Here is a 114,648-nt window from a genome sequence, read left to right as displayed (position 1 = left end):
CGCTTTCGCGGGACGAAGCCATGAAGCAGGCCTATGCCACCGTGAGCGCCATGCGGTTCACCCCTGATGGCTATCTGTTCGGCTACGATTACGACGTGACGATGAAGTTCCATCCCGATGCCAAACGTGTTGGTGAGAACTTCAAGGGCAAGCCGGACAGCAAGGGCTTTGCCTATCGTGACGAGCTCGTGCGGCTTGGCCGCAATGGCGGCGGCCAGACGGATTTCTACGGTCCGAAGCCCGGCATGGAAGGCAATGATTACGCCAAGAGCTCCTATGCCCTTGCCTTCGATCCCTGGCAGGTGGTGGTCGTGACCGGCGTCTACATCGACGATCTGAATGCGCAGGTGCGCGGCGAGGTGATGAAGGCGCTGTCGATCGGCGCTGCCATCTTCGTGCTCGCACTGGCGGCCGCCTTCTACGTCATCCGTGGCATTTCGAAACCGCTTGGCGATATTCACCGCGCGCTCGGCGAAGTCGCCAATGAAAATGTCTCGCTCACCATTCCCCATACCGGCCTGACCAACGAAGTGGGCATGATGGCAAAGGCCACCGCCTCGCTTCAGGACAAGGTGCGCGAGCGCCACGCCATGCAGCGCCGCGAGGAAGAACAGCAGCAGCAGCTGAATGCCGAGCGTCAGAACAACCTCGACATGCAGCGCGACGAGGCCGAATTGCAGGCGCGTGTGGTCGCCACCATCGGCGAGTCTCTCGAAAAGCTGGCAGCTGGCGATCTGACGGTGCGTTGCGGCGACCTCGGTAGCCGTTACGCCGCGCTGCGTGATAATTTCAACGAAGCGCTAACGCATCTCGATGCCGCCATGGCCAAGGTGAATTCCAAGAGCATCGACATTGGCGGCTCCAAGGAGGAAATCCGCAAGGCCTCGAACGAGCTTTCGCAGCGCACCGAACAGCAGGCCGCCAATCTGGAAGAAACCTCCGCCGCACTCGATGAATTGACGGTTGCGGTGCGCCAGACGGCGGAAGGGGCTGCGGACGCCGCCAAGCGCGTCACCACCGTCAGTTCGGAAACGACACGCAGCGACCGGGTGGTGGAAGAAGCGATTGCGGCGATGAGCGGCATCGAACAATCCTCCGATCAGATTTCTAACATCATTGGCGTGATCGACGACATCGCCTTCCAGACCAACCTTCTGGCGCTGAATGCCGGTGTGGAAGCCGCGCGCGCCGGTGAAGCCGGCAAGGGCTTTGCCGTGGTGGCACAGGAAGTGCGCGAACTGGCGCAGAAATCCGCCGCCGCCGCCAAGGAGATCAAGGACCAGATCGCCCGTTCTTCCGCTCAGGTGGAAAACGGCGTGCGCCTCGTCGGCGAGGCCGGCGATGCACTGAAACGCATCTCGGACCAGATCAAATCCGCCAACGAAATTGTCAGCAAGATCGCCCATTCTGCGGCCGAGCAGGACACGACGCTGCGCTCGATCTCCTCGTCGCTGAACCAGCTCGACGTCGCCACCCAGCACAATGCCGCCATGGCGGAAGAGACCACGGCTTCGGCGGAAGCGCTGGCCGTGGATACCGAAGAGCTGCTGAACCTCATCCGCAGCTTCCGTGTCTCCTCCGGCCATCAGCTTCATGGCATGGCGCGAGAGATGCGCATGGCGGGGTGACGCGATCCAGAATCCGATCAGCGAAATGCCATTCAAAACGCCGGCTGCAAAGCCGGCGCTTTGCTTTTCCGGCACGCAGAAAATGCGGATCGCATAAATATAAATATATCTTCAGAATTTCTTTGAAATACTCTTGCAATTTGGCAGCAATTCAAGATTGTGCAAATTAAAATTATTGCAGATTTAGGTATATTTATGAAATATTCTATTATTAAATACTCAATTATTGCGGCCTGCGCCATAATTCTTTCCGCCTGCCAGACAGGAAAGCCGATTGCGATGAGCGTTGTGGCGACGCCGACCGCCAAGAGCATCGCCAATGGCGATGTTCTGGGGCCGCAGCGCGCCGCAGGGCAGGATGTTCCGCAGCTTCAGGGTCAGGAAGTCGTGACTGTGCGAACCTATGAACACCGCCGGGACCCGGATGCGGTGAGCTCAACCCGAACGGAACTGGAGGGCATTGCCTGCTCGCTGGAAAGCGACGGCTATCGCGCCGCCGTCAAGACGCCGGCTCAGGTCACCGTTCCGGACTATGGTTATGCATCACGCCCGATCCGCATTCAGTGCAATGCCCCGGGCTTCAAGACGGGCGTCGCCACCGTGCAGCCTTACTCAAAGACCTCGGCGAGCCGGATAGGCGCTGCGAGGGGCGCCGGCCTTGCGGCCGTTCTTATCGTTGCCGTTGTGGACTCCGCAACGGACCCGAAAAAGCATGACTATGGTTATGAATTCGCCAATGTGACGATGAACAGAACCAATTGCGCAAGCACCAAGGCCGGTTGCCGCTGATGCCTGAATGACGGTTGTGACGTCATTTCGACCGTTCAAGGCATCAGAAAAATTGTGATGCGCGTCGTATCATAGAATGAAGCGGGTTTCGGAAGAAACCCGCTTCAAACTCTTCCGCGTGCCGCTTTGGAACCGAGGCGAACATGCCAATCATTGACCAATCTCCAGGACCAAGTCCTTGATCCGGGAGGGTGCGTAGACGGCAATACCTTCCCGCTGCAACAGGGCGGCGGTGACACCATTGCCAGCGTGTTTGACACCGGAAAACGAGCCGTCATAGATCGCGACCGAGCCGCAGGACGGGCTGCCGTCTATCAGCAGCGCGTATGTGCAACCATGCGTCTGCGCCAGGGCCAGCGCCTTTTCCGCGCCGGCGATAAATTCCGCCGTGACATCGCCGCCGGTCACTTCCAGCACGCGGGCGCGGCCTTCCAGCACATCGAGGCCGGAGGCGCCATTCTCGATTTCCGCCGGCGGTCGCGGAACGGGCATGCCGCCGGCCATTTCCGGACAGATTGTCACCAGCCTGCCCTCCTGCCGCCAGCGGTCTATCGCCGGGTGGGAGAAGGGTTTACCCTTGCCGTCATATCTGACGGGCTGGCCGAGGAGGCAGGCGCTGATGAGGATTTTCGGGGGCGCGTGGGTCATTGGGAAATCATCCTGCGGGGGTCGCGGTCGTAGCTTACCCCCCTCTGTCCTGCCGGACATCTCCCCCTCAAGGGGGGAGATCGAATCGCAGCAACATGTCGATCATCTTCGACGTTGCAAATTTTGCGGGGAGCGACCGTCTTGCCGATCTCCCCCCTTGAGGGGGAGATGTCCGGCAGGACAGAGGGGGGTGAACCGCGCACGCTACCGTCGCAGCTACCCCGCAACTCTTCACCCGGTAATCTTCGAAAAATCCGCAACCGTTCCCGTAGCTTCGCGGATGGCCTTCAACAGCGCCAGACGGTTTGCGCGGATGGCCCCGTCCTCGTCGTTCACAAGCACATCCTCGAAGAACTTGTCGACAGGCGCGCGCAGCGTCGAAAGCGCCTGCATGGCGGAGCGGAAATCTTCCGCTTCGACCGCCTTTGCGGCATCGGCGGAAGCCATCTTGATCGCCGCATAAAGCGCCTTTTCGGCATCAAGCTTCAGCAGCTCTTCCGAAACACCATCAGCGACCACGGTGCCCTTCTTTTCCTCGGCGGCCAGAAGCTGTGTGGCGCGTTTGGTGCCAGCCAGAAGGTTCTTGCCATCCTCACCGGTGATGAAGGCGGTGAGCGCCTCAACACGGCGGGCGATCATCAGCAGATCATCGGAATCCGGTGTGAGAACAGCCTCAATCAGATCGTAACGGGCGCCGAGGTCGCGAAGGTAGACCTTCAGGCGATCATGGAAGAAGGAGAGAAGATCCGGGTCTTTCACGACGCTCAAAAGCGGCAGACGTACGTTTTTCTCAAGCAGAATACGCACCACGCCCAGCGCCGCGCGGCGCAGCGCGAAGGGGTCCTTCGAACCCGTCGGCTTTTCATCAATCGCCCAGAAGCCGACGAGGGTGTCGAGCTTGTCTGCCAGAGCAACCGTGATGGCCACCTTGTCTGCCGGCAGGCGGTCTGAGGGGCCCTGCGGCTTGTAGTGATCTTCGATGGCCGCCGCGACGCTTTCGTTCTCGCCCTGCAACGCCGCATATTTGCGGCCCATCAGGCCCTGAAGCTCGGGGAATTCGCCGACGGCTTCGGTGCGCAGGTCGGCTTTCGCCAGCACCACGGCGCGATCCACCAGAGCAGCATCGGCACCAACGACGTGGGCCAGAGCCTTGGCCAGTTCGCGGATACGCGCCACGCGCTCTCCCTGCGTGCCGAGCTTGGCATGGAAGGTCACGTTCAGCGCATCGAGCTTGGCCATGCGCTGGTCGAGCGGCTTTTTGAGATCGAGGCCGAATTTTGCAGCCGAACCTTTGAGCGTTTCCAGATCTGGCAGATCGCCCTGGTCGCGGTTCCAGAAATGGCGGGCATCCGACAGGCGGGCGCGAACGACCTTGCCGTTGCCGTGGATGATTTCCTTGCCGCCGTCGCTTGCCTCGATGTTCGAGATCAGGATGAAGCGGTTGGAAAGACCCTCTTCCGCGCCCTGATTGCGGGTGACGAAACACTTCTGGTTGGTCTTGATGGTGAGACGGATGATTTCCGCCGGAATCTGCAGATAATCTTCCTCGAAGGTGCCCATCAGCACCTGCGGCCATTCGACGAGGCCGGAGACTTCTTCAAGCAAGCCTTCGTCTTCCACCAGTTCAAGGCCGTTGGCGAAAGCGAGGTCCTTGGCATCGTGCAGGATGATATCCTTGCGGCGGTCGGCATCGAGAATGACCTTCGCCTTTTCAAGGCTCGATACGTAATCCTCGAAACGGCGCACCGTTATCGGGCCGGGCGCATGGAACCGGTGGCCATAGGTGACGTTGCCGGCGACAATGCCGTCGATCACGAAAGGAATGACCTGCGTTTCGTCATGTTCGGGGCCGAACAGGCAGACGATGGATTGCAGCGGGCGCACCCAGCGCAGGCTCTCCGATCCCTTGCCTTCAATGCCGGCATAGCTCGAACCCTTCGGCATGGAGGCCGGGCCGGAGCGCATGGATTTCGGCCAGGGGAAGGAGCGGATGATGCCGGGCATCACCTCGGCGATGATCTCTTCCGCCGGACGGCCGGGCTTGTTGACGATGGCGATATAGAAATCGCCCTTCTTCGGATCGGAAACGACTTCCGCCTGCGAAATATCGCTCAGGCCCGCACCGCGCAGAAAGCCCTCAATGGCCTTTTCATTGGCATCGGTGCGCGGACCCTTCTTTTCTTCGCGCACATCGGCAGAACGGGCGTTGAGGCCGCGAATATCCAGCGTCAGGCGGCGCGGCGTCCAATATTCGCGCGCACCCTCATAGGTCAGTCCTCTCTCCACAAGCGCGTCGGTGACGAGTTTCTTCAGATCGCCCGCCGCCTTGCGCTGCATGCGGGCGGGGATTTCCTCGGAGCGAAGTTCAAGCAGAAGATCGGGCATGTCAGTACTCCTTCGCCCACTTGCCATTTTCCGTTCTGCCCGTCCTCACGCCTTCGGCACTGCGGGCGGACGGGCGGGCGGGGATTTCCTCGGAGCGGAGTTCAAGCAGAAGATCAGGCATGGGATCAGGACTTTATCTGTTGTCGGGCGATTGCGGTCGGCTTAGCAAGCAACGCGGCAAAAGTCACCAAGGCAATCGGTTAAATTACGGCTGGCGGGCGTTACCAGCCGCCACCACCACCGCCGCCGCCGCCGGAGCCGGAAAAACCGCCGCCGCCACCGCCTGAAAAACTGGAACCGGAGGAGCTGACGGGCTGGGGAATGGTGGAGGCGATGGTGCTCGCCATGGAGGTCGAGAACCCGCCGATCCTGTCTCCGAAGCTGCCGTAATTGCTGCCCAAATACCAGCCCGGCGCATAACTTGCCGCGGCGGCACCGGCAGCGGCGGTCGCAAGCCACGTTTCGAAGGTGCGGCTCCACGGTTTTTCGACGCCGAGCGCGACGGCATAGGGCAACAATGTCTCGAAATGCTGCGGCGACATGGCGGGTGCATCCACCATGTTCATCCGGTCTTTTTCCGCCAGCGTCAGATAGGTTCTGAGACCTTCGATGCCATCCATCAGCTTGCGGCCGAGCGGCGTCGGCGCCCCCATCAGGAACAGAAAAAGCGCGTTGGTGAGCACGATGCCGCCAATGGCGGCCAGCGCCAGCGACTTGGTGTCATGCGTCACATCCAGCAGTATTTGCGTTGCGATGCCGCCGATGGCTGAGAAAGCCACGAAACCGGCAAAGGCCAGCATGACGATGCCGCCGATCCGTTTGCGCAGCGGCGCACCACGCGAAAACTGCCGGCCAATGCCGATCGACAGGATGCTGAAGAAGAAGGCGAAAAAGCCGAAGACGAGGACGGCGGCGATAGCGCTTTCATCGAGGTCGCCGAAGACCAGCGTCGCGACGATGATGGCGATGCTGAGGAAGATGCCGAAAACGGTGAAACCGGCATTGCTTCGGTAATATTTGCCGCGATGTTCCTTCTCGATCGCCGCGCGAAACTGCTTGCCCACCTTTTCGACTTCCGCTCCATGGGCCTTGTCGATGGTGAGCGTCTTGCCAGGGCCGCCGATGGAGGAAAGCAGCGTCTTCTGGCCGGTCGGCAGATCGGCGGCGGTTGTCTTCTCCGTGCGGCGGATGACGATGGAATTCTTCAGATCTTCCAGAACGACATAGCCTTTGACCGCGAGATCAAGTGCTGAGGCGGATAGTGCCGTCCAGCCCGCGCCAGAAAAACCGCGGTTATCGACATAATTGACCAAAGCCGGAGAAAGCCCCTCCGGCGCATCCCAGCGCGGCACGACCACGCCCTTCGCCGGATCACGGCCCACCGCGAACCACGCCCGCAGGTAATAAAGCAGCACGGCGAAAAGCCCGCCGCCCGAAAGCAGGATGGCGAGATTATCCCGCAGCCACCAGCCCGCCTCCTGCGAAGTGTCAGGAGCGGCGATGGCGCCCTTCGGCAGCTTCACGGCAATCGTCATGCCCTCCCCCACCGTAAATGGGCGGGTGGAGGCGAAGAACACCTCGTTGCCTTCGCTGAGGACGCGGGCGTCCTTGCCTTTTGCACCGAGTGGTCCGGTGAAGATGTTAGTATCTGTCGCCTTAACGCCATCAGGCAAAACCACGGTGGCGGAAATCTCGCCCATGGGGAATTGCCAGCCATTGCCGGTGACATTCCAGGTCAGCTCGTCATAATCGCTGAAATAACGGATCTGCCGGGCGGTGGTGTAGGTGATCTGGAAGATATGCTCACCGGTCGGCAGAAAACGCTCGGCGCTGCCGGTATAGATGCGGATGCCGCCATCGATATTCTCGGTGCGCCAGTTTTCCGGCGCGCCATCGCGCTCCACCGAAACGACGTTGAAATCCACCTTGGTACGGCGGTTATTCGCATCCAGCGCATAAAGCGGAAAATCGCGAAAGATGCCGCGTTTGATATTCTGCCCTTCGGCGCGGGCGGTGATGGTTTCCGTCACCGTCAGCTTACCATCCGCCGCCACCTCGATGACGGAATGGTATGAGCGGATGAATTCCTCCGCGAAGGCCGGGAAGGCCGCGCCCAGGAAGACGAACAACGCTAGAAGTCTTGCGGCGATGGTCTTCACGGGCGGTTATCCTTAAGGGAATGGAGCGTTTCCGGTTTCAAGTGATGATGCGCAGCACGGTCATTCCGTCATACCGGGCTAGACCCGGTATCCAGCAGCCGCGCGTCTGCGCGGCTTGAAGAGTCTCGCGCGATCAAGGACTTGATCGCGCTGGATTCCGGCTCAAGGCCGGAATGACGGAAAACCAATACCGTTCTTCTAATGCTGCGGCTCGGCAGCGCTTTCCTTTTCCGTGTACTCGACGCCGAGTGAGGCGAGCTCTTTCCAGTAAGCCGGGTAGGTCTTGGCCACGCAGGCCGGGTTCTGGATGGCGATGCCGCCGATCTTCAGCGCCGCAAGCGCAAAGCTCATGGCGATGCGGTGGTCGGCAAAGGTATCGATGGAGGCATCGACCGTCTGGCCTGCGAGCGACGGATCGGCATGCACGATCAGGTCGTCACCTTCCTCATGCGCCAGACCGTCGCGGATTTCGTTGAGGCCGAGCGAGACGGCACGGATGCGGTCGCATTCCTTGACGCGCAGGTTGGCGATACCGACGAAACGCACCGGCGTCTCGTTGAAGGCGGCAAGAACCGCGATGGTCGGAATGGCGTCCTGCATCTGGGAACCGTCGATTTCGGCGGGCAGATGCGGAAACTTGGCCATGACATCATAGGCCTTGGCATCCGGCTGGGTGAACCTGTCGGCGGGCGTGCCGATGTCGATCGCACCGCCGGTGAGAAGCTCCGCGCCCCAGAGATAGGTAGCGGCGGAAGCATCCGGTTCGATGTGAAAATCGGTCGCCGTATAGCCGGTCGGATGCACGCGCCAGATGGCGTTGCTGACCCGCTCCACCTTCGCGCCGAAGGCTTCCATGGCTGATGTGGTGAGATCGATATAGCCCTTCGCGCCTATTTCCTCGCCCTTGAGGATGATATCGACAGGCTTGTCGCCGCAGGCAGCAGCCATCAGAAGTGCCGACACATATTGGCTGGAAAGATTGGCGTCGATGGTGACGCTGCCCTTCGGGAAACCCGTGCCCTTGCCACAAACGGTGACGGGCGGGCAGCCGGTCGGCGCTTCCGCCTCGACGCCGAGCGAACGCAGGGCCTCCACCAGCGGCATGATCGGACGTTTGCGCATATGCTCGTCGCCATCGATGATGACCGCGCCATCCACCAGTGCCGCAGCCGCGGTCAGGAACCGTGTGGCGGTACCGGCATTGCCGAGGAAAAGCGGCTTTTCCGGCTGTTGGAGCACGCCTGTGCCCTCTACCACGAAGGTGGTTGCATCCGGCTCGGTTACCTTCACGCCCATCTCGCGCAGGGCTTCGGCCATATAAAGCGTGTCATCGCTTTTCAGCGCGCCAGTCAGGCGGCTTTTGCCCTTGGCGAGGCCGGCCAGCAGAAGCGCGCGGTTGGTGATGGATTTGGAGCCGGGCGGCTCAACCTTGCCGGAAAGCGGGTGGCCGGGCGGGGTGATGGTCAATTCGATCATGATCGTCGTCTTGTCAAAGAATGCGGCAGAAAGCCGGGCTATCGGAATGTCGGCGGGAGGATTTTGACCCGGGGACCGGTGGTCTTAGAATTTCACGGTCGGCACGGCGCGGTCGGCCGGATTGTCGATCTCGAAATAGGGCGCTTTGGAAAAACCGAACTGGCCGGCGACCAGATTGGACGGGAAGCTTTCCACCTTGACGTTCAGATCGCGCGCAGCACCGTTGTAATAACGGCGTGACATCTGGAGTTCGCCTTCGATGGTTTCGAGCGACCGCTGCAATTCCAGAAAATTGGTGTTGGCCTTGAGATCGGGATAGGCTTCGGCGAGCGCGAAGAGCTTGCCGAGCGCCTGCGACAGTAGGCCTTCCGCCTGGGCACGGCCTTCGACATCGCCAGCCGGCACAGCCTGCGCCCGGTTGCGCATGGCGATCACTTCCTCGAAGGTGCTCTTTTCATGCGCCGCATACCCCTTCACGGTCTCGATGAGGTTGGGGATGAGATCGGCGCGGCGCTTCAACTGCACATCGATGCCCGACCACGCCTCTTCCTTCATCTGCCGTGCCTTGACGAGGCCGTTATAGATGAAGACCACATAAAGCGCGATTGCCGCGATGATTGCCAGCGTGATGAACATGAATTGCGATTCCCAGCTTCGTTGCGCGCACGATAGCCGCTCATTACCGCAAAGTCATGAGGCTTCGGTCATTCTCTGCGTTTTTGCCAGAGACACGCTGCGGGGAGCAAACATCCGTTATTTATAAAAGACTGTGCAATACAATCTCAGGCCGGATGTCTTGCGTACAAAAAGAGTATGGGAGGCAAGCTTGTAGCCGCGCTCGGCCCAATAGTTCTTGTTTTCTTGCAGGTGGTTCCAGCCGTCTATAACCCAGTCGCGCATCTCAGTGTTGCGCGTGTAGTGCATGCGAACGAGCGCGCTGCCCACATCAAGGGTTCGCTGGCCACTATCCTTGCAATCCATGCGGGTGACGATCATTCCGAAAGAGCGCAGCTTGTCGGCACGGGGAAAGGCTTCCTTGCCGCTCATCCACTCTGTCGTTTCCGCAGCCACGCCATTACCGAGAATGCATCCGAGTGTAAGCACAAATAAAAAACAGAAATTTCGAATATTATTCACGGTTAAACCCATCGCTATATTCAGACTACCAATCCACACAAAATAAAAGGCCGTCAAGAACGGCCTTTCAAATTCACCAGAATTTCCGACAAGTGTGCGCCGCTAAAAAATCAGGCGGCCCTGTTCCAGTTCAGCCCGCCCGCATCCGTCAGCAGGAAGGCTTCGCCGCACGCTTTCGCCAGCGTGCGCACACGCAGGATATAGCTCTGGCGTTCCGTCACCGAAATCACGCCGCGTGCATCCAGAAGGTTGAAGACGTGGCTGGCCTTGATGCACTGGTCATAGGCCGGGAACACGCATTTGTGCAGGCGCTGATTATCATCATCACCGGGCGCGCCGGCGGCGAGAAGCGCCTGGCATTCCTTTTCGGCGTCGATGAAATGGCGATGCAGCATGGCGGTGTCGGCAAATTCGAAATTATGACGGGAATATTCCTGCTCGGCCTGCAGGAAGACGTCGCCATAAGAAATCTTCTCTTCGCCCTCGCGGCCGTTGAAGTTGAGGTCGTAGACATTGTCGACGCCCTGAACATACATGGCGAGACGCTCCAGACCATAGGTCAACTCGCCCGCAACCGGCGAGCACTCGATGCCGCAGACCTGCTGAAAATAAGTAAACTGCGAGACTTCCATGCCGTCGCACCAGCATTCCCAGCCGAGACCCCAGGCGCCGAGCGTCGGGCTTTCCCAGTCGTCTTCAACGAAGCGCACATCGTGCAGCAGCGGATCGAGACCGATGGCCTTCAGCGAACCGAGATAGAGTTCCTGCAGGTTGGAAGGGTTGGGCTTCAGAATGACCTGATATTGGTAATAATGCTGCAGACGGTTGGGGTTTTCCCCGTAACGACCGTCGGACGGGCGGCGCGACGGCTGCACATAGGCGGCCTTCCACGGCTTCGGTCCGAGCGCACGCAGCGTCGTCGCCGGATGAAACGTGCCCGCGCCCACTTCCATATCGTAGGGCTGCAGCACCGCGCAGCCCTTATCGGCCCAGTAATTGTGGAGCGTCAGGATGAGCGCCTGAAAGGAACGCTTCGGGTTCATATGGTCTGGAATATCGGTCATTGCAGTCATCGCGGCGTTAGGAGGACAAGTAAGCTAGACTTACTTCGGATGCGGACTGGTGCCACGGCATCGCCTGAGGGTCAAGGTTTTATGCGTGGAGGCGCCGCCTTACGCCTCATCCTCGCGCTTCACGCGATATTCGCCGGTTTCCGGGTCCTTGATCAGGGTGCCAATGGCGCCGGTCTCGCGTTCTTTCTCGCGCTGTTTCGATTTCGCCGAAAGCTTTTCGGCATCGCGAACGAAGCGGCGGTAGAGGATGACCGATCCCACCACCAGTAGAAGAATTGTAATCAGCTGCGCCATAAGGCCCTATTCCTGCGACATCATAGACCGAAACGCGACCACAATGCCTTTTCTTCGGCGACCTCCGCAAGCCCCGAGACGGCCCCTGCGGCCAGCCTTTCGGCATTGACGTCCAGCGCCGCATTGACGCCTGGCACCTTTTTACCGAACAGCGAGCGCCCACCGGTGACGAGCTGAAGCTTGACCTTTTCGCCGAAGCGGCGGCGCAGAATGTCCCTCATGTCGCCCAGCCCGTCGATCAGGCCGAGGTCGAGACCGCGCATGCCGGTCCAGAACAGGCCCGAAAACAACGTCGGTTCGTCCTTCAGTTTCGAGCCGCGACGCATCTTGACCATGTCGATGAAAACATTGTGGATTTCGACCTGGAGCGACTTCAGATATTCGATATCGCCTTCCTTTTCCGGCTGGAAGGGATCGAGGATCGCCTTGTTCTCACCGGCTGTATAGACGCGGCGCTCGACACCGATCTTCCGCAGCATTTCCGGAAAACCGAAGCCGCCCGAAACGACGCCGATAGAACCGACGATGGAGGTGGGGTCGGCGATGATCTCGTCGCCGGCAAGCGCGATCATGTAGCCGCCGGAGGCAGCCACGTCTTCGACGAAGATCAGGACCTTCTTTTCCTTTTCCTCGGCAAGCTGACGGATGCGATTATAGATCATCCGCGCCTGCACCGGCGAGCCGCCGGGAGAGTTAAGCGAAATGGCAACGGCCGGCGCGTCCTTGATGGCAAAGGCTTTTTCAAGCAGCGGCGCATAGGAGGCGAGATTGAGCGCGGGGCGAAACTGGTTGCCGCCCGCCATGATGGCGCCATGCATGCGCACGACCGGGATGACGAGTTCTTTTTTGCGAAAGCGTTTCGGTACCAGATACTTCAGAAAACCCACCACTCAATCCTCGCAGCAATTGCCTGTTGGTCAGGCATGTATGTATCGCCCGGGAAAACGCAATGGTTTGCGGCCTGCGGACCGCGATTTTATAGGCTGGGCCTGATTGCCTTTACATTACGGCGATAGGCGGTGCGGCCATTGTTCAGGTCATCCACGAGGGGCGTGAAGGCGTGGCTGTCTGCCTCATGCATGACGAGCGGTGCCCGGAACGATAGCTTCGCGCGCGAGCCCTTGATGGCCGTGACGAGCATGCGCACCGCATCTTCCCCGGGGCGCGGATGGATGAGGGTTATCTCCATGCCGCCGAAGCGGCTGCCGCAGGCAGCGATGATTTCCGCCACCGATTGCGGCCGTGAAATCAGGGAAAGCTGGCCACCCGGAACCATGATTGCGCCCGCGGTCCTGATCCAGTCCTCGAACAGGCCCTCCGTCATGGCGTGGGCCTCGGCCTTCAGGGCATCGGGCGTGCGGCGGTCACCCGCATCGTTATAGGGCGGGTTCATGATGACGTGGTGGAAATACCCGTCCGGCAGACCAGCTTCGATGCGCGCCTTGGCACGCAGGGTCACATCGGCCTCGCGCACGTCGATACGGCCGGAAAAGGCAGCGTTTTCCGGCAATGCGAGACTGCGGCGGGCAAATTCCGCCATTTCCGGCGAGCGCTCGTAAAGCGTCACTTGAGCCTTTTCGAGCCGGGCTGCGACCGCAAAGCCCGCCGCACCCGCGCCGGCGCCGAGATCGGCGATCCGGCAGGCGCGTTCATCAGCCACCAATGACGCCAGAAGCATGGCGTCCATGCCGGCCCGGTGCCCCCTGCCCTTCGGCTGGAGAATGTGGAACCGGCCCCGGTGAAATGCATCAATGGTTTCGGAAATATCGCCGCCCACCGTCTCGTCAAGCCTCTTCGTTGCGCAACTCGTCACCCAGCCCGGCATCCACGAGAATGCGGCGGGCCTGATCGGCACGATCCTCTTCGACCAGAAACCGGCGGGGCAGAAGACCGAGCGACCCTTCCAGAATGCTCATCGCCTGATCGGCGACGAGGCAGTGGATCCCGGCGTCCTTCATCAGGCTTTCGGCGAAGGACAGAAGCACGGCATCGTTGGTACGGATCAGTTCACGCATGGATAAGCCCTAAATTCCCATCTTTTTGAATGGCTAGCGGCAATTCGCCCCTTGCCGCGACAGGCGCCAGTTTTTATTGTCGAATTCAAATTCGAACAGGAGTCCTGTCCCTTGGGCGTCGTCATACCGCTTGAAGAAAGCAAAAACAAACTCGCATCCGTCAAGCCGCTTGTCGACCTGACCCGCCCCGACATGGAACGGGTGAACCAGCTTATCCTTTCCAAGGCCGGTTCCGATGTCCAGATGATACCTGAGGTGGCCAACCATTTGATCTCGTCGGGCGGCAAGCGCCTGCGGCCGATGCTGACGCTCGCCTCGGCCTCGATGTTCGGCTACGAGGGCGACCACCACATCAAGCTCGCCACCAGCGTGGAATTCATGCACACGGCGACGCTTCTGCATGACGACGTGGTGGATGAGAGCGACCTGCGCCGTGGAAAATCCACAGCCCGCACCATCTGGGGCAACCAGGCAAGCGTTCTCGTCGGCGACTTCCTGCTCGGCCAGGCCTTCCGCATGATGGTGGATGTCGGCTCGCTCGATGCGCTCGACGTGCTGTCCACTGCTGCCTCGGTCATCGCCGAGGGTGAGGTGCTGCAGCTTTCGGTCGCCAAGAACATGGAAACGACGGAAGACGATTATCTTCATGTGATTCGCGCCAAGACGGCCGCCCTCTTCGCGGCGGCGGCGGAAGTCGGCCCGATCGTTGCGAAGACCGACAAGGCGACCCGCAGCGCGCTGAAATCCTACGGCATGAATCTCGGCCTCGCCTTCCAGCTCGTCGACGACGTGCTGGACTACGGCGGCAAGTCCGCCGATCTCGGCAAGAATACCGGTGACGATTTCCGCGAGGGCAAGATCACGCTGCCGGTCATCCTGTCCTATCGTCGCGGCACGCAGGATGAGCGCGCCTTCTGGCGCAACGCCATCGAAAAGGGCGAAAGCAGCGATGAGAACCTCGAAAAGGCGCTGGGCCTGATCACCAAGTACAATGGTCTTGGCGATACGATCGGCCGTGCCACGCATTACGGCACCATTGCCCGCGATGCGCTCGCACCGCTGCCCGAGAGCCCGTGGAAAAATGCGCTTCTGGAAGTGATCGACTTCTGCATCGAGCGTCTCAACTGACGCCCAGGCCCGGGCAAACAGCGGATGGACAGGACCATTCCGCCTGATGTCTGGGGCCAGCTTCTCCGCAAGGCGTGATTGTGGCGTGGGCCATAATTTCTTGCGGGGTTGCTTCAAAAAAGCCATTCTATCGTGACCAAACAATGGAAACTGATTTTTCCGTGCATTCGCACAAAGGCAAAGGTTCCCTCATGCGGCGTAAACCAGCACTCCGTCTTCTCTGCAGCGCGGCTCTTGCCGCCGCTCTCGCAATCGGCGCGGGTGCCAGCCCCGGCTTTGCGGAAACGAAGGCGAAACCGGAAGACAAGGCCGTCACGTTCGATCCCGGCAAGGTGAACACCTTCTCCGGCGCCTTCCTCGCCGGACGCAATGCCGACGTCGACCAGGATTATCCCACCGCGATTTCGCTTTACAAAAAGGCGCTGGAATTCGATCCGGCCAATTCGGAAATCCGCCAGCGGCTGATGATCGCCGAACTTCTGAGCGGCAATTTCGAGGCCGGCGCCAAGATCGCCGATTCGATGAAGGATGACACCTCCGTCGAACGGGTGACGACCATCGTGCGCGGTCTCGACGCCATCAAGGACAAGGACTTCGCCAAGGCCGAGAAGATCCTGAAATATACCGGCCCGAACGATCTCGACCGCATGGTCAACACGCTTTTGACCGCCTGGGCACGCGCCGGTTCCGGCAAGCCGAAGGAAGCGCTGGCCCTCGTCAACAACATGAAGGGGCCCGGCTGGATCTCGATTTTCCAGAAATACAATGCGGCAGCGATCGCCCTTGTCGCCGGCAATACCGAAGCCGCGCGCAAGAGCCTCAACGAGGCGGTGACGGATCGCGAAGGCGGGGCAACCGCTTCCGATACCTATATGCGCGCCGTGATGGCGCTTGCCCGGCTCGAAGCTTCCGCCGGCAACAAGCAGAAGGCGCTTGATGCGATCGCGGTCGGCGATACTTTCGCACCGAATTACGCACCGCTGAAAGCGCTTCGTCAGTCTATCGAAAGTGGTGACAAGCCCGAGCAGCAGATCACCAATGCCGTGGAGGGTGCCGCCAGCGTCATGTTCTCCATCGCTGGTGCTTTGAACCGCGAAGGTGCCGAAGAAATCGTCACGCTTTATTTGCAGACATCGCGCGCGCTCGATCAGAAGAGCCCGGACACGCTCATTCTTCTCGGCGGGCTTGCTGAAGCCATGAAGCAGCCGGAGCGCGCCATCGCCTTTTACCGCGATGTGCCGAAGGATTCGCCGATGTACCGCATCTCCGAGCTGCAGCTCGGATTGACGCTTGCGCAGACCGGCAAGGTGGACGAGGCGCGCACGCATCTCAAATCCCTGCTCGAATCCGATCCGAAGGACGTCCGTTCCTATCTCGCCTATGGCAGCGTGCTGTCGGACGCCAAGGACTACCGCGCCATGGCCGAAAACTACGACAAGGCCATCGAGGTGATCGGTGCCGTGCCGCAGAAATCCGACTGGTCGGTGTTCTTCCAGCGCGGCATCGCCTATGAGCGGCTGAAGGAATGGGACAAGGCCGAGCCGAATTTCAAGCGGGCATTGGAATTGAACCCCGAGCAGCCGCAGGTGCTGAACTATCTCGGTTATTCCTGGGTGGACAAAGGCATCAACCTCGATGACGGCATGAAGATGATCAGCCGCGCCGTCGAGCTTCGCCCGAATGACGGTTACATCGTCGACTCGCTTGGCTGGGCGCATTATCGCCTCGGCGCTTTCGACGAAGCCGTGACCGAGCTGGAGCGGGCCATCGAACTCAAGGCCGGCGATCCGACGATCAACGACCATCTGGGTGATGCCTACTGGCGCGTCGGCCGCAAGATCGAGGCGGTCTATCAGTGGAACCGCGCTTTGATCGGCGACAGCGACGATGTGGACAAGGCCAAGGTGAACGAAAAGATCGCCAACGGCCTGCCGCCCCTGGAAAAGGATGCCGAAAACACCGCCAAGAAGGAAGTGGCGCCGCCCCCGCCTGCTCCTCCGGCTCCGGCACCGGCCGCCACTCCGGACAAGAAATCCTGACGCGGCATGCGCGTGCATGATGTTTCCGAGGCCACCGAGACAATCGAGGCGGCCCCGGCCAAGATCAATCTGGCGCTGCATGTGACCGGCCAGCGGGCGGATGGATACCATTTGCTCGAAACGCTGGTGACATTTACGGTAGCCGGCGACGTCATTCGCATTCGCGACGCCGATGCCGACAGTTTCTCCATCTCCGGCCCCTTCGGCGATCTTTTGCGCGCTGGCGATGGTGGCGACAATCTCGTCACCCGCGCCCGAGACCTGCTACGCGACGCTCTCGTGTCAACAGGCCAGCCGGCCCGGCCGGTCGCCATTCATCTCGAAAAAAGCCTGCCGGTCGCTTCCGGCATCGGCGGCGGCTCGGCGGATGCGGCCGCGACCCTTCGGGGGCTGTTGCGTCACTGGCATGCGGGCATCGATCCGCAAAGGCTCGCCTCCCTCGCGCTTACACTTGGTGCGGATGTGCCGATGTGCCTTGAAAGCCGTTCCCTCATCGCGCGGGGCATCGGCGAGGATATAGAGCCGATCTCGGACCTGCCGGCACTCTTTCTGGTGCTTGCCAATCCTCTGAAGGCCGTCTCGACGCCGGAGATTTTCCGGCGATTGCAGAACAAGGCCAATCCGCCGTTGCCGGAGCGGAAAACAGGCGGCTGGATGGATTTTCTTGCGCAAAGCCGCAATGATCTGCAACCGCCCGCGCAGGCGCTGCTGCCCGAAATCGGCGAAATCGCCGGAATGCTGTCGCAGGAAGATGCTGGCCTTGTGCGCATGTCCGGTTCGGGCGCGACCTGTTTCGGGATTTTTCATTCCTTCGAGGCCGCCCAAAAAGCGGAAACATCGCTTCGGGAGAGACATCCCGGCTGGTATTTTCAGGCGACGCGGACCATTTGAGGACCGGACGTTTATTCAGGAACGGCCAATTCGAGGACAAGACCATGGCAGGCGAAAGACCCTTCATTCCCCTCGGCATTGCGGTCCTGACCGTTTCGGACAGCCGCACGCTGGAGAATGACAAATCCGGCGATACGCTCGTCGCAAGGCTGGAGGAAGCGGGCCACAGGCTCGCGGCGCGCGCCATCGTGCCTGATGACAGGGCAGCGATTGCCGGCACCGTGCGCGACTGGACGCTCTCTGAAGGCGTGGATGTGGTGATCACCACCGGCGGGACCGGTTTTACCGGCCGCGACGTGACGCCGGAAGCGCTGGAACCGCTGTTCGAAAAGCGCATGGACGGGTTTTCCGCCCTCTTCCACCGCATCTCCTATGACAAGATCGGCACCGCCACCATCCAGTCACGCGCAACCGGCGGCGTGGCGAACGCGACCTTCATCTTCGTGCTGCCGGGCTCGCCGGGTGCATGCAAGGATGCGTGGGATGGGATTCTCAAGGCTCAGCTCGATTATCGCCACTTGCCCTGCAATTTTGTGGAGATCATGCCAAGGTTGGATGAGCATTTGAAGCGTGGGGCTGGGGGCGTTTAGATCAGCGGATCGAGGGTGGGTGTGGGGTTTCACCCCCTCTGCCCTGCCGGGCATCTCCCCCTCAAGGGGGGAGATCGACTCGTGGTTAGGTCTCGCCCATCTCAACATTTGTGAATGAAGTGGCGGTAGCGCCTCCTGCCGATCTCCCCCCTTTAGGGGGAGATGCCCGGCAGGGCAGAGGGGGGTAAGCCCCACGCACCTCCGGTTCGCAGACAATGCACACCTCAAAAACCCCATCACGCCAGATATTTCTTGAAGAACTCCGTCGTCCGGCCCCAGGCGAGATCGGCAGCCGCCTTGTCGTAACGCGCCGAAGACGTATCATTGTTGAAGGCGTGGTTGACGCCGTCATAAACGAAGATTTCGAAGGTCTTGCCGTTGTCTTCCAGCGCCTTCTTATAGGCATCGATGCCGGCATTGATGCGCTCGTCGAGACCCGCATAGTGCAAGAGCAGCGGCGCCTTGATGGCAGGCACATCGGCCGCCGGGGCCTGCTGGCCGTAATAGGCGACGCCGGCATTCAGGCCCGCCGATTTCGTGGCGAAACGGTTGACCAGCCCGCCGCCCCAGCAGAAACCGACCGCACCGACCTTGCCGTTCGCACCCTGCCTTGCCGCGAGCCACACCCGGCCCGCTTCGGCATTGGCGACCGTTGCCTCCATATCGAGGCCGCTGAACATTTCCCGCGCCTTATCCTCGTCCGCAGGCGTGCCGCCCTGCGGCGACAGGAAATCGACCGCAAGCGCCCTGAAACCGGCAAGCGCCACACGCCTTGCCACATCGCGAATATGGTCGTTCAGGCCACGGTTCTCGTGGATGACGATGACGGAGCCGATGGGGCCGGAAACGGATTTCGGCGTAACAAGATATCCCTTCATCTCGCCGCCGGGGGCGGGATATGTCACATCTTCGGCGACGATCGCCGCATCATCCGGCGCGACGATGGCCGCACGGGCGCTGTTGGCCGAAAGGAGCGGCGCGATGGCCGCCGCAGCCGCGCCGGACCCGGCAAGCACCGTGAGCTTTTCCATGAATTTGCGGCGGTCGAGGCTGAGATGGGTGTATTCATCGTAAGCGTCGATCATGGCCTGCGTAATCTTCGGCTTGTCCATCGCCCTGTCCTCCTTGAACGCGGATGTGCCAGGGAGGATAACGCAGATCGCCCCTTGGGGAACGAGGCGGGCGGAGGCGGCGCCACACTTTTGCGTGAGCGCCGCGGCCAGGTTTTCACATCAGGCGGCGAGGTCCACGACGATGCGGCCGTCGATCTTGCCCTCTTCCATGCGGTGGAAGATATCGTTGATGTTTTCGAGCTTGTCCCAGGAGAAGTGGGCGGCCACCTTGCCTTCACCGGCGAAGGTCAGCGCTTCCTCCAGATCCTGCCTTGTGCCGACGATGGAGCCGCGCACCGTGATGCGCTTCAGCACCGTGTCGAACACCGGAATGGAGATGAAGCCCGGCGGCAGGCCGACAAGCGCCATGGTGCCCTTGGAGCGCAGGAAACCGTAAGCCTGCTCCATGGCCTTGGGCGACACCGCCGTCACCAGCGCGCCATGGACGCCGCCGGTCGCTTTCTGCACCTGCTCCACCGCGTCGGGCGCGCGGCCGTTGACGGTGACATCGGCTCCGAGTTTCTTCGCAAGCTCTAGCTTGTCGTCGAAAATATCGGCAGCGACGACATGCATGCCCATGGCCTTGGCATATTGCACGGCCATGTGGCCAAGCCCGCCAATGCCTGAAATGACCACCCATTCACCGGGTCTCACTTCGGTTTCCTTGAGACCCTTGTAAACGGTGACACCGGCGCAAAGCACGGGTGCGGCGGGGCCGAATTCCAGATTATCCGGCAGGCGACCGACGAATTTCGGATCGGCAAGGCCATATTCGGCAAAGCTGCCATTGACGGAATAACCCGAATTCTTCTGGCTCGGGCATAGGGTTTCCCAACCGGTGCGGCAGGGAATGCAGCATCCGCAGGCGGTATAAAGCCACGGCGTACCGGCGCGGTCGCCCTCCTTGATCCCGGTGACGCCAGCGCCGATCTTCGCGACATAACCGACGCCTTCATGGCCGGGGATGAAGGGCGGGTTGGGTTTCACCGGCCAGTCGCCCGTTGCGGCGTGCAGATCCGTGTGGCAAATGCCCGTCGCCTTGTAGTTGATGAGAATTTCACCGGGGCCTGGATCCGGTATCGCCACTTCCTCGATGGTCAGCGGTTTCCCAAACGCGCGGACGACGGCTGCCTTCATTGTTTTCGCCATGACATACTCCTCAATCTCTGCTCGCCTGAAATCCTTGACGGCGAGGCAGAGATTAACGGGGATGGGACGTCATGGAATTGACCCATCGCAAATCGGGTTATTTTAAAGGCGCGATTGTCTCACTTATGAGGCAACCTGACGGTGCTGTTTTATTCCAGAGCCAACCAGATGGCGAGCCAGCCCCAGAGGCAGAGCAGAAGCACAAAGCCGATGCCGAACAAAGCGCCGCGATGACGCAGGCGGTTGCTGGTGACATGGACATAGGAGTGGGCGTAGCGCGAGAGCACGAACAGCCAGGCCAGCACGATGGTGACGATATTGTCCGCATCGGTGATGTAAAGCAGCAGGCAGGCGATGTGAAACAGGACGGGAAGTTCGAACTGGTTGGCGATGTTGCGGTTCACCAGATAGCTTTCCCGCGCTTCCTCGCTCTTGTCGCGAAGCCGGATGGCCGATTCACGATCCGTGAAGGTGTATTTCTTGCGACGGTAGAGCAGCAGCCCGTAGAGCCAGAAAACGAGAAAGACATGGGCGATCATCGGCCAGAACATTGCGGTCGTCGGTGACATGCTTTCTCCTCCAATCATGAAAACGCTCCCCGATCCGGCGTGAATCGGGAAGCGCCAAATACTCACTATCCTTTTACGGATTCGCCTCGAAAGATCAAACTGCGCCGGGGTAGTTCGGGCTTTCACGGGTGATCGTCACGTCGTGGGCGTGGCTTTCACGCAGGCCGGCGCTGGAGATGCGCACGAAGGTGGCGCGTTCCTGGAATTCCTTGATGGTGCCGCCGCCGACATAACCCATGGCGGCCTTCAGGCCGCCGGCCAGCTGGTGCAGAACGCCGGAGACGGGTCCCTTGTAGGGAACCTGACCTTCGATGCCTTCCGGAACGAGCTTCAGCGTGTCGCGCACTTCCGCCTGGAAATAACGGTCTGCGGAACCGCGCGCCATGGCGCCAACGGAACCCATGCCGCGATAGGCCTTGAAAGAACGGCCCTGATAGAGGAACACCTCACCCGGGCTTTCATCCGTGCCGGCCAAAAGCGAGCCGATCATGACGGCGGAGGCACCGGCGGCAATCGCCTTGGCCAGATCGCCCGAGAACTTGATGCCGCCATCGGCGATAACGGGAATGTCTGCAGCATTGGCGACTTCGACCGAGGCCATGATCGCGGCAAGCTGCGGAACGCCGACGCCGGCGACGATGCGGGTGGTGCAGATGGAACCGGGGCCGATACCGACCTTGACGCCGTCAGCGCCGGCATCGATCAGCGCCTTGGTGCCGTCAGCGGTGGCGACATTGCCGGCAATGATGCGAACCGAGTTCGACATCTTCTTGACCACCGAAACGGCATCGAGCACGCGCTGCGAATGGCCGTGCGCGGTATCGACGACCAGAAGGTCGACGCCGGCATCGATGAGGCGCTCGGCGCGCTCAATGGCATCGGCCCCGACGCTGATGGCGGCGGCGGCGCGAAGGCGGCCCTGCGCATCCTTGGTGGCATTCGGGTTCAGCTGCGACTTCTCGATGTCCTTGACGGTGATGAGGCCGACGCAATTGCCCTTCCCATCCACCACCAGCAGCTTTTCGATGCGGTGCTTGTGCAGCAGGCGGCGCGCTTCCTGCTGATCGACGCTGCTTTCCTTGACCGTGACCAGATTTTCGCGGGTCATCAGTTCATAGATCTTCTGCTGCGGATCGGAGGCGAAGCGCACGTCGCGGTTGGTCAGAATGCCGACGAGGCGACCGTTCTTGTGGCCGCCGGAACCGCCGTTTTCAACCACCGGAATACCGGAAATGCCGTGCGCCTTCATCAAGGCCTGCGCTTCTGCAAGCGTCGCATCCGGGCCGATCGTGACCGGGTTGACGACCATGCCGCTTTCGAACTTCTTCACCTGACGGACTTCTTCGGCCTGCTCGATGGGGGTCAGGTTACGGTGGATGACGCCGATGCCGCCGGCCTGGGCCATGGCGATGGCAAGACGGCCTTCCGTGACCGTGTCCATGGCGGAAGAGAGGATCGGAAGGTTGAGATCGATATCGCGGGCAATGCGGGTTGCGATATTCGTCTGTCCCGGCATAACCTCGGAATGTCCGGGTTGCAGCAACACATCGTCAAATGTGAGAGCGTCCAAACCAGTGGGTGTTTGAATGATGCGTGCCATGACCAAATTCCTTCATAATGAAAATGCGTGGCCGTTCCGGAACGAAAAGTTCACCCCGGCGCCCTGCAAGGATTGCTTGGAAGTTGGCGAGGGCTGGTAACACGTTCATGACAGGAAGGGAATAGAAAAAACCCGGAATTGCCTTCCGGGCTTCTTCTGTTGCTGCATTGCAGCAGAGATCAGATGTCGAACTGGTAGGATTTCGGCACGAAACGATAACCCGCATCCAGCTTTTCCGCATAACCGACAGAAGGGAAAGGCATGTGATAACCGAGGAAAGGCAGCCGGTCGGTGGCGATCATGTCGTAAACCTTCTTGCGGGTTGCTGCCGCCGCCGCCTTGTCCATGTCGAACTTGACCTCCCAGTCCGGCCTTTGCAGCGACAGGACGAAATGGTTGGCCGTATCCGCCGTCAGGATCAGCTGTTTGCCTTCCGATTCGACCCGGAAGATCATGTGTCCCGGCGAATGGCCGAAAGCCGCAATGCCGGTGATGCCGGAAACCACATCGGCGCCATCACCGATGAAGGTCGCCTTTTCCGCCAGCGGCTTGACGTTGGCGATGACGCCCTTCTGGCCGCCTTCGGCCGGTGTGCCGACCCGCTTCCCGTCCGTCCAGAAATCATATTCCGCCTGACCGAAGACGTAGCGCGCCTTTTCGAAAGCCGGCGCACCCTTTTCCATCAGCCCGCCTATGTGGTCGCCGTGCATGTGGGTCAGCACCACCACGGTCACATCCTCAGGCGAGTAACCGGCAGCCGCCATGCCTTCAAGCAGACGGCCATTGCCGGCGCCACGGCCCGCTTCACCGAAACCGGTGTCGAACAGCACGAGGTCCGTGCCGGTATTGACGAGGACAGGCGAGAAGGAATTGACGAACTGGTCCTTCGGCAGAAAATTGTCTTCCAGCAGCTTGCCGACGGTTTCCGCCGACTGATCCGTGCCGAAGGTCTCGCCCGGATTGGGCGCCGCGCGCGCACCGTCCTTCACCACCAGCACTTCGAAATTGCCGAGCTTGAAGCGATTGGTTTCAGGCGGCATGGCGTGTTTGATCTCCATGGAGGTTTGCGGCTGGCTCGTCTGGGCTGTGGCAGTGCGTGTCATCAATAGCGGTGCGCCGAGGACGCTTGCGCCGGCTGCGCCAATGAGGCCGCGTCTGCTCATGCTCAAGGATTTGGTCATCATCTTGTCTCCGATAGCGCCAACTGGCCATGATCGCCAACTGAACTGTGCCCAACGGACAATAGAGCGAGAAAGTTGCAAGGAAACCGGCCTCACGCAGGTTTGATCGGAACTTGAGAAATTGATAATTAACGTGTTGGCAAGCCCGCTTATCAGGCGTAGGAGGAACGGCGATATCCTTTGTCGCAGCGGAAAGCCGCAGGCAGCCTCATGAACCGCATCATTCCCCTCATCCTGGCAGTCGCTCTCTTCATGGAGCAGATGGACTCCACCGTCATTGCAACCTCGCTTCCGGCGATTGCAGCCGACCTCAATGTCGGCCCGATCACGCTCAAGCTCGCGCTGACGGCCTATATGGTGTCTCTGGCGATCTTCATTCCGATCAGCGGCTGGATGGCCGACAAATACGGCGCGAAGAAAATCTTCCGTCTCGCCATCGGCGTCTTCGTTGTCGGGTCGATCTGCTGCGCGGTGTCGTCGTCGGTGTTCGAATTCGTGCTCTCGCGTTTCCTGCAAGGCATGGGCGGCGCGATGATGACGCCCGTCGGCCGTCTCGTTCTGCTTCGAACGACGAAACGGACCGAACTCGTCTCCGCCATGGCGCTGTTGACGATCCCGGCGCTTGTGGGGCCGCTCACCGGCCCGCCGATCGGCGGTTTCATCACCACCTATTTTTCATGGCACTGGATTTTCCTGATTAACGTTCCCATCGGCGTCATCGGCATCTGGCTGTCGACCATCTTCCTGCCGGAAATCGAAACCACCAATCCGCCGCCAATGGACGGCAAGGGTTTCATATTGTCCGGCATTGCCGCCTCGGGCGTCGTCTTCGGCGTCTCGGTCGTCAGCCTTCCCGCATTGCCGCCCGCCATCGGCATCGCTTCAACGATCATCGGTTTTATCTGCGGTTTTCTTTACATCCGCCACGCCGCACGCCATCCCGCGCCCATTCTGGATTTCCGCATTTTCCAGAATGCGACGTTCCGGGCGGCCTCTGTTGGCGGCACCATTTTCCGCATTTCGACGGGTGCCATCCCGTTCCTGATGCCGCTGATGCTGCAGATCGGTTTCGGGCTCAATCCGTTTCAGTCCGGCATGATCACCTTTGCGGGTGCGATTGGCGCGATCACCACGAAATTCATGGCCAAGCGGGTCTTTGCGGCAACGGGGTTCAAATCGACGTTGATCGGGGCTGGCATCGTCGGTGCCTGCACGACGCTTGCCAACAGCTTCTTCACGCCTGATACCCCCTACCCCCTGATCATGATCTTCCTGGTCACGGCGGGATTTGCCCGGTCGTTCTTCTTCACCGGGTCGAACGCGCTCAGCTATTCCGATATTGAAGACAGCCAGGCCAGTCAGGCGACCTCAATGGCCTCGGTGATGCAGCAGATCAGCCTGGCGCTCGGCGTGGCTTTCGCCGCTTCCATTCTGGAAGTCAGCAGCATGATGTCCGGCACGCATCTTCAGCTTGCCGATTTCCACATCGCCTTCACCATCGTCGCGCTGGTGTCGCTGTTTGCCATCGTGCCGATCATCCGCATGGACGCACAGGCCGGGGCGGCCGTTTCCGGCCACCGCGGCAAGGTCTCGCAACCGGCGGAGTAATGATCAGTCTTCGGCCGCCTCGGTGGCGTCCGCATCGATTGCGGGCGCGCTTTTGCGGCCCTTGAAGTGCTTGGCAAGCAGGAACATCTCGACCGATTCCGAGCGTGACGACGCCGGCTTGATGTGCAGCACCTGCTTGAAGTTCTGCTTCAGCATATCCAGCAATGCCTTTTCCGTGCCGCCCTGGAAGGTCTTGGCAAGGAAATGGCCGCCTTCCGCCAACACCTGAACCGCGAAATCGGCTGCGACTTCGCACAGATGCATGGTGCGGATGTGGTCGGTCTTCTGGTGGCCGGTGGTGGGTGCCGCCATGTCGGACAGTACCAGATCCGGCGTGCCGCCCACGGCTTCCATCAACTGGTCCGGTGCGGTCGGATCGAGGAAGTCGAGCTGAAGGATCTTCACGCCGGGGATGGGATCGATCTCGAGAAAATCGATGGCGGCGACGCGGATATCGTCCTCGGTGGAATCCGTCACCTTGGAAGCGATCTGCGACCAGCTTCCGGGTGCCGCACCAAGGTCGATGATGCGGGTCGCACCCTTTAATATCTGGTGCTTGTCGTTGATTTCCAGAAGTTTGAAGGCGGCGCGGGCGCGATAGCCCTCAAGCTTGGCGCGCTGGACGTAGGGGTCATTGATATGACGTTCCAGCCAACGGCGCGATGAGGCCTTGAGCTTGGTCTTCTTGACCTTCTGGCCGATCTTTCGGCCGGTGCGATTGGTGCTTGTGGGCGCCTTGCTCATGTCAAACCTTCCGTCCTGTCCTGCCGTGTCATCTGCATGCGCCTTATGCGGTTGCGCCGCCAGGCGCCGTCATCCGCCATCATATCCGTGAGGAGCCCTTCGCGCAGACCGCGATCGGCCACGCGCATGCGCCGCGCCGGCCAGCGGCGGCGAATGGCCTCGAGAATGGCGCAGCCGGCCAGAACCAGATCGGCCCGATCAGGACCGATGCAGGCATTGGCGGCGCGGCCGGCGAAATCCCATGCCAGAAGCTTGTCCTGCATGGCCGTCACCTCGGCATCGGAAAGCCAGAGGCCATCCACCTTGCGGCGATCATAGCGCGGCAGATCGAGATGAACACCGGCAAGCGTCGTCACCGTCCCCGATGTTCCGATGAGGTGAAAATCCTCGTGGTGGGCAAGCGGCGCCAGAGGCGGGCAATGGAACGCATCGAGCAGCCCCTCGACTTCCCGCACCATGGCCGCGAAGACATCAGGCGTCACATCGCGGCCGCCATGGCGTTCCGAAAGGGTGACGACGCCGACCGGAAGCGATGTCCAGTGGGTAATGTGGTTGGCAAGCCGGTTGGAACGGTTCTCACCGACCTTGATGACCGCAATTTCGGACGATCCGCCACCGATATCGAACAACACCACCGAGCGCGCTTCGCGCCCGACAAGGGAGGCGCAACCCGATACCGCAAGGCGAGCTTCCGTCTCGCGGCTGATGATTTCAAGCTTGAGCCCCGTTTCGCGGGTGACCCGCTCCAGAAACGCCTCGCCATTGGACGCGGCCCGGCAGGCTTCGGTGGCGATCAGCCGCATGCGCCTGATCGGGCGACCGGCGAGTTTCGAGGAGCAGACCTTGAGAGCCTCGACCGCGCGGTCCATCGCATCGTCGGAAAGCCGGCCGCTCGACACCAGGCCCTCGCCCAGCCGGACGATACGCGAAAAGGCGTCGACAACCCGGAACTGGCCGGGCCGTGTCGGCTGCGCGATCAAGAGACGGCAGTTATTGGTGCCAAGATCGAGCGCCGCATACATATCCGTCGCCGGTTCAGCGCCATGATCGTGATGGCGGCCGGCGTGACGGGCGGAAATTTCAGATTGCTGCCGGTGCGTTTCCTGAGCCGCCCCATTGGCGCGGCCATTCTGCTTGCCGACATGTCTAGGCGCATGGGAAGGGACCAGCGGGCGGCCCTGCGGATCGCGACCGCGTGGATCGCGATGAGCCCGCTTGCGGTTGCGCGACTTGCGACCGCCGCCTGGGGGCACCGATGATGGGTTGCTGACATCGGGTGCGGTCGCGGCCTGCACCTGCTCGCCGGGCGCAGACGTCGTCTGCTGAGAAGAGCCTTTGCCGCGGGAACGCCGGCGACGCTTTCTCTTGCGCGGCTCGGAATCCGGCTCGAGAGCGGATATATGGGGGGAACCGGCCGGAACATCCGCGGCAACATCATGCGACAGCACAGCAGCGTCACGGGGTTTACCGTCACGCTTGTGTTTCTTGCCACGACGGGATCGCTTCGCTTTCCCTTTGTTTGCCACCGACGCCCCTTGGTCCGACGGCTTTGGGCCGTTTCCGGGGTCGATCACTGTCTTGTCCATTTCGCCGCGCACAAGCGTAGACGCTATGCTGCTGGCTTTCATAAGGTTTCGTTGGGCCGACAATACCAGCGCAAGAGATTTTAGCCAAATGGTTTTTGGGGGTATGAAAACGGCAACGCGTTCACACGCAAGCAAAGGCTGTGCGCGGGCTGGCAAAACAGCGGCAATGATTTCTGAGGATTTTCGGAAACCGTGAAACGGAGAAAATACTCCCATCTCCCGGTAAGTCCTTGTAGCATTTGAACTTATCGGGAGAAGGGAATGGTACGGTTGAGTGGGGTCGAACCACCGACCTCAGGTGCCACAAACCTGCGCTCTAACCAACTGAGCTACAACCGCACATGAAACGCCGAAGCGGCGTCACGGGGGGTGACATAAAAGGAGTTTCCCCCATTTGCAAGTGCCTCATTGAATTTTGCGAAAAAAGGCATCGAAAGGCAAGTGCTTTTCATACCGTGGGGCGAACGGCGAGTGTCAGCCGGCGGTCTCGTCCGCACACGGCAACGGCCTCGCCACAGGCCTGTTCATGTTAACTCTATTTGGCGATTCATCCAGCGGATGGTGGACCCGGCTGGCCTGTGAAGTTATTTAAAATTCTGTTAACGTGGTGCCTGCGCGGGTTTACGTTTCAGCTTCATGAGGAAGCCGAAAAGCCTCGCAAGGTCCGGTAGTGCCAGAATAGGTTTCGACATGCCCGCCGTCCAATATCCCTTTATCGATATAGCAGTGCATGAACGGGTGCGTGAAGGTTTCGGGCGCGGCGAGGCGATGGCTTTGTTTTCTCTCGACCTTCAGAGCGCCCTTTGGGCAAACGGGCGGGGCGCTGCGCTGTTCGGCACACCGATGGTCTATGATTTTCTGGAACAGGGTCCGAAGCGGCAGGACGTGACCTTCCGGCAACTGGCAGCGACGGCGGCACGGCTGTCCAAGGCGGGCGACAGCCTGCCGTTTACCATTCGCATCAATGCCGGTTTCCGCAGCCTTGCCGTCACCGCCAGGGCGGAAATCATCGAGGCCGAGCCGGGCCAGCCCGTCATTCTGTTTTCCGCCCTCACCGACCAGAGCGCGCCCGACACGGCGGAATGCGCCCGGCGCATGATCGAAGGCTTTGACGATCCCGACATCCATATCGCGGTTATCAATGGCGAAAACGAAATCGTTGCCGCCTCGGCCAAGTTTGCATCGCTCGGCATCACACCACACACGGCAAGGACGCTGGTGAGAATGGCCGCTGGCCAGTCTGGCCATCTGGTCAAACGGCCCGTGCCGACTGGAAAGGGTTATCTGCCCGCAGCCACCGGCCAGATCACCACATCGCCCGAACTCAACCTGCTGTTCGTGGTCGAGACCGCACTCGGGACGCTTGATCCCGTCAACGGTTTTGCCGAGGACAAACCGCAGGAAACCCCGCCTGCCCCCCAGCCCGCTTTGCCGGTTGCGGAGGCCGCACCCGTTGCCGCAGCGGCCGCCTCCTTCGATTCCGTGCTCGACGCCGTCGCCGGGATCGAGGATGTGGAGGACATGCCGGAACTGTCTGCGGACGCCGAAGACGAAACGGCGGCAGAACAGGAAGATGCCACCATCCTGCCGGTTGCCGCAGAGGAACAGGCGGGGGCCCCGCTGGATATCTCCGTGGAGGACGCCGAGGCCGCTGCGAACGAGGCGATGACCGACGATATTGCCGATCTCTTCGAGCTCGATGCGGATGACGTGGAGGTTCCGGCGAGTGACCCTGCGGCGGGCGAGGAGCATGCTGGCGAGGCGTTCGAAGAAGCAGAGAGCGAAGCGGCAGATGTTGAAGTCGCTGAAACGGTGACGGCGGATATCGCTTTATCCCCTGAAGAGCACACCTCGGCGGAAACAGAACCAACGGAAGAGGCTCAGCCTTTTGTCTTTAATGCCGGTGCACGCGCATCCCGTTTCGTCTGGAAAATTGATGCGGAGGGGCGCCTCAGCTCCATCTCGCATGAATTTGCGGAGGCCGTTGGGGCAAAGGCGGCGGCTGTCGAAGGCATGGGCTTTGCCGATGTCGCGGCGCTTTTCAACCTCGATCCGGACGGCAAGATCCGCGAGCTGCTCGGCCGTCGCGACACATGGTCGGGCAAGACGATCTATTGGCCGGTGGAGGGCACATCCCTGATGGTGCCGATCGATCTCGCCGCCCTGCCCACCTACACACGCTCGCGCGAATTCGACGGTTTCCGCGGTTTCGGCATCGTGCGGCTCGCCGATGCCACCGAAGATCCCCATGCCATCGGCCTGACCTTCCTGGAAGAGGCGGAGGCTGCTCCGACCGAGGCTTTGCCGCAACCGGCCATCGAGGATGAAAGCCACGAATTGCTGGCATTTCTTGATGACGGCGATGAGCTGGACACAGCGCAGGCAGATGCCGACATGGCAGAAGGCGATGAAGCCCCGGCACCGGCAGCCGATATATCTGACACGACGCTGCCCGAAATTTCGGCCGGGGAAGAGCACCACGATTACAGTCCGCCGGAATTTGAAGTGCCGGCACTGGCAACAGCGCCAGCCCCGGGGCCAGAACCGGAACCCGCCTATTCCGACAAGATCGTGCATCTTGAAGAGCGCCGCTCGCGCTCCCGTGAGGGCCTGACCGCAGGCGAACAGGCCGCTTTCCGGGAAATCGGCCGGACGCTGGCACCCACGGATGCCGTTTCGGACGAAAATCCGACGTCGGAGAAAGAAGCTCTTTTCGTGGAGCCGCCCGTATCTGCCGATCCGGTCGTGCAGGATGCCCCCGACGATATCGACGACGGAGTGCAGGTGGACACGCCGCCCGCCATGGAAAAAGACGTCAGAACGACGGAAGTGGCCGAGGAAGACGATCTCTTCGCGGACTACGTTCGCGGCGAAGGACCGGTAGCCATTCACGCGCCCACGAATACAATCGATACCGACGAGAAGGAAGAAGTCGCAACGGATGTACAGCCGGTGGCCGATATTGCCGCCGCGATGGTCAGCCCGCCGCTGCGCCCCGCCGATGCGCTGAGCGCCGAAACGCTGGACCAGATGCCCGTGGCGCTGCTCGTGCATGCCGGCGACCGGCTGATCCACGCCAATCCGGATTTCCTGCGACTGACGGGTTACGGTTCTCTCGATGAATTGCAGGAGGTCGGCGGACTGGAAGCACTGCTGCAACGGCAGGAGCTGGAGAATATGCCTGACAACGAAGGCGGCATGGTCGTCGTCAGCGCCGAAAACGACATCATTCCGGTCAAGGCGCGGCTGCAATCCATTCGCTGGGAAGAAACCAAGGCGCTGATGCTGTCGCTTGTTCCGCTGGAAGAAAAGCAGACGCCGGTTGCAGCGGCGAATGAAAATACGGCAGCCGCCGAAACGGCGAATGCGGAGGCCGGCAGCCTTTCCCTGCTGCAGGGCGAAGTCGAGGAACTGCATTCCATTCTGGAAACGGCGACCGATGGCGTGGTGCTTTTGGGAGACGACGGCGAAATCCGTTCGCTCAACCGCTCCGCCAGCGCGCTGTTCAACTACGACAATGGCGAGATTGCCGGAAAACCCTTCGTCACGCTGTTTGCCCATGAGAGCCAGCGCGCCGTTTTGGACTATCTCTCCGGCCTTGCCAATAATGGTGTGGCCAGTGTGCTGAATGATGGCCGTGAAGTGATCGGCCGCGAGGCATCAGGCGGTTTCCTGCCGCTGTTCATGACCATCGGGCGGCTCAAATCCTCACACGGCTATTGCGCCGTCATCCGTGACATCACCCAGTGGAAACGCACGGAAGAAGAGCTGCGCAACGCCAAGCGCGCGGCAGAAACCGCCAATGCGCACAAGACCGATTTCCTGGCCCGCGTCAGCCATGAAATCCGCACACCGCTCAACGCCATTATCGGCTTTGCGGACATGATGGCGACTGAACGCTTCGGGCCAATCGGCCATTCGCGCTATGTGGAATATTCCAACGATATCGGCCGTTCGGGCCGGCATGTGCTCGACATCGTCAACGATCTTCTGGACATCTCCAAAATCGAAGCAGGCCAGATGGATGTGGATTTCATCGCCGTACCGCTGAACGAGACGGTGGCCGAGGCGGTCTCGCTGGTGCAGCCGCAGGCCAACAACCAGCGTGTCATCATCCGTACGGCGCTGTCCCAATCCGTGCCGCAGATCGTTGCCGATCTGCGCTCGATCAAGCAGATCGTGCTGAACATCCTGTCGAACGCCATCCGCTTTACGCCATCGGGCGGCCAGATTGTCGTGTCCACGGCCTATGAGGCCAATGGCAGCGTGTCGCTGCGCATCCGCGATACCGGCATCGGCATGACGCGGGCGGAACTGGAACAGGCCATGAAGCCGTTCCGGCAGGTGGCATCTTCCGGCAAGCGCGTGCGCGGCGACGGCACCGGGCTCGGCCTGCCGCTGACCAAGGCCATGGTGGACGCCAACCGCGCCAACTTCTCCATCACCTCGACGCCGAATGAAGGAACGCTGGTGGAAATCACCTTTCCGTCACAGCGGGTTCTTGCCAACTGAGGTCGTGCGGGCGTAGCAATGCGAAAGCCGCCGGTGCAATGGTGCCGGTTGAGGCCTTTGCACGACAGTAGACTGGCATGTTCATGACGGTTTCCCTTCCGGCAACGAGACGCTTTTCATTGTTGCCCATAGCGGCGGTCATCGTCGCAGCCATCGCCGCCATGCCCATTCTGGCGATCTTCTGGCTGGCGCTGACCGGCAGCACCGAGGGATGGCAGCATCTTCTTGCCAATGTGCTGCCGCGCGCCGGGTTTCGCACCTTCGTGTTGCTGGGAATGACGGCAGCGACGACGGCGTTCTTCGGCATCGTCTGCGCCTGGCTTGTCACCACATTCGAATTTCCGCTGCGGCGGGTGTTGTCCGCAGCGCTTGTCCTGCCGCTCGCCATCCCGTCCTATCTGGCGGCCTATGCATTCGGCGAGTTTCTCGATTTCACCGGCCCGGTGCAGAGCGCCATCCGCGCCGCCTTTGGCTACCACAGCATCCGCGACTACTGGTTCCCAGACATACGCTCGCTTGGCGGCGCCGTGGTGGTTCTGAGCTCGGTGCTTTACCCCTATGTCTATCTTTCGGCCCGCGCCGCCTTCTCCATGCAGGGGCGGTTTGCGGCCGAAGCGGCCCGCACGCTTGGCGCAAAACCATTGAGCGTGTTCTTTTCCGTGCAATTGCCCATGGCACGACCGGCAATTGCCATCGGGCTTTCGCTGGTCCTGATGGAGACGCTGAACGATATCGGCGCCGTCGAATATCTCGGTGTCCAGACACTGACCTTCACCATCTACGAAACCTGGCTCAATCGCGGCAACCTCGCCAATGCGACACAGATCGCCGCCGTTATCCTGCTCATCGTCGGCGCGCTGATCGTGATCGAACGCAACGCCCGCGAAAGGCAGCGCTTTGCCGCGCCGAAAGCGACCAGCATGGCGCAGCGCCACCGGCTGAAAGACCTTGGCAGCTGGCGGCGCTGGTCCGCGAGCCTGTTCTGCCTCATTCCCGTGGTGAGCGGCTTTTTCATTCCCGTCATCGTTCTTGGCGGTTACGCCGCCAAAAGGCTGGATGCGCTGTTTGCCCCGAAGCTTCTGAAAGCGCTCGGACACAGTCTCGAGGTCTCCCTTTCCGCCGCCTTCGTCACGTTGATTGCGGCTTTCGTGTTTTCCTACGCCATCCGCACCGAGCGCTCGCGCACCTCCAAAGTGGCCGCGCGTCTCGGCTCCATGGGGTATGGCGTGCCGGGCACGGTGCTTGCCATCGGCGTGCTCATTCCACTGGCCGGTCTCGACAATCGCGTCGATGGGCTTCTCCGATCGCATTTCGGATTTTCAAGCGGCCTGCTGCTGTCCGGCACTGCCTTCGCCATCATTTATGCCCATGCCGTGCGCTTCATGACCATGGCGGAAGGCACGCTTGATGCCGGGTTCCAGAAGCTTTCGCCACATATCGACATGGCCTCGCGAACGCTCGGGCGCAACCGTCTGCAGACGCTGTTCAAGGTGCTGTTGCCGAACATGCGGCCTGCGGCGCTGACCGCCTTTCTTCTGGTGCTGATCGAGTCCATGAAGGAGTTGCCGGCGACGATCCTGCTGCGTCCCTTCGGCTTCAACACCTTGGCCACGCTGGTCTATGAGGATGCCTCCCGCTCGCGGGTGCAGGATGCCGCCGTGCCGGCCATCATCATCATTCTCGCCGGCCTTATACCCGTGCTTCTTGTCTCAAAATCGATGGATCATCCGGAAAACCACTGAGGGCAACCGGCATGATGGCAAAAAGAAAGGCGGCCTTGCGACCGCCTGTATTAGTTGTGCTTTTTTTAACGAGAGAAAGGGGGACAACCTCGCCATATGGAAATTATCAATCCCGGCTATCAGAAATTTGACAGCCCTGCGTTGGGTTTACTTTCCGCCAACTCCTATTAACAAGCGGTTAAAACCAAAATCGATCAATTACCGACGATAATTCCTATTTTTAGACCGTAGAGGGCCAAAACTAAATTATGAGTTTCTAATTTTATCGCGATTACAACAGTAACGCGTAAAAATCGAAACCGACCATTCAATCAGTTTCGTGCGGCCGCGTGCTCGTCTCTCATCCGCTGCAATTCGGTGCGTTTGGAGACAATGGAAGTGGCAATCACGCCGATGGTGACGAGGCCGATGAGGATCGTGCAGATCGCGTTGATTTCCGGCGTCACGCCGAGGCGCACCTGCGAGTAGATTTTGATCGGCAGCGTGGTTGCGCCGGGACCGGTGGCGAAGCTGGCGATCACCAGATCGTCAAGCGACAGCGTGAAAGCCAGCATCCAGCCCGCGATGACGGCCGGGAAGATCAGCGGCAGCGTAATTTTGAAGAAGGTCTTGACCGGCGGGCAGCCGAGATCAAGCGCCGCCTCCTCCAGACTGCGATCAAAGGTGAGGAGCCGGGACTGCACGACGATCGCCACATAACACATGGTGAAAGTGGTATGGGCGATGACAACCGTCCAGAAACCGCGATCCACCCCGACGGCAACGAACAAAAGCAGCAGCGACAGGCCGGTGATGACCTCCGGCATGACGAGCGGCGCATAGATCATGCCGGAGAACAGCACGCGCCCCGGAAAGCGGGCGAAGCGGGTGAGCGACAGCGCCGCCAGCGTTCCGAGGATGGTGCCGATCGTGGCGCTGAGGATACCGACACGTAGCGTTACCCAGGCGGCATCCATCAGCCCCTGGTTGGACCACATGGATCTGTACCATTGCAGCGAAAAGCCGCCCCAGACGGTGACGAGCTTGGAGGCATTGAAGGAATAAACGATCAGGATGATGATCGGGATATAAAGAAAGGCAAAACCGAGGGTGAGGACGGTGATGTCGAATTTTCCGCGCTTCATGGTCTCACCCCACCTTCTTCTGCTGGTTCTGGAAGATGGCGATGGGCACCACCAGCAACAGCAGCAGCAGCACGGCAACGGCAGACGCTAAGGGCCAGTCGCGATTGCCGAAGAATTCCGTCCAGAGCGTCTTGCCGATCATCAGGGTCTGCGCGCCGCCCAAGAGGTCAGGGATGACGAATTCACCCGTTATCGGGATGAAGCAGATCATCGAACCGGCAACCACGCCCGGCAGCGACAGAGGAAAGGTGATCTTCCAGAAGGCTTTCCAGGGTGGGCAACCGAGATCAGCCGCCGCTTCCAGAAGCGTGTTGTCGAGTTTTTCCAGCGCCGAATAGAGCGGCAGCACCATGAAAGGCAGGTAGGAATAAACAATGCCGATGAAGATCGCTGTTTCCGTGCGGAAGATATTGACCTGCTGGTCCGGCCCAAGAAAACCGAGCCATTGGAACAGCACCGTCAACAGGCCCTCCGGCTTCAGAATGCCGATCCAGGCGTAAACGCGGATCAGGAACGAGGTCCAGAACGGCAGGATCACCAGCATCACCAGCGTCGGGCGGACCGATGACGGCGCGCGCGCCATGGCGAGCGCCATGGGATAACCGATCAGCAAAAGCAGACAGGTGGAGATGAAGGCGATGCGCAGCGACGACAGATAAGCGTCGATGTAGAGCGGGTCTTCCGTCAGGAAGAGGTAATTCTCGAAATCCAGCTGCGAAAAGAATTCGCCGAGCTTCGAAAACCCTTCGAAGACCGGCGTATAGGGCGGCATGGAGATCGCCGTATCCGACAGCGATATCTTGAGAATGATGAAAAAGGGCGCAGCGAAAAACAGCAGCAGCCAGAAATAGGGAACCGCGACGACCAGCCAGCGCCAGGGGCTTTGCCGGTTTTCGGGAGTGGTGATCGCCATGGAAGCCTCCCTCAGCGTGTCAGGACAAGACCTGAATCCGGTTTCCAGTTCAGCCACACCATATCGCCGAAGGTGATCGGACGATCAACGAGACGGGAGACGTTCGCCTGCGCGGCGCGGATGACCCGACCATCGGCAAGCTTGACGATGAAGACCGAGAAGTCGCCGAGATAACCGATATCCCAGACCTCGCCATAGGCGGAATTGATGCTGCTGTCGGCGGGCTGATCGAGCGAGATGCGGACCTTTTCCGGGCGAATGGCGAAAGCCACCTGACTGCCGGTCGCCGCGGCACATTCCTGCTCCACAGACACCGCCAGCCCGTCGCAATCCAGCGTCACCAGTCCGGGCCTGCCAATCTCAGAGGCGTTGGCGACGACCTTGGCGTCGAAAATATTGATGTCACCGATAAAATCCGCCACGTAACGCGTGTTCGGCGCTTCGTAAATCTCGGCGGGCGTCGCCACCTGCACGACATTGCCTTTGTCCATGACCGCGATGCGATCCGACACCGTCATCGCCTCTTCCTGGTCATGGGTGACGATGAGGAAGGTGAGACCGAGATTGGTCTGGATGTCCATCAGCTCAAACTGCGTTTCTTCGCGCAGCTTCTTGTCGAGCGCGCCGAGCGGTTCATCGAGAAGAAGCACCTTCGGTCGCTTGGCAAGCGAACGGGCAAGCGCCACGCGCTGGCGCTGGCCGCCCGAAAGCTGGCTCGGCTTGCGCTTGGCAAATTCGCCGAGCTTGACGAGCCGCAGCATCTCCTCGACGCGGGCGGCAATTTCCGCCTTCGGCAGGCCATCCTGCTCAAGACCGAAGGCGATGTTCTTTTCCACCGACATATGCGGGAAAAGCGCATAGGACTGGAACATCATATTGGTCGGACGCTTATAGGGCGGCACGCCGGAAATATCCTTGCCCTGCAGCAGGATGCGTCCATCCGTCGGCTCCTCGAAGCCGGCCAGCATGCGCATCAGCGTGGTCTTGCCACAGCCCGAGGGACCAAGCAGCGAGAAGAACTCGCGCTCGTAAATATCAAGAGTCAGATTGTTGACGGCAACGAAATCGCCGAACCGTTTGGTGACGTTTTCAAAGCGGATGAAGGGCACCGCATCGGGATTGTCCCAAGGGCTAAATTTGCGTTTGACCGGCCCCAGAGTTTTCGCCATTCACCCTACCCTCAAATCCCGTTGGTCTTTCGAACGATGCATCGGGGCGGGCGACACCGGCAGGTCGCGGGACCTGCCGGCAAAGGATTTGAGAAACAGGCCCGCCGGCCGTTCCTCAACCAGCGAGCGGAGGTCTTAGCTGCCGGTCTTAATCTGCGTCCAGACGCGGTTCAGCACACGCTGTTCCTTCGGTCCGTAGGGAGAGATGGTGAAGAGCTTCTTCATCGTCTCCTGATCGGGGTAGACCGCCGGGTTCTTGGCGACGGACTCATCCATCAATGCCTGCGAAGCGAGGTTGCCATTGGCGTACTGAACGTAGTTGGACGCCTTGGCGATGACTTCCGGCCGCATCAGATAGTTGATGAAGGTGTGTGCTTCCTCGACATTCTTGGCATCCGCGGGGATGGCAAGGTTGTCGAACCACATATAGGTGCCTTCCTTCGGAATGACGTAGTTCACCTCGACGCCGTTCTTGGCTTCCTCGGCACGGCTCTTCGCCTGGAGGATGTCGCCCGACCAGCCGATGGTGATGCAGCTGTCGCCATTCGCGAGTTCGTCAATATAGGCGGAGGAATTGAAGGTCTTCACGAAAGGACGGATCTTCGAATAGACCTCGCCGCCCGCTTCCAGATCCGCGGTTTCCTTGCTGTCTGGATTCTTGCCGAGATAGTTCATGGCGATGGCAAAGGTTTCGTCCGACGCATCGAGAATATTGATGCCGCAGGATTTCAGCTTTTCGGCATTTTCCGGCTTGAAGAGAATATCCCAGCTATCGACCGGAACATCGCCGAGAGCGGCCTTTACCTTGGCGACGTTATAGCCGATGCCGGTGGTGCCCCACATGTAGTTCACGGCATATTCGTTGCCGGGGTCGTATTTGGCCAGACGCTCGGAGACCTCAGGCCACATATTCTTCAGATTCGGCAACTTGGACTTGTCGAGCTTCTGGAACACGCCGGCATTGATCTGGCGGGCGAGGAAGGGGCCGGTGGGCACCACGACATCATAGCCGGAGCTGCCGGCCAGAAGCTTGGTTTCCACCAGTTCGTTGCTGTCGAATACGTCGTAGACGACCTTGATGCCGGTTTCCTTGGTGAAATCGGCAAGGATCGATTCGTCGATATAATCCGACCAGTTATAGACGTGGACGACCTTCTCCTGGGCCATTGCCGAGCCTGCTGCAACGAGCGCGGTGGTGAGAGCCAAGGTCAGACGGAGAGAACGGTTTTTCATGATGTCTCCTGTTAACGCATCCTCACGGTGGAAGCGTGATCCCCTTTTTTTGGAGAGACTAGAAAGGAAAACAAAAGGGAGCAAGCGGGAAATGTGCAGCACAGCATTTTCAACCGAATGTTTTCCGGTCACAAAAAAGCGAATGGAAACACCTACTGGAAGTCGAAAACACTGAGACCGGTCACCATTTCATCGAGCCCCAGAGGCCGTGTCAGCGGCGCTTCGGCGCGGGACAGACAGCCCTGCCTTTCGCACAGCCGGCACGAGGGGCCGACGGCAACGGGCGACGCACCCGAGGCGGCTGGGCCATAGACCGTCTCTCCCGCCTGAGCGAGATCGCAGCCGACAAGCACGGCCGTTCGCCGCACCCTTTCGCCGAAGCCCGCCTGCGGACCTTCCAGCGTGCGCGAAACGGTGAGGAAAGCATCACCGTCAGGCATTTCCACCGCCTCCACCAGCGCCTGCCCCGGTTGGGCGAAAGCGGCATGGATATTGAGCCGTGGACAGAGACCGCCGAAACGCGCCCGTGGAAAACCGCCAGCCCCTGCGAGGCGGAACCGGTTGCCGGCATTGTCAATCTCCATCAGGAAAAACGGGATTGCCGCAGCCGTTGGTCGTTGCAGGCTGACGAGCCGATTGGTGGCCTGCTCGAAAGAAACGTTGAAGCGCGACCGCAAAACCTCGAGGTCATATTTTGCGCGTTGGGTGGCGGCAAGGAATGCACCATAGGGCATCATCAGCGCATGGGCGGCGTAACGCGCCAGTTCGAAGCGGGCGATGCGCCTTGCCTCCTCCCCTTTCAGGCCGAGCGCCTCAAGCTCCGCGCCTATTTCCTCGCGAAGCGCCAGAAGACAGGTCTCCATCGCCATTTCCCGCAGCTGGTCCGGCTGCGACAGGCGCTCGGATAAAAACAGCCGCATGGAATGCCGGTCGTAACGCCGCCTGAGGTTCGGCATGGCATGAACCGGCAGGGTTCTGACCACGATGCCGTGGTTTTTCTGGAGCCATGCTCTAAGGCCGACGGCGAGATCTTCGCCCGCCGCCAACTGTTTGTGGAGTTCTTCCGCCGCCGCGTCGATGGCGTGGAAATAGGCCGGCCGGTTTTCAAAGACATGCCGCACCTCATCGATCGGCAGGCGGGTGGAGGAAAGCGCCGTCTCATGCCCCTCCCGCGCCAGAAGATCCGACAGGTCGGACAGGCGCTGCGCCTGTTCCCTATAGGCCCGGTATAGCTTCAGGACACCGCTTGCCGCGTTGGGCGCGGCATCGGCAACCTCGATCAGCTCCTGCGGCGACGGCACTTCGCCGACCAGCAGAGGATCGGCGAAGACCTCGCGCAGCTGCCCGGCCGAACCGGCGCTTTCACCCTGCAAGTCATCCAGATCGACCTTGTAGACCGAGGCAAGCTTCAGCAGCAATTGCACGGTCAGGGGCCGCTGGTTGCGCTCGATGAGGTTGAGATAGGACGGGGAGATCGCCAGCGCTTCGGCCATCGCCGTCTGCGTCAGCCCCAGACCATTGCGAATGCGGCGCACGCGCGGGCCAGCAAAAATCTTGTTTTCCGACACAGCCTGGCCTCTCCATCCCCGCGACTCATACAAGTCTGTTACAAACTCGTGGGGCTGAACGATTTTACAAAATTTACAATTTTACAGCTCCACCCTGTCACGCACCCTACAGGATAACCTCTTTCAAGTCACTGTTTTTATGTTTGTTCTGGCACTCAAATCCCCAAAAATGTAAATATAGTCACATCGAATGGCGCTTCACATAGCTGAGGGAAGCGCGTTTCAGAAACTGCATTTGTCATGGGAGAGAGAAGTATGACGGATTTTTACAAACTTGTTCCGGGCGCGCCGCAGGGACGTTTCGACGGCATCGAGCGCACCTACACCGCCGCCGACGTGGAGCGGCTGCGCGGCTCCGTTGAAATCCGCCATTCGCTGGCCGAAATGGGCGCGAACCGGCTGTGGAAGCTGATCAGCGAAGAGAATTTCGTCAATGCGCTCGGCGCGCTTTCCGGCAACCAGGCCATGCAGATGGTTCGTGCCGGGCTGAAGGCGATCTATCTCTCGGGCTGGCAGGTTGCGGCGGATGCCAATACGGCATCGGCCATGTATCCGGACCAGTCGCTTTATCCTGCCAATGCCGCGCCGGAGCTTGCCAAGCGCATCAACCGCACCTTGCAGCGCGCCGACCAGATCGAGACGGCGGAGGGCAAGGGCCTTTCGGTCGACACCTGGTTCGCGCCGATCGTCGCCGATGCCGAGGCCGGCTTCGGCGGGCCGCTCAATGCCTTCGAAATCATGAAGGCCTTTATCGAGGCGGGCGCGGCGGGGGTCCATTATGAGGATCAGCTGGCATCGGAAAAGAAGTGCGGCCATCTCGGCGGCAAGGTTCTGATCCCGACGGCGGCGCATATTCGCAACCTGACGGCGGCGCGGCTTGCGGCTGACGTCATGGGTGTGCCGACGCTGGTTATCGCCCGCACGGATGCGGAGGCCGCGAAGCTCCTAACCTCCGACATCGACGAGCGCGACCAGCCCTTCGTGGATTACGATGCCGGCCGCACCGTCGAGGGTTTCTATCAGGTGAAGAACGGTCTCGAACCCTGCATCGCCCGCGCAGTGGCCTATGCGCCCTATTGCGACCTGATCTGGTGCGAGACCTCCAAGCCGGATCTCGAACAGGCGCGCAGGTTTGCCGAGGGCGTGCACAAGGTGCATCCCGGCAAAAAGCTCGCTTACAATTGCTCGCCGTCGTTCAACTGGAAAAAGAACCTCGACGACGCAACGATTGCCAAGTTCCAGCGCGAGCTGGGCGCGATGGGCTACAAGTTCCAGTTCATCACGCTCGCCGGTTTCCACCAGCTGAATTTCGGCATGTTCGAACTGGCGCGCGGTTACAAGGACCGGCAGATGGCGGCCTATTCCGAGCTTCAGGAAGCGGAATTCGCGGCCGAGGTTAACGGTTACACCGCCACCAAGCACCAGCGCGAGGTTGGCACCGGCTATTTCGACGCCGTGTCGCTCGCCATTTCCGGCGGCACGTCTTCGACCACAGCCATGAAGGAATCCACCGAGCACGACCAGTTCCGCCCGGCGGCTGAATAAAGCTTCAGAAACGCCCTTCCCGGGAACGGGAAGGGCTTGCAAACCGGATCAAAAACCCCTGACAATAATGAGAGGAGAAATGCCATGAATGCCCATAACCCCATCAAAACCCACGTCAAGGAACGCGCCGAGGAGCAGTCCTCCGCCATGACGCAGGATCAGCAGGCCGCCATCCGCATGCTGGCCAATGATCTGCACCGCCTCAACCAGGCCGTCATGAAAGCCGTCGAGGCCGGTGTTTCCGTCGAGCTGGTCCGCTCGGCCCGCCACCATGGCGGCGGCGGCAACTGGGGCGATCTTCTGATCCCGGTCATCGTCGCACAGGGAAGTGCGGCTGCCTGAAACGGCTCTCACGCCGGGCGGCTCTTGCGCCCGGCATATAAATCGGAATGCCCCTTGATCAGACGGGTCATCCGGTCCGCCACCGTCCGTATATCGCGGCGGTGGCGATCGTCATTGTTCATGACGATCCATTGATTGTGGCGAAGCGGCTCGATCTCGCCGCCCTCGCGCATAAGCCGCGCATCGGCATCACCGACGAAACAGGGGAGCACGGCAACCCCTGCCCCGGCCAGCGTAAGATCGAGCAGCGCGGTCGGCCTGTTCACCGTCACCACGGTATTGTCCCGCCGGTTTTCATGCGGCCAGCGCAGATAGGCAGAAATGGCGTTTTCCTCCGCCACCGCCAGCCAACGGTCGGCAACAGAAGCAGCAGCGTTGCGCAGCCTGTAGGGCGCATAGGCCACCTCTCCCGTCTTGATGGCGGCAAGGTTACGCTCCTGCGGCTCAAAGGCGCGAATGCCGATATCGTTTTCGCGATGCGCCAGAGAGGCCCGCTGTTCGGCTATGAAAAGATCGATGCGGAAATCATCGCGATCTGTGCAGATGGCAGAGAAATTCACCGCCAGCAGCCAGGCATTCCAGGTGCCAACGGCTATGCGCACAACGGAAGAGGCTGACGACGCCTTCTGCCATCCCTCGATATCCTTTGCCGCCTGCTCCATCGCCTGAAGGCGGTCAAGCAACGCACGGCCATCCGCCGTCAGCGCATATCCCGTCTGGCTGCGCTGGAACAACGCCTTGCCGACGCGCTCTTCCAGTTCGACCATGCGCCGCCCGACTGTCGCCGGGCTCAAACCGGTCAGCGCAGCGGCACCGGTCAAGCCGCCGCTGCGTGACACATCAAGGAAAAGCTGATAGGAATCCCAGGTGACGTTTTTCATTGCTGAAAAACGTAGCGCATTTTCTTGCGCAGATAAAACAAAAAACGGCGTGCACCATGGCCCTCCGCAACATGGAGAGTGACATGCACGAGTTTTATTCAGCATTGGCCATCATCGAAAACCAGACGCCGCGCACGCGGCGGGACGCCATCCGGCAGGAAGAGAAATTCTATGCCGATATGGCCGAGGCATCGTGGCCTTGGCGGCTTTTTACCGCGATTGTCGCAAGGGCAAAAGCGAAGAGCCTGACCCTAGTAAAAAAGCGCGATCAAGGCAGCCACAGCACCGGCTGCGATTATGGTCAGGCGAAGGGCCGCCTGCCGGCTCTCGCTCTCGGCGCGGGCGATTGCAATGGCGTTAGGGCGACGATGTGCGGATCTGTTCATGCGCGGGCTCCTGACGAAAAACTCAACCGACCCATGCCCTGTTAAGAGCCTCCAGCATGACATCATGTGCAGCGGGACCATAATGTGATCCGGCTTTGCTGGCATTCGGTCAGGATGACTCCGTGCCCGTTAACAGAATATTAAAATGGGCGCGGACCGACGACAAAGTCCGCCAACTAAAATGAGTTTGGTGGACGGGTTACTACCGCACTTCGTCACCCCGGACTTGATACGGGGTCCAGCGCGATCAAGTCTTTGATCGCAAGAAACTCTTTTCACGGCGCAGACGCGCCATGGCTGGATACCGGCTCAAGGCCGGCATGACGGAGGAGAGAACTACGAATGTTTCAACAATCACGCGAATTCGCCTGCCGCCTGCCCGGAGGCCCAGGCCCATTGGAAATTATAGCCGCCGAGCCAACCGGTCACATCGACGCATTCGCCGATGAAATAGAGGCCGGGCACCGATTTCGCCGCCATGCTGCGGGAATCGAGGCAGGTCGTATCCACACCGCCAAGCGTGACTTCCGCCGTGCGATAGCCTTCAGAGCCGGCGGGCTTGATCTGCCAGTCCTGCACCTCATTCGCCAAGGTCGTCAGAGCCTTGTCCGACATATCGGCAAGATTGCCGGTGAGGCCAGATTTCTCAACCACGTGCTGGGCAAGCCTTTTCGGCAGGATTTCCGCAAGAGCGGTCTGGGCCGACTGGCGGCCATTCTTCTGTTTCGCTTGCCTTAGCAACGCTGCGATATCGCTTGCTGGCTCCAGCTTGAGGCGGATCGTATCCCCCTCCCTCCAATAGGAGGAGATTTGCAGGATGGAGGGACCGCTCAAACCCCGATGCGTGAACAGCAGCGCTTCGTTGAACGCGGTCTTGCCGTGCGAAACTTCAGCCGGGACGGCGACACCGGCAAGCGGGCTCAGCCTTTCCAGTGCGGCAGGATCGAGCGTCAGCGGCACAAGGCCCGGACGCGTCTCGATGAGGGGCAATCCGAATTGTTCGGCGATCTGGTAGGCAAACCCGGTCGCCCCCATTTTCGGGATCGACTTAGCCCCCGTCGCCACAACAAGGCTTTCCGCCTCGATGACGCCACCGGACGTCGCCACGCGAAAACGCCCGCCATCATGGGCGACGGTCGAGACGCTGGTTTCGAGCCGTAGCTTCACATGCGCAGCCTGCATTTCGGCAAGCAGCATGCGAATGATGTCCTTGGCGCTGTCATCGCAGAACAATTGACCGAGCGTCTTTTCGTGCCAGGCGATACGGTGTTTTTCGACCAGCGCAATGAAATCGCGCGGCGTATAGCGGGCAAGCGCGGATTTGGCGAAATGCGGGTTGGCGGAAAGATAATTCTTCGGCCCGGCATGAATGTTGGTGAAATTGCAGCGGCCGCCGCCGGAGATGCGGATCTTCTCGCCCGGCGCCCTGGCATGGTCGAGAATGATGACGGAGCGACCGCGCTGACCCGCACGGACGGCGCACATCATGCCGGCGGCGCCCGCCCCCAAAATCAGCACGTCACATTTCTCTGTCATCATTCCATCCGATCCGTTTCCTTTCCTCTTTTCGAAGTGCCGCCCGTTGTCAATGGCGCTTTCCCCCTCGCCAATTGCCAAACTCCGGTTATGATGGCGCCAGTCGAAACACAGACCCGGTGATACATGCCCCCGAAGAAAACCATGCTCCGCCCGAAAAAACAGGCAACCATGGCAAAGACACCTCCCCTCGACCTCTCCTCCACCCGTGGCGTTTCAACCTGGCGCGAAGCCGCGCAATGGCTGAGGGCGCGCGGCATCGAGGACATAGAATGCATCACCCCCGATCTTGCCGGCGTTGCGCGCGGCAAGATGATGCCGACGGCGAAGTTCACGGGCGACACCTCGCTTGCCCTGCCCTCCGCGCTCTATCGCCACACGATCTCCGGCGAATATCCTGATGAGACCGCGAATTTCCGTTACGAGCCGCGCGACAGCGACCTGAAGCTGGTGCCTGATCTTTCCACGCTCTCGGTCGTGCCGTGGGAGAGCGACCCGACTGCGCAGGTGATCTGCGACGTCGTAGATGCCGAGGGCAATTTCGTTCCCTATACGCCGCGCAACGTGCTGAAAAACGTGCTTTCGCTCTACACGGAAAAGGGCTGGAAGCCGGTCGTGGCGCCCGAAATCGAATTCTACCTCGTCGCCATGAACGACGACCCGGATTATCCGCTGCATCCGCCGAAGGGCCGGTCCGGACGGTCGATCGTCGGTGGACAGAGCTATTCCATCGCCGGCATCAACGAATTCGACGAGCTGATCGATGATATCTATCACTTTTCCGAAAAACAGGGCCTCGAGATCGATACACTGATCCACGAGGAAGGCCCGGCCCAGCTTGAGATCAACCTGCGCCATGGTGACCCCATCGAACTTGCCGACCAGGTGTTCCTGTTCAAGCGCACCATTCGCGAAGCCGCGCTGAAGCACGGCATCTATGCCACCTTCATGGCCAAGCCCATGCAGGGACAGCCGGGTTCGGCCATGCATATTCACCAGTCGGTGGTGGAAATCGGCAGCGGCCGCAACATCTTTTCCAATGCGGATGGCAGCCCTTCGAAGGAATTCTTTGCCTTCGTGGGCGGCATGCAGCGTTATGTTCCGAACGCGCTGGTCATGCTCGCACCCTATGTGAATTCCTATCGCCGCCTGACGCCGGATATGGCCTGCCCGGTCAATAATGCCTGGGGTTACGACAACCGCACGACGGCCTTCCGGGTGCCGATTTCCGGCCCGCAGGCGCGGCGCGTCGAAAACCGCCTGCCGAGTTCGGATGCCAATCCCTATCTCGCGCTTGCGGCGTCGCTCGCCTGCGGCTGGCTCGGCATCGTCAACAATATCGAACCGACCGAGCCGACCGCCGATACGGCCAACGAGGGCTCCATCGATCTGCCGCGCGGCCTTCTGGAAGCCGTGGCCCTGCTTGAGGGCGAGGAACAGTTCGAGCGGGTGTTCGGCCATGAATTCGTCGGCCTCTATGCGGGCCTGAAACGCGGGGAATTCGAGACCTTCATGCAGGTCATCAGCCCGTGGGAGCGGGAATTCCTGCTTCTCAACGTGTAAGGGGTTCGCAGCATGACTTGGCAAAGCCCGATTGCGCCGGGAATTTCCTGGTATCAGGCGACCGTCGGCGAGCGGCCGGAATACCCGGCGCTCGACGGCTCGAAAGACGTCGACGTCGCGATCATCGGCGGCGGCTATACCGGGCTTCAGGCCGCCTTTAATCTTGCCGTGAACGGCGTCTCCGTCACCCTTATCGAAGCGCATCGTTTCGGTGACGGCGCATCCGGCCGCAATGGCGGACAGTTCGGCACCGGCCAGCGTTCATTTCCCGACGAGATGGAGGAGCAGATCGGCTTCGAGCAGTCCAAGGTGCTGTTCGACATTGCCGAAAGCGCCAAGCACTACGTGCTCGATTTCGCCCGGGATCACGGCATCGACATGGAGTATCTGCCAGGACAGCTCTATGTGGCGCACAAGGCCGCCTATGAGGATGACTACCGCAAAAGCGTCGATGCGATGAACGGTCGCTACGGCTATCCGCATATCTCCTACATGGAACGGGGAGAGGCGCGCAAACGTGTAGGCTCCACCCATTATTTCGGCGGCACGCGTGATACCGGCACCGGCCATATCCACCCGCTGAAGCTGCTGGTCGGTCTTGCCAAAGCCGCAAAAGCCGCAGGCGCCGGCATCCATGAAATGACGCCCGCCAGATCAATCCGCCAGTCCGGCGGCAAGACGATCATCGAAACGCCCTCCGGCACGCTCACCGCAACGCGGGTGCTGATCGCGACCAACGCCTATATCGGCAATCTGGAGCCGATGACAGCGGCCCATATCATGCCCATCCGCTCCTTCATCGGCGCGACCGCGCCGCTGGACGCTTATCCCGACATCATTCCCGGCAAGGAAGCTGTCGCCGATTCCCGTTTCGTGGTGCGCTATTTCCGCAAGACGGCCGACAACCGCCTGCTGTTTGGCGGGCGCGAGGCCTATACCGCCGATACGCCGCGCGACATTTCCAGCCATATCCGCAGACAGATCGCGGAGATTTATCCGGAGCTCGGAAACGTCGATGTCACCCATTCCTGGGGTGGCTCCGTCGGCATCACCCTGCCGCGTCAGCTGTTCGTGCGCGAAGTGATGCCGGGCGTCACCTCCATCGGCGGCTATTCCGGCCACGGGGTGATGCTCTCGAACTATTGCGGCAAGCTTTATGCCGATCTCGTTCTCGGCAAAAAGGACATGCTGGCGCCCTTTGCCCGGCTGAAGGTTCCGTCCTTCCCCGGCGGGGCATCGTTCCGGGCGCCGCTGCTTTTCCTGGCGCTCTCATGGTATGCGTTGCGAGACAGGTTTTAGGAAATCCGCCCCACTTCTGGAGATCAGATGGAAAGACCTAACGACAGGCTTGTAACGATTGCGACCGGTTACGGGATGGCGGAAACCGCCGTCACCTGTTCGTTTCTGCGCGCCTATGGCATCCACACAACCGTTCCCTCTGCCCATATTGTTTCCGTAAACTGGCATATGACGGTCGCTTTCGGAGGCATGGAAATCCGGGTACCGGAACGGCAAAGACATGATGCGAAGCTGCTGCTGGACAGTATAGATGCCTCGCACAAGGTCGATGAGCCATCACCGCGATCATGGATGGTAAAAATTGCAGCGATTATCGTTCTTTTCTTTTTTTCCGTTCCGCCGCCGGCAAAGGGCTTGTTCAAAAAACCTGCCTTCTAGCCGGCATCACTGAATGACAATCGGTGCGGGGGTTCCGTCCCGCGAAACCAAAATTCATAATTTCACATAACTGAGACTGGCATTTTTAAATCGATTAGATTATGGATGCCCCAACCCTTGAAGATCGAGAGTATCGATATGAGCAGTCAGATCATTCCTGTTGAAGCTTTTGATTGTGTCGTTTTCGGCGGCACAGGCGATCTGGCGGAGCGCAAGCTTCTGCCGGCCCTTTATCACCGTCAGGTCGAAGGCCAGTTTACGGAGCCGACCCGCATCATCGGCGCTTCGCGTTCGGTCATGAGCCATGAGGAATATCGCAAATTCGCGCAGGACGCGCTGAAGGAGCACCTGAAGACCGGCGAATACGACGACGCCCAGGTTTCCGTGTTCCTGAACAGGCTTTTTTATGTTCCCGTCGACGCCAAGGGCAGCAATGGCTGGGACGTGCTGAAGAAGCTTTTGGACGAAGGCAAGGAGCGCGTTCGCGCCTTTTATCTGGCCGTCGCGCCGGGCATTTTCGGCGATATCGCCGACAAGATCCGCGAACACAAGCTGATCACGCGCTCGACCCGCATCGTCGTTGAAAAGCCGATCGGCCGCGACCTGGCTTCCGCGCAGGAGCTGAACGACACCATCGGTCACGTCTTCAAGGAAGAGCAGATTTTCCGCATCGACCACTATCTCGGCAAGGAGACGGTGCAGAACCTGATGGCGCTGCGTTTCGCCAATGCGCTTTACGAGCCGCTGTGGAATTCCGCCCATATCGACCACGTGCAGATCACGGTCGCCGAAGCGGTCGGTCTCGAAGGCCGCGCCGGTTATTACGACAAGGCCGGCGCCCTGCGCGACATGGTGCAGAACCACATTCTGCAATTGCTTTGCCTCGTGGCCATGGAACCGCCCGCGTCCATGAATGCGGAAGCCGTGCGTGACGAAAAGCTCAAGGTTCTGCGGTCCCTCAAGCCGATCAACACCAGCAATGTCGAAAAGCAGACGGTTCGCGGCCAGTACCGCGCCGGCGCTTCCGCCGGTGGCCCCGTAAAGGGCTATCTGGAAGAGCTGGAAGGCGGCGTTTCCAACACGGAAACCTTCGTTGCCATCAAGGCCGAAATCGCCAACTGGCGCTGGGCTGGCGTTCCCTTCTACATCCGCACCGGAAAACGCCTTGCGACCCGCGTTTCGGAAATCGTCGTCACCTTCAAGCAGATCCCGCACTCGATCTTCGACGATGCGGCTGGCAAGATCGAGGCGAACAAGCTGGTCATCCGACTGCAGCCGGACGAAGGCGTCAAGCAGTCGCTGCTGATCAAGGACCCCGGCCCGGGCGGCATGCGCCTGCGACAGGTGTCGCTGGACATGAGCTTTGCCGAAGCCTTCAACGTGCGCAGCCCGGACGCTTATGAACGCCTGCTGATGGATACCATCCGTTCCAACCAGACGCTGTTCATGCGCCGCGACGAAGTGGAAGCGGCATGGGAATGGGTCGACCCCATTCTCAAGAGCTGGGAAGATCTGGCGCAGGGCGTGCAGGGTTACACCGCCGGAACCTGGGGTCCGAGCGGCTCCATCGCGCTGATCGAGCGCGATGGCCGCACCTGGCACGACGGAGATTGAGGATGACGGAGATGAGTGAGACATTACATGTCTTCGACAGCGCCGCCGATCTCGCTTCAGCGCTCGCAACGGAGGTTGCCGCCCATCTTTCGGCGGCAACGCAGGAGCGCGGCACGGCAAGCATCGCCGTTTCCGGCGGCTCCACACCCAAGCTGTTCTTTCAGGCGCTTTCCCGGCATGATCTGGACTGGAGCAACATCAGCGTAACGCTGGTGGACGAGCGCTTCGTGCCCCCGGAAAGCGACCGCTCGAACCATCGACTGGTTGCCGAAAACCTGTTGCAGGACAAGGCGAAGGCTGCCTATTTCGTGCCGCTCTACCAGCCGGCGGCCTCGCCGGAGGATGCGGCCACACTTGCGACGGTCAAGACCGAAGCGATCTGCGACCCGTTTGACGTTGTGGTGCTCGGCATGGGAACGGATGGCCACACGGCGTCGTTCTTTCCCGGCGGCGACAATCTCTACGAGGCGCTCGACCTCGACGAGCCGCGCGGCGTTTTGACAATGGCGGCGGAAACCGCGGGAGAAGAACGGCTGACGTTCAATTTCTCCAGCTTGCATGATGCCGGTTTTCTGGTGTTGCATATCGAAGGCGCTGCCAAGAAAGCAACGCTCGAGAAAGCGCAGTCGGGCGAGGATGAGGATGAAATGCCGATCCGCGCCGTGCTGAACCGGGCCGAAACGCCCGTGGATATATACTGGGCGCCATAAGCCAACGCGGCTGCCGCGCGAAAGCGCCCAACATACAAGACTGAAACTCGACAACCGGCCGCTCACCTCCCGGATCGCCGGTTGCCGACCAACGAACAGGATGAACGCTCATGTCCGCCGATTCCCGCATTCAGGCCATTACCGCCCGCATCGTCGAACGCTCCAAGCCCTACCGCGAGACCTATCTCGAACGGCTGCGGCTGCAGGTTTCGAAGGGCGTTCACCGTTCCGTGCTTTCCTGCGGCAACCTGGCGCATGGGTTTGCGGTCTGTTCCCCCGCCGACAAGGATATCCTTGCCGGCGACCGGGTTCCCAATCTCGGCATCATCACCGCCTATAACGACATGCTGTCGGCGCATCAGCCCTACGAGACCTTTCCGGCGATCATTCGTGAGGCTGCAAAGCAGGCGGGCGGCATCGCGCAGGTGGCGGGCGCTGTTCCGGCCATGTGCGACGGCGTGACCCAGGGCCAGCCGGGCATGGAACTTTCGCTGTTTTCCCGCGACGCCATTGCCATGGCGGCCGGCATCGGCCTGTCGCACAACATGTTCGACGCCGCCGTTTATCTCGGCGTCTGCGACAAGATCGTGCCCGGCCTCGTCATTGCGGCGCTCGCCTTCGGCCATCTGCCCGCCGTTTTCGTTCCGGCAGGCCCCATGACATCCGGCCTGCCGAATGACGAGAAATCGCGCATCCGCCAGCTTTATGCCGAAGGAAAGGTCGGCCGCGCCGAACTTCTGGAAGCGGAATCCAAATCCTATCACGGTCCCGGCACCTGCACCTTCTACGGCACGGCCAATTCGAACCAGATGCTGATGGAGATCATGGGTTTCCATATGCCCGGCTCGTCCTTCGTCAATCCCGGCACGCCGCTGCGCGATGCGCTGACGCGCGAGGCCACCAAGCGGGCGCTTGCCATCACCGCGCAGGGCAACGAATTTACCCCGGCGGGCGAGATGATCGACGAGCGGTCTGTCGTCAACGGCGTCGTCGGCCTGCATGCGACGGGTGGTTCGACCAACCACACGATGCATCTGATCGCCATGGCGCGCGCGGCCGGCATCATCCTCACCTGGCAGGATATTTCCGACCTTTCGGATACCGTGCCGCTGCTCGCCCGCGTCTATCCCAACGGTCTTGCGGATGTGAACCATTTCCACGCCGCCGGCGGCATGGGCTTCCTCATCAAGCAGCTTTTGAAACAGGGCTTCGTGCATGACGATGTGCGCACCGTTTTCGGACAGGGTCTCGAAGCCTACACCGTGGACGCTAAGCTTGATGAAAACGGCGCGGTGATGCGCGAACCATCCCCCGAGCAGAGCCACGACCCTAAGGTCCTCGCCAGCATTGAGACGCCGTTCCAGCCGACCGGCGGGTTGAAGATGCTGACCGGCAATCTCGGCAAATCGGTCATCAAGATCTCCGCCGTGAAGGCCGAACGCCACATCATCGAAGCGCCCGCAATCGTTTTCAACGACCAGCAGGAACTTCAGGACGCCTTCAAGGACGGCAAGCTCAACCGCGACTTCATCGCCGTCGTTCGCTTCCAGGGACCGAAGGCCAATGGCATGCCGGAACTGCATCGCCTGACGCCGCCGCTTGGCGTGCTGCAGGATCGCGGCTTCAAGGTGGCGCTGGTGACGGATGGGCGCATGTCCGGTGCCTCCGGCAAGGTGCCGGCCGCCATCCACGTCACGCCGGAAGCGTCCGATTGCGGTCCGATCTCGCTCATCCGGGACGGCGACATCATCCGCCTCGACGCCATTTCCGGAACGCTGGAAGTGCTCGTGCCTGCCGCCGAACTGGCAAAACGCGAACCGGCGCGCGCTGATCTCTCGGGCAATGAATGGGGCATGGGCCGCGAACTTTTCGCCCCCTTCCGCCGCAATGCCGGACCTGCGGACCAGGGCGCCAGCGTTCTGTTCCATTGATTTTTGATGGGCGAGGGCCGGGTGCGGCTTTCGCCTTTCAACCCCAATTTTGCGGCATCGCCTGAATCCACCTCTCATCGCCGAGAGCTGGCGCAGAAACCGCTTTATTTCCCATGTCTTAAACGTCAGACTTGTCATGCGGCTGTGATGATCGCCCTTTAGGGCCTTCTCAGCCGGCCGCGGGACGGCGGCGCAGTTTCGGATGATGGGGCCAGGATATGACGATTTTCTCAAGCAAACGCCGCGATGTGCTGAAGCTTATGGCCGGCACCGCCCTGCTGCCGCTGATGGTGGCGGCAAGGCCAGCGATGGCACGGGACGTGGCGCTGCGTGCAATCGTCATCTCCGATCTGCATTCCGCCTATGAGCGCATCGGCCAGCTTCTCGCGGCCATCGAAACGCACGTGGCTGCCGACAAGACGCCTCATGTCATTCTTCTGAATGGCGACCTGTTCGAGATCGGCAATGCGGTGGCCGCGCGTTCCGCCGGCGAAATCGAGTGGACGTTCCTGGCGGCGCTCGCCAAGCTAGCCCCCACCGTCATCAATATCGGCAACCACGAACCCGATATCGACAATGATCTCGCCAATTTCGTCAGCCGCGCCAAGGCACTCGGCATCACCGTTCTTTCCAACATCATCGACAAGCGCAGCGGCACCGCCTATGCACCTGCCAGCGCCGAGGTGAGCGTTGGTGGCCAACAGATCGTCGTGGCGGGCCTCGCCACCAATGCGATCAATACCTATCCGAAGGCCACGCGCGAGATGCTGGACATTCCGCAGCCGGTGGAATGGGCGAAGGCCAATCTGCCGGGGATCGTCAAGCAGGGCGCGATCAACATTGTTCTGAGCCATGCCGGCGTCGTCGCCGACCGTGATATCCTGCCTTTGCTGCCGGATGGCACGCTGATCATCGGCGGCCACGACCACCTGAATTTCGTGCATGAACAGGGCGCCACGCGTTATGTCCACACCGGCTCCTGGTGCACTTCCATGACGGTCGCGACGATCACGGCTCCTGGCAAGGCTGCAGCCATCGAGACCGTTGCAATCGATCGTGGCGCTCCCGCCTCCCCCGCCCTCAAGAGCCTGATCGAGCAGACGCTCGAAAAGCACCTCACGGCGGAAGAGCGGGCAGTCGTCGGCAAATCCGCAAAAGCGATGACCGTCGATGAGGCCGGCCGCCATGTGGCGCAGCTCATCGCCGCAAAAACGGGCGCGGATGTCGGCTTCATCGGCCACACCTCCTTCGGCGCGGGCCTGCCCGAGGGCGATATTCGCCGCTACGATTTCAACGCCTCGCTGCGTTTCGACGGCAGGCTGATGGTGACGGAAGTGGATGGCGCGGTACTTCAGCACATCCTCAAGCGATGCAACCAGGATGGCGACATTGCACTTGCCGACCGGACCGGCGATTATCTTTACGCCATGCCGGAGAAACCGGAAACGAAAGAGCGCTACAGGCTGGTCTGCAACGACTGGTCGGCCACCAACCAGAAATCCTATTTCGGCCGCAGCGATCTTGTTTTTGCGGAAGTGCCTGAAGTGAAGCTGAAGCAGACGGTTCTGGGCGGGCTTTCTTAAAACCTGCATTCTCGCCAGTGAGACACAGGCCCGGGCACCGTACACAACACTAAGATTTCGTGCGGCGGCACATCCCTACGCTCCTCATTCCTGTGCTTGTCACAGGAATCCAGCCGACGCGCGTCCGCGCGGCGGGAAGGACTCCTTTCAGCCCAAGGACTTGGGCTGGCTGGATCCCTGTGACAAGCACAGGGATGAGGGAAGGAAATGGCGCCGCAAAAGCGGCCTTCAGAACGACCGAATGTCGAGCTTCCGGTCCTTATGTGCCGGATGCGTGCTGAACACGAAAATACGGTTCATTTCCTTCTGCGTCACCATGCGCAGGAAGCGGACATGGATGGTGTTGTTGGCGTTGACGCGCAACAGCACGCAGCCGATCTTGGTGATGCGGGCGTCGGGAATATCCAGATAGAACTGGTTGGGCATATTGTATTTCGTCAGCAGCGCCAGCACGGCCTCGGTCTGGGAGATACGGATGACGTCGCAGCGGCGAGCGGCCATGTGCATGACGGCCTTTTCGGTATATTCGATGCGCGCCGCATTCATGGTATCTTCCATGCGAAACCGGCCTTCGCGGTCGTACATGAAGGATTCTTCCTTGCTCAGGTAATTGTTCCTGATGACACCCGCACTGCTCTGCACGCCCGGACTCCCATGCTCTATCAACACCTCCGAGATTAGGACATAGTCTTTAACAATTCCTAACAACGCGGTCTTAAACAGACCGGAAGCGGGACATTTCCGGCGTTTTTCCACAGTGACAAAAGGTCGTTAAAAAGCCCCGGAACAGCGAATGTCCGGGGCTTTTTCCTGGTCTGGCGGGCGATTATCTGCGGTAGGTTTTACCGTCGGCGTCGAAGAGATGAAGCTTCTCCTGCGGCGCTGCAAAACGCAGGGTCTGGCCCTTGCCGACGGAAGCAATGCCCGGCACCTTGACGATGATCGGCTCCTGCCCCTTTGGTGCTTCGAGATAAAGCAGGGTCACTTCGCCCAGAGCCTCGACAATCGAAACCTTGCCTTCGAACAGATAGTCATCACCGGTGACGATGCTCAAATCTTCAGGCCTGACCCCGAAACTTGCAGCCTTTCCCTGCTCGGATGCAGGTGTGGGAACATTGACGGCAAGCGCCTTGCCGCCGGTAAGTTCGATGGAGGTCCGTTCCCCGGTTCCCGTAATCTTCGCTGCGATGATGTTCATGGCCGGCGAGCCGATGAAGCGCGCCACAAAGAGGTTGGCGGGCTTTTCGTAAAGTTCGAGCGGCGCGCCGACCTGTTCCACCCGGCCGGCATTCAGAACGACGATACGATCGGCCAGCGTCATCGCTTCCACCTGATCATGGGTGACGTAGATCATCGTCGTATCGGCCATCTGTTCGTTGAGCTTGGCGATCTCGATGCGGGTTGCGACACGCAACGCGGCATCGAGGTTCGACAAGGGCTCATCGAACAGGAAGACCTTGGGATTGCGGCAGATGGCGCGGCCGATGGCGACGCGCTGGCGCTGGCCGCCGGACAGAGCCTTCGGCAGACGTTCCAGATATTGCGTCAGCTGCAGGATTTCGGCGGCGGCGCGCACGCGGCGGTCGATCTCCTGTTTGTTCTCTTTCGCGATCTTCATGCCGAAGGCCATGTTGTCATAGACGGTCATATGCGGGTAAAGCGCATAGGACTGGAACACCATGGCAATACCCCGCCGCGAGGGCGGGATTTCATTGACGAGCTGGCCGTCAATATACATCTCGCCGCCGGTGATTTCCTCCAGACCGGCGATCATGCGCAGCAGCGTCGATTTTCCGCAGCCTGAGGGGCCGACGAAAACGATGAATTCGCCCTGTTCTATCTCCAGATTGATGCCGTGCAGAACCTTCACCTGCCCGTATGATTTGCGGATATCCTTGAGAACGAGACTTGTCATGGGTATTCCTCCCTCATCTATCAGGCGTAACGGGCGAAGAATGCGCCCCATGCCGGAAGTTCTACGCTTCTGCCTTCAAGACCGCCTGCAAAGCCGTGGCCTTCGAGAACCTCCCAGTTCCCTTCCGGCAGCGTCGCCTTTGCAGCTGTCGCGGACAGATTGAAGAGGCAAAGCACGGTTTCGTTGCCGAGCGTGCGGGTGTAGCTCAGCACCTCGCCCTCAACCGGCTGGAATTCGATGCCGCCCTTGGCAAAAGCGGGGTGCTTTTTGCGGAAGCTCAGGAAGCGACGATAATGCTCAAGCACCGAGGCCTCGTTGCCCTGCTGGGCGCTGACGGCGCGCTGCTTGTGCTCTGCCGGAATCGGCAGCCACGTCTTGTCGGCGGTCGAGAAACCGGCCTGCGCATGACCGGCATCCCACACCATCGGCGTGCGGCAACCGTCGCGGCCCTTGAATTCCGGCCAGAACTGGATGCCGTAGGGATCCTGCAAATCTTCGAAAGCGATGTCCGCTTCGGTGAGGCCGAGCTCCTCGCCCTCATAGATGCAGACGGAGCCGCGCTGTGTCATCAGCAGCGCCGAAAGCACCTTGGCGAAGGCGTCCTTGTCCTCGACGTGCTCGCCCCAGCGGCTGACGTGGCGCACGACATCGTGGTTGGAGAAGGCCCAGCAGGCCCAGCCTTCCGGTGCGGCTTTCGCAAAATCCGCCTGCACATCGGCAACGCGCTGCGGTGTGAGCGCATCGGGGGCGAGGAATTCGAAGGCGTAGCACATCTGCATCTTGTCATCGCCGGAGGTGTATTCGCCGACGATTTCGAGACCGCGCTGGCTGTCACCCACTTCGCCGACAGCGGCGATGTCAGGGAATTCGTCCAACACGGCGCGGAAGCGCTTCAGGAAGGCGATGTTTTCCGGGCGGTTCTTGTCGTAGAGATGTTCCTGGAAGTTATAGGGATTGACCGCAGGCGCGGTGGAGGCATTGCGGCGTTCCGGCGCCAGCGCCGGGTTGTCGCGCAGCTCAAGGTCATGGAAATAGAAGTTGATGGTGTCGAGGCGGAAACCATCGACGCCGCGCTTCAGCCAGAAGCGGGTGATGTTCAACAGTTCTTCCTGAACTTCCGGATTATGCAGGTTGAGGTCCGGCTGTGAGGTCAGGAAGTTGTGCATGTAATATTGCATGCGGGTCGGATCCCACTGCCAGGCGGAACCGCCGAAGATCGACAGCCAGTTGTTGGGCGGCGTGCCATCCGGCTTGCTGTCCGACCAGACATACCAGTTCGATTTCGGATTGCCGCGGCTGGCGCGGCTTTCCACGAACCACGGATGCTGGTCCGACGTGTGCGACATGACGAGGTCGATCATCACGCGAACGCCGAGGCGGTGGGCCTCAGCGATCAGGCCGTCGAAATCGGCGAGCGTGCCGAACATCGGATCGACATCGACATAATTCGAGACGTCGTAACCGAAATCCTTCATCGGCGAGGTGAAGAAGGGCGAAATCCAGATGGCGTCGGCACCCAGATTGGCGATATGCGCCAGACGGTCTGTGATGCCCTTGAGGTCGCCGATGCCGTCGCCATTGGAGTCCTGATAGGAGCGCGGATAAATCTGGTAGATCACGGCACCGCGCCACCAATCCTTGTTGGGCGTCAAAGCGGAAGTCACCGAAGCGGTCATGGAAGTGTCCTGTCTGGTATGGGCGTTCATGGAATAATCAGCCTCCCTTGACGGAGCCTGCCAGCAGGCCTCGCACGAGATAACGTTGAAGGGCGAAAAAGACGCCAAGCGGCACGATGATGGTGACGAAGGCCGAGGCGGTGAGGATTTCCCAGTTGCCGCCGCGCGAACCGAGCAGCGCGTTCAAGGCACCGGTCAGCACCAGCTCATCCTTCTGCGTGCCGAGGAACACCATGGCGACGAGCAGGTCGTTCCAGGTCCACAGGAACTGGAAGATGGCGAAGGAGGCGAGTGCCGGGAAGGATAGCGGCAGGATGATCTTGACGAAGATTTCGAAGTCGCTCGCACCATCGACGCGGGCGCTTTCGATGATCTCCTTCGGCAGGCCGGAAATATAGTTGCGCAGCAGATAGATGGCGAGCGGCAGGCCGAAGGCGGTGTGCGCGAGCCAGATGCCGGCATAGGTCTTGGACGGCACGCCGAAGATGGTGCCGATTTCATTATAGAGTCTGAGAAGCGGGATGAGCGACATCTGCAGCGGCACGACGATCAGGCCCACCACCATGGCAATCAGCAGATTGCGGCCGGAGAAGCTCATCCATGACAGCGCATAGGCGGCGAAGGCGGCAATGAGGATCGGGATGACGGTTGCCGGCACAGCGACGGTCAGCGAATTGACGAAGGACTGGCCGATGCCTTCCGAGGTCAGGACCGTGCGATAATTATCGAGCGTGAAGACGGGCGGCGTCGCGACGGAGATATAGACGCGCTTGCCGCGAGAGCCTTCAAAGCTCGCGGCCTTGCTATATTCATAGGTGCCGTCCGTATTGACGAGCAGTGTTTCGCCGTCACCGATATCGGCCGCCTCGCCGGCTTTGAACGCCGTGGGCTCCTGTACGCGAACGCCGAAGGCTGCAACCTTGCCGCCCTGTCCGCTTTCAAAAACATTGCCTGATATGACGTAGCGGCTGCCATCCTGCTTCTGCACGGAAGCATCGGCGAGGCGAACCGCCGAGGTCTGTTCGGAACTGGAGAAGGCCGTCCACCAGCCGGAGACCGTGATCTGGTCCTTGTCGCGCAGCGAGCTGACGAGAATGCCGAGTGTTGGCAGGAGCCAGAGCAGCACGACGACCAGAACGCTGGCATGGACGATGAGGCGCGGCAGGCCGACGCGGCGAAGGCGTTTGAAAATATTCATCTCAGCGGCCCTCCATCTCGCGGTTCGCCTGGCGGATGTTCCAGACCATGATCGGCGTGACGGCCGCCATGATGATGAGCGCGATGACCGCACTTCGGCCACTGTCACCGCCACCGCGGAACATCCAGTCGAACATGAGGTTGGCGAGCACCATGGTGTTCCACTGTCCGTTGGTCATGGTCAGCACGATGTCGAAAACCTTGAGCACGAGAATGGTGATCGTCGTCCAGACGACGGCGATGGTGCCCCAGATCTGCGGGACCATGATCTTCCAGAAAATCTGCCAGCCATTGGCGCCATCGATGACCGCAGCCTCGATGGTCTCCTCGGGAATGCCCCGCAGCGCCGCGGACAGGATGACCATGGCAAAACCGGTCTGGATCCAGATGAGGATGATCATCAGGAAAAAGTTGTTCCAGAAGGGCATGGAAATCCATACCTGCGGATTGCCGCCGAAAAACTCGACGATGGCGTTCAAGAGGCCGATCTGCACCTGCCCTTCGGCGCGATATTCATAGATGAACTTCCAGATGACGGAAGCACCGACAAAGGAGATCGCCATGGGCATGAAGACGATGGATTTGGCGATGTTGCCCCACCAGATACGGTCGGTCATGACGGCGATGACGAGGCCGAAGAAGGTGCAGGCGGCCGGCACGACGGCGAGCCAAAGAATATTGTTGAAGATCGACTGGCGGAAACCGGCATCGAAAAACGCCCAGCGATAATTGGCGAGACCGACGAATTCGCTGCCGGTCCGGTCATAGAAAGACAGGATCAGCGTGGCGATGACGGGGTAGACCAGATAGACCAGCAGGAGGATCAAAGCCGGGCCGATGAATAGCCAGGGCCGGACGGCGGCGCGGCGATTGAGGTTGCGGGACGCCTGCAGCACATCTCCCGAACGAACGGGAAAGATCGCCTGAAGCACCTTGTCGGATAGCCAGTAATAGGCAGCGCAGGCAAAGACCCCCGCCACCATCACGCCGATGGCCGAAACGAGTTGTTGAGCCATGTTCCCTCCCTTGATCCTCTCCGCGCCGCGCTGATTTATGCGGTCGTCGGGGCAGCGCCGTTGGTAAGGGCCCGGCGGCAAACCGCCGGGCCTGATCCGATATCGTTACTTCAGGCCGTCCCAGGCCTTCTGGATATCGCTCGCGACCTGATCGGCGGACTTGCCGCCGACGAAATCGATCATGCCGGTCCAGAATGCGCCGGCGCCGATCTTGCCGGGCATGAGGTCGGAACCATCGAAGCCGAAGCTTGTCGCGGTCGTCAGGATTTCACCCTGTCGCTTCATCTGCTCATTGGCATAGGCATCGACATTCACACCCTTATAGGGCGTGAGGAAGCTGGACTGCGCCATCCAGACCTCATGGGCGATCGGGGTCTGCAGAAATTCGACGAAAGCCTTGGCGGCCGGCGCTTCCTTGGTGATGGTGACCAGCGTGCCGGCGCCGAGAACCGGCTTGCCGAGGTCAGGCTTGGACGCGTAAGTCGGCATGTAGAAGAAATCCGCATCCGTACCCACTTTGGTGCCTTCCGGGAAGAAGGACGGAATGAACGACGCCTGATGATGCAGGTAGCACTTCGGCGGAATGTCGAAGAGGCCCTTGGGGCTGTCGCGGAAGTCGGTGGAGGCCACGGCCGCGACGCCGCCGCTGACATATTTTTCGTTCTTGGCAAATTTACCAAATTCGTTGATCGCCTCGACCACGGCCGGATCGGTAAACTTGACCTCGTTCGTCGTCCATTTCTGGTAGACGTCGAGCGGCTGCGTGCGCAGCATCAGGTCTTCCACCCAGTCGGTCGCCGGCCAGCCGGTGGCGCCGCCGGAGCCGAGACCGATGCACCAGGGGGTGCCGCCATCGGCGACGATCTGGTCCGTCAGCTTGAACAGGTCTTCCATGGTCTCGGGCACCTTGTAGCCCGCTTCCTCGAAGTTCTCGGGCACGTACCAGACAAGTGACTTCACGTCCGCCTTGAAGGGAAACGCGAAATAGGCCTTGTTGCCATCCTTGCCCTTGTAGCTGCCGAGATCGACCCAGGATTTGCCCGCGCCGTAATTTTCCTCGACCCATTTGGCCGTGTCATCGCCGAGCGGAACCAGAAAACCCTTTGCCGCGAGATCGGCCAGAAGGCCTGGCTGCGGCAGAATGGCGATATTGGGCGGCGAGCCCGCCTGCGTATCGATGACGATCTGCTGCTCGTAATTTTCCGACGAGGAATAACGGACATTCACGCCGGTCGCATCGGCGAAATAGGCAAGCACCGACTGGAACAGCGCCTCATCCTCACCGCGCCACGGGCCGAAAATCGTCAGCGTCTGGCCTTTCAGATCGGCATGGGCCGCCTTGAAGTCCTCGTAGCTTTTCCAGTTGAATTTGGCGTCCTCACCGGGCGCGAATTTCAGGTCAGCGGCAGAGGCCGCACCGGACAGCAGCGCTATTGCAGCAGCCGTCGCCAAAAGAGTCTTCTGCATGTGATTTACCTCCCATCACATAAAAGGCTCAAAGCGTCCTCGTTCAATCAAAGCGCTTTGGCTGCCTATTCATCTCATTGTCATCAAGAAGGAGTCAAGAGGCTCTTTCTGCGGAAACGTTGCAGCGCCTCGTGAATAATCATATTTATTTAGAAAGGCGGCTATCGTTTTCGATTGAGAAAAGCGGCGGAGGCTGGTAAAAATCTAAAGCGCTTTGGAAGCCTGGGGAGAGGTTTTACCGTTTCCAGAGCGCACGCATGGAGGAAATGAGAGACATGAACCTGAAACAGTTGTCGCAACTGCTGGGGATTTCGCAGACGACCATCAGCAGGGCGCTCAACGGCTATCCCGAGGTCAGCGCCGAAACGCGCCGCCGTGTCATGGAGGCTGCCGAAAAGACGGGTTATCGCCCCAATGCCGCAGCGCAGCGGCTGGCGACGGGCAAGGTCGGCTCCATCGGGCTTGTCATGCCGATTGGCGAGCACCACCGTTCCGATGTGCATTTCGGCGAATTCCTGAGCGGTCTCGGGGAGGAAGCGTCACGCAGTGGCTTTCATCTGGTCATCATGCCGACGGAGCCGGAGAAGGAACGGGAAGCGCTGCGGGGGCTCGCCGCAAGCGGCAGCGTCGATGGCATCTATCTCGCTTATATGAAGAAGAACGATCCCCGCATCGCCATGCTGCAATCGCTCTCCCTGCCCTTCCTCGTCCATGGCCGCTCCATCGGCGTGGAGGAGGATTATCCCTATCTCGACGTGGACAATGAAGGCGCCTTCCGTGATGCGACCCAGCTTCTCCTCCAGCTTGGCCATACGCGGATCGGGTTACTGAATGGCCCGGAGGGTTATGATTTCACCTACCGACGCTGTCTCGGGGTGGAAAAGGCGCTTTCGGCAAATGGCCTGACATTGCATGCGAACGACAAGAGACACAGCAGCATGACCGATGAGGAAGGCTATCTCGGCATGGAAGCGCTGCTGTCCCGGCCGGAAAAGCCGACCGCCATTCTCTGCGCCAGTACCGCGCTTGCGCTCGGCGCGATCCGCTCGCTCAACCAGCGGGGCTTAAAACCCGGCAAGGATATCTCGCTGATCGCCCATGACGACGTGCTGCCGCTTTTGAAGCCGGACAATTTTTCCGTACCGCTGACCACCACCCGCTCGTCACTCAGGGCGGCGGGCGTGCGCGTGGGCCAGCGCCTGATCAACCGGATCAAGTTCAACCAGACGGAACCCCATCAGGAGCTCTGGAAGGCGGAACTTGTGGTGCGCGCTTCGACGGGGCCTGCTCCGAAAGCGTAGCTGGCCCGTCTCAATCTATTTGGAGTGTGCGGTTGAAATAGAACACAATCAATGCGCAACACAGGACGTCTCGCACAGGCGCACCCCCCACCCCCTCATTCCTGTGCTTGTCACAGGAATCCAGCCGACGCGCGTCTGCGCGGCGAAGAGAGTCCTTTCAGCCCAAGGACTTGGGCTGGCTGGATTCCTGTGACAAGCACAGGAATGAGGAGGAGCGCGCATCAGAAAAATAAGATTCTCTACCGACGCACCGCCCCTGATCTTTATGTCGGATACGCTGAAACAAAATCCTTGGAAGCGCTCTAGAACTTCGGCGCGGTCAGACCCAGCGCACGATGGGCGGCGATGACGGTGTTGGCCATCAGCATGGCGATCGTCATCGGGCCGACACCGCCCGGCACGGGTGTGATGGCGGCGGCCACGGCACTTGCCTCGTCGAAGGCGACATCGCCGACCAGCTTCGACTTGCCTTCACCCTTTTCCGGAGCCGGAATGCGGTTGATGCCGACATCGATGACAGTCGCGCCGGATTTCACCCAATCGCCCTTCACCATCGCCGCGCGACCGACCGCCGCCACGAGAATATCGGCGGTCTTGCAGACGGTGGCGAGATCCTTCGTGCGCGAATGCGCCATCGTCACCGTGGCATTGGCATTGAGGAGAAGCTGGCCCATCGGCTTGCCGAACAGGTTGGAGCGGCCGATGACCACGGCATTGAGGCCGGAAAGATCGTCCCCATGAATGCCGCGCACCAAGAGCATGGCGCCAGCCGGCGTGCAGGAAATGAGGCCGGTGGCGAGGTCGCCGGTCGCCAGCTTGCCCGCGTTCAGAACACTGAGGCCATCCACATCCTTCTCAGGCAGGATCGACTGGATGATCTCATCGGAATTGAAGTGTTTCGGCAAAGGAAGCTGTACCAGAATGCCGTGGATGGAGGCATCGGCGTTCAATTCGCCGACCAGCTTGAGGAGCGCATCCTGCGTCGTTTCTTCCGGCAACGTGTGTTGAACGGAGTTGAAACCGCACTGCTTGGCCATCTTGCTTTTGGAGTTCACGTAGGCGTGGCTGGCCGGATCATTGCCGACGATGACAACCGCGAGACCGGGCTTCACGCCCTTTTCCGCCTCAAGCGCTTCTGCCGATTTGCGGACTTCCTCGACGACCGAAGCCGCCTTCGCCTTCCCGTCAATCACAACTGCCATGCGTTCTGCTCCTGCTGGATTACGTTGGCCCCGTATGGTGCCGACTTTGCAGGAATGCAAGCAAAAATGCAGCGTCGTCAGGCAGTTTTGCGGTAGTCATCGCCATGGTCGGCGTAATCGGCGAGACGCTCCCTCAAGAGCGCCAACTCGCGTCTCAATTCCGCCAATTCCTCGGCTTCGGCCTGCTCGTGATCGAAGTGTCCGGCAAGGGCTTCGTGCAACAGGGACGGAAGCTCAGGCGGCGCCTGATCGGCGGTTCTGAAGGTGCGGTTGCCCATCAGCACCTGCCGTACGCGCTCATCCAGCGGGATATCATCGGTGTCATTCGCCGCCTCTAGGTAATAATCGGCAAAGGCGTCCTCCGGCTCGAAATCACCATCTGCGGCGAGCTCTTCGAGGTCGTGGAACACATCTGGCTCGATCGGCTCGAATTCGGAGAATTGGGGGGATTGCTCCTGCGGAAATTCCTCGGTCGCTTCCGCGGAGAGCGGAAGCCGCTCATCATTTTCAAGGATCGGTGCGACTTCTTCTTCATCGTCGTGACGACGGTAGCTCAGGAGATAAAGGCTGCCCAGCAGGCCGATCAAGGCGCCGCCGCCCGCCATCATCGCAGCTTGCGTCAGATCGCGCGACAACTCGCCCGGTCCGGCCTTCTTCGCAAGACGGGTTTCAATGGCGGGTGTGGTTGATGATGCGAGATCGCGGCGCTCGCTCGCTTCCAGATAGGCATTTCTCGCCGTTTCCAGCTCACCCTGCAATCTGGACAGTTCGCCGGGAGCGATGCCGAGGCCGTTCAGGCGGTCGAGATATTTGGTACGTTCGCCAGTCGCTGTTGCGATTTCCTGGGCGACGCGTTTTTCATCTGTCCGCAAACCGTCGACCAGCTGGCGGAGCGCCGGGGCGGCCAGCGCCTCAACGGCATCTACCCCATTCTGGGCGGCAATGCGACGCGGATGTTTCGGCCCGTAATTGACCGAGACGCCGGCAAGCGCCATGCTGGCACTGGCATGTCTTTGCCTGATATCTTCAAGCGCGGAAAAAGCTATCCCTGTCGGCAACGGCTTCGACCACAGGTCATTCGGCTTGAGGGTGGAAGCTGCCGCCAGATCCACTTGGAGCGACTGTTGCTGCTGCGTCGCCGCCGCAAGACTATTATTGACGTCGCGCAATTGCTGCTCAAGCTGCTGCACTTCCGACAGGACGGCGTCGCCGTGGCGTATCTGGAAGCCGTTCACCGCCGCTTCCGCCTCGTCCAGTCGGGTCCGCGCCCTCTCCGTCTCACGCATGGTGGGCGTCATAGTGCCTGCCTTGCCATCCGCCATGATCCGCATCGAGAGATAGTCGGTCAGCCGCATCGCGGCTTCCGGCGATGCGGCCTTGGCGGTCACGATCAGCGTATTTTCATCCGGTGTCAGTTCCAGCCGGATCGCCTCACCGACCGCGCCATTGAGCGCTTCTCGCGGCGAAAGCGGCCGTGCGTCCGCCCCCGTCAGAAGGTCGAGAAGCAGGCCAAGCTCGCCCTGATTGCGAACGCCAACCATATCGGCAGGCTTGAGCTTGAGGTCGGCGGTGACCCGGTCCAGTCCGGAGGGTGAGAGCAGAGTGCGGCGGGCCATGGCAAGGAAGCGGGCCGAATCCGGCGCATCATAGCTGCTCTGGGTCACCTCGACATGCGCTTGAGAAACATAACCGCGAAAACCGGAATCAATGAGCATGAGCGGAAGCGCTGCACCCGCCACGGTGGCGGCGGCCACGCAACCGGCGGTCAGAAGCCGCAGACAATGTTTGCGCCATTGCGACGCGGGCACGGCGACATCATCCTCGTAAGGGCGGGTCGCCATCATATCCGGATTGTGATCAACCATCTGAAGCCGTCTGCCACGCTCGGCGCCGCCCGCAACGGGCGACTGTCAAAACCTTACGAGAGGTTAAAGGATCGTGGCAAACAAATGGTTAACGCCGACCTTGCCGGACCTGTCACCCCTTGCCGAGCGCGATGTGCCACGGTTCGGCGCACAGGCTGTAAAGCCAGCTCATATGCAGCTTGCGGAAGATTTCCGGCATGCCGGCCACTTCGGATGACAGAACCTTGAACAGGGGACCGACTGCGATGGCGACGCGCGCATCGTCACGGCTGACAGTGTGGTGCAGCCAACTCTCCTGATCTTCCCTAAGCATGCCGGCCAGCAGGACATCCACCTTTACGCCTGACATATCCCGGTTCAGCATCACGAAATCGTGCCATGGCGCGTGCGCGCGCAGCTTGGCCAGAACCTCTCCGACCTGCGCCGCATCGTCGCCGGCAACGCCGATCCGTTTCGGTACCGCCATATAGGTCAGAAGCGCCATGGTGAACGCCACCCCATCGATGACGACGGGCAGAGGCTTGCCGTCTTCCGCGCGAGCGGCGTTATGCATCGCCTTGCCCTGCGGCAGAAGCAGGCAGCTTTCCAGGATCTGCCGGTAAGCAATGTCTCTGGAAGAAAACTTCGCCTTCTCGATGGTGAGAAAGGAGAGCATCGTGTGCCCGTCGCAGGCCGAAGCCCTGCCGCTGACCAGTTCCAGCGCCCCATTCCAGTCGAGATCACAAACGCGCAGTCCGTGGATATTCCGTTGCGATCCCGGCTGCGCAAAACCTGCCGCGAAATTCATTGCCAACCCCCGATTGCCAAACCCGTTGCCTCCGATCCTTCGCAAGGTTTGCGGGATCGCGGCTCATGGATCTGTTTATACAGGTGCAGGTTGAAGTTACCTTGAAAGCAACCTCTCGAATGTTACGCGAAATGGTAAGAGACGATTAACCAGACCCCGGGGGGCCCGCTATCATGATTGAGGGCACGGGATACGTGCCCGCAGCATCAATGGCTCGGCGCGGCGGCGGCTTCTTTTCCCGCCTCGGACTTCTCACCTTCAACGAGCTTGACCGAACGCGGCGTGCCATTGCCGTTCTGCTCGCGAATGTCGGCCTTCGACAGATAATCGAGCTGTTCGATCAACACATCTTCGACCACCTCGTCGTTGAGCTTCTTGTTCAGCCCTTCACGAATGCGCTGCTTGAAGGCCTCGGGATCGAAGGTGGAAATATTGGCGATGTTGACCATGGATGAACCCGCCAGAAGCGTGAACAACTCATCGGTCATCAATTGCGTGGCCGGCAGTTCGATCTTCGCCATCTTTTCCTTGTCGACACGCAGGGAAATGCGGCTGAGGAAATAACCGTTCACGCCACCATCGTTGATGACGGGAATGGTGATGCTTTCACCCTTGACCAGTTGCAGGTTGGCCTTCTTGGCCCCCGCCTCATCCCCCGGCGCGGGTGCTGTCGCCATCTGGACGGAGAAATACACCGCGCCGAGCGTGACGGCGCAAACCCAGACGCCGGTGAGAAGAAGCTTCAACATCAGGAGGCGGCACCATACATGAACTGTTCCTGCGAATAGGTGCCGTCCGTATCGGCTTCCTGGATCGCGTTCTTGAGCAGGTCCGCAACAGCACGAACCGCATTCAGATGCGCCTCGACGCGGCTGGCATTGGTTGCGAGCTTGGACTTGATGCCCTGTACCTGATCGAGATGTCCCGCAGCGATTTCCTCGTGGGGCGTATCGCGGAAGAGCATGGTCAGTTCATAAAGGCAACGGCTTTTATGGGCATTGGAGACCTTGAAATCGAACTGGGGGTCCTTACCGATATTATCGTTCTCATTGTCGATGATCATTTCAAGACGGCCGAGAACGGATTTGATGCGGTGGTCGTTCGACATAAGGTCCATGCTTGTCTCCTCGTTACGATTTTTCATTTTCAAGCCTCGTCCGTTTTCTCATTGGAAACGCCGAGGACCTGCCGCTCGAACTCCGCCACCATCCGAATTGCAGCATTGTGGTCTTTTTCATTCATGGATACGTCGGTAATCCCCTTGCTTTCGGCTTTCCGCAACGCATCCTTGTAGGCCTGTTCCGCAATGCCGACGCCGCCATTTCTGGAAATCGTGTCGGCGAACTGTTCCGCCATCATGCTTTTCCAGATCTCACCGGCATTGCCTTTGCCATAAACCTCTTCGCTGTCTTTCGGCAGCATGTTGGCAACAAAGGTCTGGAGGACAGAAGCCTCGTATTTGCGGTATGTTTCCGGAATTTCAGTGCGAGCCGAGCGGATGTTGGTGTCACCAAGGCCCGCCTTCGAGGAGGCGCCATCCAGCATATCGACGGCGGCGCCAAAGCCCTTGCCCGCATCGGCAAGGCTCGTTGCCGCGAAAGCCGCCTTGTTCGCCTTCAGTTTTTCCTGGGCGACCTGCACTTCCTGGGGGTCCGCAGCGCGAACAACATCCATCACCAGATCGCTTATAATCGATATCGCCACGTCCCGATCTCCCGAGCTGATAAACGCGCGGCGAGCAGCCTGCACGTTTACTCAATCAAGAAACATCGCCGGAGACCTCTTTCGAAACGCCTGCGATGCAACAATGGGACAGATTATGAATCGCCAACCTTGCTGGAGGCTGGTGTCCGGGATGCGTTCGTCATTTCAAGTAGATCATAGATTGCATTGTCGTCGGCCTCGCGATCTTCCAGATCGCGGGCGAGATGCATCCTATCCTCGAGCCGGTCGGCCTTGGTCTTTTCCTTGAGGACCTTGTTTTCCTGCAATTGCTGCACGCCGGCAAGCTGGCGATCCTTGACGACGAGGCGGCCGTAACGATCCGAATAATGCTTGGAAAACATCTGATGCAGCGGTTCCATCGAACTCATCGCTTCCAGCACATTGTCCATGGACTGGCTGACCTCGGTGCGCACGCGGGTGGTGTCTGCCAGTTCCACCTCGGCCATTTTTTCCATGTGCCGCTGGACCGTTACCAGACGCTTGAGTTTTGCCGACCGCTTGTCCGAGGCCATGAAGTGATCTCCAGATCAGAAGCCGATGAAGACCGGGCCGAAACCATCCACGAACTGGCGGATGAGGGCCGCAATCGACAAATAGAGCATGAAAAGGCCGCCCGCCAGAACGAAGGGTGTCGAGATGAAAAAGACCGGTATCTGCGGCGCCAGCTTGTTGATGAGACCGACCGCCACGTTGAACATCAGGCCGTAGATCACAAAGGGGCTGGCAAGCCGCAGCATGATCGAGAAGGTCGCCCGCAGCGTGTCGGTGAGCGTAATCAGCATCTTCTGGCCGCTGATGAGCGCACCCACCGGCGTTGCAGTGTAGGAATCGACCAGAGCCTTCAGGACGATGTGATGGAAATCCAGCATGAACAACACCAGAAGACCGCCGAAGGTGATGAAGTTCGATATCTGGTTTTCCTGCACGTCTTCGATGACATCCGCGCCGCCCGGGGCACTAAGTCCGATGGACGCGCCGATGAGCGCGCCTGTGAACTGGAAGCCGAGCGTATAAAACCGCGCGATCAGGCCGTACATGGCGCCGATGAGGATTTCCGTGAAGATGAGGCCGACGACGGTGCCCTGGCTTGAGCCGGAAACTTTCGGATAGATCGTGTCCCAAAGCACCGGCAGAAGCGCCATGGACACCGCGACACACAGCAACATGCGTATCTGCGGCGAAATGCGCGAACTGGAAAAGCCCGGCATCGTCATGAAACAGGCGCCGATGCGGCAGATGGCAAGGAACAATGCGATAATTGTCCCTTGCGGGTCGGTTATCATGAAATGGCGCCCAGAATCTTGATCTCCAGCCCCTTGGCAAGTTCCACATGCGAAAGAACCGGCAGGGTCGCAAAGAGTCGCTCGATAATCATGCGCACATAGGACCGTGTTTCCGGCGAGGTTACAAGAACAAAGGGCAGTCCGCGGTCCATGAATTCACGGATAACTTTCGACGCCTCCTCGGAGAACTCCTCAAGATGGCGGGGATCGATGTCGAATTCGACGATTTCGCCCTTCTGGTCGCGCTTGAGCGCCTGATGGAAGACCATGTCCCATTTGTTGCCGAGGCGAAGAACGCGCAGCACGCCGTTATCGGCAAGATCGCCGCAGAGCTGCTGCGACATGCGCACGCGCACATGCTCGACGATCTGCTCGGTCTTGCGCACATGCGGGGCAAGCTCGGCAACCGCTTCCAGAATGAGATGCAGGTTGCGGATCGACACTCGCTCAGCGAGCAGCAGCTTCAGAACGGCCTGCAGGCCGGAATAGGACATATGCGACGAGCAGATTTCATCGGCCAGCTTCTTGTACTCCGGATCCAGCCTGTCGATGAGGATCTTGACGTCCTTGTAGGACAGCAATTGCGGAAGATTGTTGCGGATGACCTCGCTCAGATGCGTCAGCACCACCGAAACATTGTCGATCGGGTGGAAGCCTTCCCGCTTCAAATCCTCGGTGAAGGTCTCGAGAATGGAGACGGCCGGCATGCCGAAGGCGGGCTCGCGGATTTCATCGCCCGGAATGCTTGGCTTGCGCCCTGCCCCGGTGACCACCAGAACATCGCCGACACGCAGGTTGCTCGAAGCGATGGTCGTGCCATGCACGCGGATCTGGTAGGCTTTCTCCGGTATCATGATGTCGTCGGAGACTTTGATTTCCGGCACGACGAAGCCGTATTGGCTTGCGAATTTCTTGCGCATCTTGCCGACACGGAAAGCCAGCTCCTGATGCGCGCCGAGAAGGCGGGTCGAAACCTGCTTGCCGAGGGCCAGTTCGATTTCGGATGTCTTGAGGACCTGCTTGACCGAATCCTTTTCCGCTTCGGTGGTCTGGAGAACCTTATCCGCCTCTTCCTGACGGAGGAGCGCGCTCTCTGCCTCCGCCTGGCGCGGAATATACCAGCTGCCGAAGGCCATGATGCCGCCCAGCATGATGAATGGCAGGAAGGGCAGACCCGGGATAATTGCCAGCAGGCCCATCAGCATGGCCGAAACCATCAGCGCTCGCGGGTATCCGCTCAGCTGGTTGACGACCGCCTGATCGGTTGAGCCGGCGGTGCCGCCGCGCGACACCAGAAGGCCTGCCGCCAGAGACACGATGAGGGCCGGGATCTGCGAGACGATACCGTCGCCGACCGAAAGCTTGACGAAAACATCGGCAGCCTCGCCGATCGGCATGCCGTGGCGGAAATAACCAATGATGATGCCGCCGAAAACATTGATCGCGGTGATGATCAGACCGGCGATCGCATCGCCACGCACGAATTTGGAGGCACCGTCCATCGAACCGAAGAAGGAGCTTTCTTCTTCCAGTTCGCGGCGGCGGCGCTGGGCTTCCTTTTCATCGATGATGCCGGCGGACAGATCCGCATCGATCGACATCTGCTTGCCGGGGATGGCGTCCAGTGTGAAACGCGCGCCAACTTCAGCGATACGCGTCGCACCCTTGGTGATGACGATGAAGTTGACGGTGATCAGGATCATGAAGACGATCAGACCGATCACGAAGTCGCCGGACATGACGAGGCTGGAGAAACCGGCGATCACGCCGCCCGCAGCCGTCGGGCCCTCGTTGCCATGCGATAGGATGACGCGCGTCGTCGCGATGTTCAGCGACAGGCGGATCATGGTTGCGATCAGCAGCACGGTCGGGAAAGACGAGAAATCCAGTGGACGCTGGATCCAGAGCGCCACCATGAGGATGAGGACCGAGAGCGCGATCGAAAACGCAAGCCCGATATCCACCAGAATGACCGGAATGGGCAGGAACAGAACGCAAAGGATCGCCACGATACCCAATGCGAAACCGACATCGCGCATGCTCGGCGTTACTTTGGGCAAGGAGATGACTGGTGGTTGCGCCATAAAAATCGTCCTGTCTCTTCATGAGAAGGGCGACGGAAAAGCCGCCGCACGGTTCGCTGCACCGGGCTCCGAGGATTTCCACGCATTTCGGTCCGATGCTTCAGCCTATCACTAGCTACCGAAGCTTGCGCGAGGATGGCATGTGACGCGGGTAGCGGTCAGAAACCGGACTGGATGCGCGAGAAGACGAGATTGGAAAAAAGGGCGATCTGCGCGCCCACAAAAGGGGCGGCGACGCCGAGAACGAGCATGATCGTGACGATCTTGGGAACGAAGGTCAGCGTCATTTCCTGAACCTGGGTCAGGGCCTGGATGAAGGCGATGACGACGCCGACGATCATGGCGGCCAGAACGGCCGGACCGGCCGCGACGAGAACCGTCCAGACTGCAGCCTGCATGATATCAAGCGCATCGGCCTCGTTCATCGTCGCATCCTTTATTCAGAAGGGCGGCATCATACCGCCCTTTTATATCACGAACCGGCTGACTTATCCGAATCGCCATCGCTATCAGGTGTAGTCGCGATCGGGCCGTTCGAGAAGGTCACACCAGCCTGCAGCAGCACTTTGTCACCAGCTTCGGTGATGGCGACAATGCCATCCGAATAGACTTCGACTTCCTTCACTACACCGGTGACCTTGTCGTCGGCGCTCTTGACCGTCTTGCCGACCAGATCGGAAGCGCGCGTCAGCGCTTCGGCCTGCAGCATGCTCTTCAAATGGCTGTTGGTCTTGATCGTCTGCTCGACCTGCGAGAAGCTTGCCAGCTGCGACATCTGCTGGCCTGCATCCATCGGGCTGGTCGGATCCTGGTTCTTCATCTGGGCGATGAGGAGCTTCAGGAAGCTGTCGTAGTTGAGCGATGCCGCGTTTCCGTCGGTGCTGCTCGCCCCTGCATTGGCCCAGGGATTTGACGCTGCCGAACTGACTGCATCTACCGCCATGGTGCTATCTCCTTGCGAATGTGTTCGATGGTTGCAGGGGTCATTTCCTGATTGTTGAGGATCTTTTCCTCGAGCGGATAGAGCCCGCGAATGGCCTTCAGCGCCTCGAAAGCCTTGCCAGAAGCAACCAGCCCGTCGATCCGCTTGAGTTCTGCCAGGACCTCATCGTGCTGGAAGCAATTCAGCAACATGCTTACGGACTTGCGGAACATGTTCGTCGACTGTTCGCGCCCTTCCGGATTGATGAGGATCATCTGCGCGATGAAATAGAGCTGCCTCAGCGGCGTGGTCGCCTGTTCCGGCTGCAGAACGTGGTTTTCGAGCAAGAACGTGACATCGTTCAGGAATTCGAGCGCCACCTTGCGATCCACACGCAAAACCGCCCCGTTGATGAAAATCTTTTCGCCCGATTTCAGCGAAATTCGAAGTGTACTTTTCATTTCAGTCCATCCCTGATGATGGTTGTCACGTCAATAATGCCCTGGAAATTCGTCGACTGACGTTTCCGGATCAGTTCGCACTCTTTCAATATCCAGATCGCGATCGAGATCAGATTGGCTCTGAGTTCCATGGCCAGCTGGTTATCGGGTTGCTTGAGGTCCTCAATGAAGCGGATCCAGACCCTTCGAGTGTAAAAAAGCGCTTCGATCGTATGGCGCTGCGAAGAAGAATCCTTTGCCTCCACCAGAAGTTCGATCGATTTTGTCAACGCCTGCCGCTCGCGATCCTTCGCGTTGGCGACACCATCCTCCATGATTTCGGCGTAGGAAAACTGGTACATTCATGTATCCTTTATCTGCCGCCACCCCTGTTCATCAGAGGTAGTTAACCAGACTCATTTTTTGCAGACGCGACGTGAGACTGTATGCGATTTCAATCTGCTGCTGCAGCAGATCAAGGCGGGTCTTCGCCTCGTAAGTGTCGATCCCCTCGATATCCAGCAGATGCGTTTCGATGATCTTCTTCTGCGCCGCCAGTGAATCGTTGGCTTTCGACACACGGCTTTCAGAGAGGCCGAGCTGGCTCTGCTGCTGGTTCAAACCACTAATCGCAGTGCCGATATTGGTCACAGACTTGGTCGCCACCATTTCGCGGACATCGCTGCTGACCTTTTCGTCAAGGAATGTCATCGCAGTCATGGCCGTCATTGCAAAATAACGCATGCCCTGGGAATTGCTGTTGGTCGATGTCTCGACCACTTCATTCTGGCTGATGCGGCTCGTCATGTTCGTGTCGCTCGCCTTGGAACCATAGGTCGTCCAGAAATCGTAGTTCTGGCCGGCCGTCAGATCGGCATGTGGCGGGTTCGTCACGGTCGTGGTGCCGTTGAATACACCTTCGATGTGGCTCATGAATGCCGTAGCCTGATCTTTCGACAAGCTCTCGACATTGCCAACCGGCGGCGTCTGCGCCGCCATGAACGCGTTCAGCTCCACCTCATAGGCTGCCTTCAGTGTCGACCCTTCGGCAAAGTAGTCATCGACCGGCTTCACATCCGTATTGATGCCGGAGAACAAAAACTCGCCATTGACCGCCGTATTGGCGAAGCTGGTGAAGTTGTTGAAGGCGTTCGAGATGGTTTTGGCGACCGTCGTCAGTGTCGGCGCTTCGCTGCTGGTATTGGGAACGAGAACCTTCTGGATTTCCTGCGCAGCCTTGGCCATGCCGTCAAGCGCCGTCTGTGACGATTTGAGGCGCTGGGTAGCGATGGAATTGACGCTGACCAGAGAGGTAATACGATCGATATCGCGATTGAGATCGAGACTGCGGGCCGTGTTGGCACCGAGCGTGGCACCGATATCGGCATGCTTGCCGGTCGTCAGCTCAGTGTTGAGATTGGTCATCTCCAGCTGGGCCTTGAGGATGGTGCTGCGCATGCTGTTCTGCATCGCCAGCGATGAAATGAAGGACGTTTTCATCTGTTACCTCACCATATCCATCAGCGACTTGAGCATTTCATCGATGGTGGTCACGAGCTTCGTCGCCGCCTTGTAGGATTGCTCGATATCCATGAGCAGCGAAAGCTCCTCATCCAGGCTGACGGCGGTGTTGTTGGAATAGGAGGTGGCGGAGCGCTCATAGAGCGCGCTCTTCGCCTCGTTTGCCGACGTTGCACCGGAGCGTTCCTGTTCGAGCCAACCCATGGAGTTGGTGCCGTATTTCAGGATGCTGGTATTCGTATCGATACGTGTCGACGCGGCAAAGCTCATGGGCGCGTCAAATGCGGTCACATAGCTGCGTATCAAAGCGGAAAAGCCAGTTCCGCCCGTCGCTGTAGTATTGATCACATAATCGGTACCGTTGATGCCCCCGTCACGCAACAATTCCGGGTTGCCACCTTTGGAAATAATTAACGCCGGGTTGACGGTAATGCTCGCGGCGAGCCCGGGCGAGACAACACCAGCCGCCGGAATGGTGGTTGCCGCAGGCGAGCCGTACGTGAAGAGACCGGGCATGTCAGGCAGGCCGCTTGTCGCATCCGCCGGCTTTTCCGCGAACATAGTGATCAGGCCGCGCGCGATTTCATCGAGCTGGCTCTGCATGGTTGGCGCCAAGTCGTCGCGAATTTGCATCAGACCCTGAAGCGAACCCGCCGCCGTCGTGTTGCTGCCGCTGCCTGCCTTGAGGGCCACGCCGTCGACATAAATCGCGTTGCCGGTGGTGGTCGCATCGTAGCCGGGCTGCGCGTTGAAGGTCACCTTGCGCGGCACGACCTCAAACAGTGTCGCGCCTTCCGTCGTATAGAGCGCCACATCGTTGTTTTCGCGGTTGACGACATTGATGCCGATGATGGCAGAGATGTCCTTCAGCAAGGTCTCGCGCTGATCGAGAGCATCGCTCGGATCACCACCGATGGCGGTCTGCGCCTTCACCTCGTTATTGGCTTCCTCGAATTTTGCAAGAAGACCGTTCAGCTTGTCGACCTGAAGGGAGATGTCCTTGTCGGCACGAAGCCGCATGGCCTGCAGTTCGGCAGATGCTGTATTCAGGGAATTGGCAACATCGCTGGCCGCAGTCACTGCCGTCGCCGCAAGAGCGGCATCGCTCGGCTTGGCGGCATAACCGTCAAGGCTTTTCAGCAGTTCCTTCATATAGGTGGCCGGCGAGGTCTCGTAATCGTTACCGCCGAAAAGGCTCTTTATCTGCTCAAGGCCGGCCAGAACGGTACTCTGACCGGAAGCAAGCGAGGAGCTGGAGATGGTCTGCCTGAGAAGACTTTCATTCTGGGCACGGCCATTGGAGACGATACTCGCTCCTGCCATGGTCGTGCCGAGAATGGCGGTTCGCTTGACGTAGTTCGCATTGCCGACATTGGCAATGTTTTTGGAGGTAACGTCCGTCTGCTTACCTGTATTATTGAAAATCGACTGCGCAGTATTCATTGCTGACGTGAGCGACATTCATCTGTCCTCGTGAGAATTCTTATCTCTTCAGATTGATCAGGACGTCCATCAAATCCGAACCGGTCTGGAAGACTTTCGAATTCGCTGTGTAGATACGCTGGGATTCAATCATGTCGGTGAGTTCGCTGGCGATGTCGACGTTCGACCCTTCAAGCGCACCCTTCTGGATGTAGCCGAAGCTACCCGTCTGCGCGAAACCGATGGTGACAACGCCAGACTCGTTGCTCGGCAGATAGACGTTACCGTTCTGCGGGCTCAGATTGTCGATGCTTGGGACCGTAGCCAGCGCCAGCTGGTAGATGTTGCGACGACCGCCATCCTGATAGACCGCCGTTACCAGGCCATCCTTGCCGATTTCGACGTCCTTGATCTGGCTCGGGCCGTTACCGTTCAGAACAGCGGTACCAGGCGTGAACTTCGAGGAGAATTGCGTCATTTGCGACAGGTCGATCTCGATCGCCTGCGCCACGCCACTATTGCCGTCATTGATAGTGATGGACGCTGGCGATCCAGTCGCGAGCTTGTTTGTCGCCGGGTCGAAGGTCAGCGTGACGCTTTCCTTCACAAGCGTGGCAGGGGCAGTTGCCGTGTATGGGAACCCGCCATTGGTTGACTGATCCTGACGATAGACCGACACTTCCCATTGGGGATTGCCGGAAGCATCATTATCGATCCGAGTGTAATAGAAGTCGTAGAGAACCTTGGCGCCACCGCTGTCGAACGCCGTGAGCGAGGTCTTGGCACCAATCGTCGACGTCGCGACGTTGTCGCTCGGACGTGATCCCGCAGCGACAATTGCTTCGTCGCGATTAAGGTTGGCCGGGAAGCTGCCCTGCGTGGAAGGAGATGCCGTCAGGCCGAAATCATTGATGTTGATGGCTTCAAGGCCGGTAAAGCCGTTGACGACGGCTGCCGGCGGGTTGGCGCCATAGGGGTAACCCATCAGCAGGAAGCCTGCCGCATTCTGCAAATATCCTTCCGAGTTCTTCTGGAAGGATCCCGCTCTTGTGAGATAGGGCGTGCCCGCGCCGTCCTGAACCACGAAGAAGCCGTTGCCCTGAATGGCAAGGTCGGTGCTCGACGTGGTGTAGGACAGGTTGCCCTGTTCCGAAATGCTGTAACGAACGTTGGACTGCACACCGCCAGAAGCGTAGCTGCCCGACGAGGAGGGCAGAACGAGCGAGGAGAACGACGTCGATGCGCGCTTGTAGCCGGTGGTGCTCGCATTGGCGATGTTATCGCCAACGGTGCCCAGCTTGTTCGCCTGCGCATTCATGCCGGACACACCGGTTCGCATAGTGCCGAAAATACTCATTCAAAAACCCTCGTGGTCATCTTCAGGGAGAAGGTAAAGCGTTTGGCTTGCGTGAAGCTGTCTGAAATACCGCGTTTGAAAAAGACCACGCGGGTCAATGAAGATCATTGCCAATCAATGCTGTAGCCAAGGAAACGCTTGGAATCGACAGGATCGTAGCCGAGCTTCTTGCGCAGCTTCTTGCGCAGCTTGCTGATGTGGCTTTCAACGACGTTCTCTTCGACGTCATCATCGAAGATGCCGTAGATCGCATTGAAAATCTGCGCCTTGGAAACGCGACGTCCGCGATTGGCAATCAAATATTCGAGGATGCGTCGCTCGCGGCGCGGCAAGGGGAAGACTTCGCCGCCGACTTCGGGATCGCGACCGTCAGAGAAAACCCTGATCTGGCCCGCATCGGTGAAGTTCGAAATGACCTGTAGCCGGCGACGGATCGCCGCCGCACGCGCCAGGATTTCACGGGGGTGAACCGGCTTGCGCACGACATCGTCAACGCCGCTGTCGAACAGCGCCAAGGTCGATTCCAGCGAGGGCTGGTCGCTGACCGCGATCACCGGCGCCGTCGTGCGATCCCTGATCGCCTTCGGCAAGGAGAAGCTCCGGTCGCCCTGGCCGATCAGGAAGGCCTCCACGGCCGCCAGATCGCTGTCCGCCGCCGTCGAGACCCATTCCCCGAATTCGACCGGATCGAAACCGGTCGAGGGGATGCCCTCACGCCCAAATAGAGAAGTATAGCCGTCTTTAACGAGCTCGCGCTCATCAACCACTACGATCATTCGTCCGCCTCCGAATCAGTGTGGTGTTTTCCAATGTGGCATTGGTACGAATCGGAGGATTCAGCGACAACTGTAGGAAATCATCGATAGTTATTAATAATTGATTAACTATTTTGTGCCGATTTGATCTACATATAGTGGTTGTTAACCATATATGGTACAAAATTTTTGTGCAAAAATTTTAAAATTCCGAAAAAACCGCTTGAAGCGCCTTTTTTCGATCAATCTCTCGCCACATTTCAGATTGCGAGTCTCGGCGCGGTTAACGCAACCAAAGATTGCTAGCCATCGCAGAAGTTTTTCGCGTTGGGAGTCCATTTCCCGTAGCCCGTCGCCACCAGGTTGGCGATGACCCTGCAGACATATTTCTTCTGCGCCGGGTCATTGTTGGGGCCGGCATGGTAGCGGGCAACGGCCATGGTCCAGGTTTCATGCCTGTTGTGGAGATTGCGCAGGAACATGGCGGCATATTCGACATTACGGCGTGGATCGAACATTTCACGGGTGGAAGTGAAGTTTTCGCCGTGAAAATAATGGTTTATCTGCATGCATCCGAGGTCGATCAGCTTGGCGCCGTTACGCTTTGCCGCCTCGAAAGTGGTCAGCGCCTCCTCCGTGGATGCGGCAAATACCGGTTTTCCTTCGATATTCATGGCGTTGGGGTCCAGCTTCCCCTTGCGGCCCGTCTCTGTCAGACCGACGGAATAGAGAATTCCCTCCGGCACACCATATTTGCGTGCAGCGGACTGGATTTCCCTTTCGCAGGCGCCGGACGTTGCGGAAGCCTGTGCGTTTTCAGAGGTAGACGCCATTGTCAGCAGAAGAACGGCCAGAGCCGAGAGCGCCATCCATGCCTTCATTATGTACCCCCAAATTATCACCATTGCCCTGACGGCCGCCCCGTGCGCCGGACTCGTCACGGTTGCGCCCTGCGGCGGCCTGCTGGCCCTGCTGCTGCGCCTGCTGATTTTGCTGATTGTTGCCTTGTGTGCCCGTTTGGTCACTCTTGTCGGAAGAAGCGATGCTGATGGTGATGTTATCGACCGTCAGACCCTGCGCCTTCAGCCCGTCAAGGATGCTCTTGCTGTCTTCCTGGAGCTTTTTATAGGCCGCCATGCTCTCCACGGTCATGTGAACCGCGAGCTCATCGCCGGCAAGACGCAGCGACATCGTCACCGATCCCAGCTCGATTGGCGTCATATGCAGCTTCAGCGTATGGACGACTTTGCCGGTGCTGCTCTGGGCTGCCGCGTTGGAGAGCGCCGAACCGGGCTGCATGGCGCTGACCCATTCGGGATCGTTGGCGATCAGGCCGGTCAGGGCGGAAGCATTGGTCGAGGGCGCGAGGCCGATGAAGCGTCGTGAATCGAGAACCGTGATGGTCTCAGCAGACTTGCCGGTGCTTTCCCGGGCTTCGAATTCGACGCGGCCTTCACGCTGAACCGTGCTGATATCGAGAGCGCGGGCCGTGCCGGGACGCGAAGAGGCGAAGCGGAATGCCGAAGCATCGCCTTCGCTGTCCGAGCCGGATTCAGCCTCATTGCCGGCAAGTTCGGCCCGTGTCGGCATGTCCTTGGAAGGCTCAGCCTTGCCACGGACGGTCTCGAGCCTGTCGGATTTCACCGGATCGGCCTTGCCGGCGATCGCCTGCGCAATTTCCTCGAGGGGCGTCTTGGCAGTGGCGATATTGCCGGCATTGGCCGTCACCGCTTCAATATCCGAAAGCTTCGGATCAATCGCATCCGCCGCCGTCTCGCCGTCCTTGTCGGTCTCGTTCTTGACCTTCTTGCCGGGCTTGCCGTTTTCAGGCGATGCGTGCGCTTTTTTGACCGCGTTCTCAAGATCGGCAATCGCCTCTTGGCCACGGCCCTCTCCGGAATGGCTCTTGACGATCACATTCAGAAAGGTCCCGGGCCGCTTGATCGGCGTATCGGTCTTCTCCGCGTCGCCATCGGGCTCCGCGTGCTGTTCCTCGGACGATCCTGCCTCATGACGCCGCGAATGCGGTGCCTGCGGCGGCCGCTCGTCGCGGACGGTGGAGAGGGCATCGCCGAAGCTTCCGCTTTTAGCATCGTCCCTCACACCGGCGCTGCCGGCGCGTGGATCCGAATATGGTGCATTCACCATCGCGTTAGTGGTTCCGTCGATCATGGGGCCCCCTCGCCTTTCTTCAACAGGCTGTCGATTTCATCGAGCTTGCTGCGGCCACTCGTTACGAGCTGCCGGACGTTGTCGCTCTCATCGTCAACCTTATGGGTTTCAACCCGCCATATGCTCTTCGCCTCGGCAATGCCCGCCTCTTTTGGCGGCGCATCGTGCCCGGCACCCTCTCCTGCTGCAACGCCGGCATCCGCGCCTGGCTGCAGGGAGGGAGGGCGAACCACCTGTTCGGCGATTGCCCTTGCCGCATCTCGCAAGGCCCTGTCACGATCCGAAAGCTGTGCTTCGGGAATTTGTCCGATTGCTTCGATCGCGCTCACCACGTCGGGCGTGCCGATGTTGGAGAGACTTTCATAGAGATTTGCCTGGACTTCCGGCTGATCCGGCATGGCGGGCGACAATGCTTTCGCTTTCAGTGCCGCCATACGCGCCAGCGAATCCTTGCCACTGATCGCCGCAAGGCGCGATAGACGCAGATAGGCTTCCTTCTGCCTCTCCGCGTCCATCATGGCGAATGTTTCCTGCACCGTTTCTTCGCCGATGGAATCGGCGCGCTTGACCACCAAGGCAACCAAGAGGTCCGCGAACTGGCTGGCATAGGGCGAATGCAGGAACCGCCGCGCGTAACGCTGCGCATATTCGACACCGCGTCCGGCATCGCCGTCTTCGACGGCAATCGCCAGCGAGCGGCGAAGTGCGGCCTCTTCCACGATGGTGCCGGGCGCTTCCAGCCGTGCAATGTCATAAAAACCAAGAGCAGCCAGCGGATCGCGCGGGATGGTCACGTTACCGCCGATCAATGCAAGATAGGCGCCAATCCGGGTGCCGCGATATTCGGGCACCATGGCGGCGATGCTCTGGGCGACCAGCGTTCCCTTGCCGGAGAGATATTTGCGCAGGATATCGGCAACGCGGCTGTCGAAATTACCATCCACATCGCGCGCGACCAGCAATTCGAGCGTGGCCGGATTGCCGCCGCTCATCGCATAGATAAGCGCCGCATCGACATTGCGCGGATCCTTGAAGATCGCCGAGGGGGCGCTTTTCAGCCGCTCGTCGATGGTCTGGAGCAGGAACCGTTGCATCTCAGTCGCGGAGTGGTCTCCCATGGCCACCGAATCCTGCACGAATTGCAGGGAACGCAACATGGCATAGGGCATGAGATTGTCTTGCGATTGCGAAAACGCCTTGCTCGGCTCGGAGCCGAGACCACAAAGCGTCGCCGCAAGAAGAAGCCAGCGTTTCGAGGATTTCGTCACACTCACCCCCGATCGGCCTCAAGCAGGATTTCAATACGGCGGTTCGCATCCGCCATTGGATCAGCCGGCACCTGCAATCTGCGGTCAGCGAAACCAGAGACCTGCTTCACCCGCTCTTCGGAAAGGCCACCGCGCACAAGCATGTAATAGGCGCTGTGCGCGCGATCCATGGAAAGCCGCCAGTTGTCATTGGCGCCGCCCTTGAACTGCCGTCCATCGGTATGGCCGCGGATAACCACGCTGCCGCCCCGCTCCTGAAGCAATTTGCCGATCTTTTCCATGGCCAGAACCAATTCGCCCCGGGGCACGGCCGATCCGACATTGAACATCGGCGTTTCCGTCTGGTCGGAAATGGTGAGCAGCAATCCGCCTTCTGCGGGGGTCACCACCAGACCTTCGGAGAGCTTGCCGGTTATTCCCGATATCTGCTTTTCGATCTCTTCGCGCAGCGTGTCCGCCTTTTGCCACTCGGCTTCGCTGGCTTGCTGCTGATCCGGCATGGTGGGTTTGGCGAGCGCTGCCTGCTCTGCGGCATCCGGACGCTGCTGCGGTACAACGGCGGCAACCTCCATCGGCTTGCCGTCCTGCGCCTTGTCGGCCGGTGTCTGCGATTGAACAGTTTCAATCGCTTTGCCATCCTTCGCTTCCGTATCCTTCCTGTTCTCGGCAGATTGCTGAGGCTCAACCGGATTTTGCTGCTGGTCGGCGCGGGTGATCTTTACCTGCTGCGTCCAGAAATCGGGATCGAAAGGATCACGGTAAGCTTCGCCGCCGCTCGCGCCCGTCGCCGGGCCGGAATCGGCTGCCCCGCCCTCGCCCTTGGCGCTGACATTGGCCTGCTGCCCAACCTGCTGGGCGATTTCCGCCAGCACCGAATAGGGGTTCTCGAAGAAGTCGGCTTCCGAGAAGTTCGACTGCTCTCCGGTCTGGGAGGTCAGGTCCTCGCCCGTCGCCGCGGCGGAGCCTTTGGTGGTCTTTTCCGCCTGGATGTTGGACTGGTCCTTCTTCTGGACGCCCTCTTCCTTGTCCGCCGGCTTTTCCAGCCCCTTTGAAGAGGGTTTTTCGTCTGACAGCTTGATCGGATTGAAATAGCTGGCGACCGAGGCCTTGGTCTCCTCATTCGCGGCATTGACCAGCCACATGACGAGGAAGAACGCCATCATCGCCGTCATGAAGTCGGCATAGGCAATCTTCCACGCGCCGCCATGGGCGCCATCGTGCCCGCCCTTGTGGCGCTTGACGATGATGATCTCGTTTTTGCCGTGGTGGTGATTTTCGCCTTCACTCATTTCATCACCTTGCGAAGACTGGATGCCCAGGCGGACATGCGCGTGACGAACACGCTTTCACCCAACTCGACGGTAAGGTCGATGTCCGTGGTCTCGGTAAATTTCATCGTCTCTTCTTCAAAGCCCGGCTGTGTTTTCAGCTTCTCGAACAAATCTTTCGGGCCTTTCACGACAATCGTGACCGCCTCGCCATCCGGCATGGAAGACCGCGCCACATCCGCCAGCGCCGAGACCGCCTTGACCGACAGCTTTTCCGTCAGAAGCGGCGCAAGGATATTGGCTGTCTGTTCGCTGAGATTGGCGGCGATCGCATCGATGCCATCGCGCAGACGGCGGGACAGGAAAACGGCGGTCTCTTCGAGATAGACCGAACGCAGGTCTTCAAGCTCGGCCTTGTGGGCCGCCAGGAGTTCTTCCCGCTCAGCCTGCATCTTTTCGGTTATTTCGCGAGTGGCATCGTCGTGGCCACGGGCATAGGCCGCCTGTTTTTCACTTTCCACGTCGACAGTCGCGAATTCATCGAAACCGGCGGCAAGATCATCAAAACCGGAAACCTGTTCGGCATCCGCCAGAGGATCGCCAAACGCCAGCCCTGCGGGCTGCGTGTCACCGAAATCCTTGAGATATCGTGAAATGGACGCGCTCATGCCCGCCCCCGGCAAAACAGACCAAAGGGGCAAGACATGTTTCGCTGCCTGCGATCCAGAGCGTTCTGTCGCATTTCCGGGCGGAAAACCGGTGTCCACTTTTCCTGGAAATGCTCTAAGCCGTTTGGCGGCACCACCGTCATCCTTGCTACCCTGCCCGTCTCTTCCGTGATTTCCGGGCGGATCACGCCATGCGATCCACCCGATATTGCCCCGACGTTAGGCGTTCAAACTTGTGCGAGGATGAAGGCGGCCTTGATCAGGAAGCATGCGCCCGATCATCCGCGCGCCCACGCCCACCGAAGCCATTATTTGAAGAGCTGGAGGATGTTTTCCGCATTGGCGTTAGCGATGGAGAGCGCCTGGATGCCCAGCTGCTGCTGCGTCTGCAGCGCTTTCAGCCTGGTGGATTCCTCGTTCATATCCGCGTCGACGAGACGGCCTATGCCCTTGTCGATCACGTCCATCAGGCTGGATACGAAGTTTTCCTGCATGTCGATGCGGCTCTGCAGCGATCCGAGGCTGGAAGCCGTGCTGGTCATCGCTTCAAGCTGCTTGTCGACGAAGGACATCATCATGTCGATGGCGTCGGCGTCGGTATAGGTCGTGCCAGCGCCTGCAAACCCGCCCATGGCTGCGGCGACGATATCGAGCTTACCGAGGTCGAGAGTGGAGACGGAAAAACCGAGTGAACGAGCGACTGAAGTCTGACCGCTGCTCGTATCGTAAAACCAGTCATTGCCACCGGTATCACGATAGGCTGGGGCAACGGCCGTTCCACCGCTCGATGGGTCTGTCGCCGTTACTTTGACCCAGGCATTTTCCGCAAGGCGGAGGTAAGTATCGGTTCCATCACTATAGACGTTCGGATCGGTATTTGTATCCGCCGTCGTGGCATTCAGCGCGCCAACTTGCGCATCGGTGAGCTTCGGGACGACATAACCCGTCTCCGTCACCTTCCCGGCAGTCGTCGAACTCTGAGTGACCTCATGCTCCGTCTTGGCGACAAAAACAGCGTTCTTATCGAGAATCCCGAGCTTTCCGCCACTGAGGTCGAAAAGGACGGTGCTGCCGTCGAGCACATAATCGACCGTCGTGACCCCGACATTGCCCGAGCCCGTACGCGTAAAGGATGCAACGACCTTTTTCGTAATGGGCTCTTCGGCCGGAGGTGTGCCGCCGTTGCTGATGCTGGCCTGCAGCCAGTTTTCACCGGAGAAGGAAGCCGATTCGGAGATGCTTTTCAGCTGCTCCTGAAGCTGCTTGATTTCATCCTGGATCTTGCCGCGGTCAGCCCCGACGCCATAGGCGGCGACGAGCTTTGACTTGATCTGCTTGACGACCTCGATCGTGCTTTCAAGCGCGTCGTATGCCGTATCGACCTTCGCGGCCCCCAGGCCCAATGCATCCTGCACCGCCGAAAGCGCTGCATTGTCGGAGCGCATCGTCGTCGAGATAGACCAGTAGGCAGCATTGTCCGCTGCGGTTTCGACACGGTAGCCGGATGACACGCGCGCCTGCGTGGTTTCCAGACTTTTGTCGATCATACGCAGGGTTTGCAGCGCGGCCATTGCCGCCGCATTGGTCAAAATACTGGTCATGGGTTCCACCCAATTCAAAATGTAAGAAAAAATCCGGCGCTTCGCCGAAAACGAGCAGGGGCATCATGCGCATCGGCAGTGGCTGAAACCGGCCACCGCGACCTGTCGTTCGTTAACAAATCGTTAATTTGATAGGTAACAAACAACAACGCTGATTTGCAAGGCGTTCCTTTGCTTCACAGAACGGTTTTGCATAAACCGGCAGGCTTCAGGCAAGCTCGGGCAAAAAAGTGCCGCAAAGAAGCCGTCGCGCCAGTGATTTTCGCAGGCGCGACGGATAGTCGATGACATGTTTGATAGCCTTGTTCAGGCTGCTTCGCCCTGACGGGTTGGCACGAATCGCGCGGCCCTCAGGCTCTGGCGCAGGAATTCGGTATTTTCGTCCGGGTTTTCCGAAGGGTTCTGAAACGAAACATGGTTGATCTCGACCGCCGCATGTTCATTCGCCAGAATGAGGCGCGCATAGATCGTGACGCCCTTCGGCTTGATCTCCAGATCAAGAACGATCTCCGGCGCCCCTTCCCATTCGAGCTTATATTCGCCACCCGCACCGAAATTGATCGTACCGGGATGATAATAAAGTTCCGCGGCAGACGAGACGAGGTCAGCGATGCTGCCATTGCACTCGAATCTGAGCAGCGAAATCAGGTCGGCCGGGTCTAGCAGGCGTAGTTCGGTGGCGATCGGGTTGATCGCCTCTGCGACGATCATTTCCCGCTGTTCAGAATAGGCGGATTTTTTCATTGGTTTTATTGAACCCGTATTTTCGATGACTTCATGGCGTAAACCCGATGAACGAGCTCAGCCACAGCCTTGTAAAAAGCTGGTGGAATCACACTATCGATCGAGACTTGCGCAAACATGGAGCGTGCGAGGGGCGGATCTTCAAAAACGGGGATATTGTTTTCTTCCGCAATCTCGCGGATTTTCAATGCGATAAGGTCCTGGCCCTTGGCGACGACGATGGGCGCGTCGCTTTCTTCGCGCACATAACGCAGCGCCACCGCAAAGTGTGTCGGGTTTGCGATGACAAGCGTCGCGCGCGGCACATTATTGATCATACGGCGGCGGGCGCGATCGCGGGCAATCGAGCGCTGGCGGGATTTGACGACGGGATCGCCCTGCGACTGTTTGTATTCTTCCTTCACCTCATGCTTCGTCATTTTCAGCTGGCTGAACCAGTGATGTCGCGTCCACAAGAGGTCGACTGCGGCAAGCAGCGCGGTCGAAAGCAGGATCACGACCATCATTTTTTTAACGATCTCGACAACCTTGACGAAAATCACCTGTGGATCGGAAAACATCAGGTCGATGAGACCGTAGAAATCGCTGCGCAGTGAGAGGAACATGATCACCGAAACGATCAATATCTTGAACAGCGATTTGCCGAATTCAACGAAACCCTGCTTGCTGTAGATACGTGTGAACCCCTTCGCCGGCGAGATGCGCGACCATTGCGGACGCACCCTTTCGAGCACCGGTGACGGCAGGTTCTGGAAAAACGATGAGGCAAGGCCGAAGACGATGAACATGATCATGGCCGGCATCAGCAGGTAAGCCATCGACGTGCCGAGAAAATAAAGCAGCGACAGGGCATCCGGCCGGGTGCTGAGGTCCCATTGCTCAGGTTGGCCGAACAGGTCTTTGAGCGTCACGCCGATGCGGCCTGCGCCATCGGGCAGAAAGAAAACCAGGTAACAATAAAAGGCGAGCGACGAGGCAAAGATCGGCACTTCGCGCGAAAAGGGAAGGTTGCCCTTCTCTGCCGCATCACGGAGTTTTTTCTCCGTCGGGTCTTCTGTTTTACTGTCCTTGTCCTGATCGTCTGCCAAGGCACGTTCCCGGAATGAAAAAGGCCCGCCGATCCCGGCAGGCCGTCATCCCGAAACTAACGCCCGCGGCCGACCGTCGCAATGGCCGGCCCTGCCGTAAGGGCGGGTTATCAACCGGCTTCCGCTCAGGCCGCCGCAGATTGTTCGTCTGCGGACACATCCTTCAGCTGGATCTGGCCTGAATTGGCCAGCCGGATGGCTTCCTGCGCCACGGCGCGGCGCGCGATCGCCACTTCGCGGGTGTTGAGCGAGGCCTGCGGTACTGCAAGATCCGATTCGATCATGCGGCGCTGGCGCGGGCTGATGCTGGACAGGACACATTCCTTGATTTCCATCGTAGCGCCGCGCAGGGCCATGGTCAGAACATCCGCCGAAACATCGTTGAGGAGCAGAACGCGGCTGCGCTGCGGCATGAACATAAGGTCGTCGAAGAGGAAGAGCTTCGGCTTGACCTTGTTGGCGGCTTCCTTGCTGAGCGTTTCGAGGGAGCTGAGCAACGTGTCCACCTGCGGCTTTTCCAGCTCGTTCATCAGATCGGCAACCTTTGTCGAACCGCCCGCATTCCGCTCGGCCTCGATTTCGTTGATGAGGTTGACCACGCGCTTCTCGATGATCTGCGCAGCCGTGGGGCTGACTTCCTTCATGTTCACCGTGCGGTTCATGATGTCTGCACGCTGTTCTTCAGGAATGGTAAGAAGAACCTTGGCACCGAAGGAGGAAGGCAGCATGGAGAGGATATAGGCGATGGTCTGGGGGTGCTCGCGCAGCAGGAACTTGCCAACGAATTCCGGCTCCGCTTCCTGCAGGCGGTCCCAGATCGACGCCTCGTAGGCCTGGAAGGCGGCGCGACGGCCAAGAAGGCTGTCCACCTCTTCCGGTGTCAGGCCTTCTTCGAGAATGCTTTCGATTGCCTTGGCATTGTCCATCAGACCCGTTCCTTCCGTGAACAGGTCTTCGAATTCCGCCACGATCTGGGCGAGTTCGTCTGGGGGAATGACACGCAGGGTCTGGGCCGAGGAAATGATCATCTGCAATTCGTGCTGCGTGAAAAACTTCAGCAGCTTGCCGGCGACGCCCTTGCCCATGGCAAGAAGCACCGCGGCCGCCTTGTCAGTCTGAGACAACGGCTTCCCTGCCAGGGGGTTACCGAAATCCTCAAAGTCCATCATGGTCTTTCCTCTCCGTCCCCACAGGGATCAGGCTTTTCTCGTACTCATTACTTCAATCAATTTTACGCCGAAGCGCGTATCGTCGTCTTCAAGTACTGTTATTTCACCGCGCGCAATACGGCGGCCATTCACCATGATTTCCACCGGCTCGCCGATCTTGCGGTCAAGCGCAATCGTCGCACCTTCTTCAAGGCTCATCAGACCCGAAACCAGCATCCGGCTGGTGCCGAGAACGATCTGGACATCGATCGGGATATCCATGATCAGGTCCATATTGTCGGACAATCCGCTGCCGAGCGGCGCCCTGACGCCCGCGACCTGCGGGGCGGCGGCGAAATCGTCCATCGCAAAATCGGCCGCTCCGCCACCAAAGGCGGAAAGGTCGTTCTCCGCAGAAGCATCGTCCACGCTTCCGAAATCGCCGAAGTCGCCAAAATCGGACAGCGAACCTTCCGCATCCGTCTTGAGGACGCCACGCAGATCGCCGATAGCCTGATCGATGTCGCCGCCATCTTCAAGCGACGGCAGCGCCGCGTCATCGGTCACAGGTGTTTTCTTCGTAGCCATGCGCTGATTATTCCCTTTGAAACTTGCGTCAGCCTGCCCAAAACCCCAAGAGGGCGGGCCGGATTTAACCCATCAAATGTCGCAGAATCTCGTCGTCCGTGCTGACATTGTTCTTCACCCGAACCATGTAGCGGTCGCCGGACTTGCCGAATTCGCAATTATAAAGCTTGGATCCGTTGGCGCTGACCTCGACGCCGATATCGTCCTGCTTCAGATCCTGAAACGGAATGACATCGCCGGCCACCAATCGGGAGATCGTCCGCAGGGTCAGCGTTTCGAGCTTGATGCGCGCCTCAAGCGTTACCTGCGATCTCTTCACCTGCTGCGAAATCATCTCCATCCATTCCTCCTGCTTCTTCAGCGCCTGGGCCGAAGCCTTGGGAGCGACGATGGAGGTCTTGAGCAGCGGACGCTGCGGCACGATGAGAGAGAATTCCGACGAGACCTTGCCGATATCGATCTTCATGCGGATGGTTACGCCGTAAAGGCCGGCGATCATTTCCTCGAAGGCGCTTTTTCCGTTGGCGTTAAAAGGCGGATCGATTGTCGCCTCAAAGCCACCCGGTGCGTTGACGCCGGAGCGCAGGACACCGGCGATACGACCGAGAACCATGGCTGCAAGGTCGAGTTCGATATGGGACAGGCTGCGCTCGTCCGGCTCGCCGATCGTTTCGGGGGCCGCGCCGAGCATGCGTTCCATGAGCGCAATGACGAAGCCGTTGCCGACAGTCATCATGAAATTGGGGCACCAGTTGCGCAAGGAACAATCGGCGACCGAGACATTCTGGCCGGCATTGGCGATGAGATCGGTCATCAGCCCCGATTCGGAGCCGATATATTCGACGTCTATCGCGATGCCCGTTTCGCTGTGGAAGATGTCCGGCAGGAATTCGCCGTAGAGATGGCCGATATCCGAACCGATCTTCGCAATCGTCTTGCGGTCGGAAAGCCCTCCCGTGAGTTTCGCGAGCAGGGCGGTGTCGATGGCCGGGGCTTTCTGCGCTGCAGCTTTTGCCATGATCATGCCGCCTTGTTTTCGCCGCCGGGATTCATCATCTCCTGCTCGACGGCATCGATGGACGGCCGCTCATAGTTGGAGATGGTCTTGCGGCCGTATTCAAGCGCGACCTGCGGCACCGAGCCGTTCATGTAGGCAATCAGCGTCTGCTTGACGATGATGTAGAGGCGGTGCTGCTTGGTGCGGACGATCTTCACCTGCGAAGCGAGCGGGTTGCAGATCGAATAGGACAGGATGATACCGAGCATGGTGCCGACCAGGGCCGCGCCGATGAGGCCGCCCAGAACTTCAGGCGATTCGTTGATCTTGCCCATGGCCTTGATGACGCCGAGAACCGCCGCGACGATACCGATGGCGGGGAAGGAATCGCCCATGGTGGTGATCGCGTGATACGGCTTCAGCTTGTCGTTGAGGATGGTTTCGATTTCCTCATCCATCAACGCTTCGATTTCGTGGCTGCGGGCGTTGCCGATGATGATCAGGCGGACGTAGTCGCAGATGAACGACGTCAGCTCCTTGTTCTTCAGGACCGAGGGTGCGCTCTGGAAGATCGAGGATTCCTCGGGATTGTCGATATGCGCTTCGATCTCGTTGCGCGATTTCGTGCGCAGATCGCGCATCAGCGAATAAAGCACACCGAGCACGTCGAGATAGTTGCGCTCCTTCGGCACCGAGTGCTTGAAGGCCTCGCCGAGCGCCTTGCCCGAATCCTTCACGACCTTCATCGGGTTCGCCATGATGAAACCGCCGAGACCCGCCCCGCCGATGATCACCAGTTCGAACGGCTGCACAAGCACGTCCAGATGGCCGCCCATCGCCATGTAGCCGCCGATGATGCAGCCGAAGGTGATTATAAGTCCAATTACAATATTCATTGATCGACCACGCCCGAACAGTGTTCCATGCCGCCATCTCTAGAAAATGTGGCTTGCGTGAACCTGTCCGCGAGGCCTCTTTCACGCTTCCCCGGCAGCCAGTTTCGCGCAAGCAACCTGCGGCATTATCCCGACAAAGGCGGACGTGCGCCTTGAGATCGGGATCAAACGAGAGCGGCGGTTCAGTGACTTCCACCTACACCAGCTACAGACTGATCAGTCAGGACATCGGCAAGTCGCTTGAGCGCGTGTCGAAGCAGCCCGATGTGGCGCGCGAGACCGAATATTACCGGGCAAAGATCGGCGATGTGAAATCCATCGACGATTTCATGGCCGATACCCGTCTTTACAATTATGCGCTGAAAGCCCACGGCCTCGAGGACATGGCCTATGCGAAAGCCTTCATCCGCAAGGTGCTGACGGAAGGCACGACCGACAAGAACGCTTTCGCCAACAAGCTTTCCGACAGCCGTTATGCGGATTTTGCAAAATCGCTGGATTTTGCAGGGCTTGGCGCGGCGGCGACTTCGGTTGACGCGGCCAAGTCCGGCATCATTACCAAATACACCCGCCAGACGCTTGAACAGGAAGCGGGCGACGACAATAACGGCGTCCGCCTTGCCCTTTATTTCGAACGCAAGGCGCCGACGATCAAATCAGGTCTCGACTTTCTGGCCGATGACGCGCTCGCGCAGGTTTTCCGCACCGCCTACAACCTGCCCGACGAATTTGCCGCAGCGGATGTCGAGAAACAGGCTGCCCTCATCGAAAAATCCATCAAGATCAAGGATCTGCAGGATCCCGAAAAGGTCGGCAAGCTGCTCGAGCGTTTCACCATCATGTGGGAAATGCAAAACCCCTCGACGACCTATGATCCCCTAGCCGTTTTCGGCTCCTCCAGCGGCTACGGTATTTCCCCTGATCTGCTGATCTCCATCAACTCCCTGAAACTCGGAGGCAAATGATATGCAATCCGGACTATACGTCGCCCTGTCCTCGCAGATCGCGCTGGAGCGCCGTCTCACCACCATTTCCGACAATATGGCGAATGTGAACACGGTCGGCTTTCGCGGCTCCGAAGTGAAATTCGACGAAATGGTCGCCAAGAACCACAATGACATGAATGCCAAGGTGGCGTTCGTTTCGCAGGGCAACGACTATCTCTCAACGCGTCAGGGCGCCTTCGAACAGACCGGCAATTCCTTCGATTTCGCCATCAAGGGCGATGCCTGGTTCTCGCTGGATACGCCCGATGGCCAGATATTGACACGCGACGGCCGCTTCACCATGCGCCCGGACGGCGCGCTCATCTCTTCGAGCGGTTATCCGGTTCTCGATGCCGGCGGCGGTCCCATCCAGCTCAATGCGAATGGCGGCCCGATCACCGTCGGTCTCGATGGCGCCATTCGCCAGAATGAAAACATCGTCGCCACGCTCGGCATCTTCCAGGCGGATTTCTCGCAGGGGTTCCTGCGTCATCCCAATAGCGGCGTGAAGCCCGTGGCCCAGCCGACACCTGTTGTCAACGACCACGAGGTTGGCGTCGTTCAGGGTTATCTCGAACAATCGAACGTCAACGGCATTTCGCAGATGACGCAGCTTATTCAGGTCAACCGGGCCTTTGAGAGCATTTCGTCGATGATGCGCGAAACCGAATCCACCTTCGGCGAGGGGATCAAGACGCTTGGCGGCGCGCGTTGAGGAACTGAGTAATGAAAATGCCGGAATCCATGCTCTCGGCTGGAGCCATTTCACCCAAGCTCGCCCAGCTGGCGAGCCTCGCCGGTCACTATGCCGATCCGGAATTTTCGGTGGCGCCGGGCGGGCACGTCCGCACCATTGCCGCCGGGCACTACACGGTGTCCGGTCTTTCGCGGCATGTGCGGCTCGGTGAATTCGTCGCCCATCGCAGCGCGACCGGCATTCATCTCGGTGAAGTGGTGCGCGTGGAGCCGGAGATCTGCTATGTCTGCCCCATCGAACCGGGCGAGCCTATCGGCATCCACGACACCGTCATAAGGAAGGGCGCTTTCCGCGTCGCGCCCGACGACAGCTGGTGCGGGCGCACCATCAATGCGCTTGGCGAGCCGATTGATAATCAGGGACCGCTTGCCGCCGGCATCGAGCGCCGTTCGATTTCAAACAATGCGCCGCCGTCTATGACGCGCAAACGGGTGGAAACACCCTTTAAGACCGGCGTGCGCGCAATCGATATCTTTTCGCCTCTGTGCCTCGGGCAGCGTCTCGGCATTTTCGCCGGTTCGGGTGTGGGAAAATCCACGCTGCTGTCGATGCTCGCCAAGGCCGACGCTTTCGACAAGGTGGTGATTGCGCTTGTCGGCGAACGCGGACGTGAAGTGCGCGAATTCATCGAAGATACGATGGGCGACAATATGAGCAAGTCGATCGCGGTCGTTGCGACCAGCGACGAAAGCCCGATGCTGCGCAAGATGGCCCCGCTATCCGCCGTTACCATTGCAGAACATTTTCGCGACCAGGGCGACAACGTCCTTCTCATCATCGACAGCGTAACCCGTTTCGCCCATGCGATCCGTGAAGTGGCGGTCGCCTCGGGCGAGCCGCCGGTGGCGCGCGGTTATCCTGCCTCCGTCTTCACCGAGCTGCCGCGCCTGCTGGAACGGGCGGGACCGGGCGCCGAAGGCACCGGCACCATCACCGCCATCGTCTCCATTCTGGTGGATGGCGACAATCACAACGATCCGATTGCCGATTCGACCCGTGGTATTCTGGACGGCCATATCGTGCTTGACCGCAGCCTTGCGGAAGAAGGCCGCTATCCGCCGATCAATCCTCTGGCCTCGATCTCGCGTCTTGCCAAAAAGGCCTGGACGCCGGATCAGGAAAAGCTGGTCTCGCGCCTCAAGGCGCTGGTGCACCGCTTCGAGGAAACCCGGGATTTGCGGCTGATCGGCGGTTATCGCCCCGGCACCGATCCCGATCTCGACATGGCGATCAAGCAGGTTCCAATCATCTATGAAACGCTGAAACAGCTTCCGAACGAACCGGCGGCGCAGGACGCCTATGCGGATCTGGCGACTGCGCTGCGCGGCGGAGCGCAAAATAATCAGCCGCAGGTAAATCCGAGAATGAGAGGCTGACTCGTGAAGAAGAAACAGATCGACAATGGCGATGTCGGGGACGTACGGCCGCAGCCTCCGTTTTTCACACTCGACCGCATTCTGGCATGGACGGGAATCGGACTTGCCGCCGCCGCCGCCTTCTTTCCCTGGTACGTGTTCTTCAACGAGGACAAGTTCGGAATAAAGGTCGCGAGCGGCGATCGCACGCGCGACCTGCCCCATACCGGCCCGCGTGAGGTCTTCAGCGTTTCGCCGATGGCCATGACCAACCGCAACAAGGAAGACATGCCGCCACCGGCCGAACTGCCGGATATGCTGACGACGGCAACAGTCAGCGGGAACGGCAAGGAAAAACAGAACAATCTCGCCGCCGGGCTTGAAGACCAGCCCTTCCCCGGCCAGACCTCATTCCGTCTGCTGCATGTTTCCAACGGCCGCGCGCTGATCGAGGATGGATCGGGAATGTATGTGGTGCGGGTGGGTTCGACATTGCCGGACAATGCGCGCCTGACGAAGATCGAGCAGCGCGGTGGCCAATGGCTGATAGAGACCTCTTCCGGGAAGACCTATCATCCCGAGAAATAGTCAGATCATTCAGCCTGTATTGCTGTCAGATTTGGCAATGATTTAGCATCCGCACACCGGGCTGGATGCTGGATTTAGTCCGGCATGACGGGGAGGTTTGATATCCCAAGGCGCACCGCATCTGCGGTGTGCCTTTTTCGTTTCCACGACAGCCTTCGAGATCACATTCTCCCCTTCTCCGCATCTTCGCCCTCCCCGCAAGTCTGACGCAAGATTAGCGCCGTAGGTTCGGGCCATACGAGATGGAGAAGTCTATGCAACCGATTCAACTGTTCGATCTGGCATCCCGCCAAGCGGAATGGCTGAGCGTGCGGCAGGAAGTCGTGGCGACCAACATCGCCAACGCCAACACACCGAAGTTCCGCGCCAAGGATGTCAGCCCTTTTGAAGCCGTGATGCAGGCCACCGACCAGCAGGTCGGCATGGCGAAGACCCATCCCGCCCATTTCGGTGCGAGCGCGCTCAGCGAAAACATCGCTCTGCGCGACAACCCGGTCAATAACGAGATCGGCATGCAGGAATCCGGCAATTCGGTCGCGCTTGCGGAAGAAATGACCAAGACCGGCGAGATCAAGCGGCAGTACGACCTGAACGCCAATCTCGTCAAATCCTTCCATCGCATGATGCTGATGACGGTAAAGAGGTAAGCCATGGATCCCTTGAGTGCGGCCAGCAAGATCGCGGGCAGCGGCCTGGAAGTGCAGTCCACCAGACTGCGCATTGTTTCGGAAAACATTGCCAACGCAAGATCGACGGGCGACACGCCCGGTGCAGACCCCTATCGCCGCAAGACGGTTACCTTCGGCTCGGAGCTCGACCGCGCAAGCGGCGTGGAGCGCGTGACGGTGAAGAAACTCGGCGTCGACCGTGGCGACTTCGTCAACGAATACGACCCCGGCAATCCGGCCGCCGACAGCAACGGCATGGTGAAGATGCCGAACGTCAACATCCTGATCGAAATGGCTGACATGCGCGAAGCCAACCGCAGCTACGACGCCAACCTTCAGGTGATCCGCCAGACACGCGACCTCGTCGCCTCCACAATCGACCTTCTGAAGGCATCGCAATGATCGACGGTATCAAGCAAGTCAGTTCCCTTTCGCTTACCCGCGGCGCAAGCGGCGTCTCCTCGCTGACGGAAAGCCTTTTTGGCGGCCAGCAGCAGACGACACCCGCGCAGCAGACGGGCGCAAGCTTCGCCAGCGTTCTCGGCAACGTATCGATTGACGCGATGAACAATCTGAAGAAGGCGGAAGTCGCTTCCTTCGAGGGCATTCAGGGCAAGGCGAATACGCGTGAAGTGGTCGATGCCATGCTTTCGGCCGAACAATCGCTGCAGACCGCCATCGCGCTCCGCGACAAGATCGTGTCGGCCTATCTCGACATTACCAAGATGCAGATCTAGCCCAGCAGGAATATTGACATGAGAGCTCTTGCCATCGCTGCCACCGGTATGGACGCCCAGCAGACCAATCTGGAAGTCATCGCCAACAACATCGCCAATATCAACACCACCGGCTACAAGCGCGCGCGTGCGGAGTTCACCGATCTGCTCTACCAGACCGAGCGCATGCAGGGCGTGCCGAACCGGGCCAACCAGGCAATCGTGCCGGAAGGCGCCAATATCGGCCTCGGCGTACAGACATCTGCCGTGCGCAACATCCACACCCAGGGCAACCTGATCGAGACCGGCAACAAGCTCGACGTGGCGATCATCGGTCAGGGCTGGTTCCAGATCGAAGCGGCTGACGGTTCGACGCTCTACAGCCGCGCCGGCGCCTTCAACAAGAATGCCGACGGCAATCTGGTGACGGTCGATGGCTACAATGTCATTCCCAACATCAATATCCCGACCGACGCGCAGGACATCACCATCACCCGCACGGGTCAGGTGACGGCTCGTATCGGCAACGCCGCCGATTTCACGGAACTCGGCCAGCTCACCATCGCAAACTTTGCCAACGAGGCCGGCCTGAAGCCGCTCGGCGACAACCTCTTCTCCCAGACGCCGGCTTCCGGCGACGCGGTCATCGGCGTGCCCGACGATCCGAGCTACGGCTATATCAAGCAATCCTACCTTGAAGGCTCGAACGTCGACGCCGTCAAGGAAATCACCGACCTGATCACGGCGCAGCGCGCCTATGAGATGAATTCCAAGGTCATCACCACCGCTGACGAAATGGCTTCGATTGTCAGCAAGAACCTGAAGTAAGAACGGAAAGGCAGGCGAACATGAGGTTTGGCCGGAAACATAACAGCTACAGAACGGCGCTCGTCCGTATGTGCCTGGCGTCTGCCTTTTCATTGGGTGCACTGGCGCCCGCTCTTGCTCAGGCGCCGATGGCGCTCGTTCCCACACGCACCATCTATCCCGGCGAGACGATCACGCCGGAACAGGTGAAGCCGGTGGAAGTGACCAATCCCAACATTTCCTCGGGTTATGCGACCGACATCAGCGAAGTCGAAGGCATGATCTCCAAACAGACATTGCTTCCCGGACGCACCATCCCCGTCGCCGCACTGCGCGAACCCTCGCTGGTGGTGCGCGGCACGAGCGTCAAACTCGTCTTCACGATCGGCAACATGACGCTGATGGCTTCGGGAACGCCGATGACCGACGGTTCGCTCGGCGAGGTCGTGCGCGTGCGCAATATCGATTCCGGCGTGATGGTCAGCGGCACTGTCATGAGGGACGGAACCATTCAGGTGATGGCGAAATGAGAATGCTTCGTATCATAGCCGCGGCCATTCTGATTTCGGCCCAGCCGTTCCTTTCCGTCCCCGCAGCCCATGCCGATACCTCCCGCATCAAGGATATCGCATCGCTGCAGGCCGGACGCGACAACCAGCTGATCGGATACGGTCTCGTCGTCGGTTTGCAGGGCACGGGCGACAGCCTGCGATCCTCGCCCTTTACCGAACAATCCATGCGCGCGATGTTGCAGAACCTTGGCATCACCACGCAGGGCGGTCAGTCGAACGCCAAGAACATTGCCGCCGTGATGGTGACGGCCAATCTGCCGCCATTCGCAAGCCCCGGCAGCCGCGTCGACGTGACCGTCAGCTCGCTGGGCGACGCCAACTCGCTTCGCGGCGGCACGCTCATCATGACCTCGCTTTCCGGCGCGGACGGCCAGATCTATGCGGTTGCCCAGGGAGCGCTGATCGTCAATGGCTTTTCGGCCCAGGGTGACGCTGCGACACTGACCCAGGGCGTGACCACTTCCGCACGCGTGCCGAACGGCGCGATCATCGAGCGCGAACTGCCCTCCAAGTTCAAGGATTCGGTCAATCTGGTGCTTCAGCTGCGCAATCCCGATTTTTCGACTGCGGTCAGGGTCGCCGATGTCGTCAACGCCTTTGCCCGCGCCCGTTACGGCGATCCGATCGCCGAGCCGCGCGATTCGCAGGAAATCGCAGTGCAGAAACCCCGTACCGTCGATCTGACCCGCCTGATGGCGGAAATCGAGAACCTGACCGTCGAGACGGATACACCGGCAAAAGTTGTGATCAACGAACGGACGGGCACGATCGTCATCGGTGCGGATGTGCGCATTTCCCGCGTTGCCGTGAGTTACGGAACGCTGACCGTGCAGGTTACCGAATCGCCGCAGGTCATCCAGCCGGCGCCCTTCTCGCGCGGACAGACGGCCGTGCAGCCGCAGACCGATATCATGGCAATGCAGGAAGGCAGCAAGGTCGCCATCGTCGAAGGCCCAGACCTTCGCACGCTGGTTGCCGGTCTCAACAGCATCGGGCTCAAGGCGGATGGCATCATCGCCATTCTGCAAGGCATCAAATCCGCCGGCGCCCTTCAGGCGGAGCTCGTGCTGCAATGATGGAAATTCAGATCAAAAACCCGCTTTCGAATGGCCTCGTCCGCTTCGCGGCCGTCGCCTCGCTGGTGTTCCTGCTTCCCGCTGCCGGCGCGGAAAGCCAGCAGAACGTGGTGTCGGAACTCAGTACGCAGGATGAAATCCAGAAATTCTGCACCAATATCGCCGATGCCGCCCGCGACCAGCGTTACCTGATGCAGAAGCAGGAGCTTGAAAAGCTGCAGGCGGACGTCAACGAGCGCATTTCCGTGCTGGAAGACCGCAAGGCGGAATATGAGGACTGGCTGGCGCGGCGCGAGCATTTCCTCAATCAGGCAAAAAGCAATCTCGTCGACATCTACAAGACGATGAAGGCGGATGCCGCAGCACCCCAGCTCGAAAAGATGCATGTGGAGATTGCCGCCGCCATCATCATGCAGCTGCCGCCGCGCCAATCCGGCCTCATCCTCAGCGAGATGGATGCGCAGAAAGCCGCAACCGTCGCCGGCATCATGTCGCAGGCAACCGACAAAAACACTTCGAAGGATCCTTCATGACCCCGCGTCTTCCGGCCCTCCTCCTGCCGCTCGCCCTGCTTGCCGGCTGCCAGAACAACCAGACCCTGAAGGAAATCGGCAACGCCCCCGCGATGAGCCCGATCGGCAGCGGCCTGCAATTCAGCCAGACGCCGCAGATGGGCATGTATCCCAAGCAGCCGAAACATATGGCCAGCGGCTATTCGCTGTGGAGCGACAGCCAGGGAGCCCTGTTCAAGGATTTGCGGGCGCTGAATATCGGCGACATCCTGACCGTCAATATCCAGATCAACGACAAGGCCGATTTCGACAATGAAACGGAGCGCAACCGCACGAATTCCAGCGGCTTGAACTGGAAGGCCAATGCGGAGATCCTTGGCTGGAACCCGAAGGCCGATTCCAGCATCAATTACGGTTCCGATACCGACACCCAGGCAAAGGGCAAGACCAAGCGTTCCGAAAAGCTGACACTCCTCGTGGCCGCCGTGGTGACCGGCATTCTCGAAAACGGCAACCTCATCATCAGCGGTTCCCAGGAAGTGCGCGTAAACCACGAAATCCGCATCCTCAATGTTGGCGGTATCGTCAGACCGCAGGATGTCGATGCGCAGAACATCATCTCCTACGAGCGCATCGCCGAGGCGCGCATCTCCTATGGCGGCCGCGGCCGTCTGACGGAAGTGCAGCAGCCCCCGGTCGGTCAGCAGGTCGTCGACCTGTTCTCGCCGCTCTGACGCCGGCATGCGGGAGCGGGACTGACCCATGGAAAACGAACAGGCTGACAGCAAAAAGAAGTCCTCGTCGCTGGTGATGACGATCGCTGGCGTCGCGATCCTCACGCTGCTCGGCGCGGGTGGCGGCTGGTTCGTGGGCGGCATGGTCGCCCCGAAGATCGCCGGTGCCGAGACGGCCGCAAAAGCGTCGGAAGCCGCCGGTGAAAAGGGTGGCAAGGGCGGTGAGGGCATCGAGAAGATCTCGGCCGAAGCGAACGGCATCGTCCAGCTCGACCCCATCACCACCAACCTCGCTTACCCCGCCACGAACTGGGTGCGGCTGGAAGTGGCGCTGATGTTCAAGGGGCCGGTCGAGGTGGGTCTGGCGGAAGATATCCACCAGGACATCATGGCCTATGTCCGCACCGTTTCCCTCCAGCAGCTGGAAGGGCCGCGCGGCTTTCAATATCTTAAGGATGACATTCAGGAACGAGTTGACCTGCGCTCTCAAGGGCGCGTATCCAAGGTCATGTTCCGGACCTTTGTCATCGAATGATTCGATTTCTTGTTACCATCGCTGTCCTCCTTGCTTTGCCGGGCCTTGCCAATGCCCAGCAATTTCCGTCCGATCTGTTCAATACGCAGATAGACGGGTCCGTCGCGGCATGGATCATTCGCACCTTCGGCCTTCTGACGGTTCTCTCCGTCGCGCCGGGTATCCTGATCATGGTCACGAGCTTTCCGCGCTTCGTGATCGCATTTTCGATCCTGCGCTCCGGCATGGGACTTGCGTCGACCCCGTCCAACATGATCCTTCTGTCGATGGCGATGTTCATGACCTTCTACGTCATGTCGCCCACCTTCGACAAAGCGTGGACGGACGGCGTGCAGCCGCTTCTGCAAAACCAGATCAACGAGCAGCAGGCCGTCGAGCGCATCGCCGAACCCTTCCGCACCTTCATGAACGCCAATACGCGTGACAAGGATCTGAAGCTCTTCGTCGATATCGCCCGCGAGCGCGGACAGGAAGTGATGACCAACAATGTCGTCGACTACCGCGTGCTGGTTCCTGCCTTCATGCTGTCGGAAATCCGGCGCGGTTTCGAGATAGGCTTCCTGATCATCCTGCCTTTCCTGGTCATCGATCTGATCGTCGCCACGATCACCATGGCCATGGGCATGATGATGCTGCCGCCCACCTCGATTTCCCTGCCGTTCAAGATCCTGTTCTTCGTGCTGATCGACGGCTGGAACCTGCTTGTCGGCAGCCTCGTCAGATCTTTCAACTGACGGCATTTGTGCCGGCCTGATACCGCTTAACCCAGCTCTTTTACCCCGCGTGCCCATGGCCGCGGGGTTTTTGCGTTTTAACGCTTTGGTTACCAGTTTTTCTGACAAATTGGTAACTATATTTATCAATAAAAAGCTTACCATTTAAATATACTCAAAAGTAACCATAGATATTTTCGAGTATTTCTTAGTGATCAAATTAATAAATGCGCAATTCTTCGCTGCGACATTCTCTCCACACGCAGCGGGTTTGGTTTCCGAAACTACGTATTTCTGAACCGAGTGGCATGAAGCCGAAACGTTGTGACCGGTAATACGAAGCCCGGTATGTCCCCACTCCAGTATCTCGTAAAAACAAGGGACACATCTACTATGGCAAGCATTCTCACCAACATTAACGCAATGTCCGCTCTTCAGACTCTGCGTTCGATCTCCTCCAGCATGGAAGACACGCAGAGCCGCATTTCGACGGGCCAGCGCGTAAGTTCTGCCTCCGACAACGCCGCTTACTGGTCGATTGCGACTACCATGCGTTCGGACAATGCCGCTTTGTCTTCCGTTCAGGACGCGATGGGTCTCGGCGCTGCAAAGGTCGACACCGCCTCTTCCGGTCTTGAATCCTCGATCAACGTCATCAAGGAAATCAAGAACAAGCTCATCACCGCCCAGGAATCGACGGCTGACAAGTCCAAGATCCAGGAAGAAATCACACAGCTCCAGGATCAGCTGAAGTCCATCACCGACTCCGCCTCCTTCTCCGGTGAAAACTGGCTCAAGGGTGTTATCGGCACCGCCGCCGCTACGGCCGGCGACCTGGCAACCGGCGTTTCCATCGACAAGCAGATCGTCGGTTCTTTCACCCGCAACTCTGAGGGCAACGTCAAGGTTCAGTCCATCGACGTCACTCTCGACGGCTCGAACGTTCTCGTCGATGTCAGCGGCAACAAGCAGGGCATTCTCGACGCGGACGCACTGCGCGCCGACGTCGCAAAATGGACCGACGGCACTTTCCGCACCGCAACGACGACGCTCGGCGCGACCTTCTCCGAAGGCTCAAACGGCGTCTGGAGCGATGGCACGGACTTCTACAAGCAGGTTGGCGAAAACAAGTGGCTTCAGACGACCGACGCCACCGGCGCAACCCTTAACGCCGCTGTTCCTGCCGCGCTGACGACGATCGCAACCGTCTATGCTTCCGGTACATCGGTTCTCAAACTGGACCTCACCAAGCTTGACACCATGAAGACCGCTTTCGGCCTGGGTGCGACCGCAACCAGCGAAGACGTTCTCGACCAGCTGATCTCGCATGTCGATGGCCAGCTCGAAGCAGCGACAAGCGCAGCCGCAAAGCTGGGCGCCGTATCTTCGCGACTGGATATGCAGCAGAACTTCGTTTCCAAGCTGTCCGACTCGCTCGAAAGCGGTATCGGCCGCCTCGTCGACGCCGACATGAACGAAGAATCCACCAAGCTGAAGGCCCTGCAGACGCAGCAGCAGCTGGCAATCCAGTCGCTCTCGATTGCAAACAGCGACTCGCAGAACATCCTGTCGCTCTTCCGTTAAGAGAGGCCATCTCATAGCCCTTTGGGGCTGGGGGATCCAATATCGAGACCAAGTGCGCGGGGGCTGACCGGGCATCTGGTACGATAGGAAACAAATGGTTGGAGGCTGAACCAACCATACAGACAAAAGGCCGCATCTTTTAAAAAAGGATGCGGCCTTATCTGTTTTTTAATGTCTTTTCGATACGCGCGCGCACGCGCAAGGGTTGAGAAATTAAATCAAAAGATGTGCTTTTTTACTTTCACCTTAGGGCTTCATTAACCAAAACGGGATTAGCTAAAGCCATCGAAACGGTGAGCTAACCTTTAAAAATCAGCCGGTTAGCAGGCATGATGCTGTGCGCCGTTCCCGGTGAGACCGGAATGTCCCTTCTTTAATCAGCCATTCAAGGGGCAAATTAATCATGACTAGCATTCTTACCAACATCGCAGCTATGTCTGCTCTCCAGACGCTGCGCTCTATCGGCCAGAACATGGAAGCCACTCAGGACCGTGTTTCCTCCGGCCTCCGCGTCGGCCAGGCTTCCGACAACGCCGCTTACTGGTCGATTGCAACCACCATGCGTTCCGACAACGGTGCTCTTTCCGCTGTTCAGGACGCTCTCGGCCTCGGCGCCGCCAAGGTTGATACCGCTTATGCCGGTCTTGAATCCTCGATCGACGTCGTCAAGGAAATCAAGAACAAGCTGGTCGCCTCGCGCGAAGCAGGCGTAGACCGCGCCAAGATCCAGGAAGAAATCACACAGCTCCAGGATCAGCTGAAGTCCATCACCGACTCCGCCTCCTTCTCCGGTGAAAACTGGCTCAAGGGCGTTATCGGCACCGCCGCCGCTACGGCCGGAGACCTCGCAACCGGCGTTAGCGTCAACAAGCAGATCGTCGGCTCCTTCACCCGCAGCTCTGACGGCAACGTCAAGGTTCAGTCCATCGATATCGCTCTCGACGGCTCCAACGTTCTCGTCGATGTCAGCGGCAACAAGCAGGGCATTCTCGATGCCGACGCACTGCGCGCCGACGTCGCAAAATGGACCGACGGCACTTTCCGCACCGCAACGACGACGCTCGGCGCGACCTTCTCCGAAGGCTCAAACGGCGTCTGGAGCGATGGCACGGACTTCTACAAGCAGGTTGGCGAAAACAAGTGGCTTCAGACGACCGACGCCACCGGCGCAACCCTTAACGCCGCTGTTCCTGCCGCGCTGACGACGATCGCAACCGTCTATGCTTCCGGTACATCGGTTCTCAACCTGGACATCACCAAGCTTGACAGCATGAAGACCGCTTTCGGCCTGGGTGCGACAGCAACCAGCGAAGACGTTCTCGACCAGCTGATCTCGCACGTTGATAACCAGCTCGAAGGCGCAACAAGCGCAGCCGCAGGGCTGGGTGCCGTGTCTTCCCGCCTCAAGCTGCAGGAAAATTTCGTTTCCAAGCTGTCCGACTCGATCGACAGCGGTATCGGCCGCCTCGTCGACGCCGAGATGAACGAAGAATCCACCAAGCTGAAGGCCCTGCAGACGCAGCAGCAGCTGGCGATCCAGTCGCTCTCGATTGCAAACAGCGACTCGCAGAACATTCTGTCGCTCTTCCGCTAATCGGAAAAGACCATTCGGAACTGAAAAGCCGCGCTCTAAGCGCGGCTTTTTTCGTTATCGTTAAGAAAAATTATCGTTCCTTAATTTCTTCCGCCGTTGATTTAGGCTTTGTTAACCATTTGCGACCTAAAACCTAGTCATCGAAACGATTGGTTAACCAAGACGAAAAAGAGGTTAACAGGCATCAGGCCGCGCGATCGTTCCCGGTGACAATCCGGAATGTCCCTTTTCATTTCAGCCAATCAAGGGGCAAATAATTATGACCAGCATTTTGACAAACGTCGCGGCGATGTCCGCTCTGCAGACCCTTCGCGCCATTGGCAGCAGCATGGAAGAAACGCAGTCGCGTGTTTCCTCCGGCCTGCGCGTCAAGACGGCCTCCGACAATGCCGCTTATTGGTCCATCGCGACCACCATGCGCTCTGACAATGGTGCGCTTTCCGCCGTTCAGGACGCTCTCGGCCTTGGCGCTGCCAAGGTCGATACTGCCTATTCCGCCATGGAAACCACGGTCGATGTCGTCAAAGAAATCAGCAAGAAGCTGGTTGCGGCGCGTGAAGCAGGCGTCGACAAGGCGAAGATCCAGGAAGAAATCACCCAGCTTCAGGATCAGCTGAAGAGTATCGGCGAATCAGCCTCCTTTTCCGGTGAAAACTGGCTTAAAGGCAAAATCAGCGATGCCGCAGGTAACCTGACGCCGATCACCAAACAGGTCGTCGGTTCCTTTATCCGCGATGGTGCGGGCAATGTGGCAGTCAAGACAATCGATGTTCAGGTCGACAACAAGACCGCGCTTTTCGACACCACGACCGGTACGACAAAGAACGGCATTCTCGACAGTGCCGCTTATTACTCCGACACGGGCGTTCTGAGACAGTTCGCAATCACCACAACAACTGCTGGTGTATCCACAACCACATTGCTGACTGCAAAAGTATTCACAGAGGCTCAGTTCCTCGCCTTCCCATCAGCTACGACAACCACGGTTTCGGCTGCGGATGCGGCAACCGGTCTTGTGACCGTCGCCGATGCGACAGCGGCACAAAATAACGGCACCTACTTCAAGATCGGTGAAAACGCCGCCGGCGAAGCCTTGTATGTTAAGGCGAATAATGCTGCGCCCGCTACCGGCACCACCGTAACAGCAATCGGAGTGGGCGGTTCGTCGAACAATAATATCTACCTCGAAACCGCTGCTGCCGATTCGCAGATGGCCCAGAAGCTCAATTATTCGCTGATCGACCTCGATATCACCAAACACCTCAGCGGCCTGACGGATGCCAACGGTCAGCCACTGACAGACAATGACGGTCTCGACAACATGATCCAGTTCGTTAATACGCAACTGGAATCGGTCATCAGCGCCAGCGCCGATCTCGGCTCCATCAAGATGCGCCTCGATCTGCAGGAAGATTTCGTTTCGAAGCTGACTGACTCCATCGACAAGGGCATTGGCCGCCTCGTTGATGCGGACATGAACGAAGAATCCACCAGGCTCAAGGCTCTCCAGACACAGCAGCAGCTGGCAATCCAGTCGCTCTCCATCGCCAATACCAGCTCCGAAAATATCCTGTCGCTATTCCGTCAGTAAGCGGCGCCCGTTGGCTACGGGCGGTTTCGTCCCGCTCTGGCAGCAACAGAATATTCGGATACGGAAACCGCGCTTCGCAAGAGGCGCGGTTTTCCCGTTCGCCGAAAGCTGTCCGGCGTGCGCACAAGGGCACGCAGCTACCGCGAATGGCGTCGGCCACGGCAGATAAATTCGCACGTAAATATTTGATTTTACTGGGATAAAATGGTGCTGCTAGAGAGATTTGAACTCTCGGCCTCTCCCTTACCAAGGGAGTGCTCTACCCCTGAGCTATAGCAGCATCCGGTGCCGAAGCGTTTGCTTCAGCATCAAGTGTGGCGGCCTATTGCCATAGGTTTTTGACGAGCGCAAGTCGCAAAACGATATTCTTGATCAAGCGGGGCAAAAAAGCGTGCCCCCTGTTGAAAAAGGTATTTTTCGGATATTGCTGAATTTATGAACGAACATCATGACAAACAGGCAAAGGCAGCGGTTTCCGCGGATGCTTCCGCAGAGCCATCCGCCCTTGCGGCAAACGGCAACGCGCAGGCTGGTCCCGGTGAGAAGGCGCGCCAGCGCGAGGCGGAGCGCAAGGCGCGGGCGGCAAAGAAGCTGCGTGAAAACCTTCAGAAGCGCAAACAGCAGGTTCGTGCACGCCGCGCCGGCGATGCGGATGAAACGATTGGCCTGCCTGCCGCAAAAACGGACGAATCATCCTCATAGAGAATTCACGAGCATAAAATTGAAACGCCGCGGAAACTCGTCTAAGGACGCGCCTTTCCGCAAGGCAGATAAAGAAAGGCGGGCGCAGGCCCGTAGGGACGCATGGATCGCATCAGAATTACGGGTGGCAACAAGCTCAACGGCATCATTCCCATCTCCGGCGCGAAAAACGCCGCCTTGCCGTTGATGATCGCATCGCTTCTGACCAGCGATACGCTGACGCTTGAAAACGTGCCGCATCTGGCTGATGTGGAGCAGCTCATCCGTATTCTCGGCAATCACGGCGTCGATATCTCCGTCAATGGCCGCCGCGAAAGCCAGGGCGAGGCCTATTCCCGCACCGTGCACTTCACGTGCCGCACCATTGTCGACACCACCGCCCCTTACGAGCTGGTTTCCAAGATGCGCGCCAGCTTCTGGGTCATCGGCCCGCTTCTGGCCCGTGAAGGCCGCGCCCGCGTTTCCCTGCCCGGCGGCTGCGCCATCGGCACGCGCCCGGTCGACCTGTTCATCGAGGGCCTTGAGGCACTCGGCGCGACGATGGAGATCGACGGCGGCTACATCAACGCCAGTGCTCCAAAAGGTGGCCTGATCGGCGCTGTCTACACGTTCCCGAAAGTCTCTGTCGGCGCGACGCATGTGATGCTGATGGCAGCGAGCCTTGCACGGGGCACCACCGTCATCCATAACGCCGCCCGCGAACCTGAAGTGGTCGATCTGGCGCAGTGCCTGACCGCCATGGGCGCGAAGATCGAGGGTGCCGGCACCTCCACCATCACCATTGAAGGCGTCACCTCGCTCTCCGGCGCACGCCACCGGGTTCTGCCTGACCGTATCGAGACCGGCACCTATGCCATGGCCGTTGCCATGGCCGGCGGCGACGTGGTGCTGGAAGGCACGCGCGCATCCTTGCTCGACAATGCGCTCGACACGCTGCGGCTTGCGGGTGTTGGCATCAGCGACACGGAAACCGGCCTGCGCGTCGTGCGCAACGGCAACGGCATTCAGCCGGTCGATATCGTCACCGAGCCCTTCCCCGGCTTCCCGACCGATCTGCAGGCGCAGTTCATGGCGCTGATGACCCGGTCGCAGGGTGTTTCGCATATCACCGAGACGATCTTCGAAAACCGCTTCATGCATGTGCAGGAGCTGGCCCGTCTCGGCGCGAAGATTTCGCTCTCCGGACAGATGGCCCGCATCGAGGGTGTTTCCCGCCTGAAGGGTGCGCCCGTCATGGCGACCGATCTGCGCGCTTCCGTGTCGCTGGTCATTGCCGGCCTGGTGGCGGAAGGTGAGACCATGGTTTCGCGCGTCTACCACCTCGATCGCGGCTTCGAACGCCTCGAAGAAAAGCTCACCCGCTGCGGTGCGCTGGTTGAACGCGTCAGCGATTGATCCCTTCATCGCCGCTCATCCGTTTCTACCCGTTGCAGAGCGGCCCGCGACTGCCTATTTCAATAGCAAGAAATAGACATTGCGGGCTGTGACCCGCGGAAAAGGAAAGAAACGATGAGCGGCCTGAAATTGCTCGCGCTGGATAATGAAGATCTCTCCGTCATTTCGACGCATATGCAGGACAGCGTCTTCAAGCTGAAGGATGTCTCCTTCGAGCCGAAGCACGGCCAATTTTCGCTGTCCGCCAACCGTTTCGTCTGGGAAAGCACCGAGAAAAAGAACCTGCCGCCGGAGCGCTGCCGCAGCGTGGTTTTCCTGAAGCGGGTTTCGGCGGTGCGTTCGCACGGCATCAACCGCGACGACAAGGAACAGGTGCTTTCGCTTCTCGCCATCCGCTTCGTGCAGAATGGCGAAGGGCCGGATGGCGCTGTCGAACTGACGCTTTCGGGCGGCGGCGCAATCGCGCTCGACGTGGAATGCATCGAGGCACAGCTGACCGATGTGAGCGGCGCCTGGGAAACGGCCGCCAAACCGCATCATCCCGATAGCGAATAAGCGCTCCACGCCACTGCAACGGTTGCCTTTCGTCACCGTTTCGATCTATGCCACATACCAGAGCCGCAATATTGCTGCGGTAAGTTCGTGCACCTCGCGGGATCACCCGCGGGGACAATGAAAGGGTAGTGGCGTGGCAATCTGGCTGGAGCGGGCATCGGCTGATTTCGAACAGAAATTCGCTGCCTTCCTGACAACCAAGAGAGAAGTTTCCGAAGACGTCAACGCGACCGTTCGCGACATCATCAATGATGTCCGCCACCGCGGCGATGCGGCCCTTGCCCATTATTCCCTGAAATTCGACGGCATCGATTTTTCCGAGGTCTCGATGCGGGTAACAGTGGATGAGATCGATGCGGCCTTTGCCGCCGTCGACAAGAGTGTGATCGAGGCGCTTGAACTCGCCGCCCGACGTATCGAAAAGCACCATGCGCGGCAGATGCCGAAGGACGATATCTACGAGGACGATATCGGCGTGGGTCTCGGCTCGCGCTGGACCGCCATTGAAGCCGTTGGCCTTTATGTGCCCGGCGGCACCGCCAGCTATCCAAGCTCAGTGCTGATGAATGCCGTGCCGGCCAAGGTTGCCGGTGTCGAGCGCATCGTCATGGTCGTGCCGGCAAATGGCGGCGTGATAAACCCTGCTGTTCTTGCCGCTGCGCGCATCGCGGGCGTTGAGGAAATCTACCGCATCGGCGGCGCGCAGGCTGTCGCCGCACTTGCCTATGGCACCGAAAGCATCGCGCCGGTCGCCAAGATCGTCGGTCCCGGCAATGCCTATGTGGCGGCCGCCAAGCGCCAGGTCTTCGGCACCGTCGGCATCGACATGATCGCCGGGCCTTCCGAGGTGCTTGTCATCGCCGACAGGGACAATGATCCCGACTGGCTGGCCGCCGATCTTCTTGCGCAGGCGGAGCATGACCGTGGCGCGCAATCCATCCTGATCACCGACAATGCCGAACTCGGCAAGGCGGTGGAAGCAGCAGTGGAGCGGCAGTTGAAACGCCTGTCGCGCGCCGAGACGGCGGCAGCAAGCTGGGCCGATTTCGGCGCGATCATTCTGGTCGACAAGCTCACCGATGCCATTCCGCTGGCCAACCGCATCGCCGCCGAGCACCTGGAACTTGCCGTCGACGATCCGGATGCGCTGATGACCCACATCCGCAATGCGGGCGCGATCTTCGTCGGACGCCATACGCCTGAGGTTATCGGCGACTATGTCGGCGGCTCCAACCACGTTCTGCCGACGGCACGCTCGGCACGCTTCTCCTCCGGCCTTTCGGTGCTGGATTTCGTCAAGCGCACCTCGATCCTGCGCCTCGGTCCGGAGCAGCTGCGGCAGCTTGCGCCGGCAGCGATCACCCTTGCGCGCTCGGAAGGGCTGGACGCGCATGCGCGGTCCGTCTCCATTCGCCTCAACCCGGAAAGTTAAGAGATGGCTTCAGGCGATTTCCGGCTCTGCGATGTGGTTCTGGACGATAGCATCGGCCGGTCCACGCCCGACGTGGAGCATGAACGCGCCGTCGCCATCTTCGATCTGATCGAGGAAAACACGTTCGAACCGTTCGGCCATGAAGGCGGTCCATACCGGCTGCATATCTCGCTGGTCGACGCCAAGCTGGTTTTCTCGATCAAAACCGAAGACGAAAAGGATGTCTCGACCCATATCCTGTCGCTGACGCCGTTCCGCCGCATCATCAAGGATTATTTCCTGATCTGCGAAAGCTACTACGAGGCGATACGCTCCTCCACGCCCAGCCAGATCGAGGCGATCGACATGGGCCGGCGGGGTATTCACAATGACGGGTCGCAGACACTGATGGACCGGCTTTCCGGCAAGATCAAAGTGGACTTCGACACGGCGCGCCGCCTCTTCACCCTTGTCTGCGTGCTTTATTGGCGGGGTTAGAGATGAGCGATCCTGCCGCAGCGCCAAATGAAGGAAGAGCGCCCAAATCGGTTCTCTTCATGTGCGGCATGAACTCCATCCGCTCTCCCATGGCCGAGGTCATCGCCAAACGGCTGGTGGCGCCCGGCATCTATATACAGTCGGCCGGTGTGAGGGCGGGAGAGCGCGATCCCTTCGTGGATGCGGTGCTGGAAGAACAGGGTTTCTCGCTCGGCAAGCACAAGCCGCGCACTCTGGACGAGATCGAGGATGATTTTTTCGATCTGATCATTACATTAACACCCGAAGCCCATCACGCAGCCTTGGAACTGACCCGCTCTAATTCGCTCGATGTGGTCTATTGGCCGACCATGGACCCGACGGTGATCACCGGTACGCGCGAGCAGATTCTCGACGCCTATCGCGAGGTGCGGGACCATCTGGCAAAGCTGATCTCGGAACGACTGCCGAGGCGGCAGCAGCCGGTGGCGGATACGCTTTCAAAAGACTGAAAACCGCCTTGGCCTGTTAAAATCAATCGCGATTTTCAAGCCGATGCTTTAGAGGTTCACAAATGTGCCGGGATTGTGTAGTTTCCGCGCAATTTTCCCGGACTCGATATGTCCGGCACTATCAACAGGAAGAAAACCCTTACATGACAAAAGAAGAAGTCCTTGAATTCCCGGGCATCGTAACCGAATTGCTGCCGAACGCAACATTCCGCGTGAAGCTTGAGAATGAGCACGAAATCATCGCCCACACCGCGGGCCGCATGCGCAAGAACCGTATCCGCGTTCTGGCGGGCGACAAGGTTCTGGTCGAAATGACGCCTTACGACCTGAGCAAGGGCCGCATCACCTACCGCTTCAAGTAATCCGTTTCAGCATCGGACGCCCGGGCAGCGCAATGACAATATCAAAACAAAAGCTCGTTCTGGCATCTGGTTCGCCGCGGCGGCTGGAACTGCTGCATCAGATCGGCATCGAGCCGGCACGTCTGATGCCGATGGACATCGATGAGACGCCCGCGAAGCTTGAGCATCCGCGCACGCTGTGTCGTCGCCTGTCGCAGCAGAAGGCCGAAGCGGCCCATGCGGCGCTGAAAAGCGAGCAGGCCTGGAAAGACGCTTACGTTCTCGGTTCCGACACGGTTGTAGCCGTGGGTCGCCGCATTGTGGGCAAGGCGGAATATACCGAGGAAGCCTCGGCGGCGCTGCATCTTCTCTCCGGGCGCAGCCATTGGGTCTATACCGGCATTTGCCTTGTGACACCCGGCGGCAAAATCCGTCAGAAGGTAGTGGAAACCAAGGTGCGCTTCAAACGCCTCTCCACGCGTGAGATCGAAGCCTATATCGCCTCCGGGCAATGGCGCGGCAAAGCGGGTGCCTATGGCATCCAGGGCATTGCCGGTTCGTTCGTTCAGAAACTGACCGGTTCCTATACCAATGTCGTCGGCCTGCCGCTCTACGAGACCATATCGCTTCTTTCCGGTGAAGGATTTGAGGTGACGTCGGGCTGGCGCGAAGGATAGACCATGGCAAAACCATCCCAGGAAGGCGTGGGAAATGTCACGCCGCTTCGGAAATCACAGCCATGCCCGGAATGCGGGCGACCCTCGACCCGGGACGATTATCCATTCTGTTCCGATCGCTGCCGTTCGCTCGATCTCTCCCGCTGGCTGAACGGCTCCTATGCCATTCCCGTCGCGGATGATGAGAGCAGCGCCGGTGGACAGGATACCGGCAAGAATACGTCCGAATAACATCACGCGCCGCCGGAAGTTCCGGCGGTGAATTGCATATTATTTTCAGGGCTTTCGCCCGCAATATATTCACAGGGCCACTCATAGCCCGAAAAGCCATATTGAAACCCGGCTGGCGTCCTCCCCCGGCAGCCATTAAGGTTCCCCGATGGACGCGAGCTTGCAAAAAAGAGTGAGCCATGGCGCGCTGCTGTTTGCGGTGCTGGCCGTCTGTCTCGCCATATCGGCGACGGTGCTGCTTGCCAATGACAAAAAGCACCTCAAAAACCTGCTGACCTATCTCAACCTTGTTCCTGCCACTCGTGCCGTCGAGCAGCCTGCCCGGATGAAGCCCGTCAAGCGGCAAAAGCTCGCCGCGCCGAAGCTCGATCTACCACCCCATCTGCTGAAATTCGAGCAAGCCGGCGGCAGGGCATCCTTTGCACGCGACTTCGTTCTTTCCGGCAAAGACCTCTGCGACCGCTTTATCGCGCAGGGTTTTTCCACCCCGCAAGGCTGGCACGTCAGCACGGTCAACACCCGCAATTTCGAATGCATGGCCGAACTCGTGATGGAGAATACGGCAGGGTCTGCCGAACGGGCATCGCTTTTCCTTGACATCAGAGGTGGGGCCTCCGGCGAGGTTCGCTCCATCAGGATGAAGGCCGTTGCGCCTGAGACACCGGACGGCAGCGCTATTCTGACAAAGCTTGAAGAGGCGCTGGCCCTGATCATCAGGCAAACCCGCTGGGCCGACCTAGCCAGCATCCTTGAACCCGCACGCAGCAGGCAGCCCTATCAGGCACAGCACTTTGGTATTTCGGTCTCCATAAAGCCAGAACCGGTTGCGCCGCATCGCCTGAACATCATTTTGCTGGCAACAGAACAATCCCCGGGGCTGAAGCTGACACGCAGCTTTTTCGACACGGAGAAATGGCTTCCCGCCGCAACCGTTTCGGATAAACCGACACTCTATCGGCCGTAGGAGAACCACACCTGTCAGTGCAAGATGGCTTAGCCTATCGCCGCGAGTTTGCGGCGGACCGGCGGGATTCTGTCATTTTGCTGCGCCTGACGCTTGGCTTCCCATTGAAGCGCGGTGCGAACGATGGTTTCCAGATCGTTGAAGCGGGGACGCCAGTTCAACTCCGACTGGATGCGAGCGGAATCCGCCACCATCGTCGCAATATCACCCGCACGGCGCGGACAATGGATGATCGGGAAATCATGCCCGGATTGCCGCTGCACCGTGTGCAGCACATCCAGCACCGAATAACCCACACCATAACCGCAATTGAGCGTTCTTGTGCCGCCACCGGCGCGCAGATGCGCCATGGCCAGCATATGTGCGTCAATCAGATCGCTGACGTGGATATAGTCGCGAACGCCCGTGCCATCCGCGGTCGGGTAATCCGTTCCGTAAACCTCGACCTGGTCGCGTCGGCCGGTCGCGGCTTCGCACGCTACCTTGATGAGGTTCGCAACACCGGTGGGGGAAGGCCCTGCCCTGCCCTGCGGGTCAGCGCCCGCAACGTTGAAATAGCGCAGCGCCACATAGTTGAAATCATGCGCCTGCACGACATCGCGCAGCATGATTTCGGAGGCGAGTTTCGACAGGCCGTAGGGATTTTCCGGGCTGAGGATCGCCGTTTCGGGAACCGGGCCATCAAAGGGCTGGTTTCCGTAGACGGCTGCTGTTGAGGAAAAGATGAAGTTGCGAATGCCATGGCCGACCGCTGCCGCAACGAGGGCGCGGGTCGTGCCAGTATTGTTTTCGTAATATTCGAGTGGCCGGCTGATCGATTCAGGAACGCTGACGGAGCCGGCGAAATGGAAAATGGTCTCGATCTGGTTTTCTTCGAAAATCTGGCCAAGCAATGTGCGATCCGCCGCGTCGCCCAGATAGAAACGCGCCGCCGGCGCTATCGCCCAGCGCGATCCCGTCGAAAGCCGGTCGACAACAACGACCTCCTCCCCGGCGTCGAGCAGAGCCCACACCATGTGGCTTCCAATATAACCGGCCCCACCGGTAACAAGAACAGCCATGACATTACTTCCCTGTTTGCTTTTCTTGATCCCATCAAAGCCAATAATTCTTCATCATTGATTACTTGCACAGCGAATACGCCATCAAACCCTCAGCCCTCTGAAAAGGTGGCTTACGATTGGTTAGCGCAATAAAGTGCTTTTTATTTATTAGATGAAAATGTTCTCATAAAAGGAACAATCAGCGCATAGCATAGAAATGCGCTCACGTCGATGGCTACGCCGTGGGGTTGTAGTTTTCGCAGCTCATCGTGATTTCTGGGGCAGATTTGCACCCTGCCGCGGCAAGACAGGCGGCGCGGCAGGGCGAAGATTTACCGACCGAGAATGTAGGACGCCAGCCGATCGGCGGCGTCTTCGATCTGTTTGGGGTTGCGCAGGAAGCAGGCGCGCAGGAACAGCTCTCCGCCTTCACCAAAAGCGGTGCCGGGCGCGAGGCCGACGCCGGTCTTGTCGACGATATCCAGCGCCGTGGCGCGGCTGTCCGTCACGCCGTCTATCTTGAGGAAGGCATAAAGGGCGCCGTCCGGCTTCAGGGTTTCGACACGGTTCGTTGCAATCAGGGCATCGCAAAGTATGTCGCGGGAGGTCAAAGCGCGCTCATAGTTTTCGCGGACGAAACCATCACCATGATCGAGGGCGGCGACTGCGCCGCGCTGCATGAACTGCGCCACGCCGGAGGTGGAATATTGAATGAGGTTCTCGATCACCTGCCCGATGGCGGGCGGCGCCACGAGCCAGCCGACGCGCCAGCCGGTCATGGACCAGTTCTTCGAGAAAGAATTGGCAAAAACGATCTTGTCGTCCGGTTCCATGACATCGAGGAAGGACGGCGCGCGGGTGCCGGCATAGTGGTAAAGCGCATAAATCTCGTCTGCCACGATCCACAGATCATGCTTGCGGGCAAGCGCCAGAACATCGCGAAGATTGTCGCGCGTAGCGGTCCAGCCGGTCGGGTTGGACGGCGTGTTGATGAACAACGCCCTGGTCTTGCCGGTGATCGCGCTTTCCAGCTTGCCGATATCGAGATCCCAGCGGCCATCGTGAAAATCGATGCCGACAGGAACGGCCTTTGCGCCCGCCACGCCGATGGCAGCGACGATATTCGGCCAGGTGGGCGTGAGATAGACCATCTCGTCGCCCGGCGAGGTCAGCGCCTGCACGGCAAGCGCAATCGCCTGCATGCCGGAACCTGTCACGTAAAAATGTTCAGGGGAGAGAGAGGCTGCAAAGTGACGCTCGTAATAGCTGCTGAGCGCCTGTCGCAATTCTGGAATGCCGCGCTGCCAGGTGTAGAAGGTCTCGCCATTGTTGAGCCCGTCGATGGCAGC

At 59.5% G+C, this 114,648-nt stretch carries 109 protein-coding genes and 2 tRNA genes (2 of these 111 cut by a window edge); 47 read left to right on the top strand and 64 right to left on the bottom strand.

Translation table 11 applies throughout. The annotated features are described in order from the left end of the window. Together JZY08_RS01680 and JZY08_RS01675 are read left to right on the top strand one after the other, a co-directional pair. Positions 1–1,628: the 3' portion of a methyl-accepting chemotaxis protein gene (locus JZY08_RS01680; RefSeq protein WP_216330760.1), read on the top strand. Its footprint begins 196 nt before the window's first position; only the last 1,628 of its 1,824 coding nucleotides appear in the window; the start codon falls outside the window, past its left edge; its stop codon occupies positions 1,626–1,628. 279 nt (positions 1,629–1,907) lie between these two features. Then, positions 1,908–2,417 (top strand): hypothetical protein, encoded by a 510-nt coding sequence (locus JZY08_RS01675; protein ID WP_216330759.1) that lies wholly within the window; start codon positions 1,908–1,910, stop codon positions 2,415–2,417. A gap of 150 nt (positions 2,418–2,567) precedes the next feature. On the opposite strand, the gene JZY08_RS01670 is transcribed toward JZY08_RS01675, so the two are convergent. From JZY08_RS01670 to JZY08_RS01620, 11 genes are all read right to left on the bottom strand, one after another. Then, positions 2,568–3,065, bottom strand: coding sequence for a DUF523 domain-containing protein (locus JZY08_RS01670; protein WP_216330757.1), 498 nt, complete (start codon positions 3,063–3,065; stop codon positions 2,568–2,570). 231 nt (positions 3,066–3,296) lie between these two features. Further along, positions 3,297–5,450, bottom strand: a complete 2,154-nt coding sequence (gene glyS / locus JZY08_RS01665; RefSeq protein WP_216330755.1) for a glycine--tRNA ligase subunit beta — start codon at positions 5,448–5,450, stop codon at positions 3,297–3,299. Positions 5,451–5,671: 221 nt separating this feature from the next. Continuing rightward, a complete protein-coding gene (locus tag JZY08_RS01660) occupies positions 5,672–7,609 on the bottom strand; it encodes a DUF2207 domain-containing protein (protein WP_216330753.1) in 1,938 nt (645 codons plus the stop codon). Between the two features lie 198 nt (positions 7,610–7,807). Continuing rightward, a complete protein-coding gene (locus JZY08_RS01655) occupies positions 7,808–9,085 on the bottom strand; it encodes a 3-phosphoshikimate 1-carboxyvinyltransferase (RefSeq protein WP_216330752.1) in 1,278 nt (425 codons plus the stop codon). Positions 9,086–9,169: 84 nt separating this feature from the next. Further along, positions 9,170–9,721 carry a LemA family protein gene (locus JZY08_RS01650; RefSeq protein WP_137037139.1) on the bottom strand — a complete coding sequence of 184 codons (552 nt, stop codon included), beginning with the start codon at positions 9,719–9,721 and terminating at the stop codon, positions 9,170–9,172. A 117-nt stretch (positions 9,722–9,838) separates the two neighbouring features. Next, entirely contained in the window at positions 9,839–10,279 is a 441-nt protein-coding gene (locus JZY08_RS01645) for a hypothetical protein (protein WP_216330751.1), read from the bottom strand. A 53-nt stretch (positions 10,280–10,332) separates the two neighbouring features. Then, a complete protein-coding gene (locus JZY08_RS01640; protein WP_035241643.1) occupies positions 10,333–11,295 on the bottom strand; it encodes a glycine--tRNA ligase subunit alpha in 963 nt (320 codons plus the stop codon). Between the two features lie 99 nt (positions 11,296–11,394). Next, complete coding sequence (locus JZY08_RS01635) at positions 11,395–11,589, bottom strand: NfeD family protein (protein WP_003493987.1); 195 nt, start codon at positions 11,587–11,589, stop codon at positions 11,395–11,397. A gap of 20 nt (positions 11,590–11,609) precedes the next feature. After that, entirely contained in the window at positions 11,610–12,479 is an 870-nt protein-coding gene (locus JZY08_RS01630) for a S49 family peptidase (RefSeq protein WP_216330750.1), read from the bottom strand. A gap of 86 nt (positions 12,480–12,565) precedes the next feature. After that, positions 12,566–13,366 carry a tRNA1(Val) (adenine(37)-N6)-methyltransferase gene (locus JZY08_RS01625; RefSeq protein WP_216331484.1) on the bottom strand — a complete coding sequence of 267 codons (801 nt, stop codon included), beginning with the start codon at positions 13,364–13,366 and terminating at the stop codon, positions 12,566–12,568. A gap of 7 nt (positions 13,367–13,373) precedes the next feature. Next, positions 13,374–13,604, bottom strand: a complete 231-nt coding sequence (locus tag JZY08_RS01620; RefSeq protein ID WP_137037136.1) for a DUF2007 domain-containing protein — start codon at positions 13,602–13,604, stop codon at positions 13,374–13,376. Between the two features lie 111 nt (positions 13,605–13,715). Here JZY08_RS01620 and JZY08_RS01615 point away from each other — a divergent pair, with 111 nt between their 5' ends. The 4 genes from JZY08_RS01615 to moaB all read left to right on the top strand — a co-directional run bounded on the left by JZY08_RS01615 (position 13,716) and on the right by moaB (position 18,252). Continuing rightward, complete coding sequence (locus tag JZY08_RS01615; RefSeq protein ID WP_216330749.1) at positions 13,716–14,732, top strand: polyprenyl synthetase family protein; 1,017 nt, start codon at positions 13,716–13,718, stop codon at positions 14,730–14,732. A gap of 191 nt (positions 14,733–14,923) precedes the next feature. After that, the gene (locus JZY08_RS01610; RefSeq protein ID WP_253204036.1) at positions 14,924–16,771 is read left to right on the top strand and encodes a tetratricopeptide repeat protein; all 1,848 of its coding nucleotides are present in this window, start codon (positions 14,924–14,926) and stop codon (positions 16,769–16,771) included. 6 nt (positions 16,772–16,777) lie between these two features. Continuing rightward, entirely contained in the window at positions 16,778–17,662 is an 885-nt protein-coding gene (locus JZY08_RS01605) for a 4-(cytidine 5'-diphospho)-2-C-methyl-D-erythritol kinase (RefSeq protein WP_216330747.1), read from the top strand. 44 nt (positions 17,663–17,706) lie between these two features. Beyond that, positions 17,707–18,252, top strand: a complete 546-nt coding sequence (moaB, locus tag JZY08_RS01600) for a molybdenum cofactor biosynthesis protein B (protein ID WP_080833534.1) — start codon at positions 17,707–17,709, stop codon at positions 18,250–18,252. A gap of 236 nt (positions 18,253–18,488) precedes the next feature. Here moaB and JZY08_RS01595 read toward each other — a convergent pair whose 3' ends face one another. The 5 genes from JZY08_RS01595 to JZY08_RS01575 all read right to left on the bottom strand — a co-directional run bounded on the left by JZY08_RS01595 (position 18,489) and on the right by JZY08_RS01575 (position 23,863). Further along, positions 18,489–19,364, bottom strand: a complete 876-nt coding sequence (locus JZY08_RS01595) for a dienelactone hydrolase family protein (protein WP_216330745.1) — start codon at positions 19,362–19,364, stop codon at positions 18,489–18,491. Between the two features lie 120 nt (positions 19,365–19,484). Then, positions 19,485–20,513 carry an alcohol dehydrogenase AdhP gene (gene adhP / locus JZY08_RS01590; protein ID WP_003493972.1) on the bottom strand — a complete coding sequence of 343 codons (1,029 nt, stop codon included), beginning with the start codon at positions 20,511–20,513 and terminating at the stop codon, positions 19,485–19,487. Between the two features lie 149 nt (positions 20,514–20,662). Beyond that, on the bottom strand, positions 20,663–21,064 hold the full coding sequence (locus tag JZY08_RS01585) for an MAPEG family protein (protein ID WP_003493971.1): 402 nt from the start codon (positions 21,062–21,064) through the stop codon (positions 20,663–20,665). 112 nt (positions 21,065–21,176) lie between these two features. Then, positions 21,177–22,682, bottom strand: coding sequence for an IMP dehydrogenase (gene guaB / locus JZY08_RS01580; protein WP_035241640.1), 1,506 nt, complete (start codon positions 22,680–22,682; stop codon positions 21,177–21,179). 179 nt (positions 22,683–22,861) lie between these two features. Further along, on the bottom strand, positions 22,862–23,863 hold the full coding sequence (locus JZY08_RS01575; RefSeq protein WP_216331483.1) for an MBL fold metallo-hydrolase: 1,002 nt from the start codon (positions 23,861–23,863) through the stop codon (positions 22,862–22,864). A gap of 210 nt (positions 23,864–24,073) precedes the next feature. Here JZY08_RS01575 and JZY08_RS01570 point away from each other — a divergent pair, with 210 nt between their 5' ends. Beyond that, entirely contained in the window at positions 24,074–25,471 is a 1,398-nt protein-coding gene (locus tag JZY08_RS01570) for an MDR family MFS transporter (RefSeq protein ID WP_216331482.1), read from the top strand. A gap of 3 nt (positions 25,472–25,474) precedes the next feature. On the opposite strand, the gene JZY08_RS01565 is transcribed toward JZY08_RS01570, so the two are convergent. The 3 genes from JZY08_RS01565 to JZY08_RS01555 all read right to left on the bottom strand — a co-directional run bounded on the left by JZY08_RS01565 (position 25,475) and on the right by JZY08_RS01555 (position 28,140). Further along, positions 25,475–26,215, bottom strand: coding sequence for an RlmE family RNA methyltransferase (locus tag JZY08_RS01565; protein ID WP_216330743.1), 741 nt, complete (start codon positions 26,213–26,215; stop codon positions 25,475–25,477). Continuing rightward, a complete protein-coding gene (locus JZY08_RS01560; protein ID WP_216330741.1) occupies positions 26,212–27,843 on the bottom strand; it encodes a Ppx/GppA phosphatase family protein in 1,632 nt (543 codons plus the stop codon). Before JZY08_RS01560 ends, JZY08_RS01565 begins: the two co-directional genes overlap by 4 nt. A 220-nt stretch (positions 27,844–28,063) precedes the next feature. After that, a tRNA-His gene (locus JZY08_RS01555) sits at positions 28,064–28,140 on the bottom strand. A gap of 351 nt (positions 28,141–28,491) precedes the next feature. On the opposite strand from JZY08_RS01555, the gene JZY08_RS01550 reads away from it, so the two are divergent. Both JZY08_RS01550 and JZY08_RS01545 read left to right on the top strand, forming a co-directional pair. Continuing rightward, positions 28,492–32,313, top strand: coding sequence for an ATP-binding protein (locus JZY08_RS01550; protein ID WP_216330739.1), 3,822 nt, complete (start codon positions 28,492–28,494; stop codon positions 32,311–32,313). A gap of 77 nt (positions 32,314–32,390) precedes the next feature. Next, on the top strand, positions 32,391–34,055 hold the full coding sequence (locus JZY08_RS01545; RefSeq protein WP_216330737.1) for an iron ABC transporter permease: 1,665 nt from the start codon (positions 32,391–32,393) through the stop codon (positions 34,053–34,055). Between the two features lie 311 nt (positions 34,056–34,366). Here the strand turns inward: JZY08_RS01545 and JZY08_RS01540 are convergent, their stop codons facing one another. The 5 genes from JZY08_RS01540 to JZY08_RS01520 form a co-directional block, all read right to left on the bottom strand. Continuing rightward, positions 34,367–35,179, bottom strand: coding sequence for an ABC transporter permease (locus JZY08_RS01540; RefSeq protein WP_003493960.1), 813 nt, complete (start codon positions 35,177–35,179; stop codon positions 34,367–34,369). A gap of 4 nt (positions 35,180–35,183) precedes the next feature. Continuing rightward, on the bottom strand, positions 35,184–36,092 hold the full coding sequence (locus JZY08_RS01535; RefSeq protein ID WP_003493959.1) for an ABC transporter permease subunit: 909 nt from the start codon (positions 36,090–36,092) through the stop codon (positions 35,184–35,186). 11 nt (positions 36,093–36,103) lie between these two features. Then, complete coding sequence (locus JZY08_RS01530) at positions 36,104–37,261, bottom strand: ABC transporter ATP-binding protein (protein ID WP_137037129.1); 1,158 nt, start codon at positions 37,259–37,261, stop codon at positions 36,104–36,106. A 135-nt stretch (positions 37,262–37,396) separates the two neighbouring features. Next, the gene (locus tag JZY08_RS01525) at positions 37,397–38,494 is read right to left on the bottom strand and encodes a polyamine ABC transporter substrate-binding protein (protein WP_003493957.1); all 1,098 of its coding nucleotides are present in this window, start codon (positions 38,492–38,494) and stop codon (positions 37,397–37,399) included. Positions 38,495–38,646: 152 nt separating this feature from the next. Then, on the bottom strand, positions 38,647–40,062 hold the full coding sequence (locus tag JZY08_RS01520; protein ID WP_216330735.1) for a short-chain fatty acyl-CoA regulator family protein: 1,416 nt from the start codon (positions 40,060–40,062) through the stop codon (positions 38,647–38,649). Positions 40,063–40,317: 255 nt separating this feature from the next. On the opposite strand from JZY08_RS01520, the gene aceA reads away from it, so the two are divergent. Together aceA and JZY08_RS01510 are read left to right on the top strand one after the other, a co-directional pair. Beyond that, positions 40,318–41,607, top strand: a complete 1,290-nt coding sequence (aceA, locus tag JZY08_RS01515) for an isocitrate lyase (RefSeq protein ID WP_003493955.1) — start codon at positions 40,318–40,320, stop codon at positions 41,605–41,607. Between the two features lie 84 nt (positions 41,608–41,691). Next, entirely contained in the window at positions 41,692–41,949 is a 258-nt protein-coding gene (locus JZY08_RS01510) for a hypothetical protein (protein WP_003493954.1), read from the top strand. A gap of 8 nt (positions 41,950–41,957) precedes the next feature. On the opposite strand, the gene JZY08_RS01505 is transcribed toward JZY08_RS01510, so the two are convergent. Next, positions 41,958–42,830 carry a LysR family transcriptional regulator gene (locus JZY08_RS01505; RefSeq protein WP_216330733.1) on the bottom strand — a complete coding sequence of 291 codons (873 nt, stop codon included), beginning with the start codon at positions 42,828–42,830 and terminating at the stop codon, positions 41,958–41,960. Between the two features lie 83 nt (positions 42,831–42,913). Here JZY08_RS01505 and JZY08_RS01500 point away from each other — a divergent pair, with 83 nt between their 5' ends. Further along, positions 42,914–43,261: a hypothetical protein gene (locus tag JZY08_RS01500; protein WP_216330731.1), complete on the top strand. Its 348-nt coding sequence runs from the start codon at positions 42,914–42,916 to the stop codon at positions 43,259–43,261. Between the two features lie 309 nt (positions 43,262–43,570). Here JZY08_RS01500 and JZY08_RS01495 read toward each other — a convergent pair whose 3' ends face one another. Further along, entirely contained in the window at positions 43,571–44,755 is a 1,185-nt protein-coding gene (locus JZY08_RS01495) for an NAD(P)/FAD-dependent oxidoreductase (RefSeq protein WP_216330729.1), read from the bottom strand. A gap of 123 nt (positions 44,756–44,878) precedes the next feature. Here JZY08_RS01495 and JZY08_RS01490 point away from each other — a divergent pair, with 123 nt between their 5' ends. From JZY08_RS01490 to JZY08_RS01460, 7 genes are all read left to right on the top strand, one after another. Further along, positions 44,879–46,315: a glutamine synthetase family protein gene (locus JZY08_RS01490; RefSeq protein ID WP_003493946.1), complete on the top strand. Its 1,437-nt coding sequence runs from the start codon at positions 44,879–44,881 to the stop codon at positions 46,313–46,315. Positions 46,316–46,327: 12 nt separating this feature from the next. Further along, a complete protein-coding gene (locus JZY08_RS01485; RefSeq protein ID WP_216330728.1) occupies positions 46,328–47,614 on the top strand; it encodes an FAD-binding oxidoreductase in 1,287 nt (428 codons plus the stop codon). 75 nt (positions 47,615–47,689) lie between these two features. After that, the gene (locus JZY08_RS01480; protein ID WP_253204035.1) at positions 47,690–47,992 is read left to right on the top strand and encodes a hypothetical protein; all 303 of its coding nucleotides are present in this window, start codon (positions 47,690–47,692) and stop codon (positions 47,990–47,992) included. Between the two features lie 138 nt (positions 47,993–48,130). Then, positions 48,131–49,606, top strand: a complete 1,476-nt coding sequence (zwf, locus tag JZY08_RS01475; protein WP_216330726.1) for a glucose-6-phosphate dehydrogenase — start codon at positions 48,131–48,133, stop codon at positions 49,604–49,606. 11 nt (positions 49,607–49,617) lie between these two features. Beyond that, the gene (pgl, locus tag JZY08_RS01470; protein ID WP_035241998.1) at positions 49,618–50,316 is read left to right on the top strand and encodes a 6-phosphogluconolactonase; all 699 of its coding nucleotides are present in this window, start codon (positions 49,618–49,620) and stop codon (positions 50,314–50,316) included. A gap of 110 nt (positions 50,317–50,426) precedes the next feature. Then, complete coding sequence (gene edd / locus JZY08_RS01465) at positions 50,427–52,247, top strand: phosphogluconate dehydratase (protein WP_216330724.1); 1,821 nt, start codon at positions 50,427–50,429, stop codon at positions 52,245–52,247. Between the two features lie 218 nt (positions 52,248–52,465). Further along, positions 52,466–53,830: a metallophosphoesterase gene (locus JZY08_RS01460; protein ID WP_216330722.1), complete on the top strand. Its 1,365-nt coding sequence runs from the start codon at positions 52,466–52,468 to the stop codon at positions 53,828–53,830. Positions 53,831–54,058: 228 nt separating this feature from the next. On the opposite strand, the gene JZY08_RS01455 is transcribed toward JZY08_RS01460, so the two are convergent. From JZY08_RS01455 to JZY08_RS01430, 6 genes are all read right to left on the bottom strand, one after another. Continuing rightward, entirely contained in the window at positions 54,059–54,415 is a 357-nt protein-coding gene (locus JZY08_RS01455; RefSeq protein WP_035241622.1) for a hypothetical protein, read from the bottom strand. 241 nt (positions 54,416–54,656) lie between these two features. Beyond that, positions 54,657–55,745, bottom strand: coding sequence for an ABC transporter ATP-binding protein (locus JZY08_RS01450; RefSeq protein ID WP_216330721.1), 1,089 nt, complete (start codon positions 55,743–55,745; stop codon positions 54,657–54,659). A 20-nt stretch (positions 55,746–55,765) separates the two neighbouring features. Next, on the bottom strand, positions 55,766–57,421 hold the full coding sequence (locus JZY08_RS01445; RefSeq protein WP_216330719.1) for an alpha-glucosidase family protein: 1,656 nt from the start codon (positions 57,419–57,421) through the stop codon (positions 55,766–55,768). 37 nt (positions 57,422–57,458) lie between these two features. Beyond that, positions 57,459–58,619 (bottom strand): carbohydrate ABC transporter permease, encoded by a 1,161-nt coding sequence (locus JZY08_RS01440; RefSeq protein WP_216330717.1) that lies wholly within the window; start codon positions 58,617–58,619, stop codon positions 57,459–57,461. A 1-nt stretch (position 58,620) separates the two neighbouring features. After that, positions 58,621–59,634, bottom strand: a complete 1,014-nt coding sequence (locus JZY08_RS01435; protein WP_216330715.1) for a carbohydrate ABC transporter permease — start codon at positions 59,632–59,634, stop codon at positions 58,621–58,623. Positions 59,635–59,739: 105 nt separating this feature from the next. Then, positions 59,740–61,101, bottom strand: coding sequence for an ABC transporter substrate-binding protein (locus tag JZY08_RS01430; protein WP_216330714.1), 1,362 nt, complete (start codon positions 61,099–61,101; stop codon positions 59,740–59,742). Positions 61,102–61,376: 275 nt separating this feature from the next. On the opposite strand from JZY08_RS01430, the gene JZY08_RS01425 reads away from it, so the two are divergent. Next, positions 61,377–62,402 carry a LacI family DNA-binding transcriptional regulator gene (locus tag JZY08_RS01425; protein ID WP_216330713.1) on the top strand — a complete coding sequence of 342 codons (1,026 nt, stop codon included), beginning with the start codon at positions 61,377–61,379 and terminating at the stop codon, positions 62,400–62,402. A gap of 302 nt (positions 62,403–62,704) precedes the next feature. On the opposite strand, the gene JZY08_RS01420 is transcribed toward JZY08_RS01425, so the two are convergent. The 29 genes from JZY08_RS01420 to motA form a co-directional block, all read right to left on the bottom strand. After that, positions 62,705–63,604: a bifunctional methylenetetrahydrofolate dehydrogenase/methenyltetrahydrofolate cyclohydrolase gene (locus JZY08_RS01420; protein ID WP_216330712.1), complete on the bottom strand. Its 900-nt coding sequence runs from the start codon at positions 63,602–63,604 to the stop codon at positions 62,705–62,707. Positions 63,605–63,681: 77 nt separating this feature from the next. Beyond that, positions 63,682–65,469, bottom strand: coding sequence for a GumC family protein (locus JZY08_RS01415; protein ID WP_216330711.1), 1,788 nt, complete (start codon positions 65,467–65,469; stop codon positions 63,682–63,684). 112 nt (positions 65,470–65,581) lie between these two features. Next, on the bottom strand, positions 65,582–66,256 hold the full coding sequence (locus tag JZY08_RS01410; RefSeq protein ID WP_216330710.1) for a WecB/TagA/CpsF family glycosyltransferase: 675 nt from the start codon (positions 66,254–66,256) through the stop codon (positions 65,582–65,584). Between the two features lie 206 nt (positions 66,257–66,462). Then, complete coding sequence (locus tag JZY08_RS01405) at positions 66,463–67,005, bottom strand: flagellar basal body-associated FliL family protein (protein WP_003493918.1); 543 nt, start codon at positions 67,003–67,005, stop codon at positions 66,463–66,465. Next, positions 67,005–67,373, bottom strand: a complete 369-nt coding sequence (locus JZY08_RS01400; RefSeq protein WP_003493916.1) for a hypothetical protein — start codon at positions 67,371–67,373, stop codon at positions 67,005–67,007. The genes JZY08_RS01405 and JZY08_RS01400 overlap by 1 nt, the downstream gene beginning before the upstream one ends. Before the next feature lie 29 nt (positions 67,374–67,402). After that, positions 67,403–67,960: a rod-binding protein gene (locus tag JZY08_RS01395; RefSeq protein ID WP_003493914.1), complete on the bottom strand. Its 558-nt coding sequence runs from the start codon at positions 67,958–67,960 to the stop codon at positions 67,403–67,405. A 113-nt stretch (positions 67,961–68,073) separates the two neighbouring features. Beyond that, entirely contained in the window at positions 68,074–68,493 is a 420-nt protein-coding gene (locus tag JZY08_RS01390) for a hypothetical protein (protein ID WP_082183729.1), read from the bottom strand. A gap of 15 nt (positions 68,494–68,508) precedes the next feature. After that, the gene (gene fliR / locus JZY08_RS01385) at positions 68,509–69,264 is read right to left on the bottom strand and encodes a flagellar biosynthetic protein FliR (protein ID WP_003493910.1); all 756 of its coding nucleotides are present in this window, start codon (positions 69,262–69,264) and stop codon (positions 68,509–68,511) included. Next, positions 69,261–71,348 (bottom strand): flagellar biosynthesis protein FlhA, encoded by a 2,088-nt coding sequence (flhA, locus tag JZY08_RS01380; protein WP_035241615.1) that lies wholly within the window; start codon positions 71,346–71,348, stop codon positions 69,261–69,263. The genes fliR and flhA overlap by 4 nt, the downstream gene beginning before the upstream one ends. A 158-nt stretch (positions 71,349–71,506) precedes the next feature. Further along, a complete protein-coding gene (gene fliQ, locus JZY08_RS01375) occupies positions 71,507–71,773 on the bottom strand; it encodes a flagellar biosynthesis protein FliQ (protein ID WP_003493903.1) in 267 nt (88 codons plus the stop codon). Positions 71,774–71,820: 47 nt separating this feature from the next. Beyond that, on the bottom strand, positions 71,821–72,291 hold the full coding sequence (flgD, locus tag JZY08_RS01370; protein ID WP_003493901.1) for a flagellar hook assembly protein FlgD: 471 nt from the start codon (positions 72,289–72,291) through the stop codon (positions 71,821–71,823). After that, positions 72,282–72,731, bottom strand: a complete 450-nt coding sequence (flbT, locus tag JZY08_RS01365; RefSeq protein ID WP_003493899.1) for a flagellar biosynthesis repressor FlbT — start codon at positions 72,729–72,731, stop codon at positions 72,282–72,284. Before flbT ends, flgD begins: the two co-directional genes overlap by 10 nt. Continuing rightward, on the bottom strand, positions 72,728–73,072 hold the full coding sequence (flaF, locus tag JZY08_RS01360) for a flagellar biosynthesis regulator FlaF (RefSeq protein WP_003493897.1): 345 nt from the start codon (positions 73,070–73,072) through the stop codon (positions 72,728–72,730). Before flaF ends, flbT begins: the two co-directional genes overlap by 4 nt. 34 nt (positions 73,073–73,106) lie before the next feature. Beyond that, positions 73,107–74,210 carry a flagellar hook-associated family protein gene (locus JZY08_RS01355; RefSeq protein WP_003493895.1) on the bottom strand — a complete coding sequence of 368 codons (1,104 nt, stop codon included), beginning with the start codon at positions 74,208–74,210 and terminating at the stop codon, positions 73,107–73,109. Positions 74,211–74,213: 3 nt separating this feature from the next. Beyond that, complete coding sequence (gene flgK / locus JZY08_RS01350) at positions 74,214–75,692, bottom strand: flagellar hook-associated protein FlgK (RefSeq protein ID WP_035241612.1); 1,479 nt, start codon at positions 75,690–75,692, stop codon at positions 74,214–74,216. Positions 75,693–75,714: 22 nt separating this feature from the next. After that, the gene (locus JZY08_RS01345) at positions 75,715–77,010 is read right to left on the bottom strand and encodes a flagellar hook protein FlgE (protein WP_035241609.1); all 1,296 of its coding nucleotides are present in this window, start codon (positions 77,008–77,010) and stop codon (positions 75,715–75,717) included. A gap of 104 nt (positions 77,011–77,114) precedes the next feature. Then, positions 77,115–77,786, bottom strand: a complete 672-nt coding sequence (locus tag JZY08_RS01340; RefSeq protein ID WP_003493888.1) for a response regulator transcription factor — start codon at positions 77,784–77,786, stop codon at positions 77,115–77,117. Between the two features lie 281 nt (positions 77,787–78,067). Beyond that, positions 78,068–78,634, bottom strand: coding sequence for a lytic transglycosylase domain-containing protein (locus JZY08_RS01335; RefSeq protein WP_035241606.1), 567 nt, complete (start codon positions 78,632–78,634; stop codon positions 78,068–78,070). Beyond that, a complete protein-coding gene (locus JZY08_RS01330) occupies positions 78,582–79,937 on the bottom strand; it encodes a flagellar hook-length control protein FliK (protein WP_216330708.1) in 1,356 nt (451 codons plus the stop codon). Before JZY08_RS01330 ends, JZY08_RS01335 begins: the two co-directional genes overlap by 53 nt. Continuing rightward, positions 79,934–81,211, bottom strand: a complete 1,278-nt coding sequence (gene motC / locus JZY08_RS01325) for a chemotaxis protein MotC (protein WP_216330706.1) — start codon at positions 81,209–81,211, stop codon at positions 79,934–79,936. The genes JZY08_RS01330 and motC overlap by 4 nt, the downstream gene beginning before the upstream one ends. Further along, the gene (locus JZY08_RS01320; RefSeq protein WP_216330705.1) at positions 81,208–82,494 is read right to left on the bottom strand and encodes a MotB family protein; all 1,287 of its coding nucleotides are present in this window, start codon (positions 82,492–82,494) and stop codon (positions 81,208–81,210) included. Before JZY08_RS01320 ends, motC begins: the two co-directional genes overlap by 4 nt. Then, positions 82,491–83,141, bottom strand: coding sequence for a hypothetical protein (locus JZY08_RS01315; RefSeq protein ID WP_216330704.1), 651 nt, complete (start codon positions 83,139–83,141; stop codon positions 82,491–82,493). The genes JZY08_RS01320 and JZY08_RS01315 overlap by 4 nt, the downstream gene beginning before the upstream one ends. Positions 83,142–83,449: 308 nt before the next feature. Beyond that, a complete protein-coding gene (locus JZY08_RS01310; RefSeq protein WP_003493874.1) occupies positions 83,450–84,742 on the bottom strand; it encodes a flagellin in 1,293 nt (430 codons plus the stop codon). Positions 84,743–85,048: 306 nt separating this feature from the next. Further along, the gene (locus JZY08_RS01305) at positions 85,049–85,486 is read right to left on the bottom strand and encodes a hypothetical protein (RefSeq protein ID WP_003493871.1); all 438 of its coding nucleotides are present in this window, start codon (positions 85,484–85,486) and stop codon (positions 85,049–85,051) included. Positions 85,487–85,491: 5 nt separating this feature from the next. Beyond that, the gene (gene flhB / locus JZY08_RS01300; protein WP_082183722.1) at positions 85,492–86,574 is read right to left on the bottom strand and encodes a flagellar biosynthesis protein FlhB; all 1,083 of its coding nucleotides are present in this window, start codon (positions 86,572–86,574) and stop codon (positions 85,492–85,494) included. Positions 86,575–86,699: 125 nt separating this feature from the next. Then, positions 86,700–87,743 carry a flagellar motor switch protein FliG gene (fliG, locus tag JZY08_RS01295; protein WP_035241600.1) on the bottom strand — a complete coding sequence of 348 codons (1,044 nt, stop codon included), beginning with the start codon at positions 87,741–87,743 and terminating at the stop codon, positions 86,700–86,702. Between the two features lie 27 nt (positions 87,744–87,770). Further along, positions 87,771–88,310 (bottom strand): flagellar motor switch protein FliN, encoded by a 540-nt coding sequence (gene fliN / locus JZY08_RS01290; RefSeq protein ID WP_035241597.1) that lies wholly within the window; start codon positions 88,308–88,310, stop codon positions 87,771–87,773. A gap of 64 nt (positions 88,311–88,374) precedes the next feature. Continuing rightward, complete coding sequence (locus JZY08_RS01285; protein ID WP_164056244.1) at positions 88,375–89,334, bottom strand: FliM/FliN family flagellar motor switch protein; 960 nt, start codon at positions 89,332–89,334, stop codon at positions 88,375–88,377. Next, positions 89,331–90,203 carry a flagellar motor stator protein MotA gene (gene motA / locus JZY08_RS01280; RefSeq protein WP_003493861.1) on the bottom strand — a complete coding sequence of 291 codons (873 nt, stop codon included), beginning with the start codon at positions 90,201–90,203 and terminating at the stop codon, positions 89,331–89,333. Before motA ends, JZY08_RS01285 begins: the two co-directional genes overlap by 4 nt. A 185-nt stretch (positions 90,204–90,388) precedes the next feature. Here motA and JZY08_RS01275 point away from each other — a divergent pair, with 185 nt between their 5' ends. From JZY08_RS01275 to JZY08_RS01195, 17 genes are all read left to right on the top strand, one after another. Beyond that, positions 90,389–91,168, top strand: coding sequence for a DUF1217 domain-containing protein (locus JZY08_RS01275; protein WP_003493859.1), 780 nt, complete (start codon positions 90,389–90,391; stop codon positions 91,166–91,168). A 1-nt stretch (position 91,169) separates the two neighbouring features. Continuing rightward, entirely contained in the window at positions 91,170–91,904 is a 735-nt protein-coding gene (gene flgF / locus JZY08_RS01270; RefSeq protein WP_003493857.1) for a flagellar basal-body rod protein FlgF, read from the top strand. An 11-nt stretch (positions 91,905–91,915) separates the two neighbouring features. Beyond that, complete coding sequence (gene fliI / locus JZY08_RS01265; RefSeq protein WP_003493855.1) at positions 91,916–93,322, top strand: flagellar protein export ATPase FliI; 1,407 nt, start codon at positions 91,916–91,918, stop codon at positions 93,320–93,322. An 18-nt stretch (positions 93,323–93,340) separates the two neighbouring features. After that, the gene (locus JZY08_RS01260; protein WP_167373909.1) at positions 93,341–93,889 is read left to right on the top strand and encodes a hypothetical protein; all 549 of its coding nucleotides are present in this window, start codon (positions 93,341–93,343) and stop codon (positions 93,887–93,889) included. 254 nt (positions 93,890–94,143) lie between these two features. After that, positions 94,144–94,536, top strand: a complete 393-nt coding sequence (gene flgB / locus JZY08_RS01255) for a flagellar basal body rod protein FlgB (protein ID WP_003493850.1) — start codon at positions 94,144–94,146, stop codon at positions 94,534–94,536. Positions 94,537–94,539: 3 nt separating this feature from the next. Then, entirely contained in the window at positions 94,540–94,959 is a 420-nt protein-coding gene (gene flgC, locus JZY08_RS01250) for a flagellar basal body rod protein FlgC (protein WP_003493849.1), read from the top strand. Continuing rightward, positions 94,956–95,294: a flagellar hook-basal body complex protein FliE gene (locus JZY08_RS01245; protein WP_003493846.1), complete on the top strand. Its 339-nt coding sequence runs from the start codon at positions 94,956–94,958 to the stop codon at positions 95,292–95,294. Before flgC ends, JZY08_RS01245 begins: the two co-directional genes overlap by 4 nt. Before the next feature lie 18 nt (positions 95,295–95,312). Continuing rightward, complete coding sequence (flgG, locus tag JZY08_RS01240; protein ID WP_003493845.1) at positions 95,313–96,101, top strand: flagellar basal-body rod protein FlgG; 789 nt, start codon at positions 95,313–95,315, stop codon at positions 96,099–96,101. Between the two features lie 20 nt (positions 96,102–96,121). After that, the gene (flgA, locus tag JZY08_RS01235; RefSeq protein WP_080600153.1) at positions 96,122–96,610 is read left to right on the top strand and encodes a flagellar basal body P-ring formation chaperone FlgA; all 489 of its coding nucleotides are present in this window, start codon (positions 96,122–96,124) and stop codon (positions 96,608–96,610) included. Further along, positions 96,607–97,728 carry a flagellar basal body P-ring protein FlgI gene (locus tag JZY08_RS01230; RefSeq protein ID WP_035241594.1) on the top strand — a complete coding sequence of 374 codons (1,122 nt, stop codon included), beginning with the start codon at positions 96,607–96,609 and terminating at the stop codon, positions 97,726–97,728. Before flgA ends, JZY08_RS01230 begins: the two co-directional genes overlap by 4 nt. Then, positions 97,725–98,261: a MotE family protein gene (locus JZY08_RS01225; protein ID WP_216330703.1), complete on the top strand. Its 537-nt coding sequence runs from the start codon at positions 97,725–97,727 to the stop codon at positions 98,259–98,261. The genes JZY08_RS01230 and JZY08_RS01225 overlap by 4 nt, the downstream gene beginning before the upstream one ends. After that, entirely contained in the window at positions 98,258–98,974 is a 717-nt protein-coding gene (gene flgH, locus JZY08_RS01220; RefSeq protein ID WP_216330702.1) for a flagellar basal body L-ring protein FlgH, read from the top strand. Before JZY08_RS01225 ends, flgH begins: the two co-directional genes overlap by 4 nt. A gap of 28 nt (positions 98,975–99,002) precedes the next feature. Then, positions 99,003–99,509, top strand: a complete 507-nt coding sequence (locus JZY08_RS01215; RefSeq protein ID WP_003493835.1) for a flagellar basal body-associated FliL family protein — start codon at positions 99,003–99,005, stop codon at positions 99,507–99,509. Next, positions 99,506–100,243, top strand: a complete 738-nt coding sequence (gene fliP / locus JZY08_RS01210; protein ID WP_003493833.1) for a flagellar type III secretion system pore protein FliP — start codon at positions 99,506–99,508, stop codon at positions 100,241–100,243. Before JZY08_RS01215 ends, fliP begins: the two co-directional genes overlap by 4 nt. Positions 100,244–100,615: 372 nt before the next feature. Next, complete coding sequence (locus JZY08_RS01205) at positions 100,616–101,806, top strand: flagellin (RefSeq protein WP_216330701.1); 1,191 nt, start codon at positions 100,616–100,618, stop codon at positions 101,804–101,806. Positions 101,807–102,209: 403 nt separating this feature from the next. After that, positions 102,210–103,400: a flagellin gene (locus JZY08_RS01200; protein WP_216330700.1), complete on the top strand. Its 1,191-nt coding sequence runs from the start codon at positions 102,210–102,212 to the stop codon at positions 103,398–103,400. Between the two features lie 259 nt (positions 103,401–103,659). Continuing rightward, positions 103,660–104,991: a flagellin gene (locus tag JZY08_RS01195; protein WP_216330699.1), complete on the top strand. Its 1,332-nt coding sequence runs from the start codon at positions 103,660–103,662 to the stop codon at positions 104,989–104,991. Between the two features lie 205 nt (positions 104,992–105,196). On the opposite strand, the gene JZY08_RS01190 is transcribed toward JZY08_RS01195, so the two are convergent. Then, positions 105,197–105,271, bottom strand: a tRNA-Thr gene (locus JZY08_RS01190). A gap of 155 nt (positions 105,272–105,426) precedes the next feature. Here JZY08_RS01190 and JZY08_RS01185 point away from each other — a divergent pair. From JZY08_RS01185 to JZY08_RS01140, 10 genes are all read left to right on the top strand, one after another. Beyond that, entirely contained in the window at positions 105,427–105,693 is a 267-nt protein-coding gene (locus JZY08_RS01185) for a hypothetical protein (RefSeq protein ID WP_137037082.1), read from the top strand. Between the two features lie 102 nt (positions 105,694–105,795). Beyond that, complete coding sequence (gene murA, locus JZY08_RS01180) at positions 105,796–107,088, top strand: UDP-N-acetylglucosamine 1-carboxyvinyltransferase (RefSeq protein ID WP_137037081.1); 1,293 nt, start codon at positions 105,796–105,798, stop codon at positions 107,086–107,088. A 114-nt stretch (positions 107,089–107,202) separates the two neighbouring features. Next, complete coding sequence (locus tag JZY08_RS01175; RefSeq protein WP_082183715.1) at positions 107,203–107,643, top strand: DUF2948 family protein; 441 nt, start codon at positions 107,203–107,205, stop codon at positions 107,641–107,643. Between the two features lie 133 nt (positions 107,644–107,776). Continuing rightward, a complete protein-coding gene (gene hisD / locus JZY08_RS01170; protein ID WP_216330698.1) occupies positions 107,777–109,075 on the top strand; it encodes a histidinol dehydrogenase in 1,299 nt (432 codons plus the stop codon). 3 nt (positions 109,076–109,078) lie between these two features. Beyond that, positions 109,079–109,552: a UPF0262 family protein gene (locus tag JZY08_RS01165; protein ID WP_003493818.1), complete on the top strand. Its 474-nt coding sequence runs from the start codon at positions 109,079–109,081 to the stop codon at positions 109,550–109,552. A gap of 2 nt (positions 109,553–109,554) precedes the next feature. Beyond that, entirely contained in the window at positions 109,555–110,043 is a 489-nt protein-coding gene (locus JZY08_RS01160) for a low molecular weight phosphatase family protein (protein WP_003493816.1), read from the top strand. 143 nt (positions 110,044–110,186) lie between these two features. Continuing rightward, positions 110,187–110,405 carry a translation initiation factor IF-1 gene (infA, locus tag JZY08_RS01155; RefSeq protein WP_003493814.1) on the top strand — a complete coding sequence of 73 codons (219 nt, stop codon included), beginning with the start codon at positions 110,187–110,189 and terminating at the stop codon, positions 110,403–110,405. A 32-nt stretch (positions 110,406–110,437) separates the two neighbouring features. Further along, a complete protein-coding gene (locus JZY08_RS01150; RefSeq protein ID WP_216330697.1) occupies positions 110,438–111,061 on the top strand; it encodes a Maf-like protein in 624 nt (207 codons plus the stop codon). A 3-nt stretch (positions 111,062–111,064) separates the two neighbouring features. Beyond that, the gene (gene yacG, locus JZY08_RS01145; RefSeq protein WP_003493810.1) at positions 111,065–111,292 is read left to right on the top strand and encodes a DNA gyrase inhibitor YacG; all 228 of its coding nucleotides are present in this window, start codon (positions 111,065–111,067) and stop codon (positions 111,290–111,292) included. A gap of 148 nt (positions 111,293–111,440) precedes the next feature. Continuing rightward, positions 111,441–112,256, top strand: a complete 816-nt coding sequence (locus JZY08_RS01140; RefSeq protein WP_216330696.1) for a DUF6030 family protein — start codon at positions 111,441–111,443, stop codon at positions 112,254–112,256. A 29-nt stretch (positions 112,257–112,285) separates the two neighbouring features. On the opposite strand, the gene galE is transcribed toward JZY08_RS01140, so the two are convergent. Together galE and JZY08_RS01130 are read right to left on the bottom strand one after the other, a co-directional pair. After that, positions 112,286–113,317 (bottom strand): UDP-glucose 4-epimerase GalE, encoded by a 1,032-nt coding sequence (gene galE, locus JZY08_RS01135; protein WP_035241584.1) that lies wholly within the window; start codon positions 113,315–113,317, stop codon positions 112,286–112,288. A gap of 314 nt (positions 113,318–113,631) precedes the next feature. After that, on the bottom strand, positions 113,632–114,648 hold the 3' portion of the coding sequence (locus tag JZY08_RS01130) for a pyridoxal phosphate-dependent aminotransferase (protein WP_216330695.1). The gene runs 150 nt beyond the window's last position; 1,017 of the gene's 1,167 nt are visible here — the last part of the coding sequence; the start codon falls outside the window, past its right edge — the gene reads right to left on this strand; it ends in the stop codon at positions 113,632–113,634.

Source organism: Rhizobium sp. X9 (assembly GCF_018873185.1).
Taxonomy (GTDB): Bacteria; Pseudomonadota; Alphaproteobacteria; order Rhizobiales; family Rhizobiaceae; genus Agrobacterium; species Agrobacterium oryzihabitans.
The sequence above is the reverse complement of the archived record's forward strand: the minus strand, read 5'-3'. Positions and strand labels throughout refer to the sequence as shown.

Excerpts from the sequence above, each read along its gene's own strand:
- edd (WP_216330724.1), top strand. The coding sequence starts at position 50,427 with ATGTCCGCCGATTCCCGCATTCAGGCCATTACCGCCCGCATCGTCGAA.
- zwf (WP_216330726.1), top strand. The coding sequence starts at position 48,131 with ATGAGCAGTCAGATCATTCCTGTTGAAGCTTTTGATTGTGTCGTTTTC.
- JZY08_RS01400 (WP_003493916.1), bottom strand. The coding sequence starts at position 67,373 with ATGGACCTTATGTCGAACGACCACCGCATCAAATCCGTTCTCGGCCGT.
- JZY08_RS01415 (WP_216330711.1), bottom strand. The coding sequence starts at position 65,469 with ATGGTTGATCACAATCCGGATATGATGGCGACCCGCCCTTACGAGGAT.
- aceA (WP_003493955.1), top strand. The coding sequence starts at position 40,318 with ATGACGGATTTTTACAAACTTGTTCCGGGCGCGCCGCAGGGACGTTTC.
- galE (WP_035241584.1), bottom strand. The coding sequence starts at position 113,317 with ATGGCTGTTCTTGTTACCGGTGGGGCCGGTTATATTGGAAGCCACATG.
- JZY08_RS01425 (WP_216330713.1), top strand. The coding sequence starts at position 61,377 with ATGAACCTGAAACAGTTGTCGCAACTGCTGGGGATTTCGCAGACGACC.
- guaB (WP_035241640.1), bottom strand. The coding sequence starts at position 22,682 with ATGGCACGCATCATTCAAACACCCACTGGTTTGGACGCTCTCACATTT.
- JZY08_RS01605 (WP_216330747.1), top strand. The coding sequence starts at position 16,778 with ATGCGCGTGCATGATGTTTCCGAGGCCACCGAGACAATCGAGGCGGCC.
- JZY08_RS01595 (WP_216330745.1), bottom strand. The coding sequence starts at position 19,364 with ATGGACAAGCCGAAGATTACGCAGGCCATGATCGACGCTTACGATGAA.
- JZY08_RS01140 (WP_216330696.1), top strand. The coding sequence starts at position 111,441 with ATGGACGCGAGCTTGCAAAAAAGAGTGAGCCATGGCGCGCTGCTGTTT.
- JZY08_RS01195 (WP_216330699.1), top strand. The coding sequence starts at position 103,660 with ATGACCAGCATTTTGACAAACGTCGCGGCGATGTCCGCTCTGCAGACC.
- JZY08_RS01430 (WP_216330714.1), bottom strand. The coding sequence starts at position 61,101 with ATGCAGAAGACTCTTTTGGCGACGGCTGCTGCAATAGCGCTGCTGTCC.
- JZY08_RS01655 (WP_216330752.1), bottom strand. The coding sequence starts at position 9,085 with ATGATCGAATTGACCATCACCCCGCCCGGCCACCCGCTTTCCGGCAAG.
- flgG (WP_003493845.1), top strand. The coding sequence starts at position 95,313 with ATGAGAGCTCTTGCCATCGCTGCCACCGGTATGGACGCCCAGCAGACC.
- JZY08_RS01445 (WP_216330719.1), bottom strand. The coding sequence starts at position 57,421 with ATGACCGCTTCGGTGACTTCCGCTTTGACGCCCAACAAGGATTGGTGG.
- JZY08_RS01225 (WP_216330703.1), top strand. The coding sequence starts at position 97,725 with ATGATGGAAATTCAGATCAAAAACCCGCTTTCGAATGGCCTCGTCCGC.
- murA (WP_137037081.1), top strand. The coding sequence starts at position 105,796 with ATGGATCGCATCAGAATTACGGGTGGCAACAAGCTCAACGGCATCATT.
- JZY08_RS01535 (WP_003493959.1), bottom strand. The coding sequence starts at position 36,092 with ATGGCGATCACCACTCCCGAAAACCGGCAAAGCCCCTGGCGCTGGCTG.
- JZY08_RS01450 (WP_216330721.1), bottom strand. The coding sequence starts at position 55,745 with ATGACAAGTCTCGTTCTCAAGGATATCCGCAAATCATACGGGCAGGTG.
- flgA (WP_080600153.1), top strand. The coding sequence starts at position 96,122 with ATGAGGTTTGGCCGGAAACATAACAGCTACAGAACGGCGCTCGTCCGT.
- JZY08_RS01670 (WP_216330757.1), bottom strand. The coding sequence starts at position 3,065 with ATGACCCACGCGCCCCCGAAAATCCTCATCAGCGCCTGCCTCCTCGGC.
- JZY08_RS01150 (WP_216330697.1), top strand. The coding sequence starts at position 110,438 with ATGACAATATCAAAACAAAAGCTCGTTCTGGCATCTGGTTCGCCGCGG.
- JZY08_RS01390 (WP_082183729.1), bottom strand. The coding sequence starts at position 68,493 with ATGGCCTCGGACAAGCGGTCGGCAAAACTCAAGCGTCTGGTAACGGTC.
- flgF (WP_003493857.1), top strand. The coding sequence starts at position 91,170 with ATGCAATCCGGACTATACGTCGCCCTGTCCTCGCAGATCGCGCTGGAG.
- JZY08_RS01650 (WP_137037139.1), bottom strand. The coding sequence starts at position 9,721 with ATGTTCATCACGCTGGCAATCATCGCGGCAATCGCGCTTTATGTGGTC.
- fliR (WP_003493910.1), bottom strand. The coding sequence starts at position 69,264 with ATGATAACCGACCCGCAAGGGACAATTATCGCATTGTTCCTTGCCATC.
- JZY08_RS01330 (WP_216330708.1), bottom strand. The coding sequence starts at position 79,937 with ATGATCGACGGAACCACTAACGCGATGGTGAATGCACCATATTCGGAT.
- fliN (WP_035241597.1), bottom strand. The coding sequence starts at position 88,310 with ATGGCTACGAAGAAAACACCTGTGACCGATGACGCGGCGCTGCCGTCG.
- JZY08_RS01525 (WP_003493957.1), bottom strand. The coding sequence starts at position 38,494 with ATGAAAAACCGTTCTCTCCGTCTGACCTTGGCTCTCACCACCGCGCTC.
- JZY08_RS01480 (WP_253204035.1), top strand. The coding sequence starts at position 47,690 with ATGGCGGAAACCGCCGTCACCTGTTCGTTTCTGCGCGCCTATGGCATC.
- JZY08_RS01245 (WP_003493846.1), top strand. The coding sequence starts at position 94,956 with ATGATCGACGGTATCAAGCAAGTCAGTTCCCTTTCGCTTACCCGCGGC.
- adhP (WP_003493972.1), bottom strand. The coding sequence starts at position 20,513 with ATGGCGAAAACAATGAAGGCAGCCGTCGTCCGCGCGTTTGGGAAACCG.
- JZY08_RS01560 (WP_216330741.1), bottom strand. The coding sequence starts at position 27,843 with ATGAAAGCCAGCAGCATAGCGTCTACGCTTGTGCGCGGCGAAATGGAC.
- JZY08_RS01540 (WP_003493960.1), bottom strand. The coding sequence starts at position 35,179 with ATGAAGCGCGGAAAATTCGACATCACCGTCCTCACCCTCGGTTTTGCC.
- flbT (WP_003493899.1), bottom strand. The coding sequence starts at position 72,731 with ATGAAAAGTACACTTCGAATTTCGCTGAAATCGGGCGAAAAGATTTTC.
- JZY08_RS01355 (WP_003493895.1), bottom strand. The coding sequence starts at position 74,210 with ATGAAAACGTCCTTCATTTCATCGCTGGCGATGCAGAACAGCATGCGC.
- moaB (WP_080833534.1), top strand. The coding sequence starts at position 17,707 with ATGGCAGGCGAAAGACCCTTCATTCCCCTCGGCATTGCGGTCCTGACC.
- flaF (WP_003493897.1), bottom strand. The coding sequence starts at position 73,072 with ATGTACCAGTTTTCCTACGCCGAAATCATGGAGGATGGTGTCGCCAAC.
- fliP (WP_003493833.1), top strand. The coding sequence starts at position 99,506 with ATGATTCGATTTCTTGTTACCATCGCTGTCCTCCTTGCTTTGCCGGGC.
- JZY08_RS01635 (WP_003493987.1), bottom strand. The coding sequence starts at position 11,589 with ATGGCGCAGCTGATTACAATTCTTCTACTGGTGGTGGGATCGGTCATC.
- fliI (WP_003493855.1), top strand. The coding sequence starts at position 91,916 with ATGAAAATGCCGGAATCCATGCTCTCGGCTGGAGCCATTTCACCCAAG.
- JZY08_RS01315 (WP_216330704.1), bottom strand. The coding sequence starts at position 83,141 with ATGAGCGCGTCCATTTCACGATATCTCAAGGATTTCGGTGACACGCAG.
- flgC (WP_003493849.1), top strand. The coding sequence starts at position 94,540 with ATGGATCCCTTGAGTGCGGCCAGCAAGATCGCGGGCAGCGGCCTGGAA.
- infA (WP_003493814.1), top strand. The coding sequence starts at position 110,187 with ATGACAAAAGAAGAAGTCCTTGAATTCCCGGGCATCGTAACCGAATTG.
- flgB (WP_003493850.1), top strand. The coding sequence starts at position 94,144 with ATGCAACCGATTCAACTGTTCGATCTGGCATCCCGCCAAGCGGAATGG.
- JZY08_RS01435 (WP_216330715.1), bottom strand. The coding sequence starts at position 59,634 with ATGGCTCAACAACTCGTTTCGGCCATCGGCGTGATGGTGGCGGGGGTC.
- fliG (WP_035241600.1), bottom strand. The coding sequence starts at position 87,743 with ATGATGGACTTTGAGGATTTCGGTAACCCCCTGGCAGGGAAGCCGTTG.
- glyS (WP_216330755.1), bottom strand. The coding sequence starts at position 5,450 with ATGCCCGATCTTCTGCTTGAACTTCGCTCCGAGGAAATCCCCGCCCGC.
- JZY08_RS01165 (WP_003493818.1), top strand. The coding sequence starts at position 109,079 with ATGGCTTCAGGCGATTTCCGGCTCTGCGATGTGGTTCTGGACGATAGC.
- JZY08_RS01510 (WP_003493954.1), top strand. The coding sequence starts at position 41,692 with ATGAATGCCCATAACCCCATCAAAACCCACGTCAAGGAACGCGCCGAG.
- JZY08_RS01440 (WP_216330717.1), bottom strand. The coding sequence starts at position 58,619 with ATGAATATTTTCAAACGCCTTCGCCGCGTCGGCCTGCCGCGCCTCATC.
- JZY08_RS01530 (WP_137037129.1), bottom strand. The coding sequence starts at position 37,261 with ATGGCGAAAACTCTGGGGCCGGTCAAACGCAAATTTAGCCCTTGGGAC.
- JZY08_RS01340 (WP_003493888.1), bottom strand. The coding sequence starts at position 77,786 with ATGATCGTAGTGGTTGATGAGCGCGAGCTCGTTAAAGACGGCTATACT.
- flgK (WP_035241612.1), bottom strand. The coding sequence starts at position 75,692 with ATGTCGCTCACGTCAGCAATGAATACTGCGCAGTCGATTTTCAATAAT.
- JZY08_RS01565 (WP_216330743.1), bottom strand. The coding sequence starts at position 26,215 with ATGAGCAAGGCGCCCACAAGCACCAATCGCACCGGCCGAAAGATCGGC.
- JZY08_RS01200 (WP_216330700.1), top strand. The coding sequence starts at position 102,210 with ATGACTAGCATTCTTACCAACATCGCAGCTATGTCTGCTCTCCAGACG.
- pgl (WP_035241998.1), top strand. The coding sequence starts at position 49,618 with ATGAGTGAGACATTACATGTCTTCGACAGCGCCGCCGATCTCGCTTCA.
- JZY08_RS01505 (WP_216330733.1), bottom strand. The coding sequence starts at position 42,830 with ATGAAAAACGTCACCTGGGATTCCTATCAGCTTTTCCTTGATGTGTCA.
- flhA (WP_035241615.1), bottom strand. The coding sequence starts at position 71,348 with ATGGCGCAACCACCAGTCATCTCCTTGCCCAAAGTAACGCCGAGCATG.
- JZY08_RS01585 (WP_003493971.1), bottom strand. The coding sequence starts at position 21,064 with ATGTTCTGGCCGATGATCGCCCATGTCTTTCTCGTTTTCTGGCTCTAC.
- JZY08_RS01160 (WP_003493816.1), top strand. The coding sequence starts at position 109,555 with ATGAGCGATCCTGCCGCAGCGCCAAATGAAGGAAGAGCGCCCAAATCG.
- JZY08_RS01420 (WP_216330712.1), bottom strand. The coding sequence starts at position 63,604 with ATGGCAGTTGTGATTGACGGGAAGGCGAAGGCGGCTTCGGTCGTCGAG.
- JZY08_RS01575 (WP_216331483.1), bottom strand. The coding sequence starts at position 23,863 with ATGACCAAATCCTTGAGCATGAGCAGACGCGGCCTCATTGGCGCAGCC.
- JZY08_RS01610 (WP_253204036.1), top strand. The coding sequence starts at position 14,924 with ATGCGGCGTAAACCAGCACTCCGTCTTCTCTGCAGCGCGGCTCTTGCC.
- JZY08_RS01185 (WP_137037082.1), top strand. The coding sequence starts at position 105,427 with ATGAACGAACATCATGACAAACAGGCAAAGGCAGCGGTTTCCGCGGAT.
- JZY08_RS01230 (WP_035241594.1), top strand. The coding sequence starts at position 96,607 with ATGAGAATGCTTCGTATCATAGCCGCGGCCATTCTGATTTCGGCCCAG.
- JZY08_RS01545 (WP_216330737.1), top strand. The coding sequence starts at position 32,391 with ATGTTCATGACGGTTTCCCTTCCGGCAACGAGACGCTTTTCATTGTTG.
- JZY08_RS01485 (WP_216330728.1), top strand. The coding sequence starts at position 46,328 with ATGACTTGGCAAAGCCCGATTGCGCCGGGAATTTCCTGGTATCAGGCG.
- fliQ (WP_003493903.1), bottom strand. The coding sequence starts at position 71,773 with ATGAACGAGGCCGATGCGCTTGATATCATGCAGGCTGCAGTCTGGACG.
- JZY08_RS01335 (WP_035241606.1), bottom strand. The coding sequence starts at position 78,634 with ATGGCGCTCTCGGCTCTGGCCGTTCTTCTGCTGACAATGGCGTCTACC.
- JZY08_RS01455 (WP_035241622.1), bottom strand. The coding sequence starts at position 54,415 with ATGTACGACCGCGAAGGCCGGTTTCGCATGGAAGATACCATGAATGCG.
- flgH (WP_216330702.1), top strand. The coding sequence starts at position 98,258 with ATGACCCCGCGTCTTCCGGCCCTCCTCCTGCCGCTCGCCCTGCTTGCC.
- motA (WP_003493861.1), bottom strand. The coding sequence starts at position 90,203 with ATGAATATTGTAATTGGACTTATAATCACCTTCGGCTGCATCATCGGC.
- JZY08_RS01460 (WP_216330722.1), top strand. The coding sequence starts at position 52,466 with ATGACGATTTTCTCAAGCAAACGCCGCGATGTGCTGAAGCTTATGGCC.
- JZY08_RS01305 (WP_003493871.1), bottom strand. The coding sequence starts at position 85,486 with ATGAAAAAATCCGCCTATTCTGAACAGCGGGAAATGATCGTCGCAGAG.
- JZY08_RS01495 (WP_216330729.1), bottom strand. The coding sequence starts at position 44,755 with ATGATGACAGAGAAATGTGACGTGCTGATTTTGGGGGCGGGCGCCGCC.
- JZY08_RS01345 (WP_035241609.1), bottom strand. The coding sequence starts at position 77,010 with ATGAGTATTTTCGGCACTATGCGAACCGGTGTGTCCGGCATGAATGCG.
- JZY08_RS01640 (WP_035241643.1), bottom strand. The coding sequence starts at position 11,295 with ATGACTGCAATGACCGATATTCCAGACCATATGAACCCGAAGCGTTCC.
- flgD (WP_003493901.1), bottom strand. The coding sequence starts at position 72,291 with ATGGCGGTAGATGCAGTCAGTTCGGCAGCGTCAAATCCCTGGGCCAAT.
- JZY08_RS01285 (WP_164056244.1), bottom strand. The coding sequence starts at position 89,334 with ATGATCATGGCAAAAGCTGCAGCGCAGAAAGCCCCGGCCATCGACACC.
- JZY08_RS01490 (WP_003493946.1), top strand. The coding sequence starts at position 44,879 with ATGCCCCCGAAGAAAACCATGCTCCGCCCGAAAAAACAGGCAACCATG.
- JZY08_RS01405 (WP_003493918.1), bottom strand. The coding sequence starts at position 67,005 with ATGTTGAAGCTTCTTCTCACCGGCGTCTGGGTTTGCGCCGTCACGCTC.
- JZY08_RS01205 (WP_216330701.1), top strand. The coding sequence starts at position 100,616 with ATGGCAAGCATTCTCACCAACATTAACGCAATGTCCGCTCTTCAGACT.
- JZY08_RS01410 (WP_216330710.1), bottom strand. The coding sequence starts at position 66,256 with ATGAATTTCGCGGCAGGTTTTGCGCAGCCGGGATCGCAACGGAATATC.
- JZY08_RS01215 (WP_003493835.1), top strand. The coding sequence starts at position 99,003 with ATGGAAAACGAACAGGCTGACAGCAAAAAGAAGTCCTCGTCGCTGGTG.
- yacG (WP_003493810.1), top strand. The coding sequence starts at position 111,065 with ATGGCAAAACCATCCCAGGAAGGCGTGGGAAATGTCACGCCGCTTCGG.
- JZY08_RS01320 (WP_216330705.1), bottom strand. The coding sequence starts at position 82,494 with ATGAGTGAAGGCGAAAATCACCACCACGGCAAAAACGAGATCATCATC.
- JZY08_RS01570 (WP_216331482.1), top strand. The coding sequence starts at position 24,074 with ATGAACCGCATCATTCCCCTCATCCTGGCAGTCGCTCTCTTCATGGAG.
- JZY08_RS01500 (WP_216330731.1), top strand. The coding sequence starts at position 42,914 with ATGCACGAGTTTTATTCAGCATTGGCCATCATCGAAAACCAGACGCCG.
- JZY08_RS01175 (WP_082183715.1), top strand. The coding sequence starts at position 107,203 with ATGAGCGGCCTGAAATTGCTCGCGCTGGATAATGAAGATCTCTCCGTC.
- JZY08_RS01550 (WP_216330739.1), top strand. The coding sequence starts at position 28,492 with ATGCCCGCCGTCCAATATCCCTTTATCGATATAGCAGTGCATGAACGG.
- JZY08_RS01620 (WP_137037136.1), bottom strand. The coding sequence starts at position 13,604 with ATGCGTGAACTGATCCGTACCAACGATGCCGTGCTTCTGTCCTTCGCC.
- JZY08_RS01310 (WP_003493874.1), bottom strand. The coding sequence starts at position 84,742 with ATGACCAGTATTTTGACCAATGCGGCGGCAATGGCCGCGCTGCAAACC.
- JZY08_RS01675 (WP_216330759.1), top strand. The coding sequence starts at position 1,908 with ATGAGCGTTGTGGCGACGCCGACCGCCAAGAGCATCGCCAATGGCGAT.